Annotated in this window: 103 protein-coding genes and 1 tRNA gene (1 of these 104 cut by a window edge); 67 read left to right on the top strand and 37 right to left on the bottom strand. The window is 56.8% G+C overall.

Translation table 11 applies throughout. From position 1 onward, the window contains the following. Positions 1 to 554: 554 nt before the first annotated feature. Entirely contained in the window at positions 555 to 1235 is a 681-nt protein-coding gene (locus SHIM_RS07555) for a prolyl hydroxylase family protein (protein ID WP_054001931.1), read from the bottom strand. A gap of 263 nt (positions 1236 to 1498) precedes the next feature. Then, positions 1499 to 2569, bottom strand: a complete 1071-nt coding sequence (locus SHIM_RS07550) for a LacI family DNA-binding transcriptional regulator (protein WP_082358299.1) — start codon at positions 2567 to 2569, stop codon at positions 1499 to 1501. A gap of 185 nt (positions 2570 to 2754) precedes the next feature. Between SHIM_RS07550 and SHIM_RS07545 the strand changes: the two genes are divergently transcribed. The 7 genes from SHIM_RS07545 (at position 2755) to SHIM_RS07515 (ending at position 10006) form a co-directional block, all read left to right on the top strand. Next, positions 2755 to 4077 (top strand): ABC transporter substrate-binding protein, encoded by a 1323-nt coding sequence (locus tag SHIM_RS07545; protein WP_054001930.1) that lies wholly within the window; start codon positions 2755 to 2757, stop codon positions 4075 to 4077. A 131-nt stretch (positions 4078 to 4208) separates the two neighbouring features. Continuing rightward, a complete protein-coding gene (locus tag SHIM_RS07540) occupies positions 4209 to 5156 on the top strand; it encodes a carbohydrate ABC transporter permease (RefSeq protein ID WP_054001929.1) in 948 nt (315 codons plus the stop codon). Further along, positions 5153 to 6091, top strand: coding sequence for a carbohydrate ABC transporter permease (locus SHIM_RS07535; protein WP_054001928.1), 939 nt, complete (start codon positions 5153 to 5155; stop codon positions 6089 to 6091). The genes SHIM_RS07540 and SHIM_RS07535 overlap by 4 nt, the downstream gene beginning before the upstream one ends. Next, positions 6088 to 6276: a hypothetical protein gene (locus SHIM_RS07530; protein ID WP_054001927.1), complete on the top strand. Its 189-nt coding sequence runs from the start codon at positions 6088 to 6090 to the stop codon at positions 6274 to 6276. The genes SHIM_RS07535 and SHIM_RS07530 overlap by 4 nt, the downstream gene beginning before the upstream one ends. Before the next feature lie 3 nt (positions 6277 to 6279). Further along, positions 6280 to 7377, top strand: a complete 1098-nt coding sequence (locus SHIM_RS07525; protein WP_054001926.1) for an ABC transporter ATP-binding protein — start codon at positions 6280 to 6282, stop codon at positions 7375 to 7377. Then, positions 7370 to 8365, top strand: coding sequence for an ABC transporter ATP-binding protein (locus SHIM_RS07520; protein ID WP_054001925.1), 996 nt, complete (start codon positions 7370 to 7372; stop codon positions 8363 to 8365). The genes SHIM_RS07525 and SHIM_RS07520 overlap by 8 nt, the downstream gene beginning before the upstream one ends. Before the next feature lie 42 nt (positions 8366 to 8407). After that, entirely contained in the window at positions 8408 to 10006 is a 1599-nt protein-coding gene (locus SHIM_RS07515; protein ID WP_446740601.1) for a dihydroxyacetone kinase subunit DhaK, read from the top strand. 286 nt (positions 10007 to 10292) lie between these two features. Here SHIM_RS07515 and SHIM_RS07510 read toward each other — a convergent pair whose 3' ends face one another. Next, on the bottom strand, positions 10293 to 11129 hold the full coding sequence (locus tag SHIM_RS07510) for a GNAT family N-acetyltransferase (RefSeq protein ID WP_054001923.1): 837 nt from the start codon (positions 11127 to 11129) through the stop codon (positions 10293 to 10295). Next, on the bottom strand, positions 11126 to 11815 hold the full coding sequence (locus SHIM_RS07505; protein ID WP_054001922.1) for a GntR family transcriptional regulator: 690 nt from the start codon (positions 11813 to 11815) through the stop codon (positions 11126 to 11128). Before SHIM_RS07505 ends, SHIM_RS07510 begins: the two co-directional genes overlap by 4 nt. Positions 11816 to 12040: 225 nt before the next feature. Here SHIM_RS07505 and SHIM_RS07500 point away from each other — a divergent pair, with 225 nt between their 5' ends. The 10 genes from SHIM_RS07500 (at position 12041) to SHIM_RS07455 (ending at position 27034) form a co-directional block, all read left to right on the top strand. Further along, positions 12041 to 13024 carry an ABC transporter ATP-binding protein gene (locus tag SHIM_RS07500; protein WP_054001921.1) on the top strand — a complete coding sequence of 328 codons (984 nt, stop codon included), beginning with the start codon at positions 12041 to 12043 and terminating at the stop codon, positions 13022 to 13024. 40 nt (positions 13025 to 13064) lie between these two features. Beyond that, on the top strand, positions 13065 to 14330 hold the full coding sequence (locus tag SHIM_RS07495; protein ID WP_152926487.1) for an ABC transporter substrate-binding protein: 1266 nt from the start codon (positions 13065 to 13067) through the stop codon (positions 14328 to 14330). A 90-nt stretch (positions 14331 to 14420) separates the two neighbouring features. After that, positions 14421 to 15278, top strand: a complete 858-nt coding sequence (locus SHIM_RS07490) for an ABC transporter permease (protein WP_054001920.1) — start codon at positions 14421 to 14423, stop codon at positions 15276 to 15278. A gap of 1 nt (position 15279) precedes the next feature. Next, entirely contained in the window at positions 15280 to 16119 is an 840-nt protein-coding gene (locus SHIM_RS07485) for an ABC transporter permease (RefSeq protein WP_054001919.1), read from the top strand. Continuing rightward, entirely contained in the window at positions 16119 to 16805 is a 687-nt protein-coding gene (locus SHIM_RS07480) for an aspartate/glutamate racemase family protein (RefSeq protein WP_082358298.1), read from the top strand. The genes SHIM_RS07485 and SHIM_RS07480 overlap by 1 nt, the downstream gene beginning before the upstream one ends. A 306-nt stretch (positions 16806 to 17111) precedes the next feature. Further along, the gene (locus tag SHIM_RS07475; RefSeq protein WP_054001918.1) at positions 17112 to 17861 is read left to right on the top strand and encodes a hypothetical protein; all 750 of its coding nucleotides are present in this window, start codon (positions 17112 to 17114) and stop codon (positions 17859 to 17861) included. Between the two features lie 66 nt (positions 17862 to 17927). Then, positions 17928 to 20222, top strand: coding sequence for a hypothetical protein (locus SHIM_RS07470; RefSeq protein ID WP_152926473.1), 2295 nt, complete (start codon positions 17928 to 17930; stop codon positions 20220 to 20222). A 302-nt stretch (positions 20223 to 20524) separates the two neighbouring features. Continuing rightward, on the top strand, positions 20525 to 24907 hold the full coding sequence (locus SHIM_RS07465) for an alginate lyase family protein (RefSeq protein ID WP_193749878.1): 4383 nt from the start codon (positions 20525 to 20527) through the stop codon (positions 24905 to 24907). Positions 24908 to 25308: 401 nt separating this feature from the next. Further along, the gene (locus SHIM_RS07460; protein ID WP_152926472.1) at positions 25309 to 25848 is read left to right on the top strand and encodes a hypothetical protein; all 540 of its coding nucleotides are present in this window, start codon (positions 25309 to 25311) and stop codon (positions 25846 to 25848) included. A 913-nt stretch (positions 25849 to 26761) separates the two neighbouring features. After that, positions 26762 to 27034: a hypothetical protein gene (locus tag SHIM_RS07455; protein WP_152926471.1), complete on the top strand. Its 273-nt coding sequence runs from the start codon at positions 26762 to 26764 to the stop codon at positions 27032 to 27034. 554 nt (positions 27035 to 27588) lie between these two features. On the opposite strand, the gene SHIM_RS07450 is transcribed toward SHIM_RS07455, so the two are convergent. From SHIM_RS07450 to SHIM_RS07440, 3 genes are all read right to left on the bottom strand, one after another. Beyond that, positions 27589 to 29070 (bottom strand): tripartite tricarboxylate transporter permease, encoded by a 1482-nt coding sequence (locus tag SHIM_RS07450; protein WP_054001913.1) that lies wholly within the window; start codon positions 29068 to 29070, stop codon positions 27589 to 27591. Position 29071: 1 nt separating this feature from the next. Further along, positions 29072 to 29554 carry a tripartite tricarboxylate transporter TctB family protein gene (locus SHIM_RS07445; protein WP_054001912.1) on the bottom strand — a complete coding sequence of 161 codons (483 nt, stop codon included), beginning with the start codon at positions 29552 to 29554 and terminating at the stop codon, positions 29072 to 29074. An 80-nt stretch (positions 29555 to 29634) separates the two neighbouring features. Beyond that, a complete protein-coding gene (locus SHIM_RS07440; protein WP_054001911.1) occupies positions 29635 to 30621 on the bottom strand; it encodes a Bug family tripartite tricarboxylate transporter substrate binding protein in 987 nt (328 codons plus the stop codon). 107 nt (positions 30622 to 30728) lie between these two features. Between SHIM_RS07440 and SHIM_RS07435 the strand changes: the two genes are divergently transcribed. The 3 genes from SHIM_RS07435 to SHIM_RS07425 are packed head-to-tail and all read left to right on the top strand — an operon-like array spanning position 30729 to position 33740. Beyond that, positions 30729 to 31397 carry a response regulator transcription factor gene (locus SHIM_RS07435; RefSeq protein ID WP_054002042.1) on the top strand — a complete coding sequence of 223 codons (669 nt, stop codon included), beginning with the start codon at positions 30729 to 30731 and terminating at the stop codon, positions 31395 to 31397. Then, positions 31387 to 32754, top strand: a complete 1368-nt coding sequence (locus tag SHIM_RS07430; protein WP_054001910.1) for a sensor histidine kinase — start codon at positions 31387 to 31389, stop codon at positions 32752 to 32754. The genes SHIM_RS07435 and SHIM_RS07430 overlap by 11 nt, the downstream gene beginning before the upstream one ends. Further along, positions 32733 to 33740 (top strand): ABC transporter substrate-binding protein, encoded by a 1008-nt coding sequence (locus SHIM_RS07425; protein WP_054001909.1) that lies wholly within the window; start codon positions 32733 to 32735, stop codon positions 33738 to 33740. Before SHIM_RS07430 ends, SHIM_RS07425 begins: the two co-directional genes overlap by 22 nt. A gap of 247 nt (positions 33741 to 33987) precedes the next feature. On the opposite strand, the gene uxuA is transcribed toward SHIM_RS07425, so the two are convergent. The 8 genes from uxuA to SHIM_RS07385 form a co-directional block, all read right to left on the bottom strand. After that, on the bottom strand, positions 33988 to 35199 hold the full coding sequence (gene uxuA, locus SHIM_RS07420) for a mannonate dehydratase (protein WP_054001908.1): 1212 nt from the start codon (positions 35197 to 35199) through the stop codon (positions 33988 to 33990). Beyond that, positions 35196 to 36299, bottom strand: a complete 1104-nt coding sequence (locus SHIM_RS07415) for an ABC transporter ATP-binding protein (RefSeq protein ID WP_054001907.1) — start codon at positions 36297 to 36299, stop codon at positions 35196 to 35198. Before SHIM_RS07415 ends, uxuA begins: the two co-directional genes overlap by 4 nt. 14 nt (positions 36300 to 36313) lie before the next feature. Further along, the gene (locus tag SHIM_RS07410) at positions 36314 to 37366 is read right to left on the bottom strand and encodes a carbohydrate ABC transporter permease (RefSeq protein WP_054001906.1); all 1053 of its coding nucleotides are present in this window, start codon (positions 37364 to 37366) and stop codon (positions 36314 to 36316) included. Continuing rightward, complete coding sequence (locus SHIM_RS07405) at positions 37359 to 38327, bottom strand: carbohydrate ABC transporter permease (protein ID WP_054001905.1); 969 nt, start codon at positions 38325 to 38327, stop codon at positions 37359 to 37361. Before SHIM_RS07405 ends, SHIM_RS07410 begins: the two co-directional genes overlap by 8 nt. Before the next feature lie 75 nt (positions 38328 to 38402). Continuing rightward, complete coding sequence (locus tag SHIM_RS07400; protein WP_152926470.1) at positions 38403 to 39689, bottom strand: ABC transporter substrate-binding protein; 1287 nt, start codon at positions 39687 to 39689, stop codon at positions 38403 to 38405. 38 nt (positions 39690 to 39727) lie between these two features. After that, a complete protein-coding gene (locus SHIM_RS07395; protein ID WP_054001904.1) occupies positions 39728 to 40798 on the bottom strand; it encodes a Gfo/Idh/MocA family protein in 1071 nt (356 codons plus the stop codon). Continuing rightward, positions 40795 to 41814: a Gfo/Idh/MocA family protein gene (locus tag SHIM_RS07390; protein WP_054001903.1), complete on the bottom strand. Its 1020-nt coding sequence runs from the start codon at positions 41812 to 41814 to the stop codon at positions 40795 to 40797. The genes SHIM_RS07395 and SHIM_RS07390 overlap by 4 nt, the downstream gene beginning before the upstream one ends. Beyond that, the gene (locus SHIM_RS07385; protein ID WP_054001902.1) at positions 41811 to 42851 is read right to left on the bottom strand and encodes a Gfo/Idh/MocA family protein; all 1041 of its coding nucleotides are present in this window, start codon (positions 42849 to 42851) and stop codon (positions 41811 to 41813) included. The genes SHIM_RS07390 and SHIM_RS07385 overlap by 4 nt, the downstream gene beginning before the upstream one ends. A 227-nt stretch (positions 42852 to 43078) precedes the next feature. Between SHIM_RS07385 and SHIM_RS07380 the strand changes: the two genes are divergently transcribed. From SHIM_RS07380 to SHIM_RS07365, 4 genes are all read left to right on the top strand, one after another. Beyond that, positions 43079 to 43768, top strand: coding sequence for a GntR family transcriptional regulator (locus tag SHIM_RS07380; protein WP_193749877.1), 690 nt, complete (start codon positions 43079 to 43081; stop codon positions 43766 to 43768). Next, a complete protein-coding gene (gene uxaC / locus SHIM_RS07375; RefSeq protein ID WP_054001900.1) occupies positions 43765 to 45162 on the top strand; it encodes a glucuronate isomerase in 1398 nt (465 codons plus the stop codon). The genes SHIM_RS07380 and uxaC overlap by 4 nt, the downstream gene beginning before the upstream one ends. Positions 45163 to 45170: 8 nt before the next feature. Further along, a complete protein-coding gene (locus SHIM_RS07370) occupies positions 45171 to 46478 on the top strand; it encodes a mannitol dehydrogenase family protein (RefSeq protein WP_054001899.1) in 1308 nt (435 codons plus the stop codon). Positions 46479 to 46605: 127 nt separating this feature from the next. After that, positions 46606 to 48309, top strand: coding sequence for a thiamine pyrophosphate-binding protein (locus SHIM_RS07365; RefSeq protein ID WP_054001898.1), 1704 nt, complete (start codon positions 46606 to 46608; stop codon positions 48307 to 48309). Positions 48310 to 48410: 101 nt separating this feature from the next. Here SHIM_RS07365 and betC read toward each other — a convergent pair whose 3' ends face one another. Together betC and SHIM_RS20520 are read right to left on the bottom strand one after the other, a co-directional pair. Further along, entirely contained in the window at positions 48411 to 49946 is a 1536-nt protein-coding gene (gene betC, locus SHIM_RS07360; protein WP_054001897.1) for a choline-sulfatase, read from the bottom strand. A 261-nt stretch (positions 49947 to 50207) separates the two neighbouring features. Next, complete coding sequence (locus SHIM_RS20520) at positions 50208 to 50960, bottom strand: HlyD family efflux transporter periplasmic adaptor subunit (protein ID WP_241488809.1); 753 nt, start codon at positions 50958 to 50960, stop codon at positions 50208 to 50210. Positions 50961 to 51296: 336 nt separating this feature from the next. Here SHIM_RS20520 and SHIM_RS20515 point away from each other — a divergent pair, with 336 nt between their 5' ends. After that, positions 51297 to 51470 carry a hypothetical protein gene (locus SHIM_RS20515; RefSeq protein ID WP_241488808.1) on the top strand — a complete coding sequence of 58 codons (174 nt, stop codon included), beginning with the start codon at positions 51297 to 51299 and terminating at the stop codon, positions 51468 to 51470. A gap of 146 nt (positions 51471 to 51616) precedes the next feature. On the opposite strand, the gene SHIM_RS07350 is transcribed toward SHIM_RS20515, so the two are convergent. The 4 genes from SHIM_RS07350 to SHIM_RS07335 form a co-directional block, all read right to left on the bottom strand. Next, on the bottom strand, positions 51617 to 52582 hold the full coding sequence (locus SHIM_RS07350) for an ATP-binding cassette domain-containing protein (protein WP_206541357.1): 966 nt from the start codon (positions 52580 to 52582) through the stop codon (positions 51617 to 51619). Then, positions 52561 to 53691 (bottom strand): ATP-binding cassette domain-containing protein, encoded by a 1131-nt coding sequence (locus SHIM_RS20625; protein WP_054001894.1) that lies wholly within the window; start codon positions 53689 to 53691, stop codon positions 52561 to 52563. Before SHIM_RS20625 ends, SHIM_RS07350 begins: the two co-directional genes overlap by 22 nt. Before the next feature lie 11 nt (positions 53692 to 53702). Continuing rightward, positions 53703 to 56123, bottom strand: coding sequence for a calcium-binding protein (locus SHIM_RS07340; RefSeq protein ID WP_054001893.1), 2421 nt, complete (start codon positions 56121 to 56123; stop codon positions 53703 to 53705). A 344-nt stretch (positions 56124 to 56467) separates the two neighbouring features. Further along, positions 56468 to 56542 (bottom strand) — tRNA-Gln (locus tag SHIM_RS07335). 198 nt (positions 56543 to 56740) lie between these two features. Here SHIM_RS07335 and SHIM_RS07330 point away from each other — a divergent pair. The 3 genes from SHIM_RS07330 (at position 56741) to hisD (ending at position 62005) form a co-directional block, all read left to right on the top strand. Further along, positions 56741 to 57970 carry an acyl-CoA dehydrogenase family protein gene (locus SHIM_RS07330; protein ID WP_054001892.1) on the top strand — a complete coding sequence of 410 codons (1230 nt, stop codon included), beginning with the start codon at positions 56741 to 56743 and terminating at the stop codon, positions 57968 to 57970. A 245-nt stretch (positions 57971 to 58215) separates the two neighbouring features. Further along, positions 58216 to 60651, top strand: coding sequence for a GcvT family protein (locus SHIM_RS07325; protein WP_054001891.1), 2436 nt, complete (start codon positions 58216 to 58218; stop codon positions 60649 to 60651). A gap of 76 nt (positions 60652 to 60727) precedes the next feature. Continuing rightward, the gene (gene hisD / locus SHIM_RS07320; RefSeq protein ID WP_054001890.1) at positions 60728 to 62005 is read left to right on the top strand and encodes a histidinol dehydrogenase; all 1278 of its coding nucleotides are present in this window, start codon (positions 60728 to 60730) and stop codon (positions 62003 to 62005) included. A 15-nt stretch (positions 62006 to 62020) separates the two neighbouring features. Here the strand turns inward: hisD and SHIM_RS07315 are convergent, their stop codons facing one another. Then, the gene (locus tag SHIM_RS07315; protein ID WP_054002040.1) at positions 62021 to 63265 is read right to left on the bottom strand and encodes an Hsp70 family protein; all 1245 of its coding nucleotides are present in this window, start codon (positions 63263 to 63265) and stop codon (positions 62021 to 62023) included. A gap of 350 nt (positions 63266 to 63615) precedes the next feature. Next, positions 63616 to 66957: a carbamoyl-phosphate synthase large subunit gene (carB, locus tag SHIM_RS07310; RefSeq protein WP_054001889.1), complete on the bottom strand. Its 3342-nt coding sequence runs from the start codon at positions 66955 to 66957 to the stop codon at positions 63616 to 63618. Between carB and SHIM_RS20370 the strand changes: the two genes are divergently transcribed. The 6 genes from SHIM_RS20370 to SHIM_RS07280 all read left to right on the top strand — a co-directional run bounded on the left by SHIM_RS20370 (position 66920) and on the right by SHIM_RS07280 (position 73290). After that, a complete protein-coding gene (locus tag SHIM_RS20370) occupies positions 66920 to 67165 on the top strand; it encodes a hypothetical protein (RefSeq protein ID WP_193749883.1) in 246 nt (81 codons plus the stop codon). The two genes, carB and SHIM_RS20370, sit on opposite strands and share 38 nt — an antisense overlap. Before the next feature lie 234 nt (positions 67166 to 67399). After that, complete coding sequence (aspS, locus tag SHIM_RS07300; protein WP_054001887.1) at positions 67400 to 69256, top strand: aspartate--tRNA ligase; 1857 nt, start codon at positions 67400 to 67402, stop codon at positions 69254 to 69256. 2 nt (positions 69257 to 69258) lie between these two features. Further along, positions 69259 to 69720, top strand: coding sequence for a thioredoxin family protein (locus tag SHIM_RS07295; protein ID WP_054001886.1), 462 nt, complete (start codon positions 69259 to 69261; stop codon positions 69718 to 69720). A gap of 118 nt (positions 69721 to 69838) precedes the next feature. Then, on the top strand, positions 69839 to 71233 hold the full coding sequence (locus tag SHIM_RS07290; RefSeq protein WP_054001885.1) for a DUF1800 domain-containing protein: 1395 nt from the start codon (positions 69839 to 69841) through the stop codon (positions 71231 to 71233). Between the two features lie 23 nt (positions 71234 to 71256). Further along, positions 71257 to 72486, top strand: coding sequence for a DUF1501 domain-containing protein (locus SHIM_RS07285; RefSeq protein WP_054001884.1), 1230 nt, complete (start codon positions 71257 to 71259; stop codon positions 72484 to 72486). A gap of 75 nt (positions 72487 to 72561) precedes the next feature. After that, positions 72562 to 73290, top strand: a complete 729-nt coding sequence (locus SHIM_RS07280) for a GNAT family N-acetyltransferase (RefSeq protein ID WP_054002039.1) — start codon at positions 72562 to 72564, stop codon at positions 73288 to 73290. Positions 73291 to 73296: 6 nt separating this feature from the next. Here the strand turns inward: SHIM_RS07280 and SHIM_RS07275 are convergent, their stop codons facing one another. Then, complete coding sequence (locus tag SHIM_RS07275; protein ID WP_054001883.1) at positions 73297 to 74016, bottom strand: response regulator; 720 nt, start codon at positions 74014 to 74016, stop codon at positions 73297 to 73299. A 164-nt stretch (positions 74017 to 74180) separates the two neighbouring features. Here SHIM_RS07275 and mce point away from each other — a divergent pair, with 164 nt between their 5' ends. Both mce and SHIM_RS07265 read left to right on the top strand, forming a co-directional pair. Beyond that, positions 74181 to 74585: a methylmalonyl-CoA epimerase gene (gene mce, locus SHIM_RS07270; RefSeq protein ID WP_054001882.1), complete on the top strand. Its 405-nt coding sequence runs from the start codon at positions 74181 to 74183 to the stop codon at positions 74583 to 74585. A gap of 54 nt (positions 74586 to 74639) precedes the next feature. Next, a complete protein-coding gene (locus tag SHIM_RS07265; RefSeq protein WP_054001881.1) occupies positions 74640 to 74939 on the top strand; it encodes a DUF1467 family protein in 300 nt (99 codons plus the stop codon). On the opposite strand, the gene SHIM_RS07260 is transcribed toward SHIM_RS07265, so the two are convergent. From SHIM_RS07260 to SHIM_RS07250, 3 genes are read right to left on the bottom strand one after another with little or no spacing between them, the layout of a single operon-like run. Next, complete coding sequence (locus tag SHIM_RS07260) at positions 74890 to 75606, bottom strand: EI24 domain-containing protein (RefSeq protein ID WP_054001880.1); 717 nt, start codon at positions 75604 to 75606, stop codon at positions 74890 to 74892. The genes SHIM_RS07265 and SHIM_RS07260 overlap by 50 nt on opposite strands. Then, on the bottom strand, positions 75591 to 76169 hold the full coding sequence (locus SHIM_RS07255; protein ID WP_054001879.1) for a nitroreductase family protein: 579 nt from the start codon (positions 76167 to 76169) through the stop codon (positions 75591 to 75593). Before SHIM_RS07255 ends, SHIM_RS07260 begins: the two co-directional genes overlap by 16 nt. 53 nt (positions 76170 to 76222) lie before the next feature. Further along, positions 76223 to 77344, bottom strand: a complete 1122-nt coding sequence (locus tag SHIM_RS07250; protein WP_054001878.1) for a class II histone deacetylase — start codon at positions 77342 to 77344, stop codon at positions 76223 to 76225. A gap of 73 nt (positions 77345 to 77417) precedes the next feature. On the opposite strand from SHIM_RS07250, the gene SHIM_RS07245 reads away from it, so the two are divergent. Further along, a complete protein-coding gene (locus tag SHIM_RS07245) occupies positions 77418 to 77675 on the top strand; it encodes a DUF167 domain-containing protein (RefSeq protein ID WP_054001877.1) in 258 nt (85 codons plus the stop codon). Here the strand turns inward: SHIM_RS07245 and SHIM_RS07240 are convergent. Further along, positions 77672 to 77911, bottom strand: coding sequence for a hypothetical protein (locus SHIM_RS07240; protein WP_054001876.1), 240 nt, complete (start codon positions 77909 to 77911; stop codon positions 77672 to 77674). The genes SHIM_RS07245 and SHIM_RS07240 overlap by 4 nt on opposite strands. A gap of 102 nt (positions 77912 to 78013) precedes the next feature. Between SHIM_RS07240 and SHIM_RS07235 the strand changes: the two genes are divergently transcribed. From SHIM_RS07235 to SHIM_RS07215, 5 genes are all read left to right on the top strand, one after another. After that, on the top strand, positions 78014 to 78748 hold the full coding sequence (locus SHIM_RS07235) for a M48 family metallopeptidase (RefSeq protein ID WP_241488807.1): 735 nt from the start codon (positions 78014 to 78016) through the stop codon (positions 78746 to 78748). 2 nt (positions 78749 to 78750) lie between these two features. Next, entirely contained in the window at positions 78751 to 79104 is a 354-nt protein-coding gene (locus SHIM_RS07230; RefSeq protein WP_054001875.1) for a YigZ family protein, read from the top strand. 64 nt (positions 79105 to 79168) lie between these two features. Beyond that, the gene (locus SHIM_RS07225) at positions 79169 to 79432 is read left to right on the top strand and encodes a DUF6455 family protein (RefSeq protein WP_054001874.1); all 264 of its coding nucleotides are present in this window, start codon (positions 79169 to 79171) and stop codon (positions 79430 to 79432) included. Continuing rightward, the gene (locus SHIM_RS07220; protein WP_054001873.1) at positions 79429 to 79704 is read left to right on the top strand and encodes a DUF6455 family protein; all 276 of its coding nucleotides are present in this window, start codon (positions 79429 to 79431) and stop codon (positions 79702 to 79704) included. Before SHIM_RS07225 ends, SHIM_RS07220 begins: the two co-directional genes overlap by 4 nt. Then, complete coding sequence (locus SHIM_RS07215) at positions 79701 to 79973, top strand: DUF6455 family protein (RefSeq protein WP_054001872.1); 273 nt, start codon at positions 79701 to 79703, stop codon at positions 79971 to 79973. The genes SHIM_RS07220 and SHIM_RS07215 overlap by 4 nt, the downstream gene beginning before the upstream one ends. Before the next feature lie 13 nt (positions 79974 to 79986). Here the strand turns inward: SHIM_RS07215 and SHIM_RS07210 are convergent, their stop codons facing one another. From SHIM_RS07210 to SHIM_RS07190, 5 genes are all read right to left on the bottom strand, one after another. After that, complete coding sequence (locus SHIM_RS07210; protein ID WP_054001871.1) at positions 79987 to 80367, bottom strand: thiol-disulfide oxidoreductase DCC family protein; 381 nt, start codon at positions 80365 to 80367, stop codon at positions 79987 to 79989. A 38-nt stretch (positions 80368 to 80405) separates the two neighbouring features. After that, complete coding sequence (rimO, locus tag SHIM_RS07205; RefSeq protein WP_054001870.1) at positions 80406 to 81818, bottom strand: 30S ribosomal protein S12 methylthiotransferase RimO; 1413 nt, start codon at positions 81816 to 81818, stop codon at positions 80406 to 80408. 184 nt (positions 81819 to 82002) lie between these two features. Beyond that, positions 82003 to 82647, bottom strand: a complete 645-nt coding sequence (locus SHIM_RS07200; protein WP_054001869.1) for an SDR family NAD(P)-dependent oxidoreductase — start codon at positions 82645 to 82647, stop codon at positions 82003 to 82005. A gap of 30 nt (positions 82648 to 82677) precedes the next feature. Continuing rightward, positions 82678 to 83142 (bottom strand): DUF1178 family protein, encoded by a 465-nt coding sequence (locus SHIM_RS07195; RefSeq protein ID WP_054001868.1) that lies wholly within the window; start codon positions 83140 to 83142, stop codon positions 82678 to 82680. Between the two features lie 73 nt (positions 83143 to 83215). Beyond that, the gene (locus tag SHIM_RS07190; protein ID WP_241488806.1) at positions 83216 to 83689 is read right to left on the bottom strand and encodes an NUDIX hydrolase; all 474 of its coding nucleotides are present in this window, start codon (positions 83687 to 83689) and stop codon (positions 83216 to 83218) included. A gap of 699 nt (positions 83690 to 84388) precedes the next feature. On the opposite strand from SHIM_RS07190, the gene mraZ reads away from it, so the two are divergent. From mraZ to mraY, 7 genes are read left to right on the top strand one after another with little or no spacing between them, the layout of a single operon-like run. Further along, positions 84389 to 84880, top strand: a complete 492-nt coding sequence (gene mraZ, locus SHIM_RS07185; RefSeq protein ID WP_054001867.1) for a division/cell wall cluster transcriptional repressor MraZ — start codon at positions 84389 to 84391, stop codon at positions 84878 to 84880. Between the two features lie 2 nt (positions 84881 to 84882). Continuing rightward, positions 84883 to 85869, top strand: a complete 987-nt coding sequence (gene rsmH / locus SHIM_RS07180) for a 16S rRNA (cytosine(1402)-N(4))-methyltransferase RsmH (protein ID WP_054001866.1) — start codon at positions 84883 to 84885, stop codon at positions 85867 to 85869. Continuing rightward, positions 85869 to 86216, top strand: coding sequence for a cell division protein FtsL (gene ftsL / locus SHIM_RS07175; RefSeq protein WP_054001865.1), 348 nt, complete (start codon positions 85869 to 85871; stop codon positions 86214 to 86216). The genes rsmH and ftsL overlap by 1 nt, the downstream gene beginning before the upstream one ends. Further along, on the top strand, positions 86213 to 87997 hold the full coding sequence (locus SHIM_RS07170) for a peptidoglycan D,D-transpeptidase FtsI family protein (RefSeq protein WP_054001864.1): 1785 nt from the start codon (positions 86213 to 86215) through the stop codon (positions 87995 to 87997). Before ftsL ends, SHIM_RS07170 begins: the two co-directional genes overlap by 4 nt. An 18-nt stretch (positions 87998 to 88015) precedes the next feature. Continuing rightward, positions 88016 to 89497: a UDP-N-acetylmuramoyl-L-alanyl-D-glutamate--2,6-diaminopimelate ligase gene (locus tag SHIM_RS07165; RefSeq protein WP_054001863.1), complete on the top strand. Its 1482-nt coding sequence runs from the start codon at positions 88016 to 88018 to the stop codon at positions 89495 to 89497. Next, positions 89494 to 90936: a UDP-N-acetylmuramoyl-tripeptide--D-alanyl-D-alanine ligase gene (locus SHIM_RS07160; protein WP_054001862.1), complete on the top strand. Its 1443-nt coding sequence runs from the start codon at positions 89494 to 89496 to the stop codon at positions 90934 to 90936. Before SHIM_RS07165 ends, SHIM_RS07160 begins: the two co-directional genes overlap by 4 nt. Beyond that, positions 90937 to 92019, top strand: coding sequence for a phospho-N-acetylmuramoyl-pentapeptide-transferase (mraY, locus tag SHIM_RS07155; RefSeq protein ID WP_054001861.1), 1083 nt, complete (start codon positions 90937 to 90939; stop codon positions 92017 to 92019). Positions 92020 to 92061: 42 nt separating this feature from the next. Here the strand turns inward: mraY and SHIM_RS07150 are convergent, their stop codons facing one another. Further along, positions 92062 to 92421, bottom strand: coding sequence for a hypothetical protein (locus SHIM_RS07150; protein ID WP_054001860.1), 360 nt, complete (start codon positions 92419 to 92421; stop codon positions 92062 to 92064). A gap of 125 nt (positions 92422 to 92546) precedes the next feature. Here SHIM_RS07150 and murD point away from each other — a divergent pair, with 125 nt between their 5' ends. Together murD and SHIM_RS07140 are read left to right on the top strand one after the other, a co-directional pair. After that, positions 92547 to 93947, top strand: a complete 1401-nt coding sequence (gene murD, locus SHIM_RS07145; RefSeq protein WP_054001859.1) for a UDP-N-acetylmuramoyl-L-alanine--D-glutamate ligase — start codon at positions 92547 to 92549, stop codon at positions 93945 to 93947. Positions 93948 to 94068: 121 nt separating this feature from the next. Continuing rightward, positions 94069 to 94386, top strand: a complete 318-nt coding sequence (locus tag SHIM_RS07140) for a hypothetical protein (protein WP_054001858.1) — start codon at positions 94069 to 94071, stop codon at positions 94384 to 94386. 5 nt (positions 94387 to 94391) lie between these two features. Here SHIM_RS07140 and SHIM_RS07135 read toward each other — a convergent pair whose 3' ends face one another. Beyond that, the gene (locus SHIM_RS07135) at positions 94392 to 95573 is read right to left on the bottom strand and encodes an NAD(P)/FAD-dependent oxidoreductase (protein WP_054002036.1); all 1182 of its coding nucleotides are present in this window, start codon (positions 95571 to 95573) and stop codon (positions 94392 to 94394) included. A 172-nt stretch (positions 95574 to 95745) separates the two neighbouring features. Between SHIM_RS07135 and ftsW the strand changes: the two genes are divergently transcribed. The 16 genes from ftsW (at position 95746) to SHIM_RS07055 (ending at position 113306) form a co-directional block, all read left to right on the top strand. Beyond that, complete coding sequence (gene ftsW / locus SHIM_RS07130) at positions 95746 to 96912, top strand: putative lipid II flippase FtsW (RefSeq protein WP_054002035.1); 1167 nt, start codon at positions 95746 to 95748, stop codon at positions 96910 to 96912. Then, positions 96909 to 98003 carry an undecaprenyldiphospho-muramoylpentapeptide beta-N-acetylglucosaminyltransferase gene (murG, locus tag SHIM_RS07125; RefSeq protein WP_054001857.1) on the top strand — a complete coding sequence of 365 codons (1095 nt, stop codon included), beginning with the start codon at positions 96909 to 96911 and terminating at the stop codon, positions 98001 to 98003. The genes ftsW and murG overlap by 4 nt, the downstream gene beginning before the upstream one ends. A gap of 4 nt (positions 98004 to 98007) precedes the next feature. Further along, positions 98008 to 99414, top strand: a complete 1407-nt coding sequence (gene murC / locus SHIM_RS07120) for a UDP-N-acetylmuramate--L-alanine ligase (protein ID WP_054001856.1) — start codon at positions 98008 to 98010, stop codon at positions 99412 to 99414. A 73-nt stretch (positions 99415 to 99487) separates the two neighbouring features. Continuing rightward, the gene (locus SHIM_RS07115; RefSeq protein WP_054001855.1) at positions 99488 to 100693 is read left to right on the top strand and encodes an APC family permease; all 1206 of its coding nucleotides are present in this window, start codon (positions 99488 to 99490) and stop codon (positions 100691 to 100693) included. Beyond that, on the top strand, positions 100690 to 100947 hold the full coding sequence (locus SHIM_RS07110) for a DUF2484 family protein (protein WP_054001854.1): 258 nt from the start codon (positions 100690 to 100692) through the stop codon (positions 100945 to 100947). The genes SHIM_RS07115 and SHIM_RS07110 overlap by 4 nt, the downstream gene beginning before the upstream one ends. After that, a complete protein-coding gene (locus SHIM_RS07105; protein ID WP_054001853.1) occupies positions 100944 to 101189 on the top strand; it encodes a DUF2484 family protein in 246 nt (81 codons plus the stop codon). Before SHIM_RS07110 ends, SHIM_RS07105 begins: the two co-directional genes overlap by 4 nt. Continuing rightward, a complete protein-coding gene (locus tag SHIM_RS07100; protein WP_054001852.1) occupies positions 101189 to 101497 on the top strand; it encodes a hypothetical protein in 309 nt (102 codons plus the stop codon). The genes SHIM_RS07105 and SHIM_RS07100 overlap by 1 nt, the downstream gene beginning before the upstream one ends. Before the next feature lie 68 nt (positions 101498 to 101565). Beyond that, positions 101566 to 102492, top strand: a complete 927-nt coding sequence (murB, locus tag SHIM_RS07095) for a UDP-N-acetylmuramate dehydrogenase (protein WP_054001851.1) — start codon at positions 101566 to 101568, stop codon at positions 102490 to 102492. 161 nt (positions 102493 to 102653) lie between these two features. Then, positions 102654 to 103532, top strand: a complete 879-nt coding sequence (locus tag SHIM_RS07090) for a D-alanine--D-alanine ligase (protein ID WP_054001850.1) — start codon at positions 102654 to 102656, stop codon at positions 103530 to 103532. Further along, positions 103520 to 104389, top strand: coding sequence for a cell division protein FtsQ/DivIB (locus SHIM_RS07085; RefSeq protein ID WP_054001849.1), 870 nt, complete (start codon positions 103520 to 103522; stop codon positions 104387 to 104389). The genes SHIM_RS07090 and SHIM_RS07085 overlap by 13 nt, the downstream gene beginning before the upstream one ends. Before the next feature lies 1 nt (position 104390). Continuing rightward, entirely contained in the window at positions 104391 to 105725 is a 1335-nt protein-coding gene (gene ftsA / locus SHIM_RS07080) for a cell division protein FtsA (protein ID WP_082358294.1), read from the top strand. 352 nt (positions 105726 to 106077) lie between these two features. Further along, on the top strand, positions 106078 to 107745 hold the full coding sequence (gene ftsZ / locus SHIM_RS07075; RefSeq protein ID WP_054001848.1) for a cell division protein FtsZ: 1668 nt from the start codon (positions 106078 to 106080) through the stop codon (positions 107743 to 107745). Between the two features lie 206 nt (positions 107746 to 107951). Then, on the top strand, positions 107952 to 108875 hold the full coding sequence (gene lpxC / locus SHIM_RS07070) for a UDP-3-O-acyl-N-acetylglucosamine deacetylase (RefSeq protein ID WP_054001847.1): 924 nt from the start codon (positions 107952 to 107954) through the stop codon (positions 108873 to 108875). A gap of 109 nt (positions 108876 to 108984) precedes the next feature. Continuing rightward, a complete protein-coding gene (locus tag SHIM_RS07065; protein ID WP_054001846.1) occupies positions 108985 to 109839 on the top strand; it encodes an outer membrane protein assembly factor BamD in 855 nt (284 codons plus the stop codon). 36 nt (positions 109840 to 109875) lie between these two features. After that, positions 109876 to 111522 carry a DNA repair protein RecN gene (gene recN, locus SHIM_RS07060; RefSeq protein ID WP_054001845.1) on the top strand — a complete coding sequence of 549 codons (1647 nt, stop codon included), beginning with the start codon at positions 109876 to 109878 and terminating at the stop codon, positions 111520 to 111522. A gap of 95 nt (positions 111523 to 111617) precedes the next feature. Then, complete coding sequence (locus SHIM_RS07055; protein ID WP_054001844.1) at positions 111618 to 113306, top strand: chloride channel protein; 1689 nt, start codon at positions 111618 to 111620, stop codon at positions 113304 to 113306. Positions 113307 to 113337: 31 nt separating this feature from the next. Here the strand turns inward: SHIM_RS07055 and SHIM_RS07050 are convergent, their stop codons facing one another. Further along, positions 113338 to 113985 carry a DUF3299 domain-containing protein gene (locus SHIM_RS07050; protein ID WP_054001843.1) on the bottom strand — a complete coding sequence of 216 codons (648 nt, stop codon included), beginning with the start codon at positions 113983 to 113985 and terminating at the stop codon, positions 113338 to 113340. A gap of 36 nt (positions 113986 to 114021) precedes the next feature. Continuing rightward, a protein-coding gene (locus tag SHIM_RS20365) for an ABC transporter permease (protein ID WP_054001842.1) crosses the window boundary here: on the bottom strand, positions 114022 to 115343 show its 3' portion. 268 nt of this gene lie beyond the right edge of the window; 1322 of the gene's 1590 nt are visible here — the last part of the coding sequence; its start codon lies beyond the right edge, outside the window; its stop codon occupies positions 114022 to 114024.

Raw genomic sequence — 115343 nt, 5'->3', positions numbered from 1 at the left:
ATTTTCCGGATAAGCAGCCTGTCATCTTCAGAAGACACAAGGAGATGCGCGGAGCGCGAGAAAATCAGCGGCTGATCAGGGCCAAGGGCATCCGCAAGTGATTGTGGCTCTTTTGCTGAATTAAAAACCCAAAACAGAGGCGGCTTCGTTCCCTCAGTATTCAATATGCGGACAATGCCCGCTCGATCCAGCGGAGTCCCAGGCCAGTTGGCCATCAACTTTTCTTGGGTTTCCAGCACCCTTTTTGTCGACATCACAATGTCCCGCTCATAACCTAGGGGCGCGAAAGCAATTTAAACTACTAATGGAGGGAAGAATGAAGCTAGACAAGTCCAAACTATTGCGCCTTCAAGGCTCAGTGGCTGCCCAAACGGCCAAGGTCGGAGACCCACCCGAACCACCAGTTCAAAAGTAAATTCGTTTTAGACGACCAATGCTTCGGCTGAGTGGGCGAATAGCTTGGTCAGGTCGGCATTGTGAGTTCAGGTATCGGTTGGCGGGCGCCCAGGGTGTCCGCCAGGTTCGTTTTAATACCTAAAGCAGCCACGTGCACTTCAAGAAAGCGCCGGCCTCCAAGGACGGTTCCTGAACCAAAAGCTGACGATACGCTTGTTGCCGTCCTCGACCGGTGCGCCCTGATGCATACTCATCGGGTGTACTTTCAAAGACCCGATATTGGTATTTTGCCAAAACACCAATCGGCCACTCTTTGGCTTAATCGTGACATCCAAACGCGGGAACACGGTTTCACCCGCCGTGAAATCATCGTTGAGATACAATACAGCAGTAAAAACCCTTTGACTCGGCTCAAACTGATCCGGATTTGGATTTGGCATAACGCCACCCAGACCGGCATCAAAGTGACGTTTGAATTCTCCGCCAGCTTGATAACTGATAAATTCAGGATGTTCACAGAGTTCGGACTTCATCTGAAAAACAGCGGCCACCCGATCTAGAAGTTTGTCGATCTGTTCGCTTTGCGATGGCAGGATTTTGCGGGTTAGGGCAATCCTCTTGCTATCCTGCACTGGTCCAGTGGCGCTTGCCACTTCCGCAGGGCCGAGGTCCATTTTTGAAAGATCTGCCTCAAGTCGACTTATCGTCTCCGCATCAACGAATGACTCTATGAATCCCACAATCGGATTAACGCTGAGCAATTTTGCGGTTTCCAACATGACAAGAGCATCCAGTTTGGGAAAAGAAAACAAGTCAATTTCGCCACAGCGGCCAAACATGTCAATGAGCGGTCAAAACCCCTGAGCTATATTCGGCATGCGTGTCGTATGTTGTGCGCGGCGTCGCAAATTCAGTCGATCTTTTTTATCTATCTGAACCCAGCCCCTGACACGAAAAGAAGTTTTGTTCGCCGGGTATCAGACGCGGTAATCTTGCATGTCTGGCCGCCGATGGGCCTCCAAAGCGGGATTTTTTCAGCGTGTGCTTTTACCAGACAGCTGAAACCCGCATCATGGAGTATCACCCAACGACGGTCTCGCCGCTACAAGTTGGTGCGTAAGATCACTTCCACGCGTATGCGCTCTTGAGAGCTCTTTGGCTGCCGTCCGTCGACGGTAGCTTTTAGCTTTCGAACCGCGCTGCGTACCAAATGCCCCGGGTCCTGCGCGATGATGCTATCGAGCCTGCCAGCCCGGAGCTCAGCCTCGGTGAATGGTGTGCGCTCATGAGCGATCTTAATAAAACTGGCAGTGCCGCAGAGCTCGTTTACAATCGTCAATGGCGTGCGCGCTTCCGACGACATCACATAAAGACCAGCAAGGTCCGGATTGTTCTGAACAGTATTTGCAATGATGTCATGAGCCCTCTCATAGTTGCCGTAGGTCTCTAGGGACGGCAAAACACGCATGCTTGGGAAGTGCTGTCTCAATTCGGAATCAAATCCAAGTCGGCGCTCCAAGCTGTCACGCGATTGCATGCTTTCGGCGATAACCATAACTGAACCCGTTTCAGATCTGTTGAATCGACCGATCAGGTTCGCAGCAGTGGCGCCTGCCGAATTGTTGTTCATGCCGACCCCATGATCATCCATGCTTGTTTGATCAGAAATGAATGGCAGTGCGGCGACCCCGCGTTCTTTTAGGCGATAGATCGCGTCCCTTACTTGCGGAGATTCCGGCGCCATGATCGCAACGCCGCTTGTGGTGGCGGCGTCCAAGGTGCCCAGGAAGGCAGAAACGTTGTGCGGGTCATTTTCGTCAATTTGATGAACTTCGCACCAAACAAGATCCTCTGCGAAAATCGAGCCAGCCTCATCAATGTGGTGAATAATGGCATCCAAGAATTGATCACCGGATTTGGGGAGTGCAAAGACAAATCGGTACTTCTGGGATTTGGCGAGGTTGGCGGCTTGAATGTTTCGGACAAATCCGAGCTTTTTGATCGCTTCATTGACCCGATCGACGGTTTTTTGCTTCACGCCTTCGCGCCCATTTAGGACCCGATCCACGGTGGCACGACTCACGCCTGCTTCTTTTGCCAGATCTTTTGTGGTGGGTCGAAGCATTGAATGCTCAAGTATGGAGTTTTCAGATTTTCTCATCTTATCAAACATTTGTTGTTTCGCAAAGTTAGGATTGGCAACGTCGTTTTCCGCGCGGTTTCACCTCTCGTATCATTCTTTTGAGGCACGTGTCTCAGAAAAAACTTGAAATGATGCACGTGCCTCAGTTAGCAATGGTGCAGGCTGAGTCTTGGCGAGGGGGCCCGGCGAAAACTGGAATGGGAGGAGTATACCAAATGAAACCGAAGATGATGACGTCTGTTGCAGTCGGGGCAATTCTTGCGTCTGGCTTAGCAACAGCAGCCGCCGCGGAAGACCTGACACTCTGTTGGGCGGCATGGGACCCCGCAAATGCTCTGGTTGAGCTCAGCAAAGACTTTGAGGCGCAATCCGGTCACAACATGAGTTTTGAGTTTGTACCCTGGCCCAGCTTTGCCGACCGCATGTTGAACGAATTGAACTCCGGCGGTCAGCTATGCGATCTGATGATTGGTGACAGCCAATGGATCGGTGGCGGTGCGGAGAACGGCCATTACATCAAGCTGAATGATTTCTTTGACGCCAACGGCATTTCAATGGATGACTTCATTCCTGCCACCGTTACCGGCTATTCCGAATGGCCCAAAGGCACTCCAAACTACTATGCGTTGCCCGCATTTGGCGATGTTGTCGGCTGGTCTTACCGCCGTGATTGGTTTGAACGTCCAGAGTTGCAGGCCGAATTTATGGACACCTATGGCTATGCATTGGATGTTCCGGCCTCCCTTGATCAGCTGAAGGACATCGCCACGTTCTTTCAGGGACGTGAAATTGACGGCACAACCGTATATGGCGTGTCGCTTTACACCGAGCGTGGGTCTGAAGGAATCACAATGGGCGCCACAAATGCCCTGTATAACTTTGGTTTCGAATATGAGAACCCAGCGCAGCCCTACGACCTTGAAGGGTTTGTGAATTCTCCAGGGGCCGTCGCGGGGCTGGAATACTACAAGGAGCTTTACGACGTTGGGGCGCCTCCGGGCTCATCAAACTGGTACATGGGCGAAAACATTGACGCCTATCGCTCCGGTCAGGTGGCGATGTCCATGGGCTTTGCCTTTGTCTGGCCTGGGGTCCATGCGGACACCAATGTTGGCGGCGACAAATCGGGCTATTTTGCGAACCCTCCGGGTCCGGCAGGACAATTTGCGCAGCTCGGCGGCCAAGGCATTTCCGTTGTATCATACTCTGAAAATCAAGAGGCCGCGCTTGAGTACATCCAATGGTTCGCACAGCCGAAAGTTCAGGCGCGTTGGTGGGAAATGGGCGGCTATTCCGCATTGAATGCGGTTGTCGATGACCCGTCCTTTGTCGGAAGTCAGCCCTATGCTCAGGCGTTTTTGGACTCCATGGCGATCGTGAAAGATTTCTGGGCCGAGCCGGCCTATGCGGACCTTTTGATCGCTGCACAGGAGCGTCTGCATGGCTTTGCCATCGCTGGCGAAGGGAGCGCACAAGACGCTCTTGATGGTTTGGTTCGGGATTGGACCGAAGTGTTCGAAGACGAAGGCAAACTCTAAGCACTCCTCCCTGTCGGCCGTCCTTTTTGAGGGTCCGACATGTCTCCAGCCGGTGCTCTTCCGGCTGGAGTTCTCACATAGCTACTGTGTTCAGCCGGGTCTGTTGGATCCGACTTGAAGGAAATAAAACCATGACCACCTCTCCCATTCACAGGGCGGCGCAAAGTACGCCCGACGGAGTAGCCAGAAAGATCAGGGGCCTGTCAGATCGCGCAATTGCATGGATCTTTGTTGCCCCGACCATCTTCTTGCTGCTGGCGGTGAATATCTTCCCACTTATCTGGACGATCCGGCTTAGCTTCACAAACTTTCGGGTGAACCGTCCGAACAACGACGTCGAATGGGTCGGATTGCGAAATTACAAACGCATACTGAGCGATCCGGATATTTGGAACACAATGCAGGCGACAGCGCATTTCCTGCTTTGGACGATTGCGCTGCAAGTGCTCATCGGTTTTTTTCTGGCCTTCCTGATCAACAAGAAATTCAAGGGCAACGATTTGTGGACGACGATCATCGTTTTCCCGATGATGCTGTCCCCCGCGGTGGTCGGGAACTTCTGGACCTTCCTGTATCAGCCGCAGATCGGCTTGTTTAACTACGTTGTCGCCTTTTTTACCGGCGCAGATCCTGCGAGTTTCTCGATGATTGGGGATGTGCATTTGGCCCCTTGGGCGATCATCATCGCGGATACGTGGATGTGGACGCCCTTTGTGATGCTGATTTGTTTGGCTGGTTTGCGCTCCATCCCTGACAGCATTTATGAAGCCGCCGAATGCGACCGCGCCAGCAAGTGGCGTCAGTTTTGGACAATTACAATTCCGATGGCGCTGCCGTTTTTGATGCTGGCTGTGTTGTTCCGTGGGATCGAGAACTTCAAAATGTTCGACCTTGTGGTTCAGCTTACGGGCGGCGGGCCCGGCAACACCACAACGCTCACATCCATCGATCTAAAGCGCGAAGCTTTTGAAAAGTGGCGCACAGGGTATTCGTCGGCCTATGCGGTCATCCTGTTTGTCACGGTCTTCGGGCTCGCTTCGATCTACGTGAAAGCGCTCAATAAGGTGAAAGAACGATGAGTTTCTCAGTCACAGAACCAAACAAGAGCACCAAGTGGTTTGCTGGGCTTTTGGTGGTCACCTATGCCGTCGTCACGATTATTCCTTTGCTGTGGATTATCGCGACAGGGTTCAAGTCACCTGCGGACTCAATTTCCTACCCGCCCGTCGTGGTGTTTGAGCCGACCTTGGAAGGATATGTGAACCTGTTCACGGATCGCACGCGCGCCACCGACGATATGCTGGAAGCGGCGGGACCACCGCAGACGTGGTATGATGAAATTGCACGCAAACGCGGCACGATTATTTCTGGCCCGTCACGCTATGGCGAGCGGTTTCTGAACTCCGTTATCATCGGTTTCGGTTCAACTTTTTTGTGCATGGTTTTGGGGACAGCTGCGGCCTATGCCTTCAGTCGCTTCCGCGTGCCTCTCAAAGATGATCTGCTGTTTTTCATCCTCTCAACCCGGATGATGCCGCCGATTGCGGTCGCGATCCCGATTTTCCTGATGTTCCGCAACCTTGGCCTGAACGACACGCATCTCGGGATGATCCTGCTCTATACGGCGGTCAACTTGTCGCTCTCGGTCTGGCTCTTGAAAGGCTTCATTGACGAGATCCCGATCGAGTATGAAGAGGCCGCTCTGATTGATGGCTACACCCGGTTTCAAGCTTTCTACAAGGTGGTGCTGCCACAGGCCGCAACAGGCATCGCCTCCACCGCAATCTTCTGTCTGATCTTTGCTTGGAACGAGTATGCTTTCGCGGTGCTTCTGACATCGGGGACAGCCCAAACAGCGCCGCCCTTCATCCCCAATATCATTGGCGTTAACGGCAAAGATTGGCCGGCTGTGGCCGCAGGCGCCACGATCTTCCTTGTTCCCGTGATGGTGTTCACGGTGCTTCTGCGCAAACACCTGCTGCGCGGCATTACCTTTGGAGCGGTACGCAAATGACCAAGTTTATCAATGGCCTGATGCGGCTACGTCGCGGTCCATGGGAAATGCTGGCGTCGCTTCTGATTGCGCTAGGGGTGATCATGCTGATGCAGCCCTTCGCACTCGGGCTCTACAGCTACTCCTTTATCGTCACACTTGTTGGCACGGTGATGTTTGTCATCGTCAGCCATTTTCCGGAGTAACACATGGCACAGATAAGAATAGAAAACGTGCGCAAGGACTTCGGGGCGTTCAACGCGGTCAAGTCATCCACATTTACCATCGAAGACGGAGAATTCTTTATGCTGCTGGGTCCATCGGGCTGCGGCAAAACAACAACCTTGCGCATGATGGCTGGCCTCGAACTGCCGACGTCAGGCGAGATTTTCATCGACGGCGAAGAGGTCGGCATGAAGCCTGCGAGCCAACGTGACATCGCCTTCGTCTTTCAGATGTTCGCGCTTTATCCGCATCTAAACGTTGGCAAAAACATCAGCTACCCGCTGATCAGTCAGGGTATGCCAAAGGCCCAAGCGACCAAGAAAGTGCACGAAATCGCAGAGATCCTGGGCATCACCGATATTCTTAAGAAGCCAGTTGGTGGCCTGTCCGGTGGCGATCGACAGCGTGTGGCCCTTGGCCGGGCCATTGTCCGCGATCCCAAGGCGTTCTTTATGGATGAACCGTTGGGCGCGCTGGATGCTGAGTTTCGTGAGCACATGTCTGAAGAGCTTCGGGCGCTGCACGATCGGATGAATGCAACAACAGTCTATGTGACGCATGATCAGTTGGAGGCCATGCAGATGGGCGACAAGATTGTGGTGATGAACCATGGCGTTGTTGAGCAATTTGGCGTGCCGCAGGATATTTATGACTGGCCCGCAACCAAATTTGTCGCGCAGTTTATCGGCTCGCCTCCAATGAACTTCCTTGAGTTTCGCGGCATGGTGGGGAATGGCGAAAGCAAAGTGCGTTTTGGCGATGTGGCGTTTGAAATTCCACGCATGTTGGATGGCGCAAATGGCGATCTGACCTTTGGCGTCCGCCCCGAGCATATCAAATTGGACGACGCGGCGCCGTATCGAGGCGAAGTCGCGGCGGTCGAATATCTTGGCACCACACAGATCATCACCATGAAAACATCTAACGGCACCATCAAGGCGCGTGTGCCGTCTTCGGATGTGGTGAAAGTTGGCGAAAGAACCGGCCTGCACTTCGACGCCAGAACCATATCAATGTTCAATGCAGACACAGGCCAAGCGCTCAAAAGCGAAGCCAACGAGGGGGTTTTGACCTATGGCTGAAGTTTCTTTGAAAGGTCTGACCAAATCCTTTGGGGACGAAACCGCCCTGGACAACATTACTATGACGGTTCCCGATGGCTCTTTTGTTGTTCTGCTTGGCCCAACTGGCGCAGGCAAGACAACCACTTTGAGGATGGTGTCCGGTTTGGATACGCCCGATACGGGCAGCGTGTCCATTGGTGGCGTGGATATGGCAGGACAGACACCGGCCCAGCGGGACGTCACGATGGTGTTCCAGCAATACTCCCTGTATCCGCATTTGACGGTCCGGCAGAACCTTGAATTCCCTTTGAAGTCGCCGATCTTGAAAACGCCGCCGGATGAAATCAATCGAAAAGTTGGCGAAGTGGCCGAAGTCCTTCAGATCAGTCACAAACTCGACAATAAGGCCACGGCCTTGTCGGGCGGCGAGATGCAACGGGTGTCCATTGGACGCGCGCTTGTGCGGCAACCATCTGTCTATCTGATGGACGAACCGCTCAGTTCGCTTGATGCAAAATTGCGGTCCGATTTGCGGGTCGAACTTAAAAGCATTCAAGCCAATTCTGGCGCAACCCTGCTTTATGTGACCCACGACCAGATCGAAGCAATGACAATGGCCACCCATGTTGGGGTCTTGGACAATGGCAAGCTGGTCCAATTTGGCACACCACGTGAAATCTATGAGAACCCGGTCAGCGTTTACGCGGCCAGCCGTCTTGGACAACCGCGCGTGAATATTTTGCCTGCAGATCTTTTTGGTCCGGCGCCCTCAGCCGCGCAGACTATTGGACTGCGCCCCGAGCACATCGTGCAAGGCGAGGGGCAAGACAGCCTTGTGACTCGTGTCGAGCACCTTGGTGATCAGACCCGATTGCACCTTGTTTTTAAAGATCATGAGATCACGACGGTAACACATGCTCATACCGAACTGAACGGCGGCGACATCGTCAAAATCCGCCCAAACAATCCATACTATTTCGACGCCACTGGCGCTCGTGTCGCCTAAGGGGAGAGAGACGTGCAACATTTTACCAATGAAAAAGAAAACATGGTCACCGACGCCATAGACGGCGCGATTTCGGTCTCCGGCGGCAAACTGACACGATTGGATGGCTATCCGCATATCCGTGTGGTGGTTCGCTCCGACTGGGACAAGTCCAAAGTTGCCTTGGTGTCCGGTGGAGGGTCGGGCCACGAGCCCGCACATGCCGGGTTCGTCGGCAAAGGAATGTTAACGGCGGCGGTGTGTGGCGATGTGTTCGCGTCTCCGTCTGTAGACGCAGTTTTGGCCGGCATCCTCGCCGTTGCCGGCCCTGCCGGTTGCTTGTTGATTGTCAAAAATTACACAGGTGACCGGCTAAACTTCGGCCTCGCTGCGGAACGGGCACGGGCCTTTGGTCATAAGGTCAGTATGGTCATTGTAGATGATGATGTGGCTTTGCCAGATCTTCCTCAAGCACGGGGTGTGGCGGGCACGCTGTTTGTCCACAAAATTGCCGGGGCCATGGCCGAAAACGGCGCCAACTTGGAAGCGTGCACGTTGGCCGCAGAGCGGGTGGTCTCATCTACACGCTCCATCGGCATGTCTTTGGACACCTGCACAGTTCCCGGATCCTTGAAAGAAAACCGTATTCCCCGCGGCATGGCAGAATTGGGTCTTGGCATACACGGCGAAGCCGGCGTGGAGCAAGTTGCGTCCAGTGGAGCTAAGGATGCGATTGCCAAGATGTCGGAGAAACTGGCGGACGGCATGCCAAAAACACCTCATGCTGCTTTGATCAATAACCTTGGTGGCGCATCATGTCTTGAAATGGCGATTTTGACGAACTCACTGCTGAACTCTGACGTTGGCCAGCATGTTCGACATGTGGTGGGGCCTGACGCGATGATGACGGCACTTGATATGCACGGCTTTTCAATCTCGCTTTTGGAATTGACCAATGGCGACGAAGAGCTTTTGGCGCAGGCCGTCGATGTGCCTGCGTGGCCAGGTATCAATGCGGTGACACAATCGGCTGTTTTGCCGCTACCCGATGGGTTGTCGCCGATCCGCGCACCTGCGTCCGTACATGATGAAACCAAGGCCTTTCTAACGGCGTGTTGCCAAATCCTGATCGAGTCTGAAACGGATCTGAATGCGCTGGATGCCAAATCAGGGGACGGGGACACGGGATCCACCTTGGCAACGGCGTCGCGGGCGCTGATCGATGCAATGGATAGCCTGCCCTTGGCGGATCATACACAGCTCTATCGTGCAATTGGTCTGGAGCTGAGCCAGACTATGGGCGGGTCATCTGGTGTGCTTTTGGCAATTTTCTTTGCGGCAGCTGGTGATGCCTCATCGTCCGGTCAGCCAATGAAGGATGCCTTGCGAACAGGCCTTGACCGGATGCGAAAAGTTGGCGGCGCAAACCCCGGCGATCGCACGATGGTAGACGCGTTATTGCCCGCGTTGGAGGCCTTGAACACCGATATGTCGTCAGCTGCAGCCGCCGCGCGCAAAGGCGCAAACTATACAGCAACGTTGACCTCTGCGAAGGCTGGGCGCGCCAGTTATATAAACGCAGAGCAGCTTGAAGGGCACGTCGATCCCGGCGCCGAGGCCGTCGCCCGGCTGTTTGAGCATCTGGCCCGTATCGGTGAATAGTAAAGCCATCTCTCAGAACCTTCCTCTAATAAGAGGAAGGCGATCCCACACCATTGGCCTACACGGAATGTGTTGGAGAGGCCCGTCATATGTTGTCCAAAGGCAGTATTTGCCCGGAAACCCGAAACGCCAAAAACGAAATCCGAAGATACCTGTTAGCCGAGGATATCTGTTGTTCGCCCGACATACCCCGAAACCCCGTGTGGGCGCATTCCCGAATTGGGCAGGGAAATGGCCCCTTTCGCCGCGCTGGTACATGAGATAGCAGAGCGGCGCTTCGACAAAACTAGCCAAGCTCCAAGCTTGTGACCGCGAAATAAGCAGGGGCCTCATCAGCCAGTTGTACTGGTGATCCACGATACATTCGTGCGGTCGCAAATCCCGGCTCAAGGTCAATGTTCTCGCAAAGCAGCTTAAGCGCAGGCGAATTTTGAGGGACATCGACTGTTAGTGAGGTGCCCATCACGGCGGCAGCATGAGACATCAAAGCCTGCGCATCGGCATAGTTCGTCGCGACAAGCGGGCCGATTTTTGCACCGCTTTGGCAAGCTCTTACTGTGCAAAACCCCGCAATTTCATCCCCATCTCTGATGATAAGGGTTTTTCGCGTTTCCGCCTCCTGAAGCCACGCTTGCATGTAAGTTGGCTTGCGAACGCCGGATACGGCGCTCTCCAAATCGACCATTGTGTTTGTATCTGCAGACGATGCTACGCAAACCCGTCCGGACGTTTTTGCGGGCACCTCGCCAGAAAAACGCGTCGTTTGGCTGACAAACACAAAACCCGAAGACGCATAGTTTTTTTGTTGGTCGGGTACACCGTCCAGCCCTACCACGCGATCATGGGCGTGACGCAGGGCATGTTGCCAGAGGCCATATCCAACACCCTGACCGCGATACTCCGGCTTCGCAATATACAGCCCCAGAAAAGCAAAGTCGTCCGTGTGATTGACCACAGAGATTGTAGCCGCAAGTTCGCCCTCAACTTCTGCAACAAAAAAACCGTGGGGATCAGCCTGCCAGAATGGCGTCACATCTTCCAACCCGGGGTTCCACCCCTCATCCGCTGCCCAGTTCAAAAGGCTCGAAAGCTCTTCGAAAGTTGCATTGCGAAACACGGTCATTTTTTTAGGGCATCCTTTAGAGAGGCGCTTTCAGACGGTTTGTCTCGAAGATCCAGTTGAGAAATGAGATCAAGCAGGTGGCCCTTCATCAACTCTTCTGCACTGTCTGGATCTTGGCGCCTGAACGCGTTCATTAGAGCGTGGTGTGCGTGGCTCTCGCACAGCGCACCTCTGCGTTGCCAGTAAAGAGCGATGACTAAAGACGAACGGGACACAAGTTGCTGAGCGAATGCCTCAATGGTCCGTTGATTTGCGATCCGTGCAATTTCGAGGTGGAACAGTCCTGACAGCTTTAGCGCCAGTCCGGCATTGCCCATGTCAATCGCAGCATGTTCATTTTCGATATGGCGTTCTAGTGCTGCGATGTCTTCGGAGGTGGCGCGTTCGGCGGCGGCGCGCGCGGTCTGTGGTTCTAATAATGTGCGAGCTTCAAAGACTTCGCGCGCTTCTTTGATTGTCGGCTTGGCAACAAACGCGCCGCGATTGCGCTCGATTGCAACCAGACCTTCGTGGGACATCGCGCGCAGAGCCTGTCGTACAACTGTTCTGCTGACACCAAAGATTTCCGCCACTTCGTCTTCGCGTAGCTTCATGCCGGGCTGAAGGCGGTGCTCATGCACAGCCTCGGTTAGCTCGGCAACGATGTCCTCAGCTGTTGATGTCTGCGGTGAGGCAAAAATTTGCATCTATGGAACCTCCTGCCTCGGTTTTTGCAGATTGGCCGTCGAACAACAAGACGTGAACAACTCCAAGGCAAATTGTATACAATTTTTGCTCGAAAATTGAACAATTGGCTATTCGGGCGCTTCTTCCGCAGGCTCCGACCCCTAGATCCCATTTCAAAATCCAAAATTCTCTTCGGAATTGTTCTCAGACTTCGCACATTGATCCCAATTCAAAGAGGCGCCAAAATGAAACAACCCAAAGATCTCGAATTTGTTGCACTGACAAAACGTTACGGGAACACCGTGGCCGTGGACGAAATCGGATACCACTTCGAGGCGGGGACTTATGCCTGTCTTTTGGGGCCGTCAGGATGCGGGAAGTCGTCAACACTGCGCATGATAGCAGGTCACGAGAGTGTATCGGATGGCGCTATCCTGTTGGGTGGGCGCGATATTTCCTATTTGCCTCCGGCGAAGCGCGGCACGGCGATGATGTTTCAAAACTATGCCCTCTTTCCACATATGAGCGTGTTGGAAAACGTGGCCTTCAGCCTGAAGATGAAGGCCGTCGATGCTGCAGAACGCCGAGCTCGCGCAGGCGAGATGCTCGAGTTGGTGGATTTGACGACGTTGCAAGACCGTCTGCCCGACCAACTATCCGGCGGCCAGCAACAACGTGTTGCCCTCGCACGTGCCTTGATCACCAAACCGCAGGTCCTGTTGTTGGATGAGCCGCTTTCCGCGCTTGATCCGTTTCTTCGCATTCGAATGCGCGCTGAGCTGAAGCGCTTGCAACGAGAGCTTGGCATAACGTTCATTCACGTCACCCACGGCCAAGACGAAGCCTTAGCGCTCGCTGACGAAATCGTGGTTATGAACCACGCCAAAATTGAACAGGCGGGCAAGACCCGCGATGTGTTCGACGCCCCCAGAACCGCATTTGTTGCGAAGTTTCTGGGCTCTTACAACGTACTCGCATTGCCGGAGGGAAAGCTGGCCGTGCGCTCAGACGCGATGGCGCTTGGGCCGGCGGAAAATGCCAAATTGCAAGGCCGGATAATCAACATTGAATATCAAGGTACGCACGTCGCGCTGACCGCTGTCGTTCCTGGAGATCAGGAAGTGACAGCGATTTTGTCGGACAAGGATTTCTTCGGCGCGCCGAAGAATGTGGGCGAGGCCATCGGCCTCAATTGGGATGGCAGAGCGGCGCATGCGCTTTCCGCCTAACAACAACGTCGAAACGAACAGGGAGACGAACATGACTACGATTTCAAAAGTACGCTATTCGCGCCGGAGCCTTTTGAAGGCAGGTGGCGCGGCGGTGGCGGCCGCCGCGCTTCCGGCTCCAATGGTATGGGGACAAGAGACGAAAAACATCACCTTGCGCCAATTTGGCACCGGGGTGTCCAACCTCAACGAAGTTGCGACAAAAGTCAAAGAAGACTTGGGCTTTACGCTGGAAATGACCGCACTGGATTCTGACAGTGTGACGCAGCGCGCGGCCACGCAGCCGGACAGTTTTGACATTGCCGACATCGAGTACTGGATCTGCAAAAAGATCTGGCCGACCGGCAACCTTCAGGCGATGGACACCTCCAAGATTGCAAACTACGACAAGATCGTGGGCACTTTCCGCTCTGGCAAGCTGACCCCCGATAGTGTGATTGCACAGGGCACCGCCCCGCACACGGTCGGCTTCACTACTGGCGCCAACGGAACCGGGTTTGTTCAGGAAGAATCCGGTTGGATGACCCTGATCCCGACGATCTACAATGCGGACACGTTGGGCATTCGCCCGGACCTGATTGGTCGCCCGATCAAGAACTGGTCTGAACTGCTGAACCCGGAGTTCAAAGGCAAAGCCTCCATTCTGGACATCTCCTCGATCGGGATCATGGACATGGCGATGGTTGTGGAGTCGATGGGTGAGTACACCTATCCAGACAAGGGCAATATGACCAAAGAAGAAATCGACATGACACTCGGGATCTTTACCGAAGCCAAGAAAAACGGTCAGTTCCGCGCCTTCTGGAAGTCATTTGATGAATCCGTGAACCTAATGGCATCTGGTGAAGTTGTGATCCAGTCCATGTGGTCTCCGGCCATCACGGCGGTAAAATCCCGAGGCATTCCTTGTGTCTATCAGCCACTTGAAGAGGGCTATCGTTCTTGGGGGGGCGGCCTTGGTCTTTCGGCCTCTCTGTCCGGCATGGAGCTGGAGGCTGCCTATGAGTACATTAACTGGTATCTAAGCGGATGGGTGGGGGGACTGCTGATGCGTCAAGGCTACTACTCGGCCGTGCCGGAAACCTCCAAAGCCTTCATGTCTGAAAACGAATGGGGTTTCTGGTTCGAAGGCAAAGAAGCGACCGACGTGATCACCTCTCCGTTTGACGCTCCTCTCGCCAAAGCCGGCGAAGTGCGTGATGGCGGGTCTTTCTATGACCGTATGGGCGCGGTGGCCTGCTGGAACGCTGTGATGGATGAAAACCAGTACATGGTGCGCAAGTGGAACGAGTTTATCGCCGCTTGATATGAACACGCCCGGCTCCGATGGCTATTTTCAGCCCTTGGAGCCGGGCGATCTTGACGAAATTTGACCTCTGAATCGGCTTCCAATCATATGAGAAAACTGCCCGAAAGCGTTACCGCGTGGCTCTTGGCTGCGCCGATGGCGATCGTCCTCGCTCTGTTCCTTGTTGCGCCAATTGTGATGATTGTTGCCGTCAGCTTTTGGGGGGCGACCGAGTGGTCGATCTACCCTGCGTTTCAGTTCGACAACTATGCGTTTCTTTTGACATCGGAGGTGACGTGGCGAGTGTTTTTCAACACGATCAAATACGCCTTCATTACGTGGGTCTTTACGTTGGGGATCGGCTTTACGGTTGCGTATTTTCTGGCGTTTCACGTGCGCAGCCAGACATGGCAAATCGCGCTCTTTCTGCTGTGCACCATTCCATTTTGGACCAGCAACATCATTCGAATGATTTCATGGATTCCGTTTTTAGGGCGCAACGGGCTTGCAAACGCGGCCTTGATTTCGGCAGGCGTCATCGACGCGCCGCTGGAATGGCTGTTGTTCAGCGACTTCAGCGTCATTCTGGCTTTTGTGCATCTGTACACTTTGTTCATGGTTGTGCCGATCTTCAACACCATGATGCGGATCGACAAATCCTTGATTGAGGCCGCTGTCGACGCGGGCGCCAAAGGCAGGCAGGTTCTACGCTATGTGATCATCCCTTTGACGAAACCGGGCATCATGATTGGCACCATTTTCGTTGTGGCGCTTGTTATGGGGGATTTTATCACTGTGCGGTTCATGTCGGGCAGCCAATCGGCCAACGTCGGGCGAATGATCCAGAACGATATCGCGCTTCTGGCCTATCCCTCTGCTGCGGCCACTGCGGTTGTGCTGTTGGCGACCGTCTTGATGATCATCGGCGCATTGCTGCGCTTCGTCGATATCCGGAAGGAGCTTTGACATGGAACCACGTTCGCGATCCTTCTACGTCCTCTCAGCTTTCTTTGCTTTGTTTCTAATTTTCCTTTACGGACCCACATTCACCATAGCTGTCCTGTCATTTCAGGGTCCGGGAGGCGGACTGACGTTTCCAATGCGCGGGGTATCCTTGCATTGGTTCCGCGACCTTTTTGAACAACAGGCGGTCGGCGATATCTGGGGGGCGTTCCGCCGTTCTTTGGTGCTCGGACTTACGGTCATGACAACCACGGTTATTGTTTCGGTGATGGGCGGATTGGCATTCCGCAAGCGCTTCGCGGGGTCAACCGCGCTGTTCTATCTCACCATCACCTCATTGGTGATCCCATCGATCTTGGTCTCTCTTGGTGTAGGGCTCATCTGGTCACAATCTGGTTTGCCGGTGCATTGGTCTACCTCCGGATTTGGGGCGCAGCTCACCTGGACTTTGCCATTTGGCCTGCTCATCATGTTCGCTGTGTTCAACCGCTTTGACGCGAGCTTTGAGGAAGCTGCCCGTGATCTTGGCGCCACCCCATGGCAAGTGGTCCGGCATGTTGTTTTGCCGATTATCGCGCCGTCGCTTATCGGGATTGCGCTGTTCGGGTTCACGCTAAGTTACGATGAATTCGCGCGTACGTTGCTTACGTCAGGCAGCTACAACACCTTGCCTTTGGAAATCTTCGGGATGACCACAAACGTCACAAGCCCCGTTCTCTTTGCCTTGGGCACGCTGACAACGGTGTTTTCCCTGTTCATTGTCGCTGTGTTCCTGCTCATCGCTTGGGCAATGAACAAAAGACGCTCTCGACGCGGATCCGACGCTGGCAAGGGAGATTTGTAATGCGCGTTGCGATCATCAATCCCAACAGCACTGAGGCGATGACTGAAGCGATGCTGCGCACGGCACAGGCCACTGTGCCCGGCCTGACATTTGAAGGCTGGACCTCGATAAATGGACCATCGAGCATTCAGGGACCTGCGGATGGGTTGGAAGCCACGCCACCACTTCTTGAGGAAATCCGGAAAGCTGGTGCGGCTGGTGTTGACGGCATTATTATTGGGTGTTTCGACGACACGGCTTTGACACAGGCAGCCGCACTTGCAACCTGTCCTGTCATCGGCATCGGCCAAAGTTGCTATCATCGGGCGGCGCTCATGAATTGGCGCTTTAGCGTGGTCACAACGCTGGACGTGTCTCTGCCGGTGTTGAAGCAGAACATTTTGGACGCAGGCCTGGCGCAACACCTCGTGTCGCTGCATGCGTCAGGCGTACCGGTCTTAGCTCTTGAAGCAGACACGATACCCGCAACAAAACAAATCTTGAAAACCGCTCAGAAAGCGGAAGAAGACGACGGAATAGACGCTGTAATTCTCGGCTGCGCCGGGATGGTTCATGTCACACAATCGGTCCGATCGAGCCTGAAAATTCCCGTTCTCGACCCTATTGAGACCTCGGCCACATGCATGCACTGGCTTTTGTCCCAAAGAGATTCAGTGGACCGCGACCCAAGAAGTGGTCGGCTCTGAAGTTCAGAAGAAAGCGAATTGAACGCGGCCCTCCGGGTTTCCTTGCCTGCTTTCTGCAAATAACTGAGTTTTTCGCGGGTGGCATCATCGAAAGCAGAAACTGAGGTGGATGAATGGCAGCTTTTGTCGCCTTCAATCGATGGTTTCGCAACACCAGCGATGGTCCGTTTCCCGCACGCCTTTCAGATGCTGCATAAGCGAAGGTCGCCAACAGGAATACAGGGATGGTGCACAGCCTGTGGTCTCGGCAGCATAGTGGGTTGACCGAGCCGAATTTCGCCCCATTAATGTTAGGCGGAGGTTAGAATGAAATACATTCTGGCAACATTGTTATATCTCTGCTTTGCCAGCGTTGGCCTAGCAGAGATGCCACGCGTTGAAACCGCTTCGGTACAAGTGAAAGGGGCGGCGAAGATCGTATTTGCAAAGGGGGGCTGCTGGCCGCCTGCGCACAATTCAGTTCGGAACTTTTTCGGACGACGCACGTTTACTCTCAAAGATGCCGACATCGGAAAATGCGGCGGTGATGACAAACCGAAGTCGTCCTATTCTCCACCTGCGCCCTATTTGGAACGGGTCGAAGTCTCAGGCTTTAGCCAGCAACTTGGAGGACGCTATCTCTTTTCTACGTTTGTCCATTTTGACCCAAAGTTCGCGTCGGCGGATCAGACTACCTTTTTTACGATCCACCAATGGGACTCTAAGACATGCCGGTGCGCTCCCTTTGTGCGGCTTGTTTTGGACGAACTTGGTGACTTGTACGCATTGGTCTTAAAGCGACCCTCCAAGCCGGAGGCTTTTCGGCTTGGCACTTGGGGCCGCAAGGACTTTGAGACCAAATGGGTCGAAGTTGCGGTTGATCTCGACACGTCTGCAAAACAATCGGTGTCTATCTATGTTGGTGGAAAACATGAGTTGACGACCGGCGTGTTGGTTCGGGAGAGAGCGAATGTTTTTCCGAAGTTCGGGTTGTTAAGACCTGGAAGAACCGGGCTGCCTCTGCCGACAGATCGTGTGCATTTCACTGGAGCGCGCGTGTCACGGTTGAAGCAATAGGTTCCTGAAGCGGGGTTTCAAGAATTGAGCAGAAGTCGGCGCGCGGGTGTGTAACGTCAGTCTACAATGAGTTCTGTGTCTTTGGCTAAGGCGCCATTGGTAGCTTTGGAAAAAGGTTCTTTGCGGATAGCCGAAACTGTGGTTCACTTTGAAGTGAAACAACAAAAACGGGCGGTTGTGAATGCGAAGCGCCTTATTCGAATGACGAAAACGACTTTTGAACTGTCAGGGGCACTGCAAATCTCTTGTGACATTCTCGTCGTTGCCGATGTGGCTCGAAAGAGCGACACAGGATTGAGAATCCGGCGCGAGATCGAATGCTATCATGAGATGGGCTATCGGGTGGCTATCCGCCACGTTAAAAATGGCAAGTCGCTGGGAGCGGCGTCTCCGGATATTCAACATTGTGTTAATCTGGGGCTTGCAGAAATCGTAGTAAGTGATGCTGCGGTTGATGCGAATGTTGTGCTGGTTTTTTCTCCAACGCAAATTGACCGGCAGTTTGCCGGTTTTGAAAATCTCACAGCGCGGCGGGTTATTCTGATTGTGGATAGCCTTCCTGATTACGCTGATCTGAGCACATGGAGTCTTCACGAAAAAGGCATTGATGAGATTGTATTGGCACCTACCAACAGATGGGTGCGAGAAGCAGTCGTAAAGCAAAATCTCCCACTGCGCATGGAGGCAGAGGATTGGCGTTCGGTCGCCAGCGCTGTTGACCCACTGGGCAAGCGCGAGTTGCCAGATCGGCGATTGGTTGTCGGTCGGTTTAGTGCGCCTGGAGAAAGCCAATGGCCGACCAAGAAGAAGCTTTTTGAGACCTACGGGTTCCGAAACGAAGTGGAGTTCCTTTTTGTTGGCTATCCTCCCGATCACTTACGGGCCGCCGTGTCACAGAGAAAAAGTTGGACCGGCCTAAAGTTTGACACGATCTCAGGTGAACGTTTCGTCGATTTGGTCGACGCAATTGCGTATTTCCCAAGCGCGCGGGCGCCTGAACTGCCCGAGGCGGTGATTGCCGCGGCGATGGCGTCGGGCAAGCCGGTTTTTTTGCCACCACGGTTTAAGCCGCATTTCGGACCTGGTGCCATTTATTGCTCTGCTGATGTTTTGAAAGCGGAAATTCGGAATTGGTTTGCAGATACCGACGCTTTGAAAGCTTTTTGCCAGGAGGCGAAACGGCAGGCCGGTTTCCAGTTTTCGAAAGAAGTCTTGAGCGGCAGGATTCAGAGGCTTGCCGGGCCGCCTTCCAAGGTGGTGAGCAGAGCGCGTACCCGCCATCCCAAAAAACCGCGGGTGTTGTTTGTACCGTCCAATGGAGTGGGATTGGGACATGTCACTCGGTTGTTGGCGATTGCGCGTCGAATGGATGCGAAGGTGGAGCCCGTCTTTGCGACCCTTGCGCAGGCCGCCCCGATCATTGAGGCGAGCGGGTATGCTGCCGAGTATATCCCATCCCAGTCAGATACCGGCGAAGCCTACCAGACCTGGGACAAATGGTTCGGGTATCAACTGAGAGAGCTTGTTGAACGCTACCAGGTAAGCGCCGTGGTGTTTGATGGCAACCATCCGAGCGACGGGTTAATTCAGGCGGTCGGTGCCAGGGTCGGGTGCAAACTCGTATGGGTGCGGCGCGGCATGCTTGGGAAGAAGGTTACACCTTTTATCGACAACACGCGCTTCATGAATCTCATTATCGAACCAAGCGAAGCCGCTCGGGAACGGCAGAATGGGGTTCTGGCATCTCGGCGCGCAGAAGTTTTGGAGGTGCCGCCGATCACTTTGCTGGACAGCTCCGAAGCTTTGCCAAGGCACGAGGCGCGGGATGAGTTGGGATTAAACCAAGAAAAGGCAGCCGTGCTTGTCCAGCTTGGCGCTGGTGCAAATAGGGATGTCCTTGGACTGGCGGATAAAGTCGTCAAGGAGTTGTCTAAACTCGAGGCTTTACAGATTGTTGTAGCCGAATGGGAAAACGGGTTGGTCAGGATGCCGGTCTGGCCAGGCGCACGGGTTCTTCGAGGGTTTCCGATCAGCCGCTTTTTGAATGCTTTCGACTTCTCGGTCTCGGCGGCCGGATATAACACGTACCATGAGGTACTGAGGTTTGCCCTTCCCACAATTTTCCTCGCCAACCGTAACCCGCAGATGGACGATCAATGGTCCCGCGCAGAGTTTGCACAGGACAAACAAGCAGGGTTCAATCTTGCCGAGGACGAACTGTTCCAGCTTCCTGCCTTGTGCGAAGCCCTGACGAATGAAGCTGTTCGGCGAGTTATCAGGAAAAATTGTCTTGATTTAATTGATGAAAACGGGGCCGCCGCTGCGGCAAAAGCTATTTCTCAGTTGATGAGGGTTTCATGACGAAGGGCAAAAAGTCGAAATTTTCGGGAGTGCTGCGAAACGATGGCGCCGCTCTTGCCGCTTCTAAGCTTCGCGCAAATTCCGTTCGTGTCTATGAGCGGCTTATTGGTTTGTCGCACAAGAAAGATATCATCGGCGGGTTTTGGAAAGCTGAGCGGCGGCCGGCAGACGATCTTCACCTGCGCAGACTGACTGAAGCGCAGAAGAGCAGTTGGCCGGTTGCGAGCATGCCGGGGGTCGGCATGCTGCCTGGCTCTGGCTATTTTCAGGGGCTGTCCACGGGGCCGAAAGGCGTAACTCTGATGGTGGCGGCTTTTGGAGTTTCCGAAGACCGGTTGGAGAAAATCGTTGACCAGATTAGGGATTGGCAGGAAACCGAACCACGCTACCGGCCCGTTTTTCTAACAGATTGTGGACAGCATACGGCGTTTCGGCACTCAGGTTACAACTTCGAGTATTTCCCGCCCGAAATTTATTGCGGCGACGATCAAGTGTCGTTGTTTGTTGAAAGGTTTCACCTGTTACGAAGCAAGTGGCACGCGGCGAGCTTTCTGGACTTGGGAGTGCCGTCTTTCCTGAGAGGCAGGCTTGAAGACGTTTATGACGAGTTGCTCCGGATCCAGCCGGGCGCGTCCCGCGTCTACAGCCCGAGATTGCCCAAGCCGAAACCGAAGCCTCAAGCTGTGACAGATTTTGCAGCTCTAAGAGCTGAATACTATAGCAAAGGTCTACAAGAGAAACCTGACACGTTTGCGCTTTGCCGGATCATTGGGAACGACTTGCCGCCTCGGCACAAATCCGGGCAGTCGGTGCGAAACCTACGGTTCCTCCTAGAAAATGAACCGATTTTTGAGGACTGCAAGAAAAGCTGGATCGTAAACCGTGTTGTCGACCCAGCGCAACAACGAGCAATCACCGATCTTTTGGATGAGCACGGGCAATCCTATGTGGTTATCCCTTTTGAGTTGGACGAGTACCGCCGCGCAGGGTGGAAGCTGAGCGGTTTTCCGCGCCCTGATTTCATGCTCCGCGACCAGTTTGACGAGATGACGCATTATGACCAACTGCGTGCCCAAGCTCATATCAGAACCGAAAAAATACTCTATGCGGTGAACAACAACGGGGCGCGAAATGTTGCGCTGGACATGGGGCGCGACGAGGCAAAATGGGTTTTGCCATGGGACGGAAACTGTTTTCTCACACAGCAAGCATGGGACGAAGTTCGATCGGCCATCCAAGAAACGCCCTATATGAAGTATTTCGTCGTTCCGATGGTGCGAGTGTCGGACAATCAGCCTCTTATTGAGGGGGGAGAGATTCCTGAACCGGAAGAAGAGCCTCAAATCATTTTTCGAAGTGATTCCAGCGTTTTGTTTGACGAAAAGTTGCCTTATGGCCGCCGACCCAAGGTTGATCTGTTGTGGCGATTGGGGGTTCCCGGGGTTTGGGACAGTTGGGCTGACGATGTCTGGGACCTCCCCAGATCAAAGCGCAGCGAGGATGCAGGGGCATTTGGCGAGGCTGGTCGAGTCGCGAGGCTGGCGTCGGGGCAGGAAGAAGGCGAAGAGGCGCCGCTTACCAAAAGTGTCAATCGGGCCATAGCGCGCTCGGAAGGTCTAATCGATCTGTTGGATGGCTTAGATCAACAGGCGTTGGCCAGCGCGATGCAACCAGATCATTTGACGGTCTATGCGTTGGAAAGCTTGGGTGCTTTGTCCAGAGCGCCAGCCGAGTCAAATATGGCGCTGGTTTATGACCGATTGCTGCAAGAAGCGGAGTTGGCGCTAGAACGTGGAACGTATTCGGTATTGGACAAAGCCACAGAACCACCGTCCGGAGACAAGCAAGATTATTTCAACCCGGCTGCCTTTTGGTGGCCCGACAAACGCACTCAAAACGGGTTGCCCGGAGAGTGGCGGGAAGGGCATCGTTCACCTGGCTCCGAGCTATACTCCGACGAAAGCGCGCAATACGATCGCACCAGGTTGCAGCGCGTATTTGATGACACAACGGTCTTGGCGCTTGCCGGATGCGCTAGCGGACAAAAACGTTATGATACTCAAGCTGCAAAATTGGTACGCCGGTGGTTCCTCAATCCCGAAACGGCTATGTCACCACATTTGGAATTCGCACAGTTTAACCCGAACAACGATCCTGAGAATGGATCTGCTCGCGGCTTGATCGACACAAGAGATTTCTACTTCTTTCTTGATGCGGTTCGATTGCTTCGGCGGTCGGGAGCGCTGACAAAGGCAGAAGGTGCTGTTCTCCGGGAGTGGCTTACCGCGTATCTGGATTGGCTGGTTGACAGCGAGCAAGGCCGCAAGGCGAGTCGATTGGGTGACTATCAAGGCACCAGCTACGATCTTCAGGTTGCCGCCATTGCTCTTTACGTCGATGACGCAAAGAGGCTTGCGGACGTCCTGTTGCGCTGCCGATACAGAATTGGGTCTCAATTCGGTGTGCATGGCCAACAGCTGCGGGAGATGAAGAAAGTCCAGAGCGCCAATTTCTGCGCCATGAATTTGCAAACATGGATGCATCTGGCAAATCTGGCTCTTTCTGTCGGCGATGATCTTTGGGGGTATCAGACGGAGGACGGAGTTGGCTTGGCTATGGCCTCCAATTGGATGCTTTCGAGATTTGACGGCGGCACTTGGCCTTATAGGCAGGACAGGAAGTTCCATCTGGACAGAATGTTGCCGTTGACCCTAGGGGCCAATGCGCGTTTCGGAGGTACCGATAGTGTGGGACTTGCGATGAAATGCTTGCGCAAGCCGATGTTCCATCCTGAAGACGTTGTGCCACCGTTCTGGATGTTGTCGCTGGGACTTCGGGAAGTCAGCGTAAGTGCACCCAACAATGTTGTGACGCGTGTGCGAAAAGAGGCAAACGCAATTGCAAATGCCGCGGTTGAAGACACGCGGCAAGACTGGACTCCGAGCGAATTGGAAAATCGGTTGTGGGGCGGTTATTCGTCTCTTGCACTTGCGAAGCTTAAAAAGCTGGCAAATGACCCTGACGCGCGCGATCGAGACCGTGAGAGCGCATGTTGGAAGCAGGCAAGATGGTTTAGCGGCCTAGGGCGCTCAGATGACGCTCTGGAGGCTTTGGAGCAGATCAGTCCTGAGCGACGTGCCAAGAGAAAGGACTATGCTCTTCTGGAGGCCGATTGCCTGATACGCGCGGGCCGGAATGAAGAGGCAAGGGAGATAGCTTTAAACAGTTTGTCAGAGAGAATGGGTGATCCGAGCCTGACGTTTGTCGTGGCAAATAGCTTTTTCGGGCAAAAGGGAATGACACGGCGGCGGGCGGACGGAGAACGTTTATCGTGGATCAACAAAGTCTATTCTGACAATGGGCTTGAAACGCTGAAACTCCTCGATCCGAAGAAGCCGTTGTCGTTCTTCAATATTCAAGGATCGCAGTCAAAAGGCGCGGCGATCGATCCAGAGGTTCAACCCAAGGTCTCGGTTATTATTCCGGTCTACAACGGTGAAGAAACCCTTCCAGTGGCGTTGCGCAGCCTACAGGGTCAGACTTGGAAGAACCTGGAAATCATTGTCTCCGACGATGCCAGCACCGACCAGACTTGCGAGATTGTGAAGGAGATCGCGCGCACCGACCGGCGAATAAAATTGCTACGTGGAAAGAACAACAGGGGAGCTTATGTTGCGAGAAATGCCGGCCTCCGGCGTGCAACAGGTGCGTTCATAACGGTCCACGATTCAGACGATTGGTCCCATCCTGAAAAAATAGAACTCCAGATGCGGCACTTACTTGTGCGCAGCAATTCTGCGGGCGCTGTGACTGTTTGGGGGAGAGTGGATCCGGATCTCTATGCGCTAAGTAACTGGCGGCCGATGTCAACGCTGTTTACCACCAACCATTCTTCGTTGATGTTGCGTCGCGAGGCATTCGATCAAATTGGACATTGGGACCGTGTCAGGATCGGGGCTGACATGGAATTGCTGCGCCGGTTCGAAACTCTGTTTGGAAAAGACAAGATCACCACGATATTTTCGAAAGTGCCTCTGTCATTGAGTCTGGAGCGCCCGGAGGCCTTAACGCGTGCACAGACAACACATGTGAAGACGATCTATCACGGTGTTCGGCTGGATTATCGAAGGAATTATCTTCGCTGGCGGTCGAAACTGAGCCAATCCGAAGCTCCAAACTTCACAACCTCTAGAAAGCGCGTGTTTCCGGCGCCGAGAATTATGCTGCCAATCCGCGCGCCGCGCGTTGCTTACCGTTCGATATTTGTCGCCGACTTTTCAGCCAATGCGCCGCAAATAGAAGAGGTGGTGGAAGTTGTGAACGCCGCTGTACGAAGCGGAAAAGGCGTCGGGATTATGGATTGGCCGGATTTCGAGAGGGAATTGGATCGTGGCATGCATCCGATCATCGAAGATCTGGTCGACACCTTTAAAATTGAGCTCGTAAGCGCTTTTGAAAAAGCTGAAGCGGAGTCGGTTGTGCTTTGCGATCCCTATCTGACGCGATTTGAAATCGATGGGTTGTCTGGCCTTGACGTTGAGCAGGTGACGGCGCTGTGCGTAGACACAGCGACTAAGGGCGTCCAGTTTGATCCGCGCGCGCGCCGAATGCCTTCCACGCAGGAGCTGGAGCAGATTTTTGGCGCACCGTGTCAATGGCATTCTATCAAGACATGGTGTCCGTAACCGGAAAGCAGTTCTGAACATCAACACCGGTTCTTCGGTTGATGGTCAATCCCAACAAGGTCTGGCGCGGTTTGGGGATGTTGTTGAAGCGTGCTGAACACCGGGATACCTGGGCAATTGTTTCGTGTTCAGCCGAGAGGGAAGAATCTTTTTCCTAATTTGAGGCGTGAAAACCGTTTGCGGAACTTGGCGCAAGTGACGCCTTGTTCCAAAATCCAGTTTTGGTAACCTTATTGTTCAGGCTTTGCGAACAAACTGTTTCCGCCAAGTGGGGGTCCAATTTTTGCCAGAAAGAATGAGCAAAAAAGAAACCTCTTCTTAGCTTGGAACTGCTAGTGTCGCCTTAAAAACATCCAAGCGCACGAAGAGAGCGTATAGGGGCAAGAAAGCGAGCAGAAGAAATGAAGTTTCCCAAGGTATCTTGGGGGCGCACAGGCAACTTGAATGTCGCGATCTTTGCGGTCGCACTCGTTGGTTGTGCTTGGGCCTCCACCACCGATGCTGCGGAACCTAAGCGTTCCAATGTCATTGTGATTTCCCACGATCGTGGCGGAGACGTGGTGAAGTACGCGCAGAGGGTATCGCGCGTAAAACACGCAAACTCGAAAGTGAAGTTCCAGGGCAAATGCCAGTCAGCTTGCACACTGTTTTTGGGCCTGCCTGCGGGGCAGACGTGTATCGCGCGCGGCGCATCTTTCTCATTCCACCGAGCTTATGGCGCCAGCCAAGAGATGAACGCTTGGGGGACCGATTACATGCTGAAGTCCTATCCGGCGTGGGTTGCGCACTGGATCGCTCGAAATGGTGGATTGGGGAAAAATCTAATTCACATGAAATATGAATATGCATCGCAGTACCTTCCGACCTGTTCCCAGCGAGAGGTTCTAAAGCCGCGTCTTCTTGCAGCGGTTTCGCCCAAAGGCGATATCCCGAAGCGATAGGCAGGGCTCTGGCCCCCTAACGTAGTTACTGCCTCGCGTGTTGCGAGCCCATTGGTGGGCGAGCAAACCTTCGGCGTGCACGATGTGATGATTGCTTTGGCTTGCGCGGGTTCACGAGCGCCGCTTGTCAGAACCAAAGGTATCTGCGCCAACAATCTGTCTCGATGCGGTGTGTGTGATCCAAAGAGATCAAATGTCTCGCGGGTACGGTCTCAGCGAATCGGCGGCTTTCCATTCAAAATATGCCTTTAGGTATGATGGGTTGGAGCATCTTTGCTTGGAAATTTAACACTTCGTGCTGGAGCTTTCGAAGAAAAATTGTGGGGTCCTTGAGGCGCGAGTTGGCATTGCAGCGTTGGGTAAACCAGTGGCAATTTGCAAATTGTAGAAGTCACTTCAGGGTTGTTTTTTGTGGTCCACAGGATCTTGGAGGCGCGTTGCTACGCACGTTTTATAAAATTCGACTCGAAATGGGTCGCTGTCCGGCGGCCCCGGATCATAGGTATGGAACGATGCACTAGGTATTGCGTTTGGGTGTTGTACTTGGAGCAATTCGTGTGGCTCGAGAAGATTGCCAATTTTTCAGGCCAGATCGGCATAGCGTGCTCTCAAACTGGCGTGTCGCTTGCAGCGCGGCCGCGAAATCGCGGCAACAATAGAATTCCTCTGTCCCATCGTCCACGCGCGGAAGGAGAGTCTTTCGTCGGAAGCAGGCGCCTAAACCCGCCTCCTGACTGACGGTGGTGGTTCAAACATTGTGTCCAAAAAAGGGCAAGTGAATGGCGGAATTTTGACACAGATCAAAACATTCCGTATATTGATTGTGTTATTATTATTGTGATGCAAAGACTTAACGGCTGGGTGGGGTGAAATTATGAAGCGGAAAAGTGTTGGTGTAGTCTCTGCGCTTTCAATGATTTTTATTCAAGCGGGTCTTGATCCATCGGCTTTGGCTCAAGAGGCGGGAGATCTTGAATTGCGCTGCGCGTACTACCGAGACCTCGGTTCCAAAGAAGAACTGCAGCGAGAACTAGAGAGTCTGTTGGAAACAGATCCGGACGATCAATGCATTCCGCTGATTGTTGGGCTGCTGGGTCCGGTACCTGTGGCGGTTGTGACGGATCCGCCGGTTGGAGATCCTGACACTCCTGGTGGCCCAGGTGGCGTGGGACCAACATCTTACTAACCAAACGTGTGACGCCGCAGTATTATCGGCGTGCTCATCTTCTGTTGTTTCTTGCACGGCCTACAATGAAGCGCGCATCTCTCGGAATGCCGCAGCTTTGAACGTAGCACAGGGTTTTGCGGGGTTCCGCAGAATTTCTGCCCATTTCGCGCTGCCCATAGACACCCAAAACCGACAAACGGGGATGTGCTGCCCCAGATGGCACCGTTCTTGGAGTTTGACGCAAGAAAGCGGTTTCCATTCCTATGGGTGGTCCTCGATTGAGGCGCAACGTCCCTCAGTGCATTGAGGTGCCCTTAGTTTCCTAGACGCCCGCCTTGCTCATGTCCGTCTCTTCTTGGTTCCACAATCACCAAAAAAACTATCTACAAATCTAGAGCACTTCAGGTTGATCCAACCTCGAATTGCGCGTCGAGCCCGTGAGTTGATCTCTGATCTTCAGAACGGGATCAAGGCCGGGCATTTGTGCGCCAAAGGGTGGAAAATGAGTACCCGAATTTTCCAAAAAGTGTTGTTCAAACACGTGACCCAATGGGCGGCCTTAAGAACCAAAGTCATCTGGCGCGGCGCGCCCGAACAATCGGGACAATGATCAAGCTTGCAGCAATAATCAAAAGAGCAAGCGTCATAGGGCGTTCTAAGACAAATGAAACACCCCCATAGAGTTGCATTGAACGCGAGAAGTTGTCCTCCATCATGCCACCCAGAATAAAACCGATCAGGAGTGGCGGCAGTGGATAGTTGGCAAATTTCAGAGCAATGCCGCAAACGCCGAAACCGACCAGCATTAGCAATTCTGTCGCGTTGTTTTGACCAATGTAAGCCCCCATCAACGTAAAGAAGAGGATGAAGGGAATTAGAAAGTTGCGTGGAATGGCCAAAAGTTTGGCGATGTAGGGGATCAAGGGCAGGTTCAATATCAGCAACACCAGGTTGCCGATGAACATGGACATTATCACGGCCCAGAAAATTTGCGGCTCATCGATCATCAGGCGAGGACCTGGTGTCACGTTCAGCGCGATCAAAGCTCCGAGCAAAATGGCAGTTGTGCCTGATCCGGGAATGCCCAAGGTGAGAAGCGGGACGAAGGACCCTGTGCAGGCCGCGTTATTGGCGGATTCCGGTGCTGCGAGACCTTTGATAGATCCCCGTCCGAATTCGTCTTGCTCGTGTTTCGGCGCGATGTTGCGCTCCACGGCATACCCAAGGAAAGACGCGATCGTTGCGCCTGCGCCTGGCAAGACACCGATAAAGAAGCCCTGAACCGACTGGCGACCAATTACAGGAGCAATTGCGCGGGCTTCGGCGCGGGTGATGCGCAAATCTTTGATTTCGCCCCCGTTATCGCCAAGGTTCTTTGGCTTTAAAACTAGGAAGATTGCCTCGGGCAGAGCGAACATTGCCATCGCCAAAGTGATGAAACCAAAGCCGGATTGCAGGTCCATGATGCCCGCTGTGAAGCGTGGCAAATTGAACAATGCGCCTTCGCCAACGGTCGCCATAATCAGGCCAACGACCGTCATCAACAGAGCCTTTGTCACTTGCCCGGGGCCGGCAAAGGCGGCGATGGCAGACAAGCCAACAACCATAAGCGCGAAGTATTCTGGCGAGTGGAATAACAGCGCCACCGTGGACAGCATCGGCGCGAAGATCATCAACAGGATTGCACCAATTGTGCCGCCGGCGAAACTGGCAATTGCGGCAATGGTGAGCGCCTTGCCAGCTTTGCCCTGACGCGCCATGGGGTAGCCGTCAAACGCGGAGGCTACAGTGCCAGCGACACCTGGCGCATTGAGCAGGATCGAGGACGTAGATCCGCCAAAAATTGCGCCATAGTACACCCCAGCCAACAGGATCAAAGCGGCCGACGGATCGCCCATTGTGATCGCCACCGGGATCATGATTGCTATGATCGACATTGGGCCAAGGCCGGGCAACATACCGATGAATGTGCCAATCAAGCAGCCGCCAATGACGACCAGCAAGTTTTGCATCGACAGGGCCGTTTGCAGGCCAATCAGAATACCTTCGAGCACGTTAGACTCCCAAGAAATAGGGCAGGGGGCGCAAGAAAATGCCGAGCACTTCTTGGACCAAATACCAGACGGACCCTGTGGCGATCAGAGCAACGGGGATCATCAAATGCCATTTACGTTCACCCAAGATGACCGACCCGATAATCAGGAAGGCCACCGTTGAAAACAAAAAGCCGAGGGGACGCAGGCAGAGCGCGTATACAACCATAAGGCCGAGCAGCAGCAGGGCTTGCCCGATGAAGTAGTCTCCCAAGCGGCGGTGATCGATATCACCAACCCACTCTTCGCTTTTTTCTAGCCCGAGGAGAATGACAAACGAGGCGGTAACGCCCAGAACGGACAGAACTTTGGGAAACGTGCTGGGCCAGATGGGGTTGCGGCGCATGAACGGCGCAAGACTCGCATCCATGGTGAACCAAGCCGTGTATCCATAAATGATACAGATACCCAACAGAACAAGAGCGATCCAACGATCCAAAGCCATCGATACCTCCGCAATACGAGTTTCACTGAATGGCGGAGCAGTCTCCTGCTCCGCCCAATGTCAGGATTTGGTCTGCGCTCTTAGAGGAAGCCCAGTTTTTTCATCAGATCGCCAATGACTGTTTCCTGCTCCTCAAGGAAGGTGCGGAAGTCGTCACCGGGATTGTGGATGTTGACCCAGCCGTTGCGGGCCCGAACAGTTTCCCATTCTTCCGTGTCATACATTGCGGCAATCGCTGCCTGATACTGGGCCAGTTTTTCATCAGACATTCCCGGCGCACCGAAGAAGCCGCGCCAGTTGACGAACGTTGTGTCGATGTCCTGTTCTTTCATGGTCATAGCATCCGGGGCGGCGTCGACGCGACCATCAGCTGTGACGCCGATGATTTTGACTTCGCCCTGGTTGGCCAAATCAACCGCTTCGGAGAACCCGGTAGACAGCGCCTTAATCTCGCCCGACAGCAGCGCCGCCATGGCAGTGCCGCCCGCGTCATAAGCGATATAGTTGACACCAAGTGCATCACGGCCGGAAGCTTCCATCACCATAGCGGCGACCAAGTGGTCCATACCGCCTGGCACAGATCCACCACCGATTGGCGTTCCAGACGGGTCGGCGTCATACACAGCGAGGAAATCTTCCATTGTGGAAACATCGCTGTTAGCTGGAACAACAATCGCGGCGTAGTCGCCGATGGTGCCCGCCACAAGCGTTAGATCGCGGAAGTTATGCGGGAACACGCCAGTCAGCGACCGGATTACAATCGGCGTCGAATTGACCATCAAGGTGCCTTCGAGGCTATCGGCGTTTTCGATCATGTAGCCAATCGCCACACCGCCGCCGCCACCTGACATGTTTTCGTAAGAGGCGGACCCAACCAGGCCGGATCCTGTCAGGGCTTCGCCCACACCACGTGCGGTTCCGTCCCAGCCACCACCGGCACCGCCGGGGATCACAAAGTGAATGTCATCGAGCACTTTATGCCCGTCGGCAAAAGCCGAAGTTCCGAGTCCGAGTGTTGCAACGGCGGATGCAATCAGGGCACGGCGGCCCACTTTCAACATTGTCATTTTACTCTCCCATTTGGTAGCCGTTCTCCTCACGGCCCTAAGTGCAGACACAATCACGGCAACCTGACATAAACCTGTCACGCGCCCAGAAAGGTGAGATGCCAGCGATGAAATACCTTCTTGTTGAAGACAATCTGGAGCTAGCGGAAGCGGTCTCGTCGCGCATCCGTTTGGATGGGCATGCCGTTGATCACGCGGCAAAAATTGCCGACGCAACCGCGTTCGTAGATACGGGGGAATATGACTTGATCCTGCTGGATATCATGCTGCCGGACGGGGACGGGCGAACCTTCCTAAAGCAGCACCGGGATCGAAAAAACCTCACTCCGGTGATCGTTTTGACGGCCCGAAGTCAGGTGTCAGATAGAATCGGTTTGCTGGATTTGGGGGCGGATGATTATCTGACCAAACCGTTTGATCATGCCGAGTTACAGGCGCGGTGTCGCGCTGTTTTGCGCCGAAACGCGGGGTCTGCCCAATCTGTTCAGACCATCGGAGACGTTGAATTCGACGCAGTTTCCGGCCATCTGCGGGTCAACGGCACCATCATTGATCTTCGCAATCGCGAGTTGCGGTTGCTCGAACTTCTGATTGGCAACAAGGGACAGGTTTTCTCAAAGCAGAAGCTGGTTGATCGCCTTTTCTCATATGATGACGACGTGTCTGAGAACGCTATCGAGGTTTACATCGGGCGTTTGCGCAAGCATCTTGAAGGGTCAGAAGTGCGGATCGTAACACTGCGCGGATTGGGGTACAGGTTGGATCATGACGGCTGACGTCATCGTCTCAGGATCGCTGCGAAACCGGTTGGCCTTTATCCTGACGGGAGGGGCCGCTTTGCTGGCGGTGATCTTGTATGTGGCTGTTCGTCTTCTGGCGGCGCAAGTGGCGCAGCAAGGCCAGGACAACATACTGAATGCATCAATGTCGTCCGTCCTGGACACGGCCCTGATCCGGGATGGGCGCGTGACCGTGGATTTTCCATATTCTTCTTTGTCGATGCTCAACACCGCAGCGGATGACCGCGTGTTCTATGCCATCTACGAAGGGGAGAATTTGTTATCGGGTTACGACTGGCTGATTTTGCCGCGTGATGTGCTTAGCGAAAGAACGCATTTTGGAACCACGACGTTTCGGGGCGATCCATTGCGCGTCGCCACTGGGTCGCGGGTGCTGATTGGATCCGACGGCCCGCGAACCGTGTCCGTGTCAATTGCCCAAACACAAGATGCGCTGTCGGACACGCTTTATTCAAGTTCCCGCAGCGTTGCATTTCTCGGGCTTGGTTTCTTTCTGATGTCATCGGCGCTCGCGCTTTGGGCTGCGTCCACAACCAGCGGCCAAATGCGCCGACTGGCAACTTCTGTGACCCGCCGCGGTCCTCAGGACCTGAGCCCCGTTACCAAACCCGTACCGTCGGAGATGGCGCCCTTGGTTGGGTCTTTGAATACTTTTATGTCGCGGCTGGACCATACGCTGAGTCAATCGGAAGACTTTATCGCGGAGGCCGCGCATCGCATCCGCACCCCTCTGGCGACCGTGCGGTCCCATGCAGAGGCGACGTTGCAACGTGTGGACCGCACGGAAAATCGCAAATCGCTTCAAGCCATGGTGCGGGCGATTGATGAAAGCAGCCGCGCGGCGGGGCAGTTGTTGGATCATGCAATGGTCACTTTTCGCGCAGAAAACCTTGAGGTGTCAGAGGTAGATTTGGCGGATTTGCTGGATGAATTGGTTTTGAGCATGACGCCTGTGGCGGAGATGAAAGACATTACGATCACAATGACGCTCGACCGCCCCGCCACGCTGCAAGGGGATGCGATTTTACTTCAAAATGCGCTCCGCAATCTGATCGATAATGCCCTCAAATATGCCCCAGCAGAAACGGATGTCATAGTGAGGGTTTCCAAATCTCCGTCGTTGTCGGTCAGCATTTCCGATGGTGGGCAGGGATTTGCCGTTGATGAAATTGAAACCCTGCCCGGCCGTTTTGTTCGTGGCAAAAACATGGGCAACAAAGTTGGATCCGGTTTAGGTTTAACCATCGCACAAGAGGTGGCAATCGCACATGGTGGCAAAATGACCCTGTCTAACCGGAAGGAGGGCGGTGCATGCGTTACATTGTCCTTCTGATCGCGCTGTTGACGCCCATTTCCGGATCGGCACAGGAATGGGAGGACCGGCGGCTCTTTGGAGCATCGGATCAGATTTCGCTGACGATCCTGTCCAGCACGGATACGTCTTTTTTCGCGCCCATTATCGACGATTTCATCGCATCAAACCCAAACACGTCGGTTGAGTATCTTGTCACGGGGACCGCAGACCTTGAACGCACGTTCCGAGCCGCGCCTGACCGGTTCGACGTGGTGATTTCAAGCGCAATGGACTTGCAGCTAAAGCTGACCAACGACGGCTTCGCAGCGCCAATTTTGGCTGAGGATCATCCAGAGTGGGCGCAATGGCACGACAGATTATTTGCCTTTACCTCCGAACCTGCCGCTATTGTCATCAATCGCCGGACACTTGGCGATCTGCCTATCCCCCAAAGCCGGCAGGATCTAATTGAGCTTTTGCGAGGGCATCCGGATCGGTTTCAGGGAAGGGTTGGCACGTATGATGTGCGGCAATCTGGGCTGGGCTATCTGTTTGCCACCCAAGATGCCCGCGCCTCTGAGACTTATTGGCGTCTGATGGAGGTCATGGGGCGGGTGGGCGCAAAGTTATACTGCTGCTCGGGGCAAATGATCGATGACTTGCGGCAGGGCAAGTTGGTGGTGGCCTACAACGTGTTGGGCAGCTATGCACGCAAGCAGGCAGAAACTTCGGGTGACTTGTTGGTGATCTTGCCGTCGGACTTTCCGATAACGATGATGCGTACCGTCTTAGTCTCCGAGAATGCTGCTAACCCGCGACGCGCAGAAAGCTTTGTTCGACATCTTCTGACTGTTCAAGCTGCAGGTGATCCAAAGGTATTCCCTTTGCCGCCATTGGTGGGAGACTATGACAATGAGGCGCAACGGAATATAAATCTGGATCCAGCTTTGATGACTTACTTGGATCAGATGAAGCGCGAAGCGTTCGTCCGCGAATGGGAGAACGCAATTGTGCAAGATGAATGAGATCGGCGTGCCTGTTTGGAACCGATCTGACTCGTCAATTTGAAACGCGGCTTGTCGATTGTGCCCGCTACATTAATGCGCCGCCGCGCGCGTCCACTATCCGGCCGACCTGTGGATAGGCTATGGCCGCGGTGGGCAAAAAGCCTTGGTTGGCTGAGTGCAAAGCGACCTGACCAACTGGCTTCGCGGATGTCCACATGCGGGCATTTTTTTCGCATTCGGCGAGAAATGAAGCGCGCGCGGCTGTTTAGGTTTGTTGGAGATGCGATAACGTCGCGATAATTCCTCGCAGTTCCGCAAGTCCCTTTGCGCGGCCAATAAGGGGGTACCCTGGCATACTGTCGGTGTTGAGATCGTGCAGAATATCCTGACCGTGATCGGGGCGCATCGGGATTTGGCAGTCGGTGCGACCTTCTGATTTGCGACGAGTTTCCTCGGCCAGCAATGCGCGGATTGTGCCAACCATGTCGGTGTCGCCTTCAAGGTGCATGGCCTCATAAAAGCTGGTCTTGTCGCCGTCGGTGGGGGCGAGGCGGGTGGTGTTGCGCAAGTGGGCAAAATGGATCCGATGGCCGAGACGGCGCACGAAGTCGGGGCCGTCGAAGTTGGGGTCTACTCCGAGAGAGCCAGTGCAGAGGGTGGCTCCATTGGCGATGCTGTCGATGGACCCAATCACGGTCTCATAGTCCTTCACGGATGACATCACGCGGGGCATTCCCAACAGGGGGAAGGGTGGGTCGTCGGGGTGGCAGCACATGCGCATGCCTAGCTCTTCGGCGAGGGGAACAACTTGGGATAAGAAGTCGATCAGATTGCGGCGCAGTTTGGTGGAGTCGATGTCGCGATACGTGTCCAAAAGGGCCGCGACCTCGGTCACTGTCCAATTGTCGTTGGCGCCGGGAAGGCCCGCAACAATGTTGTTTTGTAAGGATTTTTTTGCCGCATCGTCCATGGCGGCAAAGCGGGTTTCGGCGATGGACAGGGTGACAGCTGCATATTCGTCTCGCGCCGCAGCCCGTTTGAGCAAAAACAGATCGAAGATCGCGAAATCGATCACGTCAAAGGACATCGCGGTGCCGCCATGCGCCATTTTTGCGGCCAGATTGGTGCGGGTCCAATCCAGCACCGGCATGAAATTGTAGCACACAGTCCGCAAGCCACTGGCGGCCAGATTGCGCAGGCTTTCTTTGTAGCACGCGATGTGGTCGGCGTAATCCGCGCCTTGAGTTTTGAGGGTCTCTGATACTGGAAGGCTTTCGACAACCTCCCATGAAAGACCCGTTTCCTGACCGTTCGGTGTGGCAATTTCGGCCTGCCGTTTGCGGATTTCAGGCACTGTCCAAACCGCGCCAGGCGGGATGTGATGCAAAGAGGTGACGATGCCTTCGACCTCGATTTGAGGCAGGTCTTTGACGTTGATTGTGTCCGCCGGACCAAACCAGCGCCATGTCTGTTTCATGTCGGTATCCCGTCGGTATCGCGGCGGTGCGATTTTCCGCTCGCGCTGTCAAAAAGATGCAACGCATCGGTGGCCACTGCCAAGGCAATTTTGTCGCCTTCTCGGATCCTGGTCTGGCCCTGTGAGTGCACCGTGATCTTCTCACCCTCTGCCGTGAGAGCATACAAGTAACTTTCGCCGCCAAGTTTTTCGACGGTGACCACTTCGGCGTGGATGTCATGCGGGCCTGTGGCGTCGCCGCTCACAACTTTCAGCCCATCGGGACGCACGCCCAGTGTCACGGCGGCACCTTCGGTGATGTCAAAGCCGGAAGTGGGCAGAGCGAGGCGATCACCCTTGGGCAATATCAAGTCGGCGCCGGAAACTGTGCCGGCAAAGAAGTTCATGCGTGGGGAGCCGATGAAGCCAGCGACAAACATATTGGCGGGTGTGTTGTAAAGATCGAGCGGCCGACCAAATTGTTCGACCTCGCCTGCGCGCAACACGGCGATTTTGTCGGCCATAGTCATGGCTTCGACCTGATCGTGGGTCACGTAGATCATGGTGTTGCCCAAGCGGCCATGCAGGCGTGAAATTTCGCCACGCATTTCCACCCGCAGCTCGGCATCAAGATTTGAGAGCGGTTCGTCAAACAGGAACACCCGTGGTTCACGCACCACCGCGCGGCCAATAGCGACGCGCTGGCGCTGACCGCCAGATAAATCCTTTGGGCGGCGGTCGAGCAGTTCGTCAATCTGCAACATTTTGGCGACCTCGTTGGTCTTGGTCGTGATCGCAGCTTTGGGGGTTTTGAGGTTCTCAAGGCCGAAGGTCAGGTTCTGGCGCACCGACATATGCGGATAGAGCGCATAAGACTGGAACACCATCGCGAGGCCGCGATCCGCCGCGCCACGGTCATTCACAACCTCGCCGTCGATTTCGCAGGTGCCCTCGGTTATGGTTTCAAGGCCGGAGATCATACGCAAAAGCGTGGACTTGCCGCAGCCCGATGGCCCGACAAAGACGCAAAATTCGCCGTGCTTGATCTGCATGCTGACGCCTTTGATCACCTCGGCGGCGCCGTAGGATTTTTTCACGTTGTTGAGTGTGAGGTCGGCCATGTCGGGTCTCTTTTCTATTTGCCGCCGGTGGAGGCGATGCCGGTGGCGATGTATTTTTGCAGAAAGGCAAAGACCAAGGCGATGGGCGTGAGCGTCAGGATTGTCATTGCCAGCAGGTTGGACCATTCGGTGTCCAGCTCGCCTTGGAAGGAGTTGAGCGCCAGCTGCAGGGTGTAGTTTTCATTGCGGCTGAGCGCGATCAGCGGCCAGAGGAAGTCGTTCCAGCGCCACATGATGGCGAGGATCGCGAGGACGGCAATCGCGGGGGCAGAGAGCGGCAGGATAATGCGCCAGTAGATTTTCCATTCGCTTGCTTTGTCCATGCGGGCCGCGTCGAGAATTTCGTCGGGAATGGTCAGCATGTATTGGCGCAGTAGAAAGACGCCCGTGGGTGTGGCTGCGCCGGGCAGGATGACCCCCCAAAGCGTGTCGATCAGGTAGAGTTCCTTGGCGATCATAAAGAGCGGCACCAGCACCACAGTTTGCGGCACCATCAGAACGCCGATCACCAATGCCAGCACAATTGTGCGGCCGCGGAATTCGTATTTTGACAGGGCAAAGGCGGCCATCGAGTTAAAGATCAACATGATGATCGTGGCGGTCAGGGTGATGAAGGTCGAGTTCCAGAAGTAGCGCAGGAAGTCGAATTTTTCGAACAGCTCGGTGTAGTTTTCGGTGGCCAGCGCGACGCGTTCTACCGCCTCGCGTTCCGAGGTTTTGATTTTGAACGTCTCGGTCGGGTTTTCAGGGTCCAGCACCTTGGCCGACAGCCCGATGCGTTTGACCTGTGCCACGGTGCGGCCTGCGTGCTCGCCCTCGGTCACGATGTAAAGCGGCAGCGGGTCGTCATAGCCGGTGACGGTGATCATTTCCTGTTTGTAGGGCAACAGACGCGGGGGGAAAGAGTTGAGTTCGGCTTCGGTTTTGAACGAGCTGGCCAAGAGCCAAAGCACAGGGCCGAACATCAGCGCGACGCCAAGAAAGAGATAGCCGTAGGTCAGCCAATCCATGATGTCGGGGCCGTTGCGGCCGCGGGTGCGGGTGAGGAAGGTGTTGATCTTACCCATCGGCGTTTTTCCTTGTGGCCCAAAGTTGCAGGCCGGTCAGCACCACAAGCACCAGCGCCAGCATGATCGAGGCGGCAGAGGCCAAACCAAACAGACGAGGCGCTCCGGCAAATCCGGTTTCATAGACATATTGAATGAGCAGCGTCGTGGCCGAGCCGGGGCCGCCGCCGGAGAAAGCATAGACTTCGTCAAAGGTCTGCACGCCTTTGATCAGGGCCAGTACCATAACCACGAGCATGGTGGGCATCAGCAGCGGCAAGGTGATGCGGGAAAAGGTGCGGAAGGGCGTGGCGGCGTCCATTAAGGCGGCCTCATAGACATCGCGGGGGATGGCTTGCAAGCCAGCCAGAAGGATCAGGGTGTAAAACCCCATATGCGCCCAGATCGACAGGAAGACCGACCAGAAGAATGTCCATTCCCGCTCGAGCATCCAGAGAACGGGTTCAAGTCCCATCGCGTCCAAACCGGCGTTCATCAGCCCGTGGCGTTGCAAGATCCATTTCCAGATTAGGGCCACCACAACAGGCGACAGCAGAACGGGAAAGAAGAAGACAGAGCGGAAGAAACCACGTGCGCGAATGTCGCGGTTCAGCACCAGTGCAGTGAGCAGCGAAAAGCCGATCATAAAGCCAATTTGCAACACGATAAACCAGCCGGTGTTGTGCACGGCGCGCCAAAAGAGATCCTTTTGGCAGGTGTTGGGATCAAGGTAGTTGTCACAGCTCGCCAGCACGGCGAAGTTGTCCGCCCCCACAAAGGCGCGGTCGCGCAGCAGGATCTGATCGCCGCCGGTCAGGGCGTAAACCACGTTCAAAAACACCGGTAGAAAGGCGAACAGAAAGAACAAGATCAAGTTTGGGGCCAAAAAGACCCAAGCGAGGTGTTTGATGCCGAGGATGCGTTGCAAGAACGCCATCGGAATTTCAAACACGCGCATGATGGATGTCAGCAGTCCGAGCATCTGAGTGACCTGTTGTCAAAAGGGCAGAGTGCGCGCCCGCGCAGGGAGTCGCGGACGCGCGCTTGGTTTTTGAGTTTACTCTGTTGCGGCCATGGCTTCGGCCAGATCAGACTTGGCGCGTTCCATGGCTTCTTCGACGGTCAGTTCGCCTACGATCGCCTGACTCACGCGCTGCAGCGTGATGTTGAACATCGCGCGGTTGTGCTTGTAGCCTTGGTATTTGATCGCAATTGGCGAAATGCCCGCAACCTGTGCGGCAAACGCGTTCAGAGCCTGCGACGCGGCCGGGGACGCGTCTATGTAGTCCACAGGAGCAGAAGCAACACCGGCGTGCGCCGGGATGTTAAGCGTCTTGGCTGTCAGGTAGTTGTAGTTGTCCTGCTGTGCGAGGAAGTCGAGGACCTTGGCCACCGCTTCGGGGTGCTCGGTCTGTTCAAAGCCAACCACGCCAGCGCCGCCGGGCATGCCGGTACAGCCGCCTGTACCGCAGGGGGAGCCGACAACTTTCCAGTCAAAATCGTCGCCGATGCTTTCGCTCATTTTCTGGATCTGCCAGGAGCCGGAGAAGTAATAGACCAGATCGCCGGAGATGAATTCAGCCTTTGCGTCCTGATAAGATGAGCCACCCGAGCCGCCCCAGACGTCGCGCGCCATGGTGCCGTCGTTGTGCCAGCTGACAAATTTCTCGACATAAGCGGTAAAGGCGTCGTCCACCAACATCGCGTCGCCGTTGTCGTCAAACAGTTGCGCGCCATAGGAAATCGCGGGGCCGGCAATGCGGTGGCCGGAGCGGTCCATCGCCATCGGGTAGGTTACGCCTGTGGCCTTGGCGACCTGATTTGCGGCGGCCGCCCATGTGTCCCAATCGGCGTCGTTGCCGGGGACCTCTACGCCTGCTTGTTCAAACAAGGTCAGGTTCACAAAAGGACCGGTGACTGTCAGCTGGCTGTGCATGCCATAGATGCCGGCGTCGTCTGCGGATTTGCGGTACCACGGCTGGGTCGCGCCGAAGTTGGCGTCCCAATAAGCGCCGTCCACGTAAGGTGACAGGTCGAGGTAGTACTGACTCAGGCCGCCGAGGTCGGTGACTTTGGCGATGTCGGGGCCGGTGCCCGCGGCCAACTGAATCGGCAGGTTCTCGAGGATGGCTTTGTAAGGCACGTCCTCGATCAAAACGGTGATGTCGTCGTTGGCAGCTTCAAATTTGTCAAAAATCTCGCGGTAGGTGTCACATTCGTTGCCGTCCGAGGAGCACATAAAGCGCACTTCTTGCGCCGAGGCTCCGGTTGAGACGGCCCCAAATGACACGGCCAGCGCGCCAAGGGCCAATGCGCCCTTCATTTTGGAAATCGTTGGTTTCATTTAATTTTCCTCCCAGAAAGTGATCCTAATTATGGGTGTCAGGCGGGTGCCCAACTTTGATACAGCGGGGTGGATCGACCCAGCGGTAATGTGATGGCGCGCCCCTCGCGTGCCGATTGATAGATTGCGGCCACCAATTCGATCGAACGGCGACCATCCTCCAAGGTCACCGCACGGTGTGGCGCGCCGTTGATGTGATTGGCGAGTTCCGCAAAATAGCCGGCAAAGCCCGCGCGCACGGCGCCGACCGAGGCAACGATGGCGTCAACCTGTGCCTGATCCGCCGGATCGCGGGCGGTGAACGTCCATGTTTCGGTGGCAGGCGCATAGGGGGCGGAACCGCTTTCGGCGGTCAGTTTTTCAAAGACAATGCGCAGGCGACTGGTGTCTGTCGCGGCGCCCAAAGTGATTGAGCTCGTGGCAACCCCGCCGCTTTGCATGCGAAATGAAATGGCAGCGCAGTCCTCGACTTCGATGGCATTTACCAAGGTGTTGGTGGTGGCCGACAGGCTCTCGATGGGGCCCATGATCGTGGTTAGCAGGTCGTGGTTGTGAATGGCGTGGCCCAAAACCGCACCGCCATTTTCCCCTTCCCATGTGCCGCGCCACGGCACGGCGTAATAGGCCGCATCGCGGTTCCAGTGGGTTTCGAGGCTGGCGGCATAGGCCGCACCGGTAAGCCCTGCGTCTTGCAGCGCTTGCAGTTGGCTCATGGCCGGGCCAAAGCGATACTGAAAAACCGGTGACAGGATACGATTGGTGTCTGTGGCGATATCGATCAGCGCGTCTGCGTCGGCCAGAGACGGCACAAGCGGTTTTTCACAGACAACGTGTTTGCCCGCCAGCATTGCATCCCGGGAGACCGGAAAGTGCAGGTGTGGCGGCAGGCAGACGTCGATCAGATCGACGTCCGCGTCGGTCAGCACAGACTGCATGTCAGAGCTAACGGTTATAGAACGCGTGTCGCCGTCAATCTCATCCAAGACAGAGCGGGCGCGGGCCTCGTCCAGATCACAGAGAGTTTTTACGCGATAAAGATCGGGCAACGCGAGATAGCCGTTAAGGTGCTCGCGGCCTATACCTGCGCCGATGATGGCAACTGTGATCATGCGCTGAGGCTCCGCTCGGCCATCATCTGTGCGGTGATGCCAAGTTCCATGACCTTGAACACGTGCGCTTGGGGGGCGGCTGTTTCAGTGCGGTTGCGGATATCGTTGATAAGGCGAGAGAAATAGGGAAGGCCTGTGTCAGAGCAGTCGATTTTCTCGCAGCGGTCGCCGTTGACCAGATAGAGGTGATCGATGCCATCATCACGGGCCACGTCCACGTATTTCCGCAACTCGATATAGCCTTCGGTCCCGAGAATGGTCAGGCGGCCATCACCCCATGTGGGCAGAGCGTCAGGCGTGTACCAATCCACGCGTACATATCCGTGGCCCTGATCGCTCTTGAGGCTCATTTCGCCAAAATCCTGAAGGCCCGGCGTCTGTGGATTGGCGTAATTGGCAACATTTGCCATGGTGATTTCGGCGTCGGTCGAGCCGGTGAAATAGAGGAACTGGTCGATCTGATGGCTGGCGATGTCGGTGATGATGCCGCCATAAGCCTCACGTTCAAAAAACCAGTCAGGGCGTGTGGGTTTGTTGAGGCGGTGCGGTCCCATGCCGATGGTTTGTACCACTTTGCCGATGACGCCTTCAGCCACCAGTTCGGCGGCCTTGGTCACTGAGGCGACCTCAAAGCGTTCGGAAAAATCCACTGTCCAGATGCGGCCGGTTTCGGCAACGGTCGCCTTGATCGCCTCAAGTTGTTCAAGCGTGGTGCAGCCGGGTTTGTCGGCCATGACGTCTTTGCCCGCGCGCATCGCTGCAATCGCGCGATCCGCCCGCAGCGCAGGAATGTCTGCCGTGAGGATAAGGTCGATGGTGGGATCGTCCAACAGCGCCTGCATCGCGTCAGCATGTGGTACATCCGGGAATTTTTCGCCGAATTTTTCGGACACCCGGGTGGGGTGCTCGGTCCAGACGCCGACAAACTCGGCACCGGCGTCGATCAGGTTTTGGGCCATGCCAAAGATGTGGAAATGTTCAAGGCCGATGGCTGCGAATTTGAGGGGGGCGGTCATGGGTGCTCCGATAAGGGAAGGTCGAGGGCGCGGCCTTGTCGGGAAGAGGCCACAAGCGTGTCGATAAGAAGTTGCACGGCAAGCGCATCACGGCCTGTGACGGCGGGCGCGCGGCCTTCGGCCAGGGCGTCGATGAAATCCTGATAGATGCCCTGGTGCCATGCGTGGGTGAAGGCCATCGGATCGGCGCCACCGCCGGAGGTGACGGGTTGGCCGATGGTTTCGCGGCGACCGTCCTGATACGAGATGTCGAGCGCACCCGGGCTAAGCACAGCAGAACCCAGCGTGCCGTGCACTGTGATGGTTTCGGCGCCCCCCGGGAAACTGGCGGTGCTGGCTGTCAATGACCCAACCGCGCCGCTTGCGAATTCCAGACCGGCAGATACAAAATCTTCGGCTTCCATGTGGTGCAGATCTGTAGTGCGGGCCATGGCCTGAACGCGGGTGACCGGCCCCAATAGAGCGAGCATCAGGTCCAGGGTGTGAATGGACTGAGAAATCAGCACACCGCCGCCGTCGCGACCGTAGGTGCCGCGTCCGGGTTCGTTGTAGTACGCTTGCGGGCGCCACCAAGGCACGGACACTTCTACCAAAGCGATCTTGCCTAGGCTGCCGGCATCAAGCAGGGCTTTTAGCGCCAAGGCGGATTCGCGCATGCGGTGTTGCAGGAACACGCCGAGAGAGATCTTGGCGGCCTCGCAGGTGTTTACGATGTCTCGGGCCGCGCGAAAACTGCGTTCGATCGGCTTTTCCATCAAAATGTGTTTACCATTTGTGGCGAGTTTCGAGACCAGATCGGCGCGGGCGTCCGGCGGGGTGCAGATTGCAACGATGTCGACGTCGGAGGCGGCCGCGAGGTCGGCCACGCTTGTGAAGACCTTTGGTTGATCGTCAGGATCGCAGTGGTCGATTGCAAACTGCCGGGCTTTTTCGGGTGCGCGTGACATTACGCCCGTTAGGCGTGCATCTGGCAGTGCGCGAATCGCTTTGGCGTGTGTTGCGGCCACCATACCAAGGCCGACAAGCGCAATATTCATTGGCAATTATTCCCATTTCTACCTGCCGTTCTGCGCAGGTTTGACCGGATTACCATACCGGTATACCGGTTGTAAACAAAATGGATACCGGTATACTGGCGCTGCGTCACTTTCCATCGCGCTGTCCCTAGCGTGTCCGGTAGGGCGTACCTCAGATGGCCAAGAGAGGCAGGCGGAGTATGCGACAATCCGGGCGAGGCAGAAGTGAGGGCTTGGAGGAGGGCTCTTTGGCGGTTTTGGATACTGCGCAAATCGATCTGGCGGCACCTGCCGGCGATCAGGTCTATCAACTGTTGCGGACCCCCATTCTTGAAATGCAAATGCCGCCGGGATGTCCTGTGTCGGAAGCCGAACTTGGCAACAGGCTTGGGGTCAGTCGTACACCGGTGCGAGAAGCCTTGTTGCGGCTGCGTGAAGAGGGGTTGATCAACACCTATCCAAGCCGCGGCAGTTTTGTCGCCACGCTGAGCCGAGAACGGATTTTGGGGGCTCAGTTTTTACGCGAGGCGATTGAATTGGCCGTCGTCCGGCGCGTGATGGGTGAGGGGTTGAAACCGTTTGATCTGGACGCGTTAGAGGGCAATCTTAAGGCGCAGTCGCGCGCGGCGAAAGCTGAGGATTTCCCCCGATATCACGCGCTGGATGACCAGTTTCACAGCCTGTTGGCATCGGCCACTGGCCTGCCGCGCACCGCAGTGGTTTTGGAACGAGAAAAGATACAGCTGGACAGGCTGCGCTGTCTGTCACTGAAAGTGGATGGCCAATTGCAATCGTTGCTGGCTGAGCATCAGGCGATTTTGGACGCCATCACAAGCGGCGACGAGGCGGCGGCAGTGACTAAAATGCAAGCGCATTGCCGGACCGTTTTGAACGTTCTGGAAACATTGTCACTGCAGCATCAGGACTATTTTGAATGACCTCTGAGACCGACCAAGCGCCGATTGGCACAGCATTGCACCTGCCTGACACGGCGCGCGCGCTTTATGAAACCGTGCGCGATCTGCCAATTGTCTCGCCGCACGGACATTGCGACCCGAAGTGGTTTGCGACAAATCAACCGTTTCCCGACCCCGCGTCGCTGTTGATTGTGCCGGATCACTACCTGTTTCGCATGCTTTACAGTCAAGGCGTCGATTTGCGCGATTTGGGCGTAGGCGTGCCGGAGGAGCAGCGCGACGGGCGCGCCATTTTCCGGCTGTTCGCCAGCCATTGGCACAAGTTTCGCGGCACACCAAGCTGGCTCTGGATGAACGGAACCTTGCGGCAACTGTTTGGTATCACCGAACGCCTGAATGCGGAGAGTGCGGACCGGATTTATGACGCAATCGACGCGCGTTTGCGTGGCGCCGATATGCTGCCAAACGCGTTGCTAAGGAGTTTTAATATTGAGGTCCTCGCCACCACCGATGGTGCGCTTGATGATCTTGGCCACCACAAGGCCGCGCAGGCAAACGACCTTGCCACACGTGTCATTCCCACGTTTAGACCCGACAGCGTGATCAATCCTGAACACCCGGACTATCACCGCGACCTTGTCACATTGGGCGAGATAACGGGCGAGGACACGGGTGATTTTGCAGGTTATTTGCGGGCACTGGAAATTCGACGTGCGTATTTCCGTGATTTGGGGGCAACTGCGACGGACCATGCCGTGCAGGATTTGATAACCTGCTGGTTGGACCGCAACGATGCCAGCGCGCTTTTCACCAAGGCTCGCTTGGGTCAGTTGGACGCCGCGCAAGCCAACCGTTTGCACGGTCATATGCTGACCGAGATGGCCCAAATGTCGGCTGACGACGGTATGGTGATGCAGTTGCACGCGGGATCGCGCCGCGGCACCAATCATGCGCTTAACACAGCCTTTGGGCCGGATATGGGAGCCGACATCCCGACACGCACCAACTGGGTTGCGGGTCTTGAGGCGCTGCTTAATCGTGTTGGCAATTCACCGAATATGCGCCTGTTGGCATTTACGTTGGATGAAAGCAGCTATGCTCGTGAGTTGGCCCCTATGGCCGGTCACTGGCCGGCGCTGCGCCTTGGCCCGCCGTGGTGGTTTCACGACAGCGCCAATGGCATTGAACGCTATCTCGATCACGTCGTTGAAACCGCCGGATATTGGAACCTTGCCGGTTTCAACGACGACACCCGTGCCTTTATGTCGATCCCTGTGCGGCATGATCTTTGGCGACGCGGTGTGTGCCGGCATCTGGCCACGCAGATGGAGAAGCGCTTGTTTGACCGCAGCGATGCCGAAGAGATTGCCCGCCTTCTGAGCCGCGATCTTGCGGTGGACGCCTATAGACTGTGAGAGCAAATATGAAACGGATTTTTCACATCGGCGTCGGCAATTTCTTTCGTGCACATCAGGCCGTTTTTACTCAAGGTTTGGCTGGCTGGGAAATAGTCGGTGCATCGTTGCGCTCGCCGCATATGGCGGAGGCCTTGGCGGCACAGGGCGGCGCCTATACGCTGGCCGTCAAGGATCGCTCAGGGACGCAGTTTCAAAAGATCGACGTGCTGAAGGACGTTTTGGTGGCGCCACGCGATCCCGACGCGGCGCTGCAAAGGATTGCGGACCCTGCGACGGTCATTGTGACAATCACCGTCACAGAAAACGGTTATTGCCTTGCGCCGGACGGAACGCTTGATCTGAGCAACGAGGGTGTGGCGTTAGATTTGGACACCGGCGCTGCGGTCACATTGCCCGCGCTCTTGGCGCGCGGACTTGCACGTCGCCGGAAGGCGAAGGCGGGCCCGATCACGGTGATGTCTTGTGACAATCTTGCGGAAAACGGTCGAAAGCTGGGCGCGGCGGTGAAGGCTTTTGCCAAAGCGGCCGGATTGGATGCAGATGTGACTGCGCCTGATTTTGTAAGGTTTCCCAACGCCATGGTGGATAGGATCACGCCAGCCACCACCGACGCATTGCGCCAAGAAGTGGCGGATCAAACCGGTTGGGCAGACGCCGCCCCAGTGGAGACAGAAGCCTTTGCCGAATGGGTGATTGAGGACGACTTTGCAGGCCCACGACCGGACTGGGAGCGTTCGGGCGCGGTTTTTGTAGAAGACGTGGCACCCTTTGAGATGCGCAAGCTGCGAATGTTGAACGGGGCACATTCTTATCTCGCTTATACCGGTCAAATGGCGGGCCATACCTATGTTCATGAAGCGATTGCGGATCCGGAATTGCGCGCAGATGTGCGGAATTTGTTTTCAGTGGTGCAGGCGACATTGCCGGTGACGTCCGCAAGGGATGCGGATGCCTATGGTCGGGCGCTTGTGGAACGGTTCGAAAACCCCGGTCTTAAGCATGAATTGGCACAAATTGCACAGGATGGCAGTCTCAAGATACCGATCCGGTGGGGAAACCTGCCACGCCATGGCAGAGGTATGTTACTGTTGAGCAAGGGCCTTTCGGCTTGGGTCGCGTGGGTTTGCAGAGAGGTCGCCGCGGGGCGTCCGGTGCAAGATCCCTCGGCCGCAAGGATCGCCGAAGTTTGTAAGGGGTGCGAAATCCCAGAAGGCGCGGTGCCGGATTTGCTTGGCCTGATATTTCCCGAGAGCGAGGCAACTTTGCTTGTTGGAGACGTGCGGAATGCGGTTAGGCACGTCGGCGTGAATTGAAGCAGCGGGCTGCTCGGAAGCTGGGGAGGAATTCTCTCCAGGCTCTGGTGATTTTCCGGTTGCTGCCCATGAGCCGCGCTGATCAGATGGCTGCAAATGATGGCCCAAAAGCAAACCGGAGCGCCCTATGCCCAATTCGACCCCTGACACAGCTGCTGCACCGCGCCATGGCGGGCGCATTCTGGCGGACCAACTGGCCATTTTGGGCGCTGAAAAGGTTTTCTGCGTGCCGGGAGAGAGCTATCTTGGTTTGCTGGACGGCCTTTATGATCACGCGGATCAGATCGACGTTATCACCTGTCGTCACGAAGGTGGCGCGGCCAATATGGCGGACGCCTATGGCAAATTGACTGGCAAACCCGCAATTTGTGCGGTGACACGTGGCCCCGGGGCGACCAATGCATCCAACGGGGTGCACACCGCCTTTCAGGACAGCACGCCGATGGTTGTGCTGATCGGTCAGGTGGCGACGTCGATGATGGATCGCGAGGCGTTTCAGGAAATTGATTATCGCCGAATGTTCGGAGAAATGGCGAAATGGGTGGCGCAAATTGATGACGTCAACCGCATACCCGAGTACATCTCCCGCGCTTGGCATGTGGCCATTTCCGGGCGGCCCGGGCCTGTGGTTTTGGCATTGCCGGAGGACACGTTGTCGGCCGTGGCGACGGTAAAAGACACGCGGCCTGCAAATGTCGGCTTTGGCGCTCCTGCGCCGCAAAACATGGTTCAATTGGCCGACATGTTGGCGGCTGCGCGTAAGCCTATGCTTGTGGTTGGCGGGCCGGGATGGAGCGCTAAAGCCGCTGATTTGACCCGTCAGGTGGCGGAAAAATTCGATCTGCCCGTGGCCACGACCTTCCGCTGTCAGGATTACTTTGACAACGGCCACCCGAACTATGCCGGCGTGATTGGCATCGCTGCATTGCCGTCTCTTTTGCAAAATGTGCGGGAGGAGGCGGATCTGTTGATCACCATCGGCAGTCGGTTTGGCGAGATGACGACGCAGGGCTATGAATTGATCGACAGCCCAGTGCCACAGATGCCCTTCGTGCATGTGCATCCCGGCCCCGAACAGCTGGGTCATGTCTATGCACCTGATTTGTCGATTGTGTCGTCTGCCGAGAATTTTCTGAGCGCAATGCTGGGCATGGACGCGCCGGACATGGACCGGTCAGATTGGACCCCGAAATTTCACCACAGATATCAGGCGTATCGTATTCCCACAGAGGTGCCGGGGGAATTGAACATGGGGCATGTGATCCGGCATGTGTCTGACACTTTGCCCGCGGACACAGTTTTCACAAACGGGGCCGGAAATTACGCAGTCTGGCTGCACCGGTTTCACGCCCATCGCGCCTATCGCACGCAGTTGGCGCCGACCAGCGGGTCGATGGGATACTCGGTTCCGGCCGCGGTGGCCGCTAAGATTGAAATCCCCGACCGCACGGTGGTCAGCGTCGCGGGAGACGGTTGTTTTCTGATGACCGCACAGGAAATGGCGACCGCCAAAAAATACGGGGCGGGGGTCATCTATCTGGTGGTGAACAACGGCATGTACGGCACAATCCGGATGCATCAGGAACGCCACCATCCGGGGAGAGTTATCTCCACCGATTTGGTGAACCCGGAATTTGTGACCTATGCCAACTCCTTTGGCATTCCGGGCGAAGTGGTGTCGCGCACCGAGGATTTCCCAGCCGCCTTGCAGCGCGCACAGGCGTCTGACGCGGGATATTTGATTGAGCTGCGGGTCGATCCGGAAGCGTTGACCCCAGCGCAATCGCTGTCGGATGTGCGCGCGCAGGGCGTGGCGGCACAAAAGGGATAAAGCCGGCGTCCGGCGCGCCTTAGCGCTCAGTCCATTGGCTTTGACCGGATTTGGAGAGGGCCACACGCTGTTTGCGCGTGGCCGGCCGAGTTTTTTTGTACCTATCCGTCGTCTTTGAGAGGCGGGAAGCGATAAAAGTTGTTCGCCTCGGCCCAATCCATGTGATTGCGCACATATTGTTGGGATGCATCGGACGGCGGATTGTAGTCCCAATGCTCGCCTGCGCCTGCTTCCATCGCGGCATGCAGGGCGCGCCGTGATTTTTGCGTTGCGATGACCTTTTTACGCAGGGCCTCTCCGTCCCACCGGTCCGCGACTTCTTTGGCAAAGGTTGCCGCCGCCTCGGCATGGTCAGGCAGGGCTGCAAGGTTCACGCGTTCCTCTGGGTCGGCGACCACGTCATACATTTGCGGTGGATCAATGTCGCAATGCACGTACTTCAAAGGTCCGCGCCGGATCATGAACACCGGGTACGGCGTCATTTCGGCGCAATATTCGCCGATGGCCTCGTCTTTGGGGTCATTTTCGCCGCGCGCCAAGGGCATCAATGACCGACCGTCGATAGGTTCTCCGACGATGTCGGGTGTGCCGCCTGCGATGTCGAGCATGGTTGGCAGCATGTCGACCAGTGAGCACGCGTTGGGCGCGCTGCCTTGTGCGATCCCGGGGCCGGCCATCACCAAAGGCACCCGCGCGGAATGTTCAAAGAAGTTCATTTTGTACCACAAATCCCGCTCGCCCAGCATGTCGCCGTGGTCAGCAGTGACAATCACAATGGTGTTGTCCAGTTCCCCCATCTCTTGGAGGGTTTGCGTTAGCTCACCAATTTTGCTGTCAAAATAGCTGATGTTGGCCAAATAGGCGCGCCGGGCCCGCAAAACCTCTTCGTCAGTCAAGGGCTTATAACTGGCCTCAATCCCGTCCAGCAGGCGTTTTGAAAAGGCATCTTGCTCTTCCATTGGGGGCACAAACGCGGGCATGTCGACGTCGTCGTCCGAATACAAATTCCACCATTCCGGCCGGGCAACGTATGGGTCATGCGGGTGAATAAAACTGGCGACCAATGCAAATGGCGCGTCCTTTCCTTGACCACGCCCACGGGCGACATCAATCAGCCAGCGCTTCGCGGCAAAGCCGACCTCATCGTCATAGTCGATCTGATACGTAGCCTGCGCGACGCCGCTTTCTTTGACGGTCTGCATATTGTGATACCACTTGTCGATGCGTTCATCGTGGGCTTCCCAATCCGGGGTCCAGGCAAAATCGGATGGATAGATATCGGTCGTCACACGATCCTCAAACCCGTGTTTCTGGTCGGGGCCAACGAAGTGCATTTTCCCCGACAGGCACGTACGGTAGCCGAGAGCCTTGAGATAATGTGCAAATGTGGGCACCGAGGCGCGGAATTCCGAGGCATTGTCGTAGGCAGCGATCCGGCTGATCAGCTGGCCTGACATAAATGAAAATCTGGACGGTGCGCACAGCGGTGAGTTGCAATAGGCGGCGTCAAATCGCATTCCGCGGGTGGCCAATGCGTCAAGGTGGGGGGTTTTTGCGGATCGATGGCCATAGGCACCTGTAAAATGGGGTGCAAGTTGGTCGGCCATGATGACCACGATGTTTGGACGGTCTGTCATAAGAGGCTCCGGTCAAAAAAATGTACGTGATGGCGAGAGTGTCACGTCAAACCGGAGGCGGTTGGTAATGCATCGCTTTGCAATGGGCGTTCCGTTGTTTCGCAGACCGCGTGCCACGGTTTTTGCGCGCCTTAAAGGGATAGCGGGTCAGGGCACAGCGGAGGCACATTGCGAGGGATCCTTGCATTTATGCGAAACACCCTGCGCGCATAGTGCACGCTTTCAAAGTGAAATCTTTGTTGGCGCACCGTGGATGAGTGATCAATCTTGCAGGGCTTTGGTCACGAAGTCCAAAAATGGCCCGATCAAATAGTCGGAGAAAGTTGTATCGCGCCCTGCGAAAACCAGAGACACGGGCATATCAATTGACAGCGTCAGACCCTCACCCATTTGCGCGCGCAGCTCTTTCATGTCCTGAGCGTCGATAGTGGCGACCCCATCATAGCCAAGAAGTGCACCGTCGCTGTTGCGTCGTGCTTCGGGCGAGAGGGACTGAATTTGAACCCGCACTTTTGGATGATTGCGTTGTGGCAGACTTGAAACAGTTAGATGACCTTGCATGCCGATGCGGGTTTGATCGATGGCATGAGGCGGCACTACAAAGGAGACGCGATGGGATTGGGTGGGCCGCGTCAAGGTCAGCACGGTTTCGCCGCGTGGCACAAACATTTGGTCGGTATCATAGTGCAGGCGCGCAATGGTGCCGTCGGTCGGCGCACGCAGTTCCGCGCTGCGCACTTGTGCGTCCAGTCGCAGGATTTGCATGCGAATGCGCGGAATGGCTTCCGCCACTTGACCCTGACGATCGAGAAGTTTCTGCCGCAAGTCCAATTCTTCGGCTTTGACTTGCAATGCGACTTGCGCGGTTTGTACGTGCAGCGCATTCACCTCCGCCCGTTCAGCTCGCATGCTGGCATCCAGATCCAGCATGGCTTCGAGTAATGTATCGTTGTCTGAGGCGCGCAGCGCGCCGGTTTGGACCAGTTTGCTGTACCGGTCGAATCTGGCTTGCATTGAGGCCCGCTGTTGTGTCCGGGCCAACAGACTGTTTTCCAGCCCGGCGGCCCGGTTTCGCATTGCTTCTGCTGATTGCGTGGTCGCATCGCGTCGGACATGCAGGACCTCAACCATATTGCGGATGCGCATCTCTGATTGGGTAGCGGCCTGCGGATTGCGTTCTGTCGTGTGGACACGAGCGGAAATTGAACCGGCTCCCGGCATTGAATCGGTCGCTTGATTTGTTGCATGTTTGGTTACGCCAAGGTGTGTGGCGGTTGTTAAGTCATCCGTCTGGGTGTTCAGCGCCCAGGCAAGGGCGTTCTGTTGATCTAGCAGTAATTGGAGACTGTTTTGCAACTGCACCTGTTGCGCGATTTCGTTGGAAACGTCCATTCGTATGAGGATCTGTCCGGCGTTTACGGACTGATGTTCTTTCACCAAAACCGCTTTAATGTCGCCGCCAAACGGGTGTTGAATGTCGAAATTTGGTTGCGGCCCATTGAGGTGACCTGTGGCGTGGATTGACGTCGCAAGCTTCGCAAGCGTGGCCCAGCAAGCAAATATCAGCACAAACAACTGCACAGAAATAAATCCTGCGCGCAGCGGACGAAGCACGTGGTAAGGTAGTTCGCTGTTTTGGTCATCTGGGCTTTCTGGTAGGGCGCGTGTGTTCAATGTGCGGCCCTTCCATTGAGAGGTCCGGCAGGAGTAGAGGCGGCGGCGCGAAAGACGGTCTGGCCGTCCGCTGAGCGGATATCAAAGGCATCACTAATGCGCGATATCACTGCGATTGCGGCCTCATCTGGAGGCAGGCCGGTGGGGTTGATGTCAGGGTTTTTGAGCAACGAAGTCACTTTGTGTACTTTGGGGCCGGCGGAGGAAGGTCGATCCTCGGTCATCGAAATTTCGCAGCTGTGCTCGTTGAGAAAACAAAAATGAAAGCTGGCGGCGCGCAGTTCATCGTTCGGGCCGTCGGCCAAAGCAAGATTAAAAATTTCGGTCGCCAAAAGCTCGGTTTTTTTGGATAGATCAGCATCGCCGCTGCGGGTGAATTGAGTGCCAATCCAATCCGTTAAATCTTTTAGGGACGTTTCCATCAATGGGAGTTCAATTCGCCGCCGCCCCACGTGCATACGGCCGAGAACCTCTGTTCGTGGTCCAAAATCGACCATGCGCCCTTGTTCAAGGGCGAGTACATAGTCCGCCAAACCCATAAGGCCGGATCTGTGGATCACCATTACGATGGTTGTGTCCATCTTTTTCAGGCGTGCCAGGGCCGCACAAAGCTGCCGCTCGCCGGCCGCATCCAACAGTGCGTTTGGCTCGTCCAGAAAGAGGTATCGAGGTGTGTGATAAATGGCGCGAGCCAATGCAACCCGTTGCTTCTGGCCGGCGGACAGGAGGTGCGCATGTGATCCTATGTCGGTATCGTAACTTTTCGGTAACGCGCTGATCAACCCGTGCACGCCAGCGGTTTTGGCAGCTGCCACAATGCGCGTGCCATTTGAGTCAGCGGCGAAACCGCTGATATTTTCAGCCAAAGTGCCGTGAAACAAATGCGCCTGTTGAGGGAGGTAGCCGACGTGAGCGGCCAAGCTGGGAACAGGTAAGGTTTTTATGTCGGTTTCTTCCAGCAACACTGAACCAATAGGGCAGGGGCAACACCGCTCAGAGCCTCCAAGAGTGTGGTTTTCCCTCCGCCTGAAGAGCCGACAACGGCGAGGCAGCTTCCAGGAGGCAACGCAAAGCTAATCTTTTCGAGGCGTGGCGGCGCCCCACCCCCACGTGGAAAAATCAGACTTTTGCAGCTAAGAGCCCCGGACAATTTGGGGATCTCGGTTGCAGAGGGTTCAGCAACATCCGGAATGGCGCCGAGGCGGTGAAACGCGCTGCGGGCAGCTGTCATTTGCGGCCATTGGATCAATATCTGTTCAATATTTGCGACGCTGCGGGCAAGGATCAGGCTGGCGGCGATCATGCCGCCAGCGCTCAGATCGCCGGTAACAACAAGTGCCGCGCCAAGGCTAAGCCCCAAGAGTTGCGTCGCGGCTCTCAGGAAGCTGGACAAACTCGCGGTTGCCACAGTGGGACGGGTCATTTGATCCGCAACTGAAAGGCGGCGTGACATCGTCGCAGAAAACCGATCAAGCAAGTTGCGGAACATGCCGGGCATGCCTGATCCGGCAATGACCACTTCGGCATCGCGCAGAGTGGTGGCCTCTTGCTGCGACAGCTTTGCATGCTGCGAGCGCCCCGCTCCAAGGAGGCTGTCGCCAGCCAGTCGCACCGTCGCAGACAGGCCCGTGAGGCATATCGCCATAGCCAGAAACCAAGGGTGAATGACCCAAAGAACCAGAAGAAACAGGGGTATCCATGGCAACATCAAGGCAGTGACCGCCGCGCCGCCGGACAACGCGCCCGAAAGCTGGTTTCGGTCCGTCATCAGGGCGTCGCGCACATCCCTTGGGCTGGCAAGAACCGCTGGCAAACTTGCGCGCTCCAGCCAGTGGGCCGCGCGATGAAAGCTCACATCACGCAGATACTCCACCATGGCTTGTAATGCCAACGCGCCTAACGCGACCCCCAACAGCATCGCGAGCGTGTGCATGTTTCCGGTTGGCACCACTCGATCGAGTACCTGCATCATGAAGATTGGGTTTACCAGAATGGCCAAGTTGGTGATCAGGCTCAGCGCGACAAGCGGCACGGAGAGACGCTTGAGCTGGCCAATGTTCGGGCTCGACAAAGGCGGCCTCCTCAGAGCAAAAAGTTGCTTTCGTCCAAATCGTCGGGCGACACGGATTTCAGGATCAGCCGGTCGTTGACTTCGCCGCCGGTAAGCGCACTCAGATCAATCACGGTTGCCCAGCCTTGATCTTGAATATGCGATTGAAGATCGGAATAATCGATGCCGTAGGCGGTCAGGTCAATCACATCCTGTTCGGTTTCAAAGTCGTGAATCATGTCGCTGCCACCACCGGCCGCGGATACAAAGGTGTCGGCGCTTCCGTCCTGATACCAATTGCCACCCCACAAGTGGTCGTTGCCTTCACCGCCGCTCAGGGTGTCGGAACCGGCGCCGCCCACAAGTTTGTCTGTGCCCGCGCCGCCCTCTAGCTGGTCATTGCCGGTGCCGCCGTTCAAGTAATCTCGCCCGGTGCCGCCGGACAAACTGTCCTCACCGGCGTTGCCAAAGAGCTTGTCGTTGCCAGCACCGCCTTGGACGTTGTCGTTTCCAACGCCACCGAAGGCGCGATCAGACCCGGAGTCGCCTGACAAAACATCGTCATCAGCCCCGCCATGCAGCGTGTCATCGCCGCCGCCACCAAACATGGTGTCCTCTCCCTGACCGCCGCGCAATTTGTCATTGCCGCCGGAGGTCGGCCCGATAGACGGGTTACGTACCAGCACAGAGCCAGTGGGGTCGACTTCGGCAAACGGGTCCGGCGCACGGGGATCGACTGCGCCGTCATTGCTGCCGGTGGATTGGGCTTCGGCCATGTATTCGCTAAAAGCAGCACCCTCGGTCCAATCGATGTTCACCTTGTAGATCCCGCCGACCGCATCCGTGGAACCATCAAGATCATGATCGCCCCGATTGAGCCCGAAGTAGAGGTTGCCATCGCCGTCCAGGAAAACCGCGCCATAGGCCCCTTTGGGCATGCCGGCCGTCATCCCGTCGTCATAGAGCGTCGCAGTGATGGGCACCGAGGTGATAACCGGGGTGTCGCCATCGTCAAGACCGCTCAGGTCTATCCGATGTACGGTGCCGCTGCCGCCATTGGCCCCGGGACTTTCGACGGCGTAAAACACGTCTTCTTCCGCGTTGTAGGCGATGTCGTAAGTGCGCCCTTGAAACAGGCCATTGGGCAGGTCGAAATTTGTCGCTTGTGGATTGCCGTTTTCATCCAGTTCGTTGACGTCAATCCGGGTCACGCGGTTGAGGCTGGACTGAAATGTCCAAAGATTACCCTCGTTGTCAAAATCGCCGACATAGTCGCCAACGGGTGTCGCCCCAACCCTATGGGCTTCGCCATTTGCATCGACCATGACCAGATCCCGCACCGACACAGGATTGCCCTGTGCATCGACGCCGTCGGCCTTGGCGATGCCATAGATTAGGTCGTCTTCCGTGTTGAAACCAATGGCATTAATGCGCAGACCCGTGGGGTCGCCAGCGACCTCGTATTGCTCGGTTTGCGTGTCAAACACGTTCAACTGTCCGTCGATCATTTGATAGAGCTTGGACTGACCTGGCGCGAAGGCCGCAACCTCGATGTCTTCGCCGCCAACCCTCACTTCTTTGGGGTAGGTGCAGATTGGTCCACTGGTATCGTATTTTGGGCCAGTGTCGGGGGGCGGAAGTTCGCGGAAGGTCAGCGTCCCTTCACCATCTTTGCCGACCACGTCCAAAGTGACCGTCTTGTAACCTCCGGAGTGCGCGTCCATCACACACACCACCTCATCGTCCCAAAGAACCTCCATCACGCAGGAAGAAGATCCGCCGGACATGTTCGCGGCCATGTCAAAAGACAAACTGTAAGTTTCGCCCTCAACAGTCTGAATTGTTTGTGAAATTTCGGGTGTTTCGCCGCTATCATCGACGCGCCAGCTTCCGCCTCCGGCAATTTGTGCGAAGGTGCCGCCGCTGCCCTCCACGCCCCCGGTCAACAGATTGCCATCTGCCAAGTCGCCATGCACCAGGTCGTTGCCGGAACCTGCATTGATCGTATCGGCGCCAATGCCGCCCTGACCGGTGTCGTCTCCGCTTTCAAGGTTGACGATATCATCGCCAGCACCACCGTCCGCGCGGTCGCGCCCTGTGCCAGCATTAATGCGATCCGCGCCAGCCCCCGCGCTTAGATCGTCATTTCCACCGTTCCCGAGCAAAACGTCGTCCCCATCGCCGGTGGTGATCACGTCATTGTAGTCGCGCGTCACCGGCGTGCTAGTGGTGTTGATGGCATCGGGGTTGAAAACCCATTGCCCGTCGACAAATGCCCATTCATCACCGACCATATCTCCTGCGGCGAGGTCATTGCCGCCGTCAGTTTCGATGGTATCGCTGCCGGAGTTGCCGTTGATGGAATCGACGATCCCGTCTGGCGACAAGATCGTGTCGTCGCCGGTCGTTCCCGTTACGGAATTCACACCGGCGTCAGGGCTGTTTTCTACCATAACCAATACCTTTTGAAACAATCAATTTGCGGCCATGGTGCGGCAACTGTGATAATGAAGCGTTAACAGTTCCCCTTTTGTTCAGGTGAGCAGGCTCGCTCGCCCGCGGTTGGTCGCATCAAGACCGCCGGGACACGTATTGGTTTCAACGGCTTGCTGGGCTCAGTGAAGGCACGCGTAAAAGTGCTTGATGGTTCGAACCCGACACCAAAGAGATTGGGTGTCGGCAGAGATACCCTGTCCCACAGAACCCTCACAGGGGACCAGACCGATGGGGCATAAACAGGGGCATTATCGGGACCCTTGGGGTGCCTGACTGCTAAATTTAACGATCCAGAGAAAAGTGGCTGGGATGGTAGGATTCGAACCTACGGTACACTGTACCAAAAACAGTTGCCTTACCACTTGGCTACATCCCAACGTGAGCGGGTATTTACTGGCCGATGAAGGCGGGTGCAAGACCCGAATCGAGTTTTGTTGCGGAAATTTTCTGTTTTCTGTTCAGGTATTCTTCAGGAACTTCTCAAAGGTACCCCGCGTCATTTTCGCGGAGCACCGATGGACAAAGACAAGTGCCGCACGGCAGAGTTGCGACAGGTAAATTGAGGAGAGAGACGATGTTCCTGGGAATACGTCCAGAGATGGAAAGCCTGCTCGAGCAGGTGCGGGATATGATCCAAAACGAGATCATGCCGCTGGAAGCAGAGTATCACAAGGAGATCGGCACTGGGGATCGCTGGACGTTCACGGAACGGCAGACAGAAATCCTGGAAGGGCTGAAATCCAAGGCGAAAGAACGTGGTCTGTGGAACTTCTGGCTGACAGACAGCGAGCGCGGCTTTGGTCTGACGACCGTGGAATATGCTTTCTTTGCAGAAGAGATGGGCAAGACGCCATTGGGCGCGGAAGTGTTCAACTGCGCGGCGCCTGACACCGGCAATATGGAGGTTTTTGAGCGTTATGGCACCGAGGCCATGAAGCAAGAGTGGCTGACGCCTCTGCTGGAAGGCAAAATCCGGTCTGCTTACCTTATGACCGAGCCCGATGTGGCCTCGTCAGACGCCACCAATGTCTCCATGGAATGCGTTCGTGACGGTGATGAATATGTGCTAAATGGCGAGAAGTATTGGTCTTCTGGTGCAGGCGATCCACGCTGTAAGGTCTATATTGCCATGGTGAAAACCGGCGGAGATGACCTTCCAGTTCACAAACGCCAATCGATGATTGTGGTGCCGTCAGATGCCGAAGGTATCGAGATCCTGCGCCCGATGATGGTTTATGGTCAGGACGATGCGCCACACGGTCACATGCACATCAAGTTCACCAACGTTCGCGTGCCAGTAGATGCCATTCTGCTGGGCGAAGGGCGTGGATTTGAGATCGCGCAAGGCCGGCTTGGCCCAGGCCGCATCCACCACTGCATGCGTGCCATCGGTCAGGCTGAATCGGCGCTGGCGCAGATGATCCGACGCTCGTTGGATCGTGAGGCGTTCGGCAAACAGCTGGCGCATTTGGGCGCGAACTATGACATCATTGCCACCTGCCGGATGGAGATCGAACAGGCGCGTTTGCTGTGTCTGAAAGCGGCCTGGATGATGGATCAAGGCGATGCCCGCGCGGCAGCGCCTTGGATCAGCCAGATCAAGGTTGTCGCTCCGAACGTAGCGCTCAAGGTTATCGACGAAGCTGTGCAGATGCATGGTGGCACTGGTGTGAGCCAGGATACGCCACTGGCAGCGGCCTGGACCGGCATCCGGACGTTGCGTCTGGCAGATGGTCCGGACGCCGTGCACCGCCGTCAGGTGGCACGGGCGGAGCTTCGCAAATATACCCAACAAAAAGTGTAAATACCGCCGTCGGTATCGCGTCGGTATTACGGTGGTATCGCGACAGTGCGAAAATTGGGGCCTTTCGGGGCCCCTTTTTTGCGTTTCATGGACGCTCCGTTGCGATTTTAGCTTTGCGCTTACCTGAGCTTTGCTTTGGAAAAGCCGAAAACAATATTTGGTGTTTTTGAATTGTCGGCCTGAGCATTGCAGTGTGCAAATATTTGCGCCTCTTTCAGCGGAACGCTTAGCTGGAGGCATGTCATATGAAATCGCGCACCAAAGTGGTCGTCATTGGCGGCGGCATTGCAGGCTGCTCAACGCTGTATCACCTCACTCAGGAGGGGTGGAGCGATGTGGTGTTGGTTGAGCGCAATGAGTTGACCAGTGGCACAACGTGGCATTCTGCGGCTCAGGTGACAAATTTTGGCATGAACCAGACCATGGTGGGGCTGAAAACTCATTCGATCAACCTCTACAAAGAGCTGGCTGAAGATCCGGAGTATCCGATCAATTACCATCATGGGGATGGGGGCATGCGTTTGGCCAACACAGAGGCGCAGATGCAGGGGTATCGGCATTTTGCGTCAATGGCCCGCGGGATGGACGTGCATTTTGAGGTGCTCAATGCCGAAGAATGCGCGCGGCGGCATCCGCTGATCTCGACCGAGAATATGATCGGCGGTCTTTGGGATCCGCTGGATGGCGACATTGATCCCGCACAGTTGTGTCAGGCGCTGGCGCGGCGCGCGCGCAAGGCCGGTGCTGAGGTCTATCGCAACACGCCCGTTACAGGCCTGACCCAACACAAAGACGATACATGGACGGTGCACACAGAACATGGCGATATTGATTGCGATATCGTTGTCAATGCGGGCGGGTATCGGGTGAACGAGGTCGGCGCGATGATGGGTGTGCATCATCCGGTGGCGTCGATGGAGCATCAGTATTTTCTGACGGAAGACATCCCTGCGATCAAAGACGCGGGGCATCGAATGCCGCTGATCCGCTGCCCGATCAGCGACTATTATTGCCGACAGGAAAAGAACGGCCTTTTGGTCGGGTTTTATGAACAGGACTGCAAGACGTGGGGCATGGACGGGATTGACCCGAATTTTGTCAACGCGCTGTGTCCGGATGATCTTGAAAGGGTCATGGATGTGCTTGAGGGGGCGTTTGAGCGAATGCCCGCGCTGGCGGACGTCGGTATCCATACGGTGGTGAATGGGCCGATCACATACACAATCGACGGCGCGCCGCTGGTTGGGCCGATCCCGGGCAAGCGCAACGCGTTTTGCATCATCGGGCTGCGCGCTGGATTGGGCGAGGGGGGTGGTCATGGCTGGCTTTTGGCGCAACAGATCGTCCATGGTGAAGCGCAGTATGACACGTGGTGCATTGATCCGCGCCGCTTTGCGGGCCACACCAATGTCGAGTTGACCGCGTTGAAAGCGATCGAAGATTACCAAAACGAATTCCGGTTTCATTTTCCGCATGAGCACCGCCCAGCGGGGCGCAACGCGCGCACCACACCTTTGACGCCGGTTTTCGCAGCCGAAGGTGCGGAATTCACCGTGGTGAATGGTTGGGAGCGGGTTGAGTACATCAAGCCGACACCAGATTTTCATCCGACGCTTGGGTTCGGGTTTGACGAAGCTTTTGACGTCGTCGCAGCCGAGGTGAAGAACGTGCAAGACAACGTTGGTCTGTGTGAGGTCAACGGGTTTAACCGGTTTGAGATCACCGGCGCAGACCGGCATGCGTTCTTGGATCGGATGTTCTGTGGCACGGTCACCAAGCGGGACGGGCGCGTCGGGCTTGGGTATTTGTTGAACGCTCACGGCATGATCAAGGGCGAGGCGACGATTGCCAATATCGCCGCCAGCGAGCGCGGCCCGGGTCGGGTTTGGTATGGATCGGCGGCGGCCAGTGAATTGCACGACATGGATTGGCTGCAAAGCCATTTGGGCGCGGATGAGGACGTTCAAATCCGCAGTTTGACCAATGATTTCACGATCCTTGTGTTGGCTGGGCCCAAGGCGCGGGATGTGCTGTCCGCCTCCGCGCGCGGCGATTGGTCCAAGGAGGCGTTTCCTTGGCTGTCGGTGCGCGAGTGTTTCATTGGATATGCACCGGCCACCGTGTTGGGCGTCAGCTTTTCCGGTGAGCTGGCATATGAAATCCATGTTCCCAATGCCTCGCTTTATGCAGCGTATCTGGCCTTGCGGGAAGCCGGTGTAGCCCACGGGATGACGCTGTTTGGCGCCCGCGCGGTGGATGCGATGCGCATGGAGAAAGGGTTTTTGCACTGGAAAGCCGATCTGTTGACCGAGTTTGACCCGTTTGAGACAGGGCTTGAGCGGTTTGTGAAGCTCGAGAAAGCTGATTTCATTGGCAAAGCCGCGTTGCTGGAACGGCAGGTGGCGGGGCCGCGTAAGAAACTGGTGACGCTCAAGGTTGATGCCACCCATGCGCCTGCGCACGGCGGTGCTTCGTTGATGCGAGATGACGCGGTGGTGGGCACGGTGACTTCAGGTGACTGGGGGCATCGGACGGGTCTGAACCTGGCCTATGCGTTTGTTGATCCCGAAATGGCAGTCGATGGAAATTCGGCGCAATTGGATCTTTGCGGGACACTTGTTGAGGCCACGGTCATTGCGCCGTCGCCGTATGATCCGGAGTTTTCCCGGATCAGAGGGTAGGGGGAGACCCCGAACAGAATTGAGGGCGCGGCCCGAATAGGAGCGTGGCGACACGCGAACAAAGTGAGTTGACGAGATGGCGATTATCTATCTGAAAAAAGCTGGTCCGCGTCCTGTGTCGGAAGGCAGCGACATCCGCGACTTGGTGCAAATCATGCTGACCAACATTGAACGCGAAGGTGAAGACGCGGTTCGGCGGTATGCAAAGCAATTGGATGGGTGGACCGGCGACATTGTGTTGTCGGACGTCGACCGCAAAGCCGCTTGCGCGCGGGTGCCGCAGGACTTGAAGGAAGACATCGGGTTTGCCCATGCCAACATTCGCCGGTTTGCAGAAGCGCAACTTGCCACAGTGGGGGAATTTGAAATCGAGGTGATGCCGGGGCTGATCGCCGGGCAAAAGCAGATCCCGGTGTCGAGTGCAGGGTGTTACGTTCCCGGTGGGCGATACAGCCATATTGCCAGCGCTCTGATGACGATCACCACGGCAAAAGTCGCTGGTGTTCCGAACATCACCGCAGTGTCACCGACCCGACCTGAGACAGGAATTCCCGACGCAATTGTGTATGCGATGGATCTGAGCGGGGCTGATGTGATCTTGAATTTGGGTGGTGTTCAGGGCATTGCGGCGATGGCACAGGGGCTGTTTGATGCCCAACCTGCAGACATTCTGGTGGGGCCTGGAAATTCTTACGTGGCGGAGGCAAAACGGCTGCTGTTTGGCAAGGTGGGCATTGATATGTTCGCAGGTCCGACGGATTCACTGGTGATTGCGGATCACACGGCATCGGCAGAAACCGTCGCTTGGGATCTGGTCAGTCAAGCCGAACATGGCGTCGACAGTCCGGTCTGGCTGGTGAGCACAGACGCGGCGCTGGCCAATGATGTCATGGCGCGTGTGCATCCCCTCATTGACAGTTTGCCGGAGCCGAATGCGACGGCTGCCCGCACCGCGTGGGCGGAGCGCGCCGAAGTTATTGTGTGCGACACGAGAGAAGAAGCGGCGCAGGTGTCGGACCGATACGCGCCGGAACATCTTCAGGTTCAGGCGGATGATCTTGATTGGTGGTTGGATCGGTTGTCGGCCTATGGATCGCTGTTTTTGGGCGCGGAAACCACGGTGTCCTTTGGCGATAAGACCTCTGGTCCCAACCATGTGTTACCGACCGATGGCGCGGCCAGATACACTGGGGGGCTGTCGGTTCACAAGTTCACCAAGACCGTTACGTGGCAGCGGTGCACACCACAGGCGTCGCATGATCTGGCCATGCGCACGGCAAAGATCAGCCGCATTGAAGGCATGGAAGGTCATGCGCGGGCGGCGGAGTTGAGGCTTTTGCCAGCGCCGTCGTAGGAATGGTGTTCGGGCCTAAATTGGCCGGTTCGTTGCGCGCGCCAACCCGTCGGTCACTGCTGTGAACACCTCGGAGAGACTGTGGTCTGCGTTGGGCGTCACGGACTTGACCGCGTCAGACACCACGTTCAGCAAACTTGATCCGCCGACATAGATCACACGGTCGATTTGATCTGCCTGAAGTCCGGCCATGTCCAGCGTGTCATTCACGCCCTTGCGCATGTCGGCGCCATAGGGGGAGAGGATCTCGGTGAGTTTGCTTGGCGGCAGCGGGACGGTCAGGTTGCGCTCGATTTGCGAAAGGTCGATCGCTGAGGCGTCGGCGTTCCGGTTGGCGGCAATTTTTCCGGTCTCGGTAGCAAAGGCGATATCGTGCGCGAGTTCATCGCGCAGCACATCTGCCAGACGAGAGAGTTTTGCCGGCTCCTCTGCCTGTTTTGACATCTCCGCGACCTTGCGCTGGGTTTGTGCGGTGTAAAGGAATGGGATTTTTTCCCATGTTGCCAGATCATTGAAGATCGCATTTGGCGTCGGGAAGCGGCCGGGGCCGAAGTGATCGCGCAGCAGGCTGCCTTTGCCAAAGTAGGGCATAACCTCGGCAAAGCTCAGTGCGCGGTCAAAGTCGGTACCGCCAATGCGCACGCCATGATTGGCAAGAATGTCGACGGTGCCGTCGTGAGTGCGGAACAGCGAAAAGTCCGAGGTGCCGCCGCCAATATCCACAATCAGGCCGATGCCCTTGCCATCCACCAAAGCGCCATCTGCGATGGCGGCGGCTTCGGGTTCGGCCAAAAAGGTTACGTCAGTAAACCCTGCCGCGAGATAACAGTCGCGCAGGTCGTCTTCGGCCTGTTGTTCGCGTGCATCGCCTGTGCCGTGAAAGACAACAGGGCGGCCGGAAACGGCGTGTTCAAACGTCAGGCCGGTTTGGATTTCGGCCTGGGTTTTGATGTGGCGCAGGAAGCGGGCGATAATGTCGACAAACGTCACGCGCGTGTTCAGAATCTGGCGCTTTTCATGCATCAGGCCGGTGCCCAGCACACGTTTAAGGGCGCGCATAAAGCGGCCTTCCAGCCCTTCGAGCAGCGCCTGATTGGCGGGCTCTCCCAAGAGGGTTTTGCGCGTCTCAAAGTCGAAAAAAAACGTGGTGGGCAGAGTGGTGTTGCCGCCGTCAAATGTGATCAGCCTCGGGTGGCCGTCCTGCATAAAGCCGGCAGCGGAGTTTGAGGTGCCGAAGTCGATGCCCAACGCGCGTGTCATGGCCTTGCCTTTTGCGGTTTTGAAGGCGGCGAGACCTACGACCGTCGCCACCGTCTGTCAAGCAGGCTTGGGAATGAAAAGGAACAGCCATAGGAGGCTGTCCTGTGTTTTGTCGAATTGGGCAACATGGGTGTCGATTGTATTGCGGATCGGGGTGCAGCTTTTTGGGTGGGGTCGCAGCCCCCAAAAGGACAATACCTTGCAGCGTGGCAAGCGTGGCACCGGCGTTTTGGGTGGCGTTGCGTTTGAACATTTCGTCTTTGCGCAGGACGCTGTCTTGAAGCCGCCGCGTTAAAAAGCCGGACGTGAGGCGCCCGGCTTTTTGACTGGTTTTGAAGTGCGTGTGCGCCTTAACCTTGCAGGCTGCGCACTTCCAGATCCTCTTCGCGCATCGCTTGCATGGCCTGAGCGGCGGCATGGCTGGCGGCTGCGGTGGTGAAGTAGGGAATCCTGTCGTAGAGCGCGACGGCGCGGATTTCGCGACTGTCTTCAACGGCTTGGGTGTCTTCGGTGGTGTTCATCACCAGCGAGATTTGGCCGTCCTTGAGCATGTCGACCACGTTGGGGCGGCCCTCATAAACTTTGTTGACCACATCGCAGGCGATGTTTTCGCCGTTCAGGAAACCCGCAGTGCCGCGCGTGGCGACAATGCCAAAGCCCAGATCGATCAGGGTTTGCGCGGTTTCCACCAGGTCTGGCGTTTTGTCGGCATCTTTGATCGAGAAGAAGACCTTGCCCGATTCAGGCAGGTGCATGCCTGCGCCCATCTGAGCCTTTAGAAAGGCACGCGGGAAACTGCGGTCCCAGCCCATGACTTCGCCGGTTGAGCGCATTTCTGGGCCCAATATGGTGTCAACGCCGGGGAAGCGGGCAAAAGGCAGCACGGCCTCTTTGACGGAGAACCACGGCATGTTCGGGTCGGCCAACGTCATCTGGTCAGCGATTGGTTGATCCTTGGTCGTGTCACCCTCTTTGTAGGGGGGGCGCTTGGGGAAGTCGGCGAGTTTTTCGCCAGCCATGATGCGCGCTGCAATCGAGGCGATGGCGCTGTCGGTGGATTTTGCCACAAACGGCACCGTACGCGAGGCGCGCGGGTTGACCTCGATGAGGTAGATTTCACCGCTTTTCACGGCGAACTGCACGTTCATCAAACCCACAACATTCAGCGCAATTGCGAGCGCGTGGGTCTGACGTTCGATCTCGGCAATAATGTCTTCGTCCAGCGAGTAAGGTGGCAGCGAGCAAGCGCTGTCGCCGGAGTGCACGCCTGCCTCTTCGATGTGCTGCATGATGCCGGTGATGTGCACATCCTTGCCATCACAGAGCGCATCCACGTCGAGTTCGACCGCGCCATCAAGATAGCTGTCCAGCAGAACCGGACTGTCGCCGGACACAACCACGGCCTCGGCGATATAGCGTTCCAGTTGCGCCATGTCGCGCACGATTTCCATCGCGCGGCCACCCAGCACATAGGACGGGCGGATCACCAGCGGGAAGCCAATCTTGCCGGCAATCACGATCGCTTCGGCGTCAGTGGAGGCGATGCCATTGTTAGGCTGCTTGAGATTGAGTTCATTCACAAGCGCTTGAAAACGCTCACGATCTTCGGCGAGATCAATGGCGTCAGGCGTGGTGCCGAGGATCGGGATGCCTTCGTTTTGCAGCGCGTTTGCCAGTTTCAGCGGTGTTTGGCCGCCGAATTGCACGATCACGCCATGAAGCGTGCCGTTGTCCTGTTCGACACGCAGGATTTCCATGACGTGTTCAAACGTCAGTGGTTCAAAATACAAGCGATCCGAAGTGTCATAGTCTGTCGACACGGTTTCGGGGTTGCAGTTGATCATGATGGTTTCATAGCCCTGCTCGGTCAGCGCATAGCAAGCGTGACAGCAGCAGTAATCAAACTCGATACCCTGACCGATGCGGTTGGGGCCGCCCCCAAGGATCACAACTTTTTTGCGGTCCGATGGCCGCGCTTCGCATTCTACGTCGCCCATCATCGGGGCCTCGTAGGTGGAGTACATATAAGGTGTTTGCGCCTCAAACTCGGCGGCGCAGGTATCGATGCGTTTGAAGACGGCGGTTACGCCAAGGTTCTGGCGGGCGCGGCGCACATTGTCTTCGTCGCGGCCGGACAGAGTGGCGAGGCGGGCGTCGGTAAAACCGAGCATTTTGAGGCGGCGCAGGCCGTCCTCGGTCAGGGGCAAACCAGAAGCGCGCACGTCCGCCTCGGCGTCGACGATTTCGCGGATACGGTCAAGGAACCACGGGTCAAACATGGTGACGTCGTGGATTTCTTCGTTGGTCAGGCCGTGGCGCATGGCCTGCGCGATGGTGCGCATGCGGTCCGGGGTGGCGACGCTGATGGCTTTGATGACCATAGCGCGGCCCAGCGAGGTGTCGTCGGCGCCTTCGATTTCCACTTCGTCAAATCCGGTTAGCCCGCTCTCCATCGAGGCCAGAGCTTTTTGCAAGGACTCGTGGATGGTGCGGCCGATGGCCATTGTCTCGCCCACGGATTTCATCGCGGTGGTCAGATATGGCTCGGCGCCGGGGAATTTTTCGAAAGCAAATTTCGGGATTTTGGTGACGACATAGTCGATTGTCGGCTCAAAAGACGCAGGGGTTACTTTGGTGATGTCGTTGTCGAGTTCGTCCAGCGTGAAGCCGACGGCCAGTTTCGCAGCGATCTTGGCAATCGGGAAGCCAGTGGCCTTGGACGCCAAAGCGGATGAGCGGGACACACGCGGGTTCATTTCGATCACAACCATGCGGCCGTCAGCAGGGTTCACCGCCCATTGCACATTGGAGCCACCTGTTTCCACGCCGATTTCGCGCAGAACTGCGATCGAGTGGTTGCGCATGACCTGATACTCTTTGTCGGTCAGCGTCAGCGCTGGGGCCACGGTGATGGAGTCACCCGTGTGCACGCCCATCGGGTCGATGTTTTCAATGGCGCAGACGATGATGGCGTTGTCGGCGCGGTCGCGCACGACCTCCATTTCGAATTCTTTCCAACCCAGCAACGATTCATCGACAAGGATCTGGTTGACGGGAGAGGCATCCATGCCGGTGCGACAGAAGTGGAGGTAATCTTCGCGGTTATAAGCCACGCCACCACCGGTGCCGCCCATGGTAAAGGCCGGGCGGATGATCGCCGGAAGACCGATGTCATCGAGTTCTGCCAGCGCCAGACGCACGCCTTCGTCAAGGTCGGTCGAGCCGTCGTCACGTTTCGGAGCGGTCACGATTGAGGCGCGCGGGTTTTCGATGCCAAGCCGGTCCATGGCTTCGCGGAAAAGTTTGCGGTCTTCGGCCATTTCGATGGCGTCGCGATCCGCGCCGATCATTTCAACGCCGAATTTTTCGAGCACGCCCATTTCCTCAACCGCGAGAGCAGTGTTAAGGCCGGTCTGGCCGCCCATAGTCGGCAGCAACGCGTCGGGACGTTCTTTTTCGATGATCTTGGCGACAAACTCGGGGGTGATCGGTTCGATGTAGGTCGCGTCCGCCATATCGGGATCGGTCATAATTGTGGCTGGGTTGGAGTTCACCAGAATGACGCGATAGCCTTCTTCACGCAGGGCCTTACATGCCTGAGCGCCGGAGTAGTCAAACTCGCAGGCTTGGCCAATCACAATGGGGCCAGCCCCGATGATCATGATCGAGGAGATGTCTGTTCTTTTTGGCATGGTGGACCTCGGGCTTGGAGGCGACGGGCAGCTGTCGCCGTATGCGCAAATTGTCGTGGGTTATACGGATCACAAAGAAAGGCGCAAGGGGGATCGCTCTAGGAGCGGGATTTTGGGTGATTTCATTGTTTTTTGGGCGTCGAGGCGCGTCGGCGTGCCGAAATCAGACCATTCAATGGACGGGGTGGTAGCCCGCAGATTCGGCTGACCGGAAGAAAATGTCCAGATCACTGACGCACAAAATGAGGCTAAGACGGAGGCTTTGGAATTTCATTGCACACGATCGCAATCGCCTTTTGTGCTGGGCTGGGCATGTTTTTCCGATCAGGCAAGGTGGTCAGGCCGTTTTGAGCCACTTTGGCGGGCTGTTGGCTTGACTTTGGCCGCTCAAACAGGTGTATCGGCGCGACTGTAGTAATTCACCCTGAAAGAGGGCCCGCACATGCACGCCTTTCGCAGCCATACCTGCGCCGACCTGAATAAATCCAACGTGGGCGAGACCGTCCGCCTGTCCGGCTGGGTGCATCGCATCCGCGATCACGGCGGCATCCTGTTTGTCGATCTGCGCGACCACTATGGCATCACGCAGGTTTTGTGCGATCCCGACAGCCCGGTGTTTGCCGACATGGAAAAGGTGCGCAGCGAGTGGTGTATCCGCATCGACGGCAACGTCAAAGCCCGTGACGCCGATCTGGTGAACGACAAAATTCCGACCGGTGAGGTTGAAGTCTTTGTGCGTGATCTCGAAGTACTGGGCGCGGCTGACGAGCTGCCGCTGCTGGTGTTTGGCGATCAGGAATACCCTGAAGAGACCCGCCTGAAGTATCGCTTCCTTGATTTGCGTCGTGAGCAGATGCAGCAGAATATGACTATGCGGTCCGACGTTGTGACCAGCATGCGCAAGCGTATGTGGGGCAATGGCTTCCGCGAGTATCAGACGCCGATCATCACCGCATCCAGCCCTGAAGGTGCGCGCGATTTCCTTGTGCCGTCGCGTATTCACCCCGGCAAATTTTATGCGCTGCCGCAAGCGCCACAGCAGTTCAAACAGCTGATGATGGTTGCGGGCTTTGACAAATATTTCCAGATCGCACCGTGTTTCCGTGACGAAGACCCGCGTGCGGATCGCTCACCCACAGATTTCTATCAACTCGATATGGAAATGTCGTTTGTCGAGCAGCAAGACGTCTTTGACACCATCGCGCCGGTTCTGGCGGGTGTGTTTGAAGAGTTCGGCGGTGGTCGCAAGGTGGATGCGCCGAACGAATGGCCGCAGATTCCCTATGCCGAAGCAGCGCTGAAATATGGCTCCGACAAGCCCGACCTGCGCAACCCGATTGAGATGCAAGTTGTGTCTGAGCATTTTGCAGGCTCCGGTTTTGCGATCTTTGCCAAGCTGTTGGAACAAGAAGGCACCGAAGTGCGCGCCATTCCAGCGCCCACAGGTGGGTCGCGCAAATTCTGTGACCGCATGAACAAATTCGCGCAGCAAGAAGGCTTGCCGGGCATGGGCTATATCTTCTGGCGCAAACAGTCGGCCGATAGCATTGCGCAAGAGCAGGGCATTTCCGTCAAGGACGTGAACGCCAAGATCAAAGCGGGCGAGATCGTGCTGGGCGAAGAGGCCGCCGGACCGCTCGCGAAGAATATCGGTCCCGAGCGCACAGAGGCGATCCGTCAGCAGCTGGGTCTGAAAGTCGGTGATGCGGCCTTCTTCCTGGGCGGCAAACCCAAAGCCTTTGAACCGGTTGCGGGGCGTGCGCGCAACGTGATTGGCGATGAGCTTGGTCTGACCGACACCAACCGGTTTGCCTTTGCATGGATCGTGGACTTCCCGATTTATGAAGCAGATGAGGAGACCGGCAAGGTCGACTTTGAGCACAACCCGTTCTCGATGCCGCAGGGCGGTTTGGATGCGTTGAACGGTGATCCGCTGAAGGTCTTGGGCTATCAGTATGATCTGGCATGTAACGGCTATGAGTTGGTGTCGGGTGCGATCCGGAACCACAAGCCGGACGTGATGCTGAAAGCGTTTGAGATCGCAGGCTATGATGAGGCCGAAGTGAAGAGCCGGTTCGGCGCGCTTTACAAAGCCTTCTCTTACGGCGCACCGCCCCACGGCGGGTGTGCTGCTGGTGTGGACCGCATCGTGATGCTGCTGGCTGATCAGCTCAACATCCGCGAAGTGATGCTGTTCCCAATGAACCAGCGCGCCGAAGACCTGATGATGAACGCCCCAAGTGAGCCGGCGCCAGATCAGTTGATGGAGCTGAGCTTGCGGGTCATTGCTCAGGACTGAGCATGATCCAAAAGGTGCGTGCATGGGTAATGATCGCTGCGCTGGTTTTGACTGGCGCGGCGGCTACGGCTGACGCGATCCCTGCAGGGTTCAATGACCAAGATATAGACTGGCATGATCTGGACTCCGGTTTGGACGCTGCGCAGGCCACGGGCAAGCCGATCTTTCTGGTTGTGCACGCCACGTGGTGTCCGGTCTGTCATGAATACCGAAACGTTTTTTTTCATAGCAAGATCGTGGCGCAGAGCCGCAATTTTGTGTTTGTGTTGGTGGATCAGGACCGAGAGCCAAACGCGGCGGCGCGGTATGCACCTGATGGCGCGTATATTCCACGCTCGATGGTTTTGGATGCGACTGGTACCTTGCAAACCAAGTTCAATTCCGGCTTTTCCAAGCATCGCTATTTTCTTGATCCGTCTTCCCACAAGCAATTAAGCGGCGTGCTTAGGAAAGCGGCGCGGTAAGGCCGAGCGCTGTTGGGCAGCGGCAAGAGTTCGCCGTCACAAAGAATTGGTCAATCCGGCCTTTGTGATCCGGTATTATCGCGTACACTGAGTGGGTAGGTCATCAAAGAGTGCGCGCATGTCTTTTTCTTCCACGTTGGCGGCCCATCGGTTCGGGTACGGGCTGTCGCCGGAGATTGCTTCCCCGAAGTCGGTGAATGCGATGTTGCGCGCGCTTCGAGGGCGGGATCGTGCGGCGACGCAATTTGCTTTGCCGCCTGTGTCTGACGTTCACGCGCTTACCGCCGAGTTTCGCCGGTTGCAGAAGGTGCGGCGCAAGGCGTTAAGAGCGGGGCGGGACGACGGGCCGGAGCAAGCCGCGTTTGATGCATTCAAAAAAACCAGCAGACCGGAGATTTCACTCTGGACGGTGCAGGGCGTTTTGCGGCGCGTCTGGTCGGAGGACGGGTTGCGGGAGCGGTTGGTAGATTTTTGGACCGACCATTTTGCCGCAAGGGGCAAGAATTACGATTTTCGCACAAATGAGGCACATTACGCGGAAACGGCGATCCGGCCTTATGTAAGCGGAAAATTCGCGGACTTGCTGGAGGCGGCGGTGCTGCATCCAATGATGCTGCACTTTCTGGATCAGAATGCGTCGGTGGGCCCCGACAGCCTTTTTGCGCGGCGCCGGCCCAAGCAGAGCCGTGGGTTGAATGAAAATCTGGCGCGCGAAATTCTTGAGCTGCACACGTTGGGTGTTGGCGGGGCTTATGAGCAGAAAGATGTGCGCCAGTTGGCCAAATTGCTGACCGGGGTGCGCGCCGAACACGACATTGAGTTGAGGTTTGAACCGCGACGTGCGGAGCCGGGAGCGGAAACCGTGTTGGGGCGCAGTTACGGCGGTACGGAACGGGCAGAACTGGAAGATGTGCAGGCGGTGTTGCGGGATCTGGCAGTGCATCCGGACACAGCCGGACATCTGGCGCGAAAAATGGCCGTGCATTTTGTAGCAGACGCGCCGGACGCGGAAATGGTGGCGTCGATGAAGGCCGCGTTTGTGAACACAGACGGGGATCTGTCCGCGATGACCGAGGCGATGTTGCGCCATCCGGCCGCGTGGCAAGCCGCGCGGCGCAATTTCAAGCAGCCGATGACCTTTCTGTGCTCGGCCCTGCGTGGGCTGGCGGTGCCCGTTGCCCGTATGAACGCATTGCAGGGCGCTGGGTTGCAACGCTACGTCGGCGCGCCGCTGCGTGCGATGGGGCAGCCTTTGGGCAAACCGTTGGGGCCGGATGGGTTTTCGGAGGCCGACGGACATTGGTTGAGCCCGCAAGGTTTGGCGGCGCGGTTGCAGTGGAGCCTGTCGGCGCCGGTGGATCTGGCGCGGCCTTTGCCGGACCCACGCCGGTTTGTGCTGGATGTGTTGGGCGAGGACGTGCCGAAGGAAGTATTGTTTGCCGCCAAGGCAGCAGAAAGCCGGAGAGAGGGCGTGGCGCTTGTGCTGATGTCCCCGGCGTTTCAACGGATGTAAGGCGATTTCGGAGAGGGCGCGAAATGTCTAAGAGACTGACAAGACGAAATTTCCTGACGCAGGGGGCGGCTATTGGTTGTTCCGTGGCAGCGTCGCCTTTGTTGACACCGGTGAGTTTTGCCGCCGCGCCAACCGACAATCGGCTGGTGGTGATCGTGCTGCGTGGCGGCTTGGACGGGTTGGATTTGTTGCGGCCAAGACAGGAGGCGCTTTTGCCGGTTTTGCGCCCCTCTCTGTCTGCGGGCAACAAGGGAGAAATCCCTCTGGAAGGCGGCTTTGGACTGCATCCTGAGTGCGCGCCGCTGTATCCTTTGTGGCAAGCGGGGCAGTTGGCCTTTGTGAACGCCGTGTCCACGCCTTATCGCGACAAACGCAGTCATTTTGACGGGCAGGACCTGCTGGAAGCGGGAATTGCGTCGATCGAAGGCGACGGGGTGCGGGATGGCTGGCTCAATCGGGCCATAGGGGGCATGAAAGGCGTAGATGTGCGCACGGCATACGCGATTGGCGCTGAACCGATGTTGTTGAGCCGCGGCGATGCGGAAATCACAAGCTGGTCGCCGGATGTTGATTTTATCCTGTCCCAGCAAGGGGTTTCCTTGATGCAGAACACGTTGCGCGGGGATCCGGAGATGTCCGCTGCGATGGCGACGGCGATGGGATTGGCAAGTCAGAGCGGTGGCGGGGCGCTGGACTCGGCCGATCTGGAAGAGGCCATGGACATGATGATGAACCCGACAGGCAAAAGCGCGCGCAGGGCACACGTCAGGGTGGCAGAATTTGCGGCGGACAGGCTGCGCGAGGATGCGCGGATCGCCTGCTTCTCGCTTGGCGGATGGGACACACATTTTCGGCAGAGCAACACCTTGCGGGCGCCGCTTCGCCGATTGGTGGACACGCTGTTGACGCTGCACAACCGCATGGGCGCGGCGGCGTGGCAACGCACGACCGTGGTTGCAGTGACTGAATTTGGCCGCACGGCGGCCGAAAACGGCACGAAGGGCACGGACCATGGCACCGGCGGCGCGATGGTGTTGGCGGGCGGCGCACTGCGCAAATCCGGCGTGCTTGGCCAATGGCCGGGCATGGATGAGGCCGCGCTTTATGAACGTCGCGATCTGATGCCAACAGATGATGTGCGGCGCTGGATGGGCTGGGCGTTGCGGTCAAGTTTTGGACTGGAGCGGAGCGTGTTGGAAACCGAGGTGTTTCCGGGCATCGATTTGGGCGACGATCCGCGCTTGCTGGCCTGAGCAGGTTTTGGGCTGACATCTTGGCAGGGGCAGACCTATGTGCGACATATTGTTGAAAACAAAGGAGCAGTTCGCATGACAGACCACCGCAGTGACGCCCCGAGACCTGTGGGCTTCGCGGTGCCAAACTGGACCCCGCCCTCCGCACCAAAAGGCGAGGTGTTGGAAGGTCGGTACGCCCGTTTGGAACCGTTGGATGCGGAAAAACACGCGGCGCTTTTGTTTCGGGCCTATCAGGGAGACGACGCGGTTTGGGATTACCTGCCTTATGGGCCGTTCAATTCCGCTGCGCAGTATCATCGGTGGATGCGCGAAGCGGTTTCGGCGCAAGATCCGTTTTTCTATGCGATCTATGACAAACAGGCCGGCGCATATGGCGGCGTGGCGTCTTATTTGCGGATCAAGCCCGAGGCCGGATCGATCGAAGTTGGCAACATCAATTTTGCGCCGCGTCTGCAAGGCACAGTGGCGGCAACCGAGACCATGTTCCTGATGATGAAGTGGGCTTTTGAGGCGGGATATCGGCGCTATGAATGGAAATGCGACGCGCTCAACACACCGTCTCGCCGGGCGGCACAACGGCTGGGGCTGTCGTACGAAGGCATTTTTCGTCAGGCGCTTGTCTATAAGAACCGCAACCGCGACACGGCCTGGTTTGCAGCAATTGACAAGGAGTGGGCTGCGCTGCGAGAGGCTTTCGAATTGTGGTTGTCCGCTGGCAACTTTGACGCCACTGGACAGCAGCGTGAGCGGTTGTCGGATCTGACGGGGCTGGTGCGCGCCGCAGATGATCCGTCGCTTTGAGCGGACTTAGATCACTAAAGGTTCATTCAGACGGGATTTCAGCAGATCGCTAAGCGAGGCCACATCCTGTGAAAGCTGAGCATTGGTCTGGTGTGCGGTGCCGACCGACTTCACCGCGCCCAGCAGATCCTCGTCGCGCGCGCTTCGGGCGATGCTGGACAAAAATTGCGCCACATATGCAACAACTGCCTTGTCGTCAGGATAGGTCGACAACGTGTCTGAGGCGTGCAGAAAGTCGTCACGCAGGGCGACGGGATCGGGATCCACAACGTCAGTCGGCAGGGGACGTGGACCTTTGAGCTGACGTTCCTGAGGCAAGCGCGACAGAATTTCGGACTGAAATTGCGCCAAGCCAGTGAGCGGTTTGGTCAGAAAACCATCGGCACCGGCGGCCATTGCGGCGTCTTCAGAAAAATCATCCCCAGAGGTGGCCAGAAGCACATCGACCCGTGGGCTGGCTTGTGCAAGCTCTTCGATCAGATCGGTGCCGGAGCCGTCTGGCAGGCCAAGATCCATGATCACCACCGAGGGCAAATAGGTTTTAAGATGGCGGCGCGCGGCCGAAAGGCTGTCAGCGCGACGGATGCGAGCGCCGGAGCGTACACACATCATGCGCAGAGCGTCGGAGGCAAAGCGACTGTCCTCAACGACAAGTACAGCAATGCCCAGCAAAGGGCGTTGCGACGTAGGAGTAAACAAGGGCGACAGCGGCAGCGGGTCGTTCATATTGGGTTCCTGACGTTCTGACAGACAAATGGATTCGCGATAGAGATTAGAGATTCGTACCTAACGGGACGTTAATGCGGGCGCGACCCTGTGCCGCTTGCGCCAAGACGTGCTGCACCGCATAAGAAGTGCCAACACAAGACCCGTATTTTTTGGAGGAAACCATGATTGGACGTTTGAACCACGTTGCGATTGCCGTGCCCGATCTTGAGGCCGCGTCAGCGCAATACAGCAACGCGCTTGGCGCCAAGGTTGGCGCGCCGCAGGATGAGCCGGATCATGGCGTGACCGTGGTGTTTATCGAGCTGCCCAACACCAAAATCGAATTGCTGTATCCGCTTGGCGATGACAGCCCGATCAACAGCTTTCTGGAAAAGAACCCGGCCGGTGGCATGCACCACGTCTGTTATGAAGTGGATGACATCATCGCGGCGCGGGATCATCTGAAAGAGACCGGCGCGCGGGTGCTGGGCAATGGCGAGCCCAAGATCGGCGCACACGGCAAACCGGTGTTGTTCCTGCATCCCAAAGATTTCAACGGCTGTCTGGTCGAGCTGGAACAGGTATAAGAACCAAATTGCTGCGCCCTGCGTATCCGCGTGGGGTGATCAGAAGGGAATGATATGAGTATTACATCTGTGATGGTGTTGTTTGCGGTCTGCTGGTTCATGATCTTTTTGATTGTAATCCCGATCCGGCTGCAAACCCAAGGTGATCTGGGCAAAGTGGTGCCCGGCACACAAGCAGGTGCACCGGAGCATCATTACCTGAAGACCAAAGCCAAGATCACCACGCTGGCGGCGGCGGTGATGACGGCCATACTTGTGTTCATCATCACATCCGGTGTGATCTCGGTGCGGGATCTGGACTGGTTCAACCGGATGTCGACGATTGAGACTCCAGCCGGTGGAACAGATGGGTAAAGGTCGCCGCGCCTAAGATCGGTATTACAAGGTTGATCAGTGGGATCGACAGAGGCATCGCCATCAGCGTGCCCGCGATCCAGATCGTGCCGCCGTGTTTTTTGCGCAGTTTCTTGGCGCCATCGCGGCCCAAATGGCGCATGGCGGCGAGGGTGAAATATTCTCGTCCCAGCAGAAACCCGTTCAGGCCCCAGAAGATGAACAGCGCAAATGGCGCAAAGAAGGCGTAGATCACCAGCGCGACGATGTTGGCGAAGATCAACACGCCGAGGAAGTTCACAGTGTCTTTGAGAGCTTCGCCAAAAGGTACAGGGAGCGCCTTGGGCACGTTTGGGTAGTGGCGATCCTCGACGGCTTCGGCAACTTCGTCCAAAAACATTGAGGTGATGGCAGAGGCAACCGGCACCATCAGAAAGACCGACAAAAGCACCATCAGGAAAAACGATGTCCACGTCACAAGGTCGCCAACCCAGCTGATGTTTCCTAAGAGCTCCTGCACCCATTGCGCGGCGCCGATCCAATTCAGGAACATAAGAAAGGCAACATAGGACGCAATCAACAGCGCGAGGGTCAGGCCGATACCGCGCACCAGCACCCGGCGAAAGCGTGGGTCACCCAATTGGCCAAGAGCCGCGGTGAATGAGCCGAGAATTACTGAGATTGCCATGTGACCTTGGTCTCCATGTCTGGGCGTGGGCGTTCAGGCGGTGCGGCGCGCTCGGTGCCGATGTGGATGAAACCGGCGACTTTCTCGCGCGGAGTAAGGTCGAGACCTTCTTCGACAAAGGCACGGTCATGGCTGGCCCAGCCCGACAGCCAGTTTGCGCCCCAACCTGCGGCAAGCGCGGCGTTCAGCAGTTGCAGACAGACGGCTCCGGCGGAATAGGTCTGTTCAATGGCGGGTACTTTTTCGGAGATCACCGGCGCCTCAATCACGGCAACGGCCAAATCTGCGTTGGCAAATTGGGCGTGTGCTTTGATGATTTTGTCGTCGTCCATACCAAGCGCTGTGCCTCGTGTCTGCGTCAGTTTGGCCAGACGATCAAGCGCATCACCGCTCAAGACAATCAGCCGCCAAGGTTCCAGCTTGCCGTGGTCGGGGCTGCGCAGGGCGGCCTGCAAAAGCGGTTCAAGCTCTGCGCGGGTGGGGGCAGGCGCGACGAGCGTCTTGGCCGGTCGTGAGCGGCGGGTTTGCAGAAATTCCAGCGCGGCTGGATTGGCGAATGGCATATATGTCTCCCTCAAGATCATTGCGGGTTAGGTCTGTGTTTTCCCGCGGTTTTTCAACCGCTCTGCGGTGGTTTTGCAAAGAAATCAGCCATTTCATCGATCAAAGTGGCATAGAAAGCCTCGACACGCGGGTTGGGCTGGCGGATGGCGAGAGAGGCCGCCATAGGGTCGGGGGCCGTGATAGAGGACCCTGCAAGCTCTTCAATCACAGCATGACCGCAGAACGGCACGTAGGCTTCGGAGTAGCCGCCTTCGTGCACCAGAACCAACTTGCCGTCACAGAGGTCTTCAGCGGCGGCCATGACCTGTTTGGTCATCTGGCGGAAGGTGTCAGCGGTGGCCAGCATACGCGAGAGCGGATCAAAGGCGGAGGCGTCAAACCCGCAGGCGACGATGATCATGTCAGGCTTGAAGTCGGCAAGCGCGGGCAGGACAATTTTCTCTATCGCGTGCAGGTAGCTGTTGTGGCCGGCGCCGGGGGGCAGGGGCACGTTGATGTTATAGCCCAGACCCACGTCCGTGCCGCGATGTTCGAGATCGCCGGTGTCGAGCGGGTAATTTCTTTCTTGGTGCAACGATAGCGTCAGCACGTCGTCGCGGTCGTAAAAGATCGCCTCGGTGCCGTTGCCGTGGTGCACGTCCCAATCGAGCACGGCAACACGATGCGCTAGACCTTCGGCCTTGGCGGCTTCGATGGCGATGGCGATGTTGGCCAGCAGGCAAAAGCCGTTGGGCCAATCGGGCAGGCAATGGTGGCCGGGTGGGCGGGACAGCGCGTAGGCGTTTTGCAAGTCACCTGTGGCGACAGCGCGGACGGCTTCGGTAGCAAGGCCAGCCGAGAGGGCGGCAATTTCATAACCCCCTTTGCCAAACGGGGTGCGCAGACCAATTTCGCCGCCACCTGCGTCAGACATTTCTTGGAAACGGTCCAGCAGGGACGCCGGGTGAACCCGTTCCAGTGCCGTGCGATCCGCAGAGGTGGCGCTGCGTAGGTCAAGGTCAGCGGACAAGCCGCTGACGTCCAACAGGTTTTTGAGGCGACGTTTGGTTTCGGGGCTTTCAGGAAGACCTCCGGCGGCCAAGGGCTGTACCAGATCACCAACGGGTAGGGTCAGTGCGTAGTTGCCGCCGCTGTGCCAGAAACAACGTTCGTCAAAAAAGAAACCGGTGGCCATAGTGTCTTCGCAAGCAGATGATTTGGCGACACTGTTGCCCGTGGTGCGGGCTTTGTAAATTGATGGATGGCAGATGGCGGGAGAGTTGGCGGCTTTGGCTGCGGAAGGCGGCGAGATTGCGGTGCGTGTGACCCCCAAAGCGTCGCGTAATGCGGTGGTCGTGCAAGACGACGGCATACGCGTTTACGTGACCGTGGTGCCGGAGGGGGGCAAGGCCAATGCGGCGGTGATAAAGCTGTTGGCAAAAGAAATCGGCATCGCGAAATCGCGCTTGAAGCTGATCCGGGGCGACACTGCGCGAGACAAGGTGTTTCGGGTTGTGTCGCGCTAGGGCTCGTCACGTTTGATCGTGTAAACACCTTCGGGAAGGTCCAGAGCGGCTGCGAGATCCCGAGCTTGATGTATCGACAGAGTGATTTTTTGCATGGTGTCGGTGCGGGCGTCGAACTGTTCGATGGTGACGCAATCCTCAAACATGTTGATAACCACGTCTTCAGCAAGCGGTTGGGCGCCCTCATCCACGAGGGTCACGACGGTTGAATCAAATTCGTGCTCGATGCTGAACATATAGATAGCCTAGCGTCGATGCTGCAAAGCGCAAGGTTTTCCCACTGGAACCTTGGCAAGTGTGGGCATAGTTTGGGGTTTGTAGTATTCGGGGAGGAACGTATGGCTTTTGCTCAGAATGGTTTGAAACCGTTGGTTATTTGTGGCGCGATGGCGCTGGCGAGTTGCGTCAGCACGACAACGGACACGCAACCGGCCCCAAAATCCCAGACCCCGGCAAAAACATCAGTTCAGTCGATATCGCTGTCACAAGCCAAGTCCAAGCTGGCGCCGATTTCGGCCCGAATGGAGAGTGTGGCAGAACGCGAATGCCGCGCGCGAACGTCACAAGGCACAAATTGCGATTACAAGATTTCGGTGGATGAGCGGCCTAATCTGCCCGCCAATGCCTATCAAACGCTCGACAAGACAGGGCGTCCGCTGATTATCTTTACGCCTGCGTTGATCGCGCAGACGCGCAATCAGGATGAGCTGGCCTTTGTGATGGGCCACGAGGCGGCGCACCATATCGCTGGCCACATCGGCAAGACCCAGAACAACGCAGCGCTCGGCGCGATCCTGATTGGGGTTGCTGCTGCTGCGGCGGGCGCGGAAGGCAGTTTGCTGGACATGGCTGTGAACACCGGTGCGCAGGTGGGCTCACGGGCCTACTCCAAGAACTTTGAGCTTGAGGCGGATGCGCTGGGCACCGTGATTGCGCATAAATCAGGGTTCAATCCGGTGCGCGGCGCGGAGTTTTTCGCGCGCATACCTGACCCAGGTGATCAGTTTCTCGGCACACATCCGCCCAACGCGTCGCGCATGAAAATTGTCAGAGAGACGGCGGCCAAGCTCTGAGCATGTTGCAACTGTTGAATGTGGTCAGCGACCGTGGCTCAAAATACGCGGTGTCGGGTGGGCCGGTGAGTGGACGCGCCGACGTCGATGCTTTTCTGAAATCACTAAAGAAAAACAAGAAATTCGCCAAGGCGACGCACAACACTTGGGGCGTCCTGTTTGAGGACGGCACACCGCTTAAGGGCGACGACGGGGAAAGCGGCGCGGGTCTGGTGATTGTGCGCATGTTGGAGCGTCAGGAGTTGACGGGGCATCTTGTGGTGGTGACGCGCTGGTATGGTGGCGTGAAGTTGGGTGGGGACAGGTTTCGCCGTGTGCAAGACTGTGTGGCGGCCTATTTCGCGGAATTGAATTGACCCACATCAAGGGTTTCAAAATTTCATCATGTTAAACCCTCTCCTGTCTTTGTAGGAGAGCGCGATGCCCAATATCCCCAAACTGAGACGCCACGTGGCCTTGATGGACGAGGCTGCCAAGCGAATTGGCATGGACCTTCAGGAAGCGGCCATTCGCGGCGCGTTGGCAGTGGGTGAGATCCAGCAGGCGGTTGAGCGATGCACGCGGTGTCCTTTGCCGGACGTTTGCGAGACATGGCGTGCTCCTGCGGAGAATTCCGAACAGAGGGTTCCACCATTTTGCCAAAACAGAGACCTGTTTAACCGCATTAGCGAGACGTTGATATGAAGCCACTGGGTGATGTGAATGAGCACCTTATGAAGGTGCATGGCATGGCGAAGGCTGCTGGAGCGGACTTGGTAGGCGCTGCAAAAACCGGCGAGTTGACCCAAGAAGAATGGGCAGGCCTTGTCACAAGGTGCCGGAGCTGTGATTGGGACGAAGGGTGTTCACGATTTCTGGCCCGTGAGTGCCGTGAAGTGCCTGTTGATATTCCCGAGGGCTGTTTAAACCGCGTACGTTTGGCAGAGTTGGCAGCAGCGACGGGAGAAGACTCATGACTGCGCAGATTGCCTTTCTCGGAGATCCGGCGACGCATTTTTGGCTGACCCGCTCGATGGCGCGAACGCTGGGTGTGAGCCTGTCTGAGGCGATGGCTTGCGACGCATTGAGTGCGACAGACTATGCGCAGATGGTAACGCGGTGCCGGAAGTGTCCGTGCGTTGCGGACTGCCAGAAGTGGCTGAGTGAAGGCTGCACGCAAGGTGCCCAAGCGCCCGGGTTTTGTTGCCACGCGGATGTGTTGCAGGCTTTGGCAAAAATAGTTTGATCCGGCGTCGGCTTTACAGTGCGGAGTTGCCGGATTTCTGACGCCAAAGGTGGCGACGGTAGATCAGCGGCGCTAAAATGTAGTCGTATCCGATTGACGCAACTTGGCGGATGCCAGGAAGGCTCACGAGTTTCGCAAGCGTTCTGTATCGGGGCATTTCTTTCCAAAGCACAAGAAATGCCGGAATGCCGGCGAAAACCTGACCTTCGTGGATGACGTGCAGGCGCCGTGCCGCAGTGTCTGCGTCGATGTCCCAATCGGCAAGAGCGCTAGAGTTCAGGTCATCAAACCCAATTTCCAAACCTTTGCCATCTGAGTACGCCTTATAATGGCAGATTTCCGCATTGCAGATTGGGCAATCTGCATTGAAAAGCACTCGGGTTTGGCTTGTCATAATGTCAGCGCTCAGTTGATTTGTGTTTGCGGCTTCTGTCAGTTGTTACGCAGGTGACGCCCCCACAGATCATACTCTCCCGCTTCGTCCACTTCGACGGCAACGATATCGCCGACGTTTAGGCCGGCGGTGTCTTCGTCAATGAACAGGTTGCCGTCAATTTCCGGTGCGTCGGCTTTGGTGCGGCAGGTGGCGATGCCGTCTTCATCTATGTCGTCGATGATCACATCCATGATCTGACCGACTTTTTGCGCCAGCTTGGCTTCGGAGGTTGCCTGCGCTTTTTCCATGAAACGGTTCCAGCGGTCCTGTTTTACCTCGGCCGGCACGTGATCGGGCAGCGCGTTTGAGCGCGCGCCGGCGACGTTTTCATATTGAAAGCACCCCACGCGGTCGAGTTGGGCTTCGTCCATCCAATCCAGCAGGTGTTGGAACTCCGCCTCGGTTTCACCCGGATAGCCGACAATGAATGTCGAGCGCAGGGTGATGTCGGGGCAGGCGTTTCGCCATGCGGCGATCTCGGTCAGCGTTTTGGAGGTATGGGCGGGGCGCGCCATGCGTTTGAGCGTGTCGGGGTGGCTGTGTTGAAACGGAATGTCCAGATACGGCAGGATCAACCCGTCCGCCATCAGCGGGATCAAGTCACGCACATGTGGATAGGGGTAGACGTAGTGCAGCCGCACCCACGCGTCGAATTGGCCCAACTCACGTGCCAAATCGGTGATGTGGCTGCGCACCTCGCGGTCTTTCCACGGGTGCGTGGAATATTTGCGATCCAAACCATAAGCCGAGGTGTCTTGCGAGATCACCAGCAATTCTTTGACGCCGCTTTCAACGAGTTTTTCCGCTTCGCGCAGGATGGCGTGCACGGGGCGGGAGGCGAGTTTGCCGCGCATATCGGGAATAACGCAGAACTTGCACTTGTGGTTACAGCCCTCGGAAATCTTGAGATAGCTGAAGTGGCGTGGCGTTAGGCGCACACCGGAGGCGGGCAGCAGGTCGACAAAAGGATCGGGCGCGGGTGGCACTGCGCCATGCACCGCGTCGAGCACTTGCTCGTATTGGTGCGGTCCGGTGACTGCGAGCACTTTGGGGTGGGTGCCGGTGATATACTCCGGCTCGGCCCCAAGGCAGCCGGTGACGATGACCTTGCCGTTGGCCTGAATGGCCTCGCCAATGGCCTCAAGGCTTTCGGCTTTGGCGCTGTCAAGAAATCCGCATGTGTTTACGATCACTGCATCCGCGCCGGCATAGTCGGGCGAGATGCCGTAGCCTTCGGCGCGTAGTCGCGTGAGAATGCGTTCGCTGTCGACCAGTGCTTTGGGGCAACCGAGGCTGACCATGCCGATGGTTGGCTGTCCGGGCCGTGTGGCCGTGGGAGAGTCACCCGCGAGCGTTGCACGGGCGAGGTCGGGGCGAAGTTCGGGCGGATTGCTGGAAGACTGGCTCATGGCCGCGATATAGGGCAGCGGGTCGCATTTGGCAAAGGGAGATGGCGCGCGGCTCTCACTCTTGGGTTTACGCGGTGTGCGTAGAGGCCCCTAAGAGAGATGTCCGGGCGGGAAATGAGCGGCGCAATAGGCTCAGCGCAGCTGAGCCGGGCCCAACCCGAAGGGGCGGGAGTGCGTTGTTGGCTTAGTAAGGGTGTTGGCGCCCATCCCAGGTTTCAAAACAGCCTGTTGTGTCCAGTGAGAGCGCGAGACAGCGGTCTGCCAATCCATGCGCGGAGTCTGTCACCGTGATGTCGGCGGCGTCCCCGCCCATATCGGTTTTGACCCAGCCGGGGTGATAAATGCCCACGGCAATTCCGATGTGCTTGAGGTCCGTTGCCAGATTGCGCCCCAGATTGAGCGCGGCCGCTTTGGAGGCGCGATAGATATAAGAGCCGCCCGGTGCGCGGGTGTCCGATCCCATTTGCGAGGAGATTATCGCGATCTTCGGGGTCTCGGACAGCTGAAGGTTTGGCAGAAGCGATTGCACTGTGAGGAATACGCCGGTGACATTGGCGGCAAAGCTGTCAGCCCACATCTGCGGCGGGAAGCCGTTCGCCAGATTCTGGCCTTTGTCCAAGTAGACGCCAGCGTTGCAGATCAGCAGGTCCACCGGTTTTGAATCCAAAGTGCGGGCCATCGCGGCTTGGCTGTTGGGTGAGGTGACATCCAGTTGCAGGAATTCATCCTCAGAGCGGGCGGTGCCGGTGACCTCGTGGCCCAAGTCGCGAAAACGGTGGTCGAGCGCCTGTCCTATGCCGCGATTGGCGCCTGTGATGACAACATGCATGGGGGGTCTCCGAATTTGGTTTTGGAAAAATCAGTTGGTTTTGCGTCCGATATTGAATGGCAAGGGCGCTACGGGTACGCCGTCTTCGACGAGTGCTTTGGCGTCTTCCAGTTTGGCCTCTCCATAGATGGCGCGTTCCGGAGTGTTGCCTTCGTGCATTGCGCGGGCTTGGGCGGCAAAATCCTTGCCGACATAGTCGGAGTTTTCTTCGACCTGTTTGCGCAACTTCTTCAAGGCGGCTTGGGCCTCGGTGGCGGGTTGTGACAGAGACGCGGTCGCTGATTCTGCCGGTGCAGTCTCCTGTGGCCCCGTGGCAGCGGCGGCTGTACGGGCAGGGCGCACCCGTGGCGACATCATTGCTTTCTCGACGCTGGCGTCACCACAGGCCGCGCAGGTAACCATGCCCGCCGCTTTGAGCTTGTCAAAGGCGTCGGCGGATTGGAACCAGCTGTCGAACCGGTGGTCATTGGCGCATTTTAGAGTGTAGTTGATCATGCCTGCATCACAGAGTGTGCCGTGTCGTTGTGTTAAGCGAACATATGACTGCGGAGGGACAGGATCAAGCAGATCAGTCGTCGCTTTTGTAATCAAATCTGCGCACGACTTTTGCGAGATCCGGATTCAGGATGCGTTTGGCGGCTTTTTTTGGGGGCAGCCATTTGCGTTGGCGTTGGCCGCGTTCTGGAAAGGCATTGACGCTTTTTGTCACTTCGAGCGCGTAGACGAGCACAGTGAATTTTTTGCCCCGATGTACCCCACGGGTTTTGCGATAGGTATAGACGCCGATGCATCGCTTGTGGGCAGTACCGATTACGCCGGCCTCTTCCCAAGCTTCCTGAGCAGCCACTTTATGAGGCTTGAGGTTGGCCATTGGCCAGCCTTTGGGAAGCAACCACTGTTTGGTGCCGCGCGAGGTGATCACCATGATTTGCGGTTTGCCTTTGCGCATCCGATAGGGCAGCGCCGCAAATTGAATGCGGGATCCGGCCTTGGTGGCCTTGCGCAACATGGTTGCGACGGCTTTGGGATCGTTTTGGCCCATGTCTTTGCTTATCGCGCCTCAAGATTCTTAGAGGATAGTTTAATCAGCCGCGCGGTCCGTGCAAGCGAAAGGGCGCGGTGACCCGCAACGTTTGCAAGAGCCAAATGCGGGTTGCGGGAGTGTTTTGTGGGAAAGCATGGGAGAAGCTTCACGAATTGCGAAAAATTTGGGAAATGGCTGGTGTTTGTGATCAGAATCGTTTTAGAAGGCCGGCAATCCTGAGAACTGGTAGATTTTTATGGGATTTTGGGCGCCAGCCAAGTGAGTGCCAAAAATATCAATATGATGTGTGTATTTAGTGCGGATAGACCATATACGGTGTCCAATTTTGGATTTTCGACACATCATCTTGTATTGTGAGTGCTTCAGAAGCAAGATTTTGTGGTGCGTGGTGAAAATTCCTATTGATTTCCATAAATTCCCATGGCATCCCTATAAGCACGATGAAGACGGGAGTTAAGGGGCGCCAAACGACCCCGAACAAAAAATCCCAAGAGCAGGTTTCATACAGGCCCCGCCTTTATCGAAATTAGAGATCCGGCGCGCGGGCGAGCAGAACATCCCCCCAGGTGGCGCGCGCAGCTGGACACCCGCAAGAGCGGGACGAGGATGGCGGATTGATCAGTGGCAGCAGATCAATCCGCCGTTTCGTTTCCGCACCAAGTTAGGCAATGAGAAGGGCCATTCATCGTGGCGCTTATGTTCAGAGGCGAGAGCCGCAACAAGGTTGATACAAAAGGTCGGATGTCCATTCCGGCTAAGTTTCGCCGTGTGCTCGAAGCTGGTGACCCTGACTGGAAAAGCGGTGACAATCCAAGCATTATGATCGTCTACGGTGGCCGTACTCGGAATTTCCTTGAGTGCTTTACTGTCGAGGCGATGGACGACGTTGTGAGCCGCATCATGAAGATGCCACGCGGTTCCAAGAAACGTCTGGCGCTCAGTAAGCTTTATTTGACGCAGTCGATCGAGGTTTCGGTGGACGAGACCGGCCGTTTGGTCCTGCCAAAAGAGCAACGTGACAAGATTGGCCTTGATGACATGGCGTTCTTCGCAGGCAAAGGCGACACGTTCGAGATCTGGGATCCCGAAAGCTATGACGCCGCTGAGGCCGAGGCGCTTGAGGCGGATGACGATTTCGATCCGGATGCTGATCCGTCCATTTATCTGGACGGGGATGAGGAAATCTGACGATGAGCACGCAAGAGAGTTCATCGCGTCCTCACATTCCGGTTCTTCTGGCCCCGCTGTTACGTGAAGTTTCCCCTGTTAGTGGTGTTTGGCTGGATGGCACGTTTGGTGCCGGCGGCTATAGCCGTGGATTGATCGAGGCCGGGGCCGAGAAAGTCATCGGCGTGGATCGGGATCCGCTGGCATTTGAAATGGCCGCGCCCTGGATTGGCGATTTCGACGGTAAAATTGAAATGGTTGAGGGTGTGTTCTCCAAAATGGATGAATACGCTCAGGATCTTGATGGCGTTGTGCTGGATCTGGGCGTGAGTTCGATGCAGCTCGATCTGGCGGAGCGCGGATTTTCTTTCATGCGCGACGGACCGCTTGATATGCGTATGAGCCAGGACGGGTTGTCTGCGGCTGACATTGTGAATGAGGCAACCGAAGCCGAGATCGCGGACATTCTGTATCACTTCGGCGAAGAGCGGGCGAGCCGTCGGATCGCCAAGGCGATTGTGCGCGAGCGGGCGCAGGAGCCGATCACCAATACTTTGCGATTGACCGAGATTGTCGAAAGCTGTTTGCCGCGGGCCAAGCCCGGGCAAAGCCACCCTGCGACGCGGTCCTTTCAGGGACTGCGAATTGCGGTAAACGATGAGTATGGTGAGTTGTTTCGCGGGATGATGGCGGCGGAACGTGCCTTGAAACCAGGCGGATTGCTGGCTGTTGTGACGTTTCATTCGGTTGAAGATCGGATGGTGAAGCGCTTTTTGCAGACACGTGCCGGTAAGCAGGGCAACGTTAACCGTTATGCGCCGGAAACAGAAAAAGAGACGCCTGCGTTCACGCTGGTGACGCGCAAGGCTGTCGGCCCTGATCCTGACGAATTGCACGACAACCCGAGGGCGCGGTCAGCCAAGCTGCGTGTGGCGCGGCGCACTGATGCGCCGTCGGGCGATGTGAGCGGCAGAACCATCGGAATGCCGACGGTTGGGAGCAAGAAATAATGCGCACCATCATGTTTATCGTGACTGTGATCGGGGTGATTGCTGTGTCGGTTTGGGCCTATCAGGAAAACTATCGCACGCAGGGTATGATCTCTGAGACGGAAAAGCTCGAGCGTCAGATCGGCGACGCGCAAGCGCGGTTGGCGATATTGCGGGCTGAATGGGCGTATCTAAACCGCCCGGACCGGCTGCGGGATCTTGCCGAGATCAACTACGACGATTTGCAATTATTGCCGCTGCGTCCGGACCAGTTCGGGATCGTCGAGCAAGTGGGCTATCCAGAAGACGATGTCATTGAAGACATTGAAAACGCAACGGAAGTTTTCGCGGAAGAGGTGCGGCCATGATCCGTAAACCGCTGCGTCCATTGGCGTCGATCCTTAAGGCGCGCCAAGATGGAGAAAGCGCCGAAGCGATTGAACGCGCCAATCTGCGAGAGCGCCACGAAGAGATGCAAAACAAAGGCCGTGCCCGTGCAGAGGGGCGGCTTTTGGTGATGTCGGTCTTGTTCATGGCGGCCTTCGCAACGGTTGGCATGCGCATGGGGGTCGTCGGGATGACCGACGCGACCGAGCCGCGCCGCATCTATAGTGCGAGCCACATTCAGGCGGAGCGCGCCGACATTGTCGACCGCAAAGGCCGGATTTTGGCGACCAACCTTGAAACACACGCGATTTATGCGCAGCCGCCGCTTATGATTGACAAAGAACGTGTCGCGCGCGAACTCGCTGCGATCTTTCCGGATCTGGATGAAGCACGGCTGACCAAACAGTTCACCGGCTCTCGTAAGTTTATCTGGGTCAAGAAAAAGCTGAGCCCCGAGCAGAAACAAGCCGTACATGATATTGGCGATCCAGGTCTGAATTTTGGCCGCCGCGAGATGCGGCTTTATCCCAACGGTCAGTTGGCGGGCCATGTCTTGGGTGGCGCGACTTTTGGCGATGAGGACGTGCACGCAGCCGAATTGTTGGGTGTTGCTGGTGTCGAGATGTACTTCGATAAAGTGCTGCGTGATCCGGCAAACGGGGGGCGGGCGCTGACACTGTCGCTTGATCTGACGGTTCAGGATGCCTCTGAGCGCGTGCTTTATGGCGGTATGAAGTTGATGAACGCCAAGGGAGCGTCTTCGGTTCTGATGGATGTGCACACCGGTGAGGTGATCTCGATGGTCAGCCTGCCGGATTTTGACCCCAATGATCGCCCAGTTCCTCTGACACAGGGTCAGGCAGCAGACAGCCCGTTGTTCAACCGCGCGGTGCAAGGGCTTTATGAATTAGGATCAACGTTCAAGATTTTCACCGCGGCGCAGTCGATGGAGTTGGGGTTGAGCAATCCCTCAACCCTGATCAACACGGCAGGTCCGTTGCGCTGGGGCAAATTCAAGATCCGCGATTTCCGCAACTACGGCAGCGAATTGTCGGTCACTAAGGTGATCGTCAAGTCGTCCAACATCGGCACTGCGCGCATGGCGCAGGTGATTGGTGGCGCGCGACAGCAGTCTTTCCTCAGGGCTCTTGGCTTTTTTGAGCCTACACCGGTGGAACTGGTGGAAGCGAAAGGTGCGCAGCCGCTGTTGCCAAAGAATTGGTCGGAACTCTCGACTATGACGATCTCTTACGGTCACGGCATGTCGGCGAGCCCGCTGCATCTGGCGGCTGGTTATGCGGCCATCGCCAATGGCGGCACACAGGTGAAACCAACCATTCTGAAAAATGATACGGTTCAAGAAGGCCCGCGCGTAATGAGCGAGGCCAGTGCGGCCGCTGCACGAAGAATGCTGCGAAAAGTGGTCAGCGAAGGCACCGCATCCTTTGGCGAAGTGCCGGGCTATGCGGTAGGTGGCAAGACTGGTACGGCGGATAAGCCGAAGGAAAACGGGCGCGGATATCATGAAGACAAAGTGATCGCGACCTTCGCTGCGATCTTCCCCGCACATGATCCGAAATACGTGCTGATCCTGTCTTTGGATGAGCCCGTGGAGACCTCAGGCACCGAGCCGCGTCGCACCGCAGGGTGGACAGCGGTCCCGGTGGCTGCGGAAATGATTTCGCGGGTGGCGCCCCTGTTGGGATTGCGGCCACAAGTTGAACCTGCGGAGCTTGCTGATATAACGCTGACATCGAATTAAGCCGAAAAGGCAGAGCAGATGACAGCGGGCGGAAAACAACTTTCAGAACTGGGACTTGCGGCCGCAAGCGGCGCGAATCCACTTATAACGGGGCTGGCGGTGGACAGCCGCGAGGTGCGGGACGGCTTTTTGTTTGCCGCTTTGCCCGGCACGCGCGTGCATGGTGCAGAGTTCATTCAATACGCTTTGCGGCAGGGCGCGGTGGCGGTGTTGACCGATGTTGAAGGCGCCCGGATCGCGAGCGACGTTGTGGCTGCAAGTGGCGCCGCCTTGGTTGTAACCGAAGACCCCCGCATGGCGTTGGCCTATACCGCTGCGCTTTGGTTCGGAGCGCAGCCCGGTGTGATGGCCGCCGTGACGGGCACAAACGGTAAGACGTCGGTGGCAACGTTTCTGCGCATGATCTGGCAGGAAATGGGACTGGAAGCGGTGAACCTTGGCACCACCGGCGTTGAGGGCGATTTTACCGCGCCGCTGAAACATACGACGCCCGAGCCGATCACGTTACACCGTACTTTGGCGGCGGCGGCCGGGGCCGGGATTGCTTTTGGTGCCATGGAGGCATCATCGCATGGGCTGGCGCAGCGGCGGTTGGATGGCGTGCACTTGCGGGCGGCCGGATTTACCAACTTCACGCAGGACCACCTCGATTATCACGAGACTTTTGAGGACTATTTCAACGCCAAGGCAGGGTTGTTTGATCGCGTTCTGGCGGACGACGGCACGGCCGTGATCAATATCGAAGACCCACGCGGCCCCGATATGGTTTTGATCGCCAAAGGGCGAGGCCAAAAGGTGATCACTGTGGGGCGCGAAGGCGCGGAGCTGGAACTGCTTGGCCAGAGGTTTGATTCAACCGGTCAGGAAATCCGGTTTGGCTTCCGCGGCCGTACGTACATAACGCGGCTGAACCTTTTGGGTGGTTTCCAGGCGGAAAACGTCCTTTTGGCGGCGGGATTGGCGATAGCTTGCGGGGCCGAACCAGAGCGGGTTTTTGAAGTGTTAGGTGCGCTGACGACGGTGCGGGGGCGAATGCAGTTGGCGGCGACACGTGAAAACGGGGCTGCGGTGTTTGTGGATTATTCGCACACGCCGGACAGCGTGGCGACAGCGTTAAAGGCATTGCGGCCACATGTGATGGGGCGTTTGATCGTGATCGTTGGAGCGGGCGGTGATCGCGACAAAGGCAAGCGTCCTTTGATGGGGCAAGCGGCAGCAGAAAACGCTGATGTGGTTTTTGTGACGGATGACAACCCGCGCAGCGAAGTGCCAGCAGATATTCGGGCAGCGGTCATGCAAGGCGCACCGGAGGCAACCGAAGTTGGCGACCGCGCCGAGGCGATCCTGCGGGGCGTGGATGCGTTGCAACCCGGAGATACGCTTTTGATTGCCGGCAAAGGGCACGAGACCGGTCAAATTGTTGGCGATGACATTCTACCGTTTGATGATGCCGAACAAGCCAGCGTGGCTGTGGCGGCGTTGGATGGAGGTTTCGCATGAGTTTGTGGACTGCGGATGAGGCCGCAGCGGCCACCGGTGGTCGCGCGGTTGGAAATTGGCAGATCAACGGCGTCTCGATTGATACGCGCACCATAGAAGCCGGCGATCTATTTGTGGCTTTGACGGCGGCGCGGGACGGACACGAGTTTGTCGCGCAAGCGCTGGAAAAGGGCGCGGCGGCAGCCTTGGTCAGCCGCGTGCCGGACGGGCTGACAGACGACGCGCCGCTGTTGGTGGTGGACGATGTGCTGGCGGGACTCGAAGCTTTGGGTCGTGCGGGACGTGCGCGCACCAAGGCGCGGGTTTTGGCGGTCACTGGATCGGTCGGGAAAACCTCGACCAAAGAAATGCTTCGGGCGATGCTGTCGACGCAGGGCCGCACGCACGCAAGTGTCGCGAGCTACAACAACCATTGGGGCGTGCCGCTGACTTTGGCGCGGATGCCGAAGGACACCGAGTTTGCCGTTATCGAGATCGGAATGAACCACCCCGGAGAGATTGCGCCTTTGGCAAAGATGGCGCGACCACATGTGGGGTTGGTGACCACGGTAGCGGCAGTGCATCTGGAAGCGTTTGACGACGTGACGGATATTGCGGCCGAGAAGGCGGCGATCTTTGACGGGTTAGAGCCAGAGGGCGTCGCGGTGATCAACGCCGATATCGAAACCGCAGATGTGTTGCGTGCTCATGCCGAGACGCTTGGCTGTCAACGGGTGGAATTTGGCGAAGCCAGCAACGACTGGCATTTGGCTGAGGTTTTGTTGAGCGGCAATGTGACCGTGGCGCGGGCAACGGTCCATGACGGGGCATTGGTGTTTAAAGTGCAAAGCGCGGGTCGGCATTTTGCGATGAACGCGCTTGGTGCGTTAGCGGCAGCAGACGCGTTGGGTGCGGATCTGGCTCTGTCGGCGGCGGCATTGGGCAGTTGGGTGCCATTTGTCGGACGCGGCGCGCGCGAAACCATTGTGCTTGATCCGGTGGAAACCGATCGGGTGATTGACCTGATTGACGACGCTTATAATGCCAATCCCACATCGCTGGGTGCCGCGCTGGAGGTTCTGGCAGCGGCGGAAGTGCAAAACGGTGTTGGACGCGTTGGCGCGGGCCGTCGGATTGCCTTTGTCGGAGATATGAAAGAGCTGGGGTCGCAAGAAAATGCCATGCACGCCGCATTGGCCGACCATCCCGCGATTGAGAAGATCGACACTGTGCATTGTGTAGGACCACTAATGCGGCATCTGTATGAGGCGTTGCCGGAACAAAAACGCGGCAAATGGACCGAATCCAGCGACGAAATGGCGGCGGATGTGCGCCGGTTTGTCGACGCCGGTGACGCCGTTTTGGCGAAAGGGTCTTTGTCGATGGGCTTGGCCAAGGTGGTTGACGCAATCCGCAAACTGGGCCATCCCGCCCCGAAGACTGCAAATGAGGACGATTGAATGCTGTATTGGTTGACCCAACTTTCAGAAGGCGGGGATTTCTTCAACCTGTTCCGCTACATCACCTTTCGGGCGGGTGGCGCGTTCATGACGGCCTTGATTTTTGGCTTTCTTTTCGGGCGGCCCCTGATCGATGTGTTGCGCCGCAAACAAGGCAAAGGCCAGCCGATCCGCGATGACGGGCCGGAGGGGCACTTTGTCAAAGCAGGCACGCCGACTATGGGCGGTCTGTTGATTGTGGGCGCACTGGTGACATCGACGTTGCTATGGGCGCGCTGGGACAACGGCTTTGTCTGGATGATCCTGTTTGTGACGCTGGCCTATGGTTTGATTGGCTTTGCCGATGATTACGCCAAAGTCAGCAAGCAAAACACCAAAGGCGTGTCGAGTAAGGTGCGTCTGTTGCTGGGATTCATAATTGCCGCGATTGCCGGTGTTTGGGCCACTTTCTTGCAGCCTGAGTTGTTGCAGCAAAGACTGGCCGTGCCAGTGTTCAAAGAAGTTCTGTTCCACATGGGTATCTTTTACATCCCGTTTGCAATGTTTGTGATCGTGGGCGCGGCCAATGCCGTGAACCTGACAGACGGGCTGGATGGGCTGGCGATCATGCCGGTGATGATAGCTGCGGGTGCTTTGGGCGTGATTGCCTATGCGGTGGGCCGCGTCGACTTTACCGAATATCTGGACGTGCATTATGTGCCGGGCACTGGCGAAATCCTGATCTTTGTGGCCGGGTTGATTGGCGGCGGTTTGGGCTTTTTGTGGTATAATGCGCCGCCAGCCGCTGTGTTCATGGGCGACACCGGATCGCTGGCATTGGGCGGGGCTTTGGGGGCCATCGCGGTGGCGACGAAGCACGAATTGGTGCTGGGCATCATCGGGGGTCTGTTTGTGGTGGAGGCGCTGAGTGTGATCATTCAGGTGCTTTATTTCAAACGCACTGGCAAGCGCGTGTTTCTGATGGCGCCGATCCATCACCACTACGAGAAAAAAGGCTGGTCAGAGCCACAGATCGTGATCCGTTTCTGGATCATTGCGGTCATCTTGGCGATGGTTGGTTTGGCGACGCTGAAGCTGCGGTGAGAAAGAAAAAGGGGCGCAGGCGCCCCTTTTTTTGTTTCACTTTCAGCCGCACTTCTTTTGCGATTGGCGATATAGTTTCTTCATTTGTCGCAGGACTTTGTTACGATTTGGCAGGGCTTCAAGAGCCGCCATATTGTTGGTGCCATTGTACCAAGAGTCGAAAGTCAGTGTTTTTAGGTCTTCGTCAAAAATTTCTTCTACCAATTGGTAGGTGCATTCGCATTGAGCCTGTGTTTGGCCATCGGCCCGATCTTCCGAGATCATTTTTTGGCATGTTTTTGTAGCGCCTGGAGCTGCAAGCGCGGCACTGCTCGAAAGCGTCAAGCCAACTGTGATAACGAAAATACGACGGCTGAGACTATGGATTTGCAATTGATCTTCTTTCGTTAAAGTGGAGTCCATTCTGAGAAATACCCCTGTTTTTTGTCTCTGACAAACGGCTTATTCCGGACCGAAAATACTCCCCCTTGCGTCGGCGGAGTGGGACGGGCAACTTGCATGATCAAAAGCCAAGCGGGGGACGAGCGATGATTCCGGTTCAGGGGTATGAAGGTGCACAGGTGGCTGTGCTGGGGCTGGGGCGTTCCGGTTTTGCGACGGCGCGGGCGTTGCGCGAAGGCGGCGCGGAAGCCATCTGTTGGGACGACAACCCTGTTGCGCGGGAAAAGGCGGAGGCTGAAGGATTTGCCTGTCGGGATCTGCTGAAGCAGGGGGCGTTTGAGGGCGTGGCCGCGCTGATTGTCAGCCCGGGCATTCCGCATCTTTATCCCGAGCCGAACCCGGTTGTGCGGGCCGCGCTGTTGGCGGGGGTGCCCGTGGACAACGACATTGGATTGTTCTTCCGGTCGTTTGCGACGCGTGAATGGGACATGTTTGAGACTTCGCCACGCGTGGTGGCGGTGACAGGATCAAACGGCAAGTCCACCACGTCAGCCCTTATCCATCATGTGCTGAGCGAGGCAGGGCGGCGGACGCAGTTGGCGGGCAATATCGGGCGTGGCGTTCTCGATCTGGAGCCTGCGGAGGATGGCGAGGTCGTTGTGCTTGAGCTGTCGAGCTATCAGACGGACTTGGCGCGCAGCCTGACGCCCGACATTTGTGTTTTCACCAATTTGGGGCCGGATCATTTGGACCGTCACGCGGGCATGGGCGGCTATTTTGCGGCCAAGCGGCGTCTGTTTGCCGAAGGCGGGCCGGACCGCGCCGTGGTGGGCGTGGACGAGGATGAAGGGCTTTATCTGGCGGGGCAGCTGAGTGAAGGCGCGGCAGATGATCGGGTGATCCGCGTCTCTGTTGAGCGCAAGCTAACTGACGCTGGGTGGAACGTTTTTGCCCGCAAAGGGTTCTTGAGCGAATACCGCAAAGGACGGCAAGCCGGATCGATCGATTTGCGGCCGATCAAAGGCCTGCCCGGAGCACATAATCATCAGAACGCCAGTGCGGCCTATGCAGTGTGTCGCGCGCTTGGGTTGGCGCCCAAGGTTATTGAGGCGGCATTCGCGAGCTTTGGCGGCTTGCCACATCGCAGCCAGATCATTGCCGAAGCCAATGGCGTGACTTTTGTGAACGACAGCAAGGCGACCAATGTGGATGCGGCAAAGATGGCGTTGTCGGCATTCAAGCGCATCCGCTGGATTTGCGGCGGCTTGGAGAAAGAAGGCGGTCTGGGCAATCTGGCAGAAAGTGCGGGCGAGGTGGTCAAAGCCTATGTGATTGGGCGGGAGGCCGCGGGGTTCGCGATGCAGCTTAAGGGCGTTGACGCCGAGGTTTGTGGCACGATGCAAAAGGCGGTCGCGCGGGCAATTGAGGACGCGCAGGAAGGCGATGTCGTCTTGCTTGCACCGGCCGCCGCAAGCTTTGATCAGTACGACAGTTTCGAGAAGCGCGGCGATGATTTTGCGACACTGGTGACCGCCGCGACCACGTAGGCAATAACTGGCCGCTTTGAGATTGTTTCGGGTGAATTTTAGTTTGATTTCATCGGTCTAATTCTTGTTTTGCATGGATCCAATGCCTACCTTTTTAAGGCAACAAGGAAAGGATCCAACGATGCAAATCCAGGTGAACACCGACAATTTCATTCATGGTGATGAACGGGTGATTGAGGTGGCTAAAGCGGCCGTTCTGAACGACTTGGGACATATGGACGAGCGTTTGACCCGTATCGAAGTGCATTTGAAGGATCAGAACGCTGAGAAGCACGGGCCGGATCATATTCTGTGCACAATAGAAGCGCGCCCGCGCGGTATGGATCCAATGTCAGCCCATCATGGGGCGGCGGATATTCAAGCGGCTTTGAAGGGTTCTGCCAAGAAGTTGCGGACCCGTTTGTCTAGCGTGTTTGAGAAGGCGTCTGCGCACCGTTGAAGGCGTCAGGAGCGTTCGGAGATGGCTTGGCCTGCGGCCCAGCCTGAGCTCCAGGCCCATTGAAAATTGAAGCCACCGAGCCAGCCAGTGACGTCGACGGCCTCTCCGATCACGAAGAGGCCGCTTTGGGTTTTTGCTTCCATGGTTTTTGACGAAAGACAGTCGGTGTCGATGCCGCCAAGGGTGACTTCGGCGGTGCGGTAGCCTTCGGTGCCAGAAGGGATCATTTCCCAGCTTTTGAGGTCATCACACAGAGCGCGCAGCCGTGTGTCGGACTGATCAGCAAGGTTGCCGGAAAGATCCATGTGCTTACTTAAATGATCAACCAATCGGGTGGGCAACAACGTGGCAAGTTCGGTTGTCAGATTGCGGCGGCCATAGTCTTGGCGACGAGTGCGCAGTTCATCAAATGGATCGCTGTTTGGGAAGAGGTTGACTCTGATCGGGTCGCCCTCTTGCCAGTAGGAGCTGATTTGCAGCATCGCGGGGCCGGAGAGGCCGCGGTGGGTGAATAGCATCGCCTCGTCAAATTGTGTGCCATTTGCAGTGGCGCGCACCGGGTGCGCTACGCCTGAAATGTCTTTGAAACGGCCATCGGAAAACGTGAATGGAACAAGGCCCGCGCGGGTGTCGGTCACGTTGAGGCCAAACTTGCGGGCGATGTCGTAGGCAAGACCGGTTGCGCCCATTTTGGGGATAGACTTGCCGCCCGTGGCAAGCACGAGATTGGTGCACGTCAGGATTTGGCGTTTGCCCGAGGCCTCGACGGTCACGCTGTAGGCTGTTCCGTCGTGGCCGACGTTGATGATCGAGGTTTCTAGCCATAGCTCGGCGCCAGCTTTGGCCATCTCGTCACGCAGCATAGCGATGATTTCCTTGGCCGACGTGTCGCAAAACAGCTGACCAAGGGTTTTCTCGTGATAGGCAATGCCATGGGCCGCCACCAGTTCGATGAAATCCCACTGGGTGTAGCGGCTGAGCGCGGATTTGCAGAAATGCGGATTGCCGCTCAGGAAGTTTTCAGGACCGCCGTACATATTGGTGAAGTTGCATCGCCCGCCACCGGAGATGCGGATCTTCTCGCCAGCCGCTTTGGCGTGATCGATCACCAGTGTGCGGCCACCGCATTGCGTGGCGCACATCATGCCTGCTGCACCGGCCCCAAGGATGATTGTGTCCCAAGTCATGATTGCGGGGTGCCCGATGCCGCCCAAGGCGTCAAGCGAAAGGGTGTCTTTGTTTGGTTCTCTTTACTTTCCATGCAGGGTTTTGAGTGTTAAAGTGCCCGCAGACCCGGCAAACGGGCAGCCCGGCGCATTGGCGTGTGGGCAATCAGAGGCAGAGATCGGCGGTTATCCGATGACAGAAATGGTGTATGGCGCGCTTCCGGCGCGCGAGCGTGAGCCTGTGTTGCCTAAGTGGTGGCAAACGCTGGACAAATGGACAATGACGTCCATTCTTTTGCTGTTCGTGATCGGCATTATGCTGGGCATGGCGGCGAGCCCTCCCTTGGCGGAAAAAAACGGGTTTGAACCTTTTCATTATGTGAAGAAGCAAGCGATCTTTGGCGGCGCGGCGATGATCGCGATGATGTTGACGTCGATGATGTCACCCAAGTTGGTGCGCCGTTTGGCTGTGCTTGGCTTTGGGGTGACGATGGTGGCGCTGCTGTTGCTTCCGGTGTTTGGCACTGATTTTGGCAAAGGCGCGACGCGTTGGTATTCGCTGGGGTTTGCTTCGATCCAGCCCTCGGAATTCCTGAAGCCCGGCTTTGTTGTGGTTTGTGCCTGGTTGATGGCGGCCAACGAAGAAATCAATGGCCCGCCCGGGCGCATGTGGTCCTTTTTGTTGATGGTCTCAATTGTTGTGGTTTTGGCACTGCAGCCGGATTTCGGTCAGGCGTGCCTGATCCTGTTTGGCTGGAGCGTGATGTATTTTGTGTCAGGCGCGCCGATGGTTCTGATTGGCGGCATTCTGTTGGCGCTCATTCCTACGGCGCAACTGGCTTACAATGGGTCTGAGCACTTTGCGCGGCGGATTGACGGTTTTCTGGATCGCTCGCTTGATCCGACAACCCAGATTGGCCATGCCACCAATGCGATCCGCGAAGGCGGGTTGTTTGGCGTCGGTGTCGGCGAAGGCACGGTGAAAAGGTCCCTGCCGGATGCACACACGGATTTCATCATTTCGGTGGCGGCTGAGGAATATGGCTTGATCCTCGTGATGGTGATCATTGCGCTTTATGCGACGATTGTTTTGCGCTCCTATTTCCGGCTGATGCGCGAGCGTGATCCGTTCATCCGCTTGGCTGGCACCGGATTGGTGAGCATTTTTGGTGTACAGGCGATGGTGAACATGGGCGTTGCTGTGCGACTTTTGCCGTCCAAAGGCATGACTTTGCCGTTTGTGAGCTATGGCGGCTCTTCCCTGATCGCAGGGGGGATTGCAGTTGGCATGATTTTGGCGTTTACCCGCAGCCGGCCTCAGGGCGAGATCGGTGATATTTTGCGGGGACGCGTGAGATGAGTAAACAGCCCCTTCTGGTGATTGCAGCAGGTGGTACAGGCGGGCACATGTTTCCGGCGCAAGCGTTGGCGGAAGTCATGTTGCGCAAAGGGTGGCGGGTCAAACTGTCAACGGATGTGCGTGGCGCCCGCTATACTGGTGGATTTCCCCATACGGTCGAGATCGAAGAAATGAGCAGCGCGACCTTTGCGCGGGGTGGTGTACTTGCCAAGCTGGCGGTGCCATTTCGCATTTTGGGTGGCGTCTTGGGAGCAATGCGCAAGATGCGCAAAGATCGCCCTGATGTGGTTGTTGGTTTTGGCGGGTATCCGGCGATTCCGGCCATGGGCGCGGCTTGGCTGATGAAGCTGCCGCGCATGATCCACGAGCAGAATGGCATTTTGGGACGGGTCAACAAAATCTTCGCCAAACGCGTAAGCGTGGTGGCATGCGGCACATGGCCGACGACATTGCCAGACGGCGTTCAAGGGCTGCATGTGGGCAATCCGGTGCGCAAAACCGTGATGGACCGGGCAGGGGCGGGCTATATCACCCCCGGCGATTATCCGATGTCGGTGCTTGTGATTGGCGGCAGCCAAGGTGCGCGCATATTGAGCGACGTGGTTCCAACGGCGATAGCGGGATTGCCTGACCCGATTTTGCAAAACTTGCGGATAAGTCATCAAGCGCGGGATGAAGATTTTGATCGTGTGACGGCCTTTTATGTTGAGCATGGAATTTCCGCCGATGTGCAGCCATTTTTCACCGATGTGCCAGCCCGGATGAGCGAAGCGCAGCTTGTGGTGTCGCGGTCCGGCGCGTCAAGTGTCGCGGATATCAGCGTGATTGGGCGCCCTTCGATCCTGATCCCTTTTGCGGCGGCTGCAGGTGATCACCAGACAGCCAATGCCAAGGGGCTTTCAGAGGCAGGTGGGGCGATAGTCATCCCCGAGAGCCTTTTGACAGCCGAGAGCATGACCGAACAAATGGCGCTTATTTTGGGCAACCCCGAGGGGGCAAGCCAGATGGCGAGGGCGGCTTTGAGTGCGGGCATGCCGGATGCGGCTGAGACGCTGGCAGCGCAGGTCGAAGCGCTTGCGAACAAGGAATAAGACTATGAGTGCGGCAACAAAACTTCCCGGAGACGTTGGGTCCATCCATTTTGTGGGGATTGGCGGTATCGGCATGAGCGGCATTGCTGAAGTGCTTATCAACCACGGCTATCAGGTGCAGGGGTCGGATTTGAAGACGACCAAAATTACGGAGCGTCTCGTAAGATTGGGCGCGACCGTATTTGAAGGTCAGCGCAGCGAAAATCTTGAGAACGCAGAAGTTGTGGTGATTTCATCAGCGATCAAACCGGGCAATCCGGAGCTTGACGAGGCGCGTGCGCGGGGCCTCCCGGTGGTGCGTCGGGCTGAGATGCTGGCAGAGTTGATGCGGTTAAAATCCAACATCGCCGTGGCGGGTACCCATGGCAAAACAACCACGACCACGATGGTCGCGGCCTTGCTGGATCACGGTAATTTTGACCCCACCGTGATAAACGGCGGCATCATCCATGCTTATGGGTCCAACGCGCGTGTTGGCGATGGCGAATGGATGGTTGTTGAAGCGGACGAGAGCGATGGAACGTTCAATCGCTTGCCCGCGACAATTGCTATTGTGACCAATATTGACCCGGAACACATGGAGCATTGGGGCACCGAAGAAGCCTTGCATCAGGGCTTTTATGATTTTGTGTCCAACATCCCGTTTTACGGGCTGGCGGTGTGCTGTACCGATGATCCTGACGTGCAGACACTGGTTGGCAAAATCACCGACAGGCGCGTGGTCACATTCGGCTTCAACGCGCAGGCCGATGTGCGGGCGATGAACCTGACGTACAAGGCAGGTATTGCGCATTTTGACATTCAGTTGCAGAACGAGGGCAAGGTCATCGAAGGGTGCAGCCTGCCAATGCCGGGTGATCACAACGTGTCCAACGCGCTTTCTGCTGTGGCGATTGCCCGCCATTTGGGTATGAAGTTGGATGAAATCCGTGAGGCGCTGGCCGCTTTTGGTGGCGTGAACCGCCGGTTCACCAGAGTTGGTGAGGTGCTGGGTGGCGTGACTGTAATTGACGATTATGGGCATCATCCGGTGGAAATCACCGCCGTTCTGAAAGCGGCACGTCAGTCACTGGGGGATGGCGGCGGACGCGTGATTGCGGTGCATCAACCACACAGATTTTCGCGGTTACAGTCGTTGTTTGAGGATTTCTGCACCTGCTTCAATGAGGCCGACGTGGTTGGAATAACAGATGTCTTTGCCGCTGGTGAGGCGCCGATTGAAGGCGCGGGCCGGGATGATTTGATTGCGGGTCTGGTGTCGCATGGTCATCGGCACACCGTTGCGATCAGCAGCGAAGAAGAGCTTGCTGCGATGGTGAAAGACGTCGCAAAGCCGGGCGACATAGTCGTCTGCCTTGGCGCCGGTTCAATAAGTGGCTGGGCCAATACGTTGCCTGAGCGGCTTGCCTGAGAGCTGCGTTTCAAAAAACACTGGATATTTCCCCCCGTCTGGACTCTGTTAGGGAAAAGACCAGAGGGCAGACGTGTCAGAACATCTTAAACGAAGCGTGGGTTTGGGCCTGCTGACCGCTTATGGCGTCGGAGTCATGGTGGGCGCGGGCATTTACGTGCTTGTCGGCGCTGTCGCGGGAGAGGCGGGGATTTACGCGCCGCTGGCCTTTTTGCTGGCCGGATTGGTGGCAGCCCCAACGGCGCTGAGCTACGGCGAGTTGTCGGCGCGAATTCCCGAAGCTGCAGGAGAGGCCGCTTTTGTCGAGAAAGCCTTTGGCTCGCAGGTATTGGCGGTCCTTGTTGGGTTGGCGATCGTCGCAACCGGGGTGGTGTCTGCGGCGGCGGTGTTGCGCGGCGGGGCGGGGTATCTTTTGACGCTTGTATCATTGCCGCAGGTCGTGGCGATTGTCGGTTTGGCGGTCCTTTTGGTCGGGGTTGCACTTTATGGCGTGATGGAAAGCCTGGCGCTGGCGGCGGTTTTCACTGTGATCGAATTGGCGGGCCTTGGTTTGGTTGTCTGGGCTGGAAGTCAGGCGCCGGTGACGGCGGATTGGGCCATGGCCGAGAGCACGTCTTTTGTGGATTTGCCGTGGGGCGCGATTGGCGCCGCGGCAGTTCTGGCGTTTTTTGCCTTCATCGGATTTGAAGACATTGTGAACATGGCGGAGGAAACCCAACGCCCTGAGCGCAATGTGCCTTGGGCGATCATCCTTTCTCTGGGTATCACGACGGTCGTGTATGCCTTGGTGACCTGGGTAACCGTACGAGTCGTGCCGATTGGAGATCTGGCCGAAAGTGAGCGGCCTTTGGTGTTGGTTTTGCAATCGCAAGACGGTGCGAGCAGCGGAAGGATTTTGGCAGCGATTGCGGTTTTTGCCGCGCTCAACGGCGTACTTGCGCAAATTGTGATGGCCAGCCGCGTGTTGTTTGGCCTCGGGCGACGGACCAAGTTTCTGGCGATGTTTCATCAAGTGCACCCGCGACGTGGCACACCGTACGTTGCGACCTTGGTGATTGGCGGGCTTGTTATAGTGGCCGCGATGAGCGCAAATGTATCCGCGCTTGCGCAGATCACGTCGCTGATTTTGTTATCGGCATTTGTGGTGATGAACGCGGCATTGATTGTGCTGAAGCTACGCAGCCCAGAGGCGCCTTTCCGTGTACATATGGCGGTGCCTGTGTCGGGGATGTTGCTCGCTTTGGGAGCGTTGGGGTTGTATTTGGGGGTATTGGGATGAGCTTATCGCTGGTTTTTGCATGTTTCTGGGTGCTGGCCGCCACAGGTGTGGCGATGTTGCCAATGCGACGGCAGTATGTGCCCGGCGTTGCTCTGCTTTTGGCAGGGCCAGTGTTGATTGGCGTGATCTGGTATGAGCACGGCATGTGGATCGGGGGCGCGACTTTGTTCGGCTTTGTGTCGATGTTCCGCCGACCTTTGATGTTTTTTGGTCGCAAGGCCTTGGGTTTGCCAACCGAAGAGATTCCGAAATGACGCTGTCGCTGGGACTAGCTTTCGTCTGGTTGGTGGTGGCCAATTTTCGAGCGATGTTTCCGAGCAAGGATCATTTGTGGCGGTTCGCTTACGTCATGATTGCAGTTGCGGTGCCCATTCTGATCGGAGTCTATCTGCAGAACGGGCCGTGGATTGCCTTGATCGTGTTGGTGATGGGCGGCTGGATTATGCGTTGGCCGGTTTATTATCTTTGGCTCTGGCTTAAGAAAAAGGTGACCTGATGCTGGATCTGGCTTTGGCGTTAAGTGCGCTGATCTGGTTTTGTGTGTTCTTGTTTCCGGTGTACGGCTTTGTGGCCGGACGTCGGGACAGGCAAGAGCATCTGAAGCGCGCGCAAGGGATATTGCTAAGCCTTGTGGCATTGCTGGTGTTGTTTGACCTGACGCTGGGCGTCATGGTGAGCAAGTCCGAGATGGTAGAGTTGATGCGGTTGCGCAGTTATCGCTGGTGGATGCTGGGCGCGGTGGCCGTGTCTTTGGGGTGCGCTTGGATCTTGTTCAAACTGGCCCAAAAGACGCGGTCGACCTAAGCAATCGATTGCTTGCCCACGCGTACGCGCTTCGGTATCGCTGCACATCAGATTTGAAGGATTTTGCCATGACATCCATGCCTCAGACACGTGGAAAGCTGACCGAGAACCGCGCGTTGTCGGATTTGACGTGGCTGCGCGTGGGCGGGCCGGCGGATTATCTTTTTCAGCCGGTGGACATTGAAGATCTGGCGGCGTTCTTGAGGGCCTTGCCGGAAGATGTGGCTGTGTTTCCGATGGGGGTGGGCAGCAACCTGATCGTGCGCGATGGCGGTTTGCGGGCCGTGGTAATCCGTCTGGGGCGCGGATTTAATGGCATCGACATAAAGGGCAACCGCGTCCGTGCAGGCGCGGCAGCACTGGATGCGCATGTTGCGCGCAAGGCGGCGACGGCGGGCGTGGATTTGACGTTCCTGCGCACCATTCCCGGCGCAGTGGGCGGGGCCGTCCGGATGAACGCGGGATGTTACGGCGCCTATACCGCAGACGTATTTGTTGAGGCGACGGCTGTGACGCGACAAGGTGAGGTCGTCACGCTGACGGCTGAGGATTTGAGGTTTCAGTATCGCCAGACTGAATTGCCCGAAGGATGGGTATTGGTTGAGGCGGTGTTTGAGGGACCAGCGGGCGATGCGGCGGAGCTTGAGGCGCGTATGGCGGATCAATTGGCCAAACGGGATGCGAGCCAGCCGACAAAAGAGCGCAGCGCCGGCAGTACATTTCGCAACCCGGCTGGGTTCAGCTCGACCGGTAAGGCCGATGATGTACACGACTTGAAGGCGTGGAAGGTTATTGATGACGCAGGAATGCGCGGCGCCAGAGTCGGAGGCGCGCAGATGAGTGAGATGCATTCCAATTTTATGATAAATGCAAACGATGCAACTGCCGCCGATTTGGAAAATCTGGGGGAAGAGGTGCGAAAAAGGGTTTTCCAAAACAGCGGAATAGAGCTACAGTGGGAAATTATGCGCGTAGGCGAAAAGTCGACGTCGTAATAGCCAAACTGACCCGGCGACAGGCAAAAATACAGCAGGGCAGTGAACGCAGGTAATGGGCAAAACGCCCCAAAACAACAAGAGCCAGACAAAAATCGGCTCGGGACATTGAGGCACATAGGGTTATGTCGAGCAGGACAAGCCCCAAAGTTGCGGTATTGATGGGCGGACCTTCGGCTGAACGCGAAGTGTCGTTGTCCACTGGGCGTGAATGCGCGGCCGCACTACGGGAAGCAGGCTATGAAGTGGTCGAGGTCGATGCAGGCCCCGATCTAGTAGTGCGCCTTGGCGAAGTTTCTCCGGATGTTGTGTTTAATGCCTTGCATGGCCGTTGGGGTGAAGACGGTTGCGTGCAAGGTCTGCTAGAATGGCAGAAAATTCCTTATTCTCATTCCGGTGTGCTGGCATCCGCCGTGGCGATGGACAAGCAACGCTCCAAAGATGTGTTCAAGCAGGCCGGACTGCCGGTGGTCGAAAGCGTGATTGCGGCGAAAGCCGATGTGTCCGCGCGCCACGTGATGAAGCCGCCTTATGTGGTTAAGCCCAACAACGAAGGCAGTTCGGTTGGCATATATATTGTCAACGACGGAGCCAATACGCCGCCACAGCTGGCGGACGACATGCCCGATGAGGTTATGGTCGAAACCTACGCGCCGGGGCGGGAGTTGACGACAACCGTGATGGGGGATCGCGCGCTAGGCGTGACCGATATCATCACGGACGGCTGGTATGACTATGACGCAAAATACGCCGCGGGCGGGTCGCGCCATGAAATTCCGGCCAATATTCCGCAAGACATATATGACGCCTGCATGGAATACGCACTTAAGGCGCACTCGGCGCTTGGGTGCCGCGGTGTCTCGCGTACCGATTTCCGCTGGGACGAAGCACGTGGGCTGGATGGCCTGATTATTCTTGAGACCAACACGCAGCCGGGCATGACGCCGACGTCGTTGTCGCCTGAGCAGGCTGAACACGCCGGCATCAGCTTTCCGGAGTTTTGCGGCTGGATCGTGGAGGATGCGTCATGCGACAGGTAACTGGCCGTGCAGATCCCGCGCCATCGCGATGGAAATACCGCATGGAGCGGTTGTTCCTGACGCCGTTGTTCCGGCTTGCATTGCGGACGGTGTTGCCGTTTGCGCTGGTATCTGGGGCGACGCTTTGGTGGTTGTCCGACGAGGGGCGGCGAGAGCAGTTGAACTTGGCAGTGGTCGAGTTTCGCCGCGAATTGGCGACGCGGCCTGAGTTCATGGTCAAGGCAATGGCGATTGACGGTGCCTCCGAAGGGACCGCCGAGGACATCCGCGAAATCCTTTCGCTGGATTTCCCTGTCTCCAGTTTTGATTTGGAGTTGCCGCAAATCCAAGAGCGCGCGGAAGAGTTGCCTGCGGTTGCTAAGGTCGCCGTGCGGGTCCGTCCGGGTGGGATTTTGCAGTTCAATGTTGTGGAGCGTACCCCGATTGCATTGTGGCGCACACATCATGGGCTGGCCCTTGTCGACATTGATGGCCATGTGACCGCCCCGATGGTGGCCATGTTGGATCATCCGACAAAACCGTTGATTGCTGGCAAAGGCGGTGATGGGCATGTCGCCGAGGCGATGAAGTTGTTTGCGGCTGCAAAACCTTTGAGCGAGCGGGTGATTGGTTTGGTCCGTGTGGGCGAGCGCCGCTGGGATCTCGTGCTGGACCGCCAGCAACGCATCCAGCTGCCGGAAAATGGCGCGGTACAGGCGTTGGAGCGGGTGATTGCATTGAATGGCGCACACGACATGTTTGATCGCGACCTGATGGTCGTGGATATGCGGCTTGCTGCGCGGCCGACGATCCGGCTGACGCACAACGCGATAGAAGAATGGTGGCGGATCAGCCGCATCTCTGTGGGGAACAATTGAGATGACAGAGCTATATGAATCGCAGCGTGCGATGCGCAACATGCGCAAAGCGGCGATGCAACGCGGTGTGGTGGCGGTGCTGGATGTGGGCAGCTCTAAGATCGCCTGTTTGGTTTTACGGTTTGATGGCACCGATCGAGCAGCGAGTGCTGATGGCATTGGATCGATGGCCGGTCAAAGCGGATTTCGGGTGATTGGCGCGGCGACCACGCGGTCCCGCGGCGTGCGCTTTGGTGAGATCAGCGCGATGCAGGAAACGGAACGCGCCATTCGCACAGCTGTTCAGGCGGCGCAGAAGATGGCGAAAATTCGGGTTGATCATGTGATCGCCTGCTTTTCCGGCGCGGAGCCGCGGTCTTATGGGCTGGACGGCAGTGTTGAAGTCGAAGCAGAGGTTGTGTCTGAGCAGGATGTGGCCCGGGTGTTGGCCGCCTGTGATGTTCCGGACTATGGGGCCGGTCGCGATGTGTTGCACGCGCAGCCGGTGAATTTCACCTTGGATCATCGCTCGGGTCTGGGCGATCCGCGCGGGCAAGTGGGGCAGACGTTGACTGCCGACATGCACATGTTGACTGTGGACGAAGCCGCCATCGACAATCTGGCCTATTGCGTGAAGCGCTGTGATCTTGAACTCGCGGGAATTGCCAGTTCGGCCTATGTGTCGGGCATGTCTGGGCTGGTCGAAGACGAGCAGGAACTTGGCGCGGCCTGTATCGACATGGGCGGCGGGGCGACAAGCCTGTCGATTTTCATGAAGAAACACATGATTTACGCGGACACGGTGCGCATGGGTGGCGAGCATGTCACCAGCGACATTTCGATGGGGCTTCAGGTGCCAACGGCGACGGCTGAGCGTATCAAGACGTTTTACGGCGGGGTGCATGCCACCGGCATGGATGATCGCGAGATGATCGACCTTGAAGGCGATACAGGAGACTGGGAGCACGACCGTCGATCGGTAAGCCGGGCAGAGTTGATTGGCATCATGCGCCCACGTGTGGAAGAAATCCTCGAAGAAGTGCGGGCACGGTTGGACATCGCGGGGTTTGAGCACCTGCCAAGCCAACAGATTGTCCTGACTGGTGGCGGAAGCCAGATCCCCGGACTGGATGGACTGGCGACCAAAATTCTCGGACAGCAAGTGCGCTTGGGCCGTCCGATGCGGGTGCATGGTTTGCCGCAAGCCGCAACTGGGCCGGCGTTTGCGAGTGCCGTAGGTATGTGCCTGTTCGCAACCCATCCGCAGGATGAATGGTGGGATTTCGACCTGCCCGTCGAACGCTATCCTGTGCGGTCGCTCAAGCGGGCGGTGAAATGGTTTAAGGACAATTGGTGAGGGATCATTTTCGGGGGTGACGCGGACTCGCCTGTGGGTTATTCTGTGGATAACTGCGCAAAAAGCGTGGGCAAGCAGGCCGAGCAGTGGTCTTTGAACGTGACTGGTATCCCCCCTCTGCGAATGATTTTTTCGCGGACGGTTTTCTGCGTCTTGTGTGTTGGGCCCTGTGTTCCCCTAAATCTATCCAAACTAGCGAAATACCGCTAATTTTGCGGTTTTTTGGGCCATATTTTGTGTTGAATTGCGCTTTTGGGGATGACGATTCCTGAAAGCGTGGGTAATAATATCCTTTGAGACGGCAGAATAATTCCCTGCGAATGCGGGGGCAAACAAACAGGCGGACAGTTCTATGGCTTTGAATCTGACGATGCCCGATGAGGGTGATCTGAAACCCCGCATCACCGTATTCGGTGTTGGCGGTGCTGGTGGCAACGCGGTCAACAACATGATCGAAAAAGAGCTAGAGGGCGTTGAGTTCGTTGTTGCGAACACAGATGCACAGGCTTTGCAGCAAAGCGACGCGGAGAAACGCGTACAGCTTGGTGTTAAGGTTACCGAAGGTCTGGGTGCTGGCGCCCGCGCAACCGTTGGGGCGGCTGCTGCGGAAGAGAGTATCGAAGAGATCGTGGATCACCTTGCTGGTGCTCACATGTGTTTCATCACCGCTGGTATGGGCGGTGGCACGGGTACAGGTGCTGCGCCAATCATCGCACAGGCAGCGCGTGAATTGGGTGTCTTGACCGTGGGTGTTGTCACCAAGCCGTTCCAGTTCGAAGGCGCCAAGCGTATGCGTCAGGCGGAAGAGGGTGTTGAGCAGCTTCAGAAAATGGTCGACACGCTGATCATCATTCCGAACCAGAACCTGTTCCGTCTTGCGAACGAAAAAACCACCTTTACCGAAGCGTTTTCGATGGCAGACGATGTTCTGTATCAAGGCGTCAAAGGTGTGACGGACCTGATGGTGCGTCCTGGTCTGATCAACCTCGACTTTGCCGACGTCCGCGCCGTGATGGACGAGATGGGCAAAGCGATGATGGGCACCGGCGAGGCCGATGGCGACAATCGCGCCATTCAGGCTGCCGAGAAAGCCATTGCGAACCCGCTTCTGGACGAAATTTCGCTGCGTGGCGCGAAGGGTGTTCTGATCAACATCACAGGCGGTCACGACCTGACATTGTTCGAACTGGACGAAGCCGCCAACCGCATCCGTCAGGAAGTGGACGAAGACGCAAACATCATTGTTGGCTCGACTATGGATGCGGCCCTCGAGGGTGGCATGCGTGTGTCGGTTGTGGCCACCGGTATCGACGCGCTGGAAAGCACCAGCCCGATGCCTTTGCCGCGTCGTTCAATGGCGCAACCGTTGCCAGGTGCAGAAGTAGCGGCTCCTGAAGCAAGCGGTTTTGAGGCACCAACCATGACTGCGTCGCCGGTCAATGTTGAAGTGGCTGCGGCTCCGGCGGCAGGCGAACCAGGCCTTTTTGACACGCTGGATCCACAGTCGGCCGCGGCCGAGGACCAGATGGAGCACATTTTTGAAGACGCAGCACCAACTGCGCCTGCGGCTCCTGTGTTTGACGCGCCTGCTGCAATTGCAGACGAACTTCCGGCTCCGGCATATCAACCTGCTCGGGTTGAGCAAGCCGTTGTTCAAACTGAGGAGACCGACGAGTTTGTGGCGCCTCAGCGTCCGGCACCAGGTACACCAACACCGCAATTGATGGCCCGTTTGCAGGCTGCCGTGGAAAAAGCGCCGTCAGCTCCGGTTCGCCCTGTGGTTCCGGAAGCAAACGCCGAGCCGGCGCACGAAGACCGGCCACGTTTTGGCATCAACAACCTGTTTAACCGTATGGCTGGCGGCCAGCAGGCGGAAGGTCAGCCGGCACGTCAGGCGCAACAGGCGCGCGTTCAGCCGTCGGTACAGCCTGTCACTCAGGCAGCTGAACCGGCTGCTCAGGCGGACCCGGAGCAAGAACGGATTGAAATCCCGGCCTTCCTGCGTCGTCAAGCAAACTAATTTAGAAAAAAATCGTCAAATGACCGCCCCCAAAAGGGGGCGGTTTTTTATTTCAAAACAGAAGTTTACGCGGGTTTGCGCGACGTTTCGCCTATTTGTTTCAGGCATGTTTCAGACCGTTGCAAAGATTGAATTGTGATGACGACGTTAACCACTTAGTTCACAGTTGCGGCCAATGGGGTGTGCCGCGCTACTCGGGGACTACAGTGCAAACCACGCTAAAATCAAACGTCACATTTACTGGAACCGGACTACATTCCGGCAAGACCGTGCGCATGACTGTGCAGCCGGCCTCTGCGGATTACGGTGTTTGGTTTCGCCGCAGTGATGTGATTGGCAAAGATGCGATGGTTGCCGCCCGTTGGGACGTGGTTGAGCAAACCGCCTTGTGCACCCGTATTGTGAATGACGCCGGCGTATCGGTCGGCACAATTGAACACCTGATGGCCGCATTGGCTGGGTGTGGCATTCACAATGCTCTCATTGAAATCGATGCAGCCGAAGTGCCGATCATGGATGGCAGTTCAGCGGATTTCGTGCGGGGCTTTTTGCGCGCAGGATTGGTTAAGCAAGACGCGCCGGTGCGCGCCATTCGCATTCTGAAGCCTGTCTCTGTCGAGCGTGGCGATGCGCGGGCGGAGCTGCTGCCGGATCGCGACATGCGGATGGAATTCCACATCGATTTTGAAGACGCAGCCATTGGTCAACAGACCAAAGGCATGACGCTGGCTAATGGCAGCTTTGTGCGTGAGCTGAGCGACAGCCGTACTTTCTGTCGGCAATCGGATGTCGAAGCGATGCAGGCCAACGGTCTCGCGCTTGGCGGCAATCCCGAAGAAAATGCTGTGGTGTTTGACGGCGACAAAATTTTGAGCCCCGGCGGCCTGCGCCACATGGACGAGCCCGTGCGGCACAAAATGTTGGATGCGGTGGGAGATCTCTATCTGGCAGGTGCGCCGATTCTAGGGCGATATCGCGGGATTAGAGCAGGGCATTCGCTCACCAACGAGCTTTTGCGCGCACTTTTTGCCGATCCTGAGGCCTGGTGTTTTGCGGATTGCACGGACGATCTGGCGGCGCGATTGCCCGGCGCGGGTGTGCATATCGGTGAAATTCCGGCTGTAGCCTGAGCATAGGCCCTCAAAAAGTACCAAACCCATTTTGCACCGCAATTTTCTGTGCTAACAGCTTGTCTAAGGACGGCGAATTGCCGTGAGGAAGATCAAGAGGTTGAGCACTATGGCAGGCATCAAGACACGGAGTCGCATTGTCGGGTCTATTCTTGCGGTTTTGGTGGCGGCGTCTTGTGGTGACACGACGACCGATAAGGTCAAGCGCGGCGACTTCTCTCTTGATGGGTTTACAGCTGAGCAAATCTATGGCCGTGCCGAATGGGAGCTGGGCCGTGGACGCGGTGAAGATGCGGCATTCTATTTTGCCGAAGTGGAACGCCAATATCCCTATTCCGAGCTGACCGAGCGCGCGATCATTATGCAGGCTTTCAGCTATCATCAGGAACAGCTTTATCCTGAAAGCCGTGCGGCAGCGCAACGATACATCGATTTCTATCCGGCGTCCGAGGATGCAGCCTACGCACAGTATTTGTTGGCTCTGAGCTATTACGACCAGATCGATGAAGTTGGTCGTGACCAGGGACTGACGTTCCAGGCGTTGCAGGAACTGCGGAAGGTGATCGAACTCTATCCTGATACCGAATATGCGCGCTCATCGATCCTGAAATTCGATTTGGCGTTTGATCACTTGGCGTCCAAGGAGATGGAGATCGGTCGGTACTATCTGCGTCGTGATCACTTTGGCGCCGCGATTACCCGCTTTCGCGTGGTCGTAGAAGACTTTCAGACCACCACACACACTGCCGAAGCATTGCACCGTTTGGTTGAGGCCTACCTGTCGCTTGGTTTGAACGCCGAAGCGCAAACAGCGGGGGCGATTTTGGGGCACAACTTCCAAGGCACGCAATGGTATGAGGACAGTTACAAGCTGCTAAAAGGTCGTGGTTTGGAACTTGAGGCCGCGAGCGATGGCTGGCTGAAACGGGTCTATCGCCAAACGATGCAAGGTAAGTGGCTGTAAGGGGCGGCGGGGCTGTGCCCTGCCGGGTGACGGACAATGCTGCGCGCACTTGATATTCGGAACATGCTGATCATTGATCGGTTGGAGCTTGCGTTCCAGCCGGGCTTGAATGTGCTGACCGGAGAGACCGGCGCAGGCAAATCCATCTTGCTTGACAGTTTGGGGTTTGTGCTTGGATGGCGCGGCCGCGCTGAACTTGTGCGGGTAGGGGCGGAGCAGGGCGAAGTTGTCGCGGAATTTGACCTGCCCGAAGGACATCCCGCGCATGTCATTTTGGAAGATGCAGGGTTGCCGGGCGGTGATGAATTGATCCTGCGGCGTGTGAACCGGTCTGATGGGCGCAAGACCGCTTGGGTTAACGACCGGCGGTGTTCAGGCGAGGTTCTGAGGCGGCTTTCTGAGACTTTGATCGAGCTACACGGACAACACGACGATCGCGGGCTGCTGGACCCAAAGGGGCACCGCGCCTTGCTGGATAGCTACGCGGAAACGGATATGTTGCGTCGGGATGTGCGCCAGGTTTGGTCAAGCGTGGCTGCAGCACGCAAGACGCTGGTGACCGCCGAAGCAGAGCTTAAAGCGGTGCAGGACGAGGAAGACTTCCTGAGGCACGCCGTCGCGGAACTGGATCAGTTGGATCCGGAACCCGGTGAAGAGGCTGAACTCGATACCCGGCGGCGCATGATGCAGGGCGCGGAAAAGGTGCGCGAGAGCGTGGTGAGAGCGCATGATATGCTGGGCACGGGCGGCGCAGAAGGCACGATAAATGATGCGTTGCGGTGGCTGGAAAGCGCGCTTGTGGAAACAGGTGACCACCTGACGGCGCCGGTTGCCGCGCTTGAGCGTGCGTTAAACGAGCTGGGAGAGGCTGCAGATGGCGTTCAACGCACTTTGGACGCATTGGACTTTAACCCGCACGAGCTTGAGCAAGTCGAGGAGCGTTTGTTTGCGATCCGGGCCTTGGCACGTAAGCATGACGTGGCACCGGACGAATTGGGCAATTTCGCACAGGAATTACGAGGACGCCTTGCTGCGCTGGATGCCGGGGCCGGAAATATTGCGACGTTGCAGAGTGAGCTTGCGCAGGCGCAAAATGGGTATGATGCAGCGGCGGGCAAGCTAAGCCAAGCGCGCAAAGGGGCCGCTGGCGCGCTGGACAAAGCAGTGATGTCCGAGCTTGCCCCGCTGAAGATGGAGCGGGCGGTGTTTGAAACCCGCATTACCGCAACGGTTGCCGGACCGGATGGAACCGATCAGGTGGAATTTGTGGTTGCCACAAACCCCGGCGCACCTGCCGGGCCGTTGGGCAAGATTGCATCGGGAGGCGAGCTAAGCCGGTTCCTGTTGGCGCTCAAGGTTTGTCTGAGTTCGGAAGATCAAGATATGACAATGATCTTTGACGAAATTGACCGTGGTGTTGGTGGCGCTACAGCTGATGCGGTCGGTCGCAGGCTGAAGGCGCTGGCGAGTGACGGTCAGGTTCTTGTTGTGACGCATTCTCCGCAAGTGGCCGCTTTGGGCGCGCATCATTGGCGGGTGCAAAAGCAAGTCGTAGACAACGCCACATTGAGCCAGGTGGTGCCGCTGGATGCCGTGGGCCGCGTTGATGAGGTTGCACGCATGTTGTCCGGTGACACGATCACTGACGAGGCGCGCGCGGCCGCACAGGCATTGCTGGTGTAGTGCCAAAAAGGTGAGGCCTCACAAGGGCTTTCCTCTTTGCGCCAGCGCGAAATTCGGATTACATCAGAAGAGAATTCCAAAAACGCCGAGGCACTATGGCGAAGTCCGTTGGATCCTTCCTTAGGGAGAGCGCCCGAGAGGCGGCAGAGACCTGCCGCGGCGGTTGGCGTGTTCTGGTGGACAAAGGTCCGAGCCAGTTTCAATTCTGGCTGATCGCGCTGGGGATCGGGATTGGCGCGGGCTTTGCTGCGCTGGCGTTTCGCAAGGCCATTCAGTTCTTGCAATCAACACTTTATGGCACAGAAGATTTGAGCCACTTGCACAGTTTTGCCGACACGTTACCGTGGTTTTGGTTGCTGGTGATCCCGACTGTGGGCGGATTGGCTGTTGGGTTGATCTTGCACCACTTCACGCCAGACGGGCGGGTGCGGTCGGTTGCAGATGTCATTCAGGGTGCCGCGCTTTATGAGGGACGGGTGGAGCGCAAAGCGGGTATCGCCTCGGCGCTGGCTTCGCTGATCACACTCAGCTCTGGTGGATCAACCGGGCGCGAGGGACCTGTCGTACATATGGCTGGCGTGGTTGCCAGTTGGGTCAGCGACCGGATCAAGGCAAATGGCATCACGGGGCGCGATCTGCTGGGCTGCGCAGTGGCGGCGGCCGTTTCTGCCTCTTTCAACGCGCCAATTGCAGGGGCATTGTTTGCACTCGAAGTTGTGTTGCGCCATTTTGCCGTGCACGCGTTTGCTCCAATTGTCATCGCTTCGGTGGCGGGCACGGTGATCAACCGGCTGGAATTTGGTGACGTGACCGAGTTTTCATTGCCGACGGCGACGGCTCTGCAATTCTATCAGGAGCTGCCAGCGTTCTTGATGCTGGGCGGGCTTTGTGGGCTGGTGGCGGTTGCGCTCATGTGGACCATTTTCTGGTCCGAGGACATGGCCAATCACCTGCAACAAGACATGAGAATTCCACGCTGGTTGCGGCCGGCGATTTCTGGTGTCTTGCTGGGAGGGATCGCGATCTTTTTCCCGCACATTATTGGAGTCGGGTATGAGACTACCTCGGCTGCGCTGACCGGACAGTTGGTGCTGCATGAGGCGGTGGTTTTTGCGGTGCTCAAAGTGATTGCTGTCTCGATCACCATGGCGGGCCGCATGGGGGGCGGTGTCTTTTCTCCTGCGCTGATGGTGGGGGCGTTGACCGGATTGGCGTTTGGCTTGATCGCGACCGCGATTTTCCCGAATGTGTCAGGCACCACAACGCTTTATGCTTTGGCCGGTCTGGGGGCTGTGGCCGCTGCCGTGCTGGGTGCGCCGATTTCCACCACGTTGATCGTGTTTGAAATGACCGGAGACTGGCAAACTGGTCTTGCGGTTATGGTGGCTGTTTCGGTTTCAACAGCGCTGAGTTCACGACTGGTGGATCAGTCATTCTTTTTGTCGCAGCTTGAGCGTCGCGGGGTACATATCGCAGCCGGTCCACAAGCCTATCTTCTGTCGATGTGCCGTGTGGCTGGCGTGATGCGTTCAAAGGATGACCCAAAGGCCGCACCCGAAGAGCGCTGTTGGGAAATGATGTCGGAGGGCAGCTATGTCGATGGCCGTGCGACGTTGGAGAGCGTGATGCCGATGTTTGAGGCCTCAGGGGTGGCCTTTGTGCCCGTGATCAGCCTCGGGCGCGAGGATGAACCACCGGAGCTTTTGGGTGCGGTGTTTCATGTTGATGCGCTGCGGGCGTTCAACAAGGCCTTGGCGGCCAAGGCCGCTGAAGAGCATTCTTGACGGGCGCAAAGCGTGTGGAGACGCCGCTGGCTTACTCCGAGTAGGGTTCGACCACTGCGGCGTCCATTGTGTACGTGATGTTGACGCTGGCGTTGCCATCCACCATCCACAGCGATTTTTCTTGCGGATCGCTTTTGATTTGGCCTGAAATCCAGATCGGCGCATAGAGCCCTGATGCTTCAAACCCTTGCGGGTAGGACACATGCACGATCTGGTTTGCGGGGGGCGGAGGTGTGTGGATACAGGCGCCAACCGTTGGCACCAGCAGGAACTCGACTGCTCTGCCATCTTTGATGTCCAAGGGCAGCAGATAGCCGGGGATGCGGATGTTTCGCCCCACGATTTCGGCGTTAGGGTCGGTTGCCTCGCGGGTGCGCAGTTCCATGATGCGCAGACGTTCGGCAAACAGAAACTCTACATCCAAGCCGTCGGCAATCAGCTCCTCGCGGAGGCTGGCAGCGTCTTCGGCCGCGGTTGCGTCGGTGCCGGTGTCCGCCAGCGTTTCAAGCTGCAACAGATGCGCCAGGCGGTTCATCTGCGCACTTGAAAGTGCAGCGAACGGGTTTTCATACGACGTAAAAGGTGGCGTCAGATCGACCCAGTCAATGCTCTCAGGATCGGACGCCTGCGCCAACGTGGCAGAAAACAACAGAGCGGCAGCGAGCGCGTGGATTTTCATGGTATTCCCTTGGTTCGAAAAACGCGGATTGCCGGCCTAGAGTTTGGCCGCCAGCCCGTCAGATAGGGTGATGCGATATACCCGCCATGCTGGCAGAAGGCTGGCCAGTGCAGCAACACAAAATACCGCGAGCAACAGCGTCAATTCGGTGATGTTGGGCAAAGCGTGGCTGATGCGGAAGCCATAATCGGCGGACAAGATCGGGTTGGTCAATGCTGTCGTCGCTGCGAGCAATGCAACTCCCACGAGAATGCCAACACCGGCCGTCACAAGCGCTTCGGTGACGATCAGACCAAAAATGCTGCGAGGTGAGGCGCCCACAGAACGCAAGATCGAGAATTCGCGTCTGCGCGCGTCTAGTGTGGCGGACAACATCACCACCATACCAATCAGGCTGGCCGCAGCCACAGCGACCGACATCAGACGCAGGGCATTTTCCGCGGTTCCGGTAATAGACCAGAGCTGCAACAGTGCAACGTTGGGCATGACCGCGCTGAGCGCTTCGGTGGGGTTGGTTTGCAGCGCGCGCTGAATGCCTAGGATCGCGCTGCGGTCGCTGAGGCCAACAAAGATTGCGTTGATCTGGTCGGGCTCATGGCCGTGGCCCTCATGATCATCATGACCATACGCTTCGTGCTCGTTTTCGTCGTGGCCATCCTGTGCGTGATCATTGTGATCCGCCTCGTGGGCTTCATGTTCCTCTGCGTGGCCATCGTCGTCATGATCTTCATGCTCTGAATGCAGAGGCGTCGCGTGCGAAGTTTCCTCATGGGCATGTCCCTTGTGGCTCTCTTCGTCTTCATGGTGTGCGTCATCATGATCATCATGACCGTCTTCAGCGTGATCATCTTCAGGTGCTTCATGGTCGTTGTGACCATCGTGGCCATTATGTTCATTGTGCGCGTGATCGTCATTTTCGGCGTCGTTTTCCCCGCCTGAGGCAGGGACGTCACCCCCCATAGGGTCCGCAAGCGGGTCCGCTGCGGGTGTGTCATACGCCGCGTGCAGAGCGTCAAACCCTTCGGTAGAGACAAACACCATTCGATCAACAGCGGTGCCGGTTGCCGCCAGTGTTCCGGTCACTGTGAAGGGCGCGTCGTCATGTACGTCAAAAGAAACGTCACCCGCGCCGTGGGCGTTCACAATGACTGTGCCCACATTATAGCCGAAACGGGCGGCGACCTCTGCCCCGATGACGGCACTGTCAGCGGCCTCAAAGCCCCCGCCTTGGGCAAAGTCCAAGTCTTTCCCTCCGCTGTGGCGGAAATGGTCAAAATAGGCGCCTGTAGTACCCATGACGGGATATCCGCGGTGGTTGTCCCCCATCATCAAAGGCACGGCCCAGTCCACGGCTGGAA

It is taken from the genome of Shimia sp. SK013, from assembly GCF_001292625.1.
In the GTDB taxonomy this organism is placed as follows: Bacteria; Pseudomonadota; Alphaproteobacteria; order Rhodobacterales; family Rhodobacteraceae; genus Shimia.
Note: the sequence above shows the minus strand (reverse complement) of the source record. Positions and strands in the feature narration are given on the sequence as shown.

What these genes read in the sequence shown, in the direction of transcription:
- SHIM_RS07295 (WP_054001886.1), top strand. Translation starts at nt 69,259, where the DNA reads ATGATCCAAAAGGTGCGTGCATGGGTAATGATCGCTGCGCTGGTTTTG.
- SHIM_RS07195 (WP_054001868.1), bottom strand. Translation starts at nt 83,142, where the DNA reads ATGATCAACTACACTCTAAAATGCGCCAATGACCACCGGTTCGACAGC.
- SHIM_RS07440 (WP_054001911.1), bottom strand. Translation starts at nt 30,621, where the DNA reads ATGACAATGTTGAAAGTGGGCCGCCGTGCCCTGATTGCATCCGCCGTT.
- murD (WP_054001859.1), top strand. Translation starts at nt 92,547, where the DNA reads ATGATTCCGGTTCAGGGGTATGAAGGTGCACAGGTGGCTGTGCTGGGG.
- SHIM_RS07190 (WP_241488806.1), bottom strand. Translation starts at nt 83,689, where the DNA reads ATGGGCCAAAACGATCCCAAAGCCGTCGCAACCATGTTGCGCAAGGCC.
- SHIM_RS07410 (WP_054001906.1), bottom strand. Translation starts at nt 37,366, where the DNA reads ATGGGTAAGATCAACACCTTCCTCACCCGCACCCGCGGCCGCAACGGC.
- SHIM_RS07535 (WP_054001928.1), top strand. Translation starts at nt 5,153, where the DNA reads ATGAGTTTCTCAGTCACAGAACCAAACAAGAGCACCAAGTGGTTTGCT.
- SHIM_RS07465 (WP_193749878.1), top strand. Translation starts at nt 20,525, where the DNA reads ATGGTGGCGGCTTTTGGAGTTTCCGAAGACCGGTTGGAGAAAATCGTT.
- carB (WP_054001889.1), bottom strand. Translation starts at nt 66,957, where the DNA reads ATGCCAAAAAGAACAGACATCTCCTCGATCATGATCATCGGGGCTGGC.
- SHIM_RS07230 (WP_054001875.1), top strand. Translation starts at nt 78,751, where the DNA reads ATGTTGCAACTGTTGAATGTGGTCAGCGACCGTGGCTCAAAATACGCG.
- SHIM_RS07365 (WP_054001898.1), top strand. Translation starts at nt 46,606, where the DNA reads ATGCCCAATTCGACCCCTGACACAGCTGCTGCACCGCGCCATGGCGGG.
- SHIM_RS07455 (WP_152926471.1), top strand. Translation starts at nt 26,762, where the DNA reads ATGATTTTTATTCAAGCGGGTCTTGATCCATCGGCTTTGGCTCAAGAG.
- SHIM_RS07235 (WP_241488807.1), top strand. Translation starts at nt 78,014, where the DNA reads ATGGCTTTTGCTCAGAATGGTTTGAAACCGTTGGTTATTTGTGGCGCG.
- SHIM_RS07315 (WP_054002040.1), bottom strand. Translation starts at nt 63,265, where the DNA reads ATGACACGCGCGTTGGGCATCGACTTCGGCACCTCAAACTCCGCTGCC.
- uxaC (WP_054001900.1), top strand. Translation starts at nt 43,765, where the DNA reads ATGACCTCTGAGACCGACCAAGCGCCGATTGGCACAGCATTGCACCTG.
- SHIM_RS07170 (WP_054001864.1), top strand. Translation starts at nt 86,213, where the DNA reads ATGATCCGTAAACCGCTGCGTCCATTGGCGTCGATCCTTAAGGCGCGC.
- SHIM_RS07370 (WP_054001899.1), top strand. Translation starts at nt 45,171, where the DNA reads ATGAAACGGATTTTTCACATCGGCGTCGGCAATTTCTTTCGTGCACAT.
- ftsA (WP_082358294.1), top strand. Translation starts at nt 104,391, where the DNA reads ATGACAGAGCTATATGAATCGCAGCGTGCGATGCGCAACATGCGCAAA.
- SHIM_RS07225 (WP_054001874.1), top strand. Translation starts at nt 79,169, where the DNA reads ATGCCCAATATCCCCAAACTGAGACGCCACGTGGCCTTGATGGACGAG.
- SHIM_RS07280 (WP_054002039.1), top strand. Translation starts at nt 72,562, where the DNA reads ATGACAGACCACCGCAGTGACGCCCCGAGACCTGTGGGCTTCGCGGTG.
- SHIM_RS07475 (WP_054001918.1), top strand. Translation starts at nt 17,112, where the DNA reads ATGAAATACATTCTGGCAACATTGTTATATCTCTGCTTTGCCAGCGTT.
- SHIM_RS07545 (WP_054001930.1), top strand. Translation starts at nt 2,755, where the DNA reads ATGAAACCGAAGATGATGACGTCTGTTGCAGTCGGGGCAATTCTTGCG.
- ftsZ (WP_054001848.1), top strand. Translation starts at nt 106,078, where the DNA reads ATGGCTTTGAATCTGACGATGCCCGATGAGGGTGATCTGAAACCCCGC.
- SHIM_RS07290 (WP_054001885.1), top strand. Translation starts at nt 69,839, where the DNA reads ATGTCTTTTTCTTCCACGTTGGCGGCCCATCGGTTCGGGTACGGGCTG.
- SHIM_RS07330 (WP_054001892.1), top strand. Translation starts at nt 56,741, where the DNA reads ATGTTCCTGGGAATACGTCCAGAGATGGAAAGCCTGCTCGAGCAGGTG.
- murB (WP_054001851.1), top strand. Translation starts at nt 101,566, where the DNA reads ATGACATCCATGCCTCAGACACGTGGAAAGCTGACCGAGAACCGCGCG.
- ftsL (WP_054001865.1), top strand. Translation starts at nt 85,869, where the DNA reads ATGCGCACCATCATGTTTATCGTGACTGTGATCGGGGTGATTGCTGTG.
- SHIM_RS07100 (WP_054001852.1), top strand. Translation starts at nt 101,189, where the DNA reads ATGCTGGATCTGGCTTTGGCGTTAAGTGCGCTGATCTGGTTTTGTGTG.
- SHIM_RS07435 (WP_054002042.1), top strand. Translation starts at nt 30,729, where the DNA reads ATGAAATACCTTCTTGTTGAAGACAATCTGGAGCTAGCGGAAGCGGTC.
- SHIM_RS07445 (WP_054001912.1), bottom strand. Translation starts at nt 29,554, where the DNA reads ATGGCTTTGGATCGTTGGATCGCTCTTGTTCTGTTGGGTATCTGTATC.
- murG (WP_054001857.1), top strand. Translation starts at nt 96,909, where the DNA reads ATGAGTAAACAGCCCCTTCTGGTGATTGCAGCAGGTGGTACAGGCGGG.
- SHIM_RS07525 (WP_054001926.1), top strand. Translation starts at nt 6,280, where the DNA reads ATGGCACAGATAAGAATAGAAAACGTGCGCAAGGACTTCGGGGCGTTC.
- SHIM_RS07215 (WP_054001872.1), top strand. Translation starts at nt 79,701, where the DNA reads ATGACTGCGCAGATTGCCTTTCTCGGAGATCCGGCGACGCATTTTTGG.
- aspS (WP_054001887.1), top strand. Translation starts at nt 67,400, where the DNA reads ATGCACGCCTTTCGCAGCCATACCTGCGCCGACCTGAATAAATCCAAC.
- SHIM_RS07085 (WP_054001849.1), top strand. Translation starts at nt 103,520, where the DNA reads ATGCGACAGGTAACTGGCCGTGCAGATCCCGCGCCATCGCGATGGAAA.
- SHIM_RS07520 (WP_054001925.1), top strand. Translation starts at nt 7,370, where the DNA reads ATGGCTGAAGTTTCTTTGAAAGGTCTGACCAAATCCTTTGGGGACGAA.
- SHIM_RS07265 (WP_054001881.1), top strand. Translation starts at nt 74,640, where the DNA reads ATGAGTATTACATCTGTGATGGTGTTGTTTGCGGTCTGCTGGTTCATG.
- mraZ (WP_054001867.1), top strand. Translation starts at nt 84,389, where the DNA reads ATGTTCAGAGGCGAGAGCCGCAACAAGGTTGATACAAAAGGTCGGATG.
- SHIM_RS07200 (WP_054001869.1), bottom strand. Translation starts at nt 82,647, where the DNA reads ATGCATGTTGTCATCACAGGCGCCAATCGCGGCATAGGACAGGCGCTC.
- SHIM_RS07425 (WP_054001909.1), top strand. Translation starts at nt 32,733, where the DNA reads ATGCGTTACATTGTCCTTCTGATCGCGCTGTTGACGCCCATTTCCGGA.
- SHIM_RS07240 (WP_054001876.1), bottom strand. Translation starts at nt 77,911, where the DNA reads ATGTTCAGCATCGAGCACGAATTTGATTCAACCGTCGTGACCCTCGTG.
- SHIM_RS07250 (WP_054001878.1), bottom strand. Translation starts at nt 77,344, where the DNA reads ATGGCCACCGGTTTCTTTTTTGACGAACGTTGTTTCTGGCACAGCGGC.
- SHIM_RS07150 (WP_054001860.1), bottom strand. Translation starts at nt 92,421, where the DNA reads ATGGACTCCACTTTAACGAAAGAAGATCAATTGCAAATCCATAGTCTC.
- SHIM_RS07255 (WP_054001879.1), bottom strand. Translation starts at nt 76,169, where the DNA reads ATGCCATTCGCCAATCCAGCCGCGCTGGAATTTCTGCAAACCCGCCGC.
- SHIM_RS07275 (WP_054001883.1), bottom strand. Translation starts at nt 74,016, where the DNA reads ATGAACGACCCGCTGCCGCTGTCGCCCTTGTTTACTCCTACGTCGCAA.
- SHIM_RS07395 (WP_054001904.1), bottom strand. Translation starts at nt 40,798, where the DNA reads ATGATCACAGTTGCCATCATCGGCGCAGGTATAGGCCGCGAGCACCTT.
- uxuA (WP_054001908.1), bottom strand. Translation starts at nt 35,199, where the DNA reads ATGAAACAGACATGGCGCTGGTTTGGTCCGGCGGACACAATCAACGTC.
- SHIM_RS07550 (WP_082358299.1), bottom strand. Translation starts at nt 2,569, where the DNA reads ATGTTTGATAAGATGAGAAAATCTGAAAACTCCATACTTGAGCATTCA.
- SHIM_RS07055 (WP_054001844.1), top strand. Translation starts at nt 111,618, where the DNA reads ATGGCGAAGTCCGTTGGATCCTTCCTTAGGGAGAGCGCCCGAGAGGCG.
- rimO (WP_054001870.1), bottom strand. Translation starts at nt 81,818, where the DNA reads ATGAGCCAGTCTTCCAGCAATCCGCCCGAACTTCGCCCCGACCTCGCC.
- rsmH (WP_054001866.1), top strand. Translation starts at nt 84,883, where the DNA reads ATGAGCACGCAAGAGAGTTCATCGCGTCCTCACATTCCGGTTCTTCTG.
- SHIM_RS07260 (WP_054001880.1), bottom strand. Translation starts at nt 75,606, where the DNA reads ATGGCAATCTCAGTAATTCTCGGCTCATTCACCGCGGCTCTTGGCCAA.
- SHIM_RS07500 (WP_054001921.1), top strand. Translation starts at nt 12,041, where the DNA reads ATGAAACAACCCAAAGATCTCGAATTTGTTGCACTGACAAAACGTTAC.
- SHIM_RS07505 (WP_054001922.1), bottom strand. Translation starts at nt 11,815, where the DNA reads ATGCAAATTTTTGCCTCACCGCAGACATCAACAGCTGAGGACATCGTT.
- SHIM_RS07555 (WP_054001931.1), bottom strand. Translation starts at nt 1,235, where the DNA reads ATGTTTGGCCGCTGTGGCGAAATTGACTTGTTTTCTTTTCCCAAACTG.
- SHIM_RS07160 (WP_054001862.1), top strand. Translation starts at nt 89,494, where the DNA reads ATGAGTTTGTGGACTGCGGATGAGGCCGCAGCGGCCACCGGTGGTCGC.
- SHIM_RS07140 (WP_054001858.1), top strand. Translation starts at nt 94,069, where the DNA reads ATGCAAATCCAGGTGAACACCGACAATTTCATTCATGGTGATGAACGG.
- SHIM_RS07470 (WP_152926473.1), top strand. Translation starts at nt 17,928, where the DNA reads ATGAGTTCTGTGTCTTTGGCTAAGGCGCCATTGGTAGCTTTGGAAAAA.
- SHIM_RS07090 (WP_054001850.1), top strand. Translation starts at nt 102,654, where the DNA reads ATGGGCGGACCTTCGGCTGAACGCGAAGTGTCGTTGTCCACTGGGCGT.
- SHIM_RS20370 (WP_193749883.1), top strand. Translation starts at nt 66,920, where the DNA reads ATGATCATGATCGAGGAGATGTCTGTTCTTTTTGGCATGGTGGACCTC.
- SHIM_RS20520 (WP_241488809.1), bottom strand. Translation starts at nt 50,960, where the DNA reads ATGCAAGCCAGATTCGACCGGTACAGCAAACTGGTCCAAACCGGCGCG.
- mce (WP_054001882.1), top strand. Translation starts at nt 74,181, where the DNA reads ATGATTGGACGTTTGAACCACGTTGCGATTGCCGTGCCCGATCTTGAG.
- SHIM_RS07165 (WP_054001863.1), top strand. Translation starts at nt 88,016, where the DNA reads ATGACAGCGGGCGGAAAACAACTTTCAGAACTGGGACTTGCGGCCGCA.
- SHIM_RS07430 (WP_054001910.1), top strand. Translation starts at nt 31,387, where the DNA reads ATGACGGCTGACGTCATCGTCTCAGGATCGCTGCGAAACCGGTTGGCC.
- mraY (WP_054001861.1), top strand. Translation starts at nt 90,937, where the DNA reads ATGCTGTATTGGTTGACCCAACTTTCAGAAGGCGGGGATTTCTTCAAC.
- SHIM_RS07050 (WP_054001843.1), bottom strand. Translation starts at nt 113,985, where the DNA reads ATGAAAATCCACGCGCTCGCTGCCGCTCTGTTGTTTTCTGCCACGTTG.
- SHIM_RS07135 (WP_054002036.1), bottom strand. Translation starts at nt 95,573, where the DNA reads ATGACTTGGGACACAATCATCCTTGGGGCCGGTGCAGCAGGCATGATG.
- SHIM_RS07285 (WP_054001884.1), top strand. Translation starts at nt 71,257, where the DNA reads ATGTCTAAGAGACTGACAAGACGAAATTTCCTGACGCAGGGGGCGGCT.
- SHIM_RS07105 (WP_054001853.1), top strand. Translation starts at nt 100,944, where the DNA reads ATGACGCTGTCGCTGGGACTAGCTTTCGTCTGGTTGGTGGTGGCCAAT.
- SHIM_RS07220 (WP_054001873.1), top strand. Translation starts at nt 79,429, where the DNA reads ATGAAGCCACTGGGTGATGTGAATGAGCACCTTATGAAGGTGCATGGC.
- recN (WP_054001845.1), top strand. Translation starts at nt 109,876, where the DNA reads ATGCTGCGCGCACTTGATATTCGGAACATGCTGATCATTGATCGGTTG.
- SHIM_RS07530 (WP_054001927.1), top strand. Translation starts at nt 6,088, where the DNA reads ATGACCAAGTTTATCAATGGCCTGATGCGGCTACGTCGCGGTCCATGG.
- SHIM_RS07210 (WP_054001871.1), bottom strand. Translation starts at nt 80,367, where the DNA reads ATGACAAGCCAAACCCGAGTGCTTTTCAATGCAGATTGCCCAATCTGC.
- SHIM_RS07515 (WP_446740601.1), top strand. Translation starts at nt 8,408, where the DNA reads ATGGTCACCGACGCCATAGACGGCGCGATTTCGGTCTCCGGCGGCAAA.
- SHIM_RS07110 (WP_054001854.1), top strand. Translation starts at nt 100,690, where the DNA reads ATGAGCTTATCGCTGGTTTTTGCATGTTTCTGGGTGCTGGCCGCCACA.
- SHIM_RS07415 (WP_054001907.1), bottom strand. Translation starts at nt 36,299, where the DNA reads ATGGCCGACCTCACACTCAACAACGTGAAAAAATCCTACGGCGCCGCC.
- betC (WP_054001897.1), bottom strand. Translation starts at nt 49,946, where the DNA reads ATGACAGACCGTCCAAACATCGTGGTCATCATGGCCGACCAACTTGCA.
- SHIM_RS07490 (WP_054001920.1), top strand. Translation starts at nt 14,421, where the DNA reads ATGAGAAAACTGCCCGAAAGCGTTACCGCGTGGCTCTTGGCTGCGCCG.
- SHIM_RS07540 (WP_054001929.1), top strand. Translation starts at nt 4,209, where the DNA reads ATGACCACCTCTCCCATTCACAGGGCGGCGCAAAGTACGCCCGACGGA.
- hisD (WP_054001890.1), top strand. Translation starts at nt 60,728, where the DNA reads ATGGCGATTATCTATCTGAAAAAAGCTGGTCCGCGTCCTGTGTCGGAA.
- SHIM_RS07325 (WP_054001891.1), top strand. Translation starts at nt 58,216, where the DNA reads ATGAAATCGCGCACCAAAGTGGTCGTCATTGGCGGCGGCATTGCAGGC.
- SHIM_RS07405 (WP_054001905.1), bottom strand. Translation starts at nt 38,327, where the DNA reads ATGCTCGGACTGCTGACATCCATCATGCGCGTGTTTGAAATTCCGATG.
- SHIM_RS07340 (WP_054001893.1), bottom strand. Translation starts at nt 56,123, where the DNA reads ATGGTAGAAAACAGCCCTGACGCCGGTGTGAATTCCGTAACGGGAACG.
- SHIM_RS07510 (WP_054001923.1), bottom strand. Translation starts at nt 11,129, where the DNA reads ATGACCGTGTTTCGCAATGCAACTTTCGAAGAGCTTTCGAGCCTTTTG.
- murC (WP_054001856.1), top strand. Translation starts at nt 98,008, where the DNA reads ATGAGTGCGGCAACAAAACTTCCCGGAGACGTTGGGTCCATCCATTTT.
- SHIM_RS07390 (WP_054001903.1), bottom strand. Translation starts at nt 41,814, where the DNA reads ATGACCGCCCCCCTCAAATTCGCAGCCATCGGCCTTGAACATTTCCAC.
- SHIM_RS07065 (WP_054001846.1), top strand. Translation starts at nt 108,985, where the DNA reads ATGGCAGGCATCAAGACACGGAGTCGCATTGTCGGGTCTATTCTTGCG.
- SHIM_RS07245 (WP_054001877.1), top strand. Translation starts at nt 77,418, where the DNA reads ATGGCGGGAGAGTTGGCGGCTTTGGCTGCGGAAGGCGGCGAGATTGCG.
- ftsW (WP_054002035.1), top strand. Translation starts at nt 95,746, where the DNA reads ATGACAGAAATGGTGTATGGCGCGCTTCCGGCGCGCGAGCGTGAGCCT.
- SHIM_RS07485 (WP_054001919.1), top strand. Translation starts at nt 15,280, where the DNA reads ATGGAACCACGTTCGCGATCCTTCTACGTCCTCTCAGCTTTCTTTGCT.
- SHIM_RS07400 (WP_152926470.1), bottom strand. Translation starts at nt 39,689, where the DNA reads ATGAAACCAACGATTTCCAAAATGAAGGGCGCATTGGCCCTTGGCGCG.
- SHIM_RS07385 (WP_054001902.1), bottom strand. Translation starts at nt 42,851, where the DNA reads ATGAATATTGCGCTTGTCGGCCTTGGTATGGTGGCCGCAACACACGCC.
- SHIM_RS07480 (WP_082358298.1), top strand. Translation starts at nt 16,119, where the DNA reads ATGCGCGTTGCGATCATCAATCCCAACAGCACTGAGGCGATGACTGAA.
- SHIM_RS07460 (WP_152926472.1), top strand. Translation starts at nt 25,309, where the DNA reads ATGAAGTTTCCCAAGGTATCTTGGGGGCGCACAGGCAACTTGAATGTC.